The sequence below is a fragment of the Arthrobacter sp. EPSL27 genome (assembly GCF_001512305.1).
Taxonomy (GTDB): Bacteria; Actinomycetota; Actinomycetes; order Actinomycetales; family Micrococcaceae; genus Arthrobacter.
In genome coordinates, this window is the sequence record NZ_LNUT01000002.1 from 64,618 (window position 1) to 177,690 (window position 113,073).

Consider the following 113,073-nt stretch of genomic DNA (forward strand, 5'->3'; position numbering starts at 1 on the left):
GTCCGGAGGTGACCACGGCCCGCATCATGTCCGCCAGCGCGGATGCCTCCGCCCCCGCTGCAGTTCCCGCCACCCCGGTCACGGCGGCGGAGGCATCCGCGCTGGCGGACATGATGCGGGCCGTGGTCACCTCCGGACACACCGGTTTTCTCGCGTCCGTGCCGGGCGCCCCTGTGGCGGCCAAGACCGGAACGGCCGAGTTCGGCAGCGACAACCCGCCCAAGACCCACGCCTGGATTGTGGCCGTGCACGGGGACCTCGCCGTCGCCGTCTTTGTCGAGGAAGGCGGGCTCGGCGCCACCGTCTCCGGCCCGCTGCTGAAGGAATTCCTGACGGCGGCCGGCTGACGCATCCCCGCGGGCGGCCCTGGCCTTGGAACCGGGCCGCCGGCGCCGCCGTGGGAGGATGGAAGGGTGGCTCATATTGACGTTTCCAGCATCGATTACTTCCTTTCCGACGGCACCCAGCTGCTCAACGGCGTCACCTTCAAGGTCCCGGACGGCACCAAGACGGCGCTGATCGGACCCAACGGAACCGGCAAGACCACGCTGTTCCGGATCATCGCCGGCGACCTCGTTGCGGACGAAGGTGTTGTGGGCCGGTCCGGCAACATGGGCATCATGCGGCAGTTTGTGGGCCAGGTCCGGGACGAATCCACCGTCCGCGACCTCCTCGTCTCCGCCGCGCCGCCCGCCCTCGCCGCCGCCGCCCGCGCCGTCGACGAGGCGGAGATGGCCATGCTGGAGCACGACGACGAGCCCACCCAGATGGCCTACGCCCAGGCGATCGTGGACTGGGGCGACGCCGGCGGGTACGACGTCGAGACAGTCTGGGACGAGGTCTGCATGGCCGCCCTCGGCCTGCCCTTTGACCGCGCGCAGCACCGCCCGGCGTCGAGCCTGTCCGGCGGCGAGCAGAAGCGCCTGGTGCTTGAGGCGCTCTTCGCCGGCCCCGACGAGCTGCTGCTCCTCGACGAGCCGGACAACTACCTTGACGTTCCGGGCAAGCGCTGGCTCGAGGCGAAGCTCAACGAGTCGAAGAAGACCGTGTTCTTCATCAGCCACGACCGCGAACTGCTGAACAACGCCGCCGGCCGCATCGTCACCCTGGAACCGGGCATCAACGGCGCCGGCGCCTGGGTCCACGGCGGCGGGTTCGGCTCCTACGTGGACGCCCGGGCGGACCGGAACGCCCGGTTCGAGGAGCTCCGCAAGCGCTGGGACGAGGAGCACGTCAAGCTCAAGGAACTCGTCAACATGTACAAGAACAAGGCCGCGTTCCGGTCCGACATGGCCAACCGGTACCACGCCGCCCAGACCCGCCTGGCGAAGTTCCTCGAAGCCGGCCCTCCCGAGGCGCTGCCGATCGAGCAGAACGTGCAGATGCGGCTCAAGGGCGGCCGGACCGCCAAACGTGCCGTGGTGGCCGAGAAGCTGGAGCTCACCGGGCTGATGAAACCCTTCTCCACCGAGGTCTGGTTCGGGGACCGCGTCGGCGTACTCGGCTCCAACGGCTCCGGCAAGAGCCACTTCCTGCGCCTGCTGGCCACCGGCGGCACCGACCCGGAACGGGAACACCTCCCGGTGTCCGACGTCGACATCGCCGAGGTCCCGCACGAGGGCACCGTGAAACTCGGCGCCCGCATCCGGCCCGGCTTCTTCGCCCAGACCCACGTCCGGCCGGACCTTCTGGGCAAGACCCTGCTGGAGATCCTGCACCGCGGCGACGAGCACCGCTCGGGGCTGGCGCGCGAGGCTGCCGCCGGGGCCCTGGACGGCTACGGCCTGGCAGGGCAGTCCGAGCAGAAGTACGAATCCCTCTCCGGCGGGCAGCAGGCCCGGTTCCAGATCCTCCTGCTGCAGCTTTCCGGGGCCACCCTGCTGCTGCTCGACGAGCCCACGGATAACCTGGACCTGCACTCGGCCGAGGCGCTGGAACGGGCCATCGACCACTTCGAAGGTACCGTCCTGGCCGTCACCCACGACCGCTGGTTCGCGCGGACTTTCGACCGCTTCCTGGTATTCGGCTCGGACGGCAAGGTCTACGAATCAGCCGAGCCCGTCTGGGACGAAAAGCGCGTCGAGCGGGCCCGCTGACAAACAGCAACGCGGGGTCACTTCGCGCCCATTCCGGTGGGTTTTATGGGCGCGAAGTGACCCCGCGTCCGGGCGGCTACTGCGGGAGCAGCCCCGACGGCAGCTCGGCCTCCGGGCCGGCGGTTCCGCCCATCGCTGCGACCAGCCGCTCCCGGGCGCGGCCCAGGTGCTCGTCGAGGAGTTTTGCGGCGGCCTCGCCCTGGCCGGCTTCGATGAGCTCAAGGATTTTCTGGTGTTCGGCCTGGATCAGCGCCGTGTCCAGCAGGTGCAGCGACTGGATCCGGACCATGCAAAGCCGCACCTCGCCCACCAGTGAGCGGTACATCCGGCTGATGCGCTCATTCCCCACGGCATCAATCAGGCTGGTGTGGAAGCGCATGTCCGGCTCGACGACGTCGAGCGGGGCGCCGGTCTGCACCGCCGCGATGTCGCGGTTGGCCTGCACCGCGGCCGCCGGCACGTCCCGGGTGCCTGCGAGCCGGCGCAGCACCTCGCTTTCCAAGTACGCGCGGGCCAGGTAGATGTCGCGCACAGACTCGGGGCCCAGCTCGACCACCCGGGCCGTTTTGTGGGTCCCCCGGTCCAGCAGCCCCTCGGCCACCAGTTTTTCGATCGCGGCCTTCGCCGTCGGCCGCGCCACGTCGTAGGAGGAGGCCACCTCTGACTCCGTCAGGGCGTTCCCCGGGCCCAGCTCGCCGGCGAAGATCCGGCTCCGCAGATCCGTTGCGACCGCGTCCACAATCGAGACTGCTGCAATGCGCCCGGCCACCGGAGCTCCCTTCCCACCACGAGCTTGATATGTACTCCCAATCTTGCCAGACAAGGCATCAAAGCACTCTTGACGATCATGTGTACTTGTAAGACAATCGTAGGGCGCCACGGAGTTGTGACGCCTCACACATTCTGGAGACACATGTTTCAGCAGATCCTCGACCCCATCGCCGGGTCCCTCGTGATTTCAGCGCTCTGCGCGGCGCTTCCGCTCGTTCTGCTTTTCGTCCTTCTGGGCGTCTTTAAAGTCAGGGCCCCCATTGCCGCCCTGGCCGGCCTGGCGCTGTCGCTGGTGCTGGCCGTCGTCGGCTGGCAGATGCCGGTCAACCAGGCGCTGAGCGCCACCGCCGCCGGCATGTTCTACGGTTTGTTCCCGATCCTGTGGATCCTGGTCAATGCCCTGTGGATCTACCGGCTCACCGTGGCCACCCCGTGGTTCGAGGTCCTGGGACGCACCATCCGCTCCATTTCAAACGACCTGCGGATCCTGTCCATCCTGATCGCCTTCTGCTTCGGTGCGCTGCTGGAGTCACTGGCCGGCTTCGGCGCGCCGGTGGCGATCTCCGCCGCCATGCTGATGGCGGCCGGCATGAAGCCCCTGAAGTCCGCCGTCGTCTCCCTGCTGGCCAACACCGCTCCGGTGGCCTTCGGCGCCATGGCCGCGCCCATCATCGCCCTGAACGGTGTCACCGGCCTGCCGCTGCATGACCTGTCCTCCATGGCAGGCCGCCAGACGCCGTTCATCGCCCTGCTGGTTCCGCTGCTGCTGGTCTTCATCGTCGACGGCCGGCGCGGCGTGCGGCAGACCTGGCCGGTGGCCCTGGTGGCCGGCGTCGCCTTCGGCGCGGCCCAGTTCGTCACCTCCAACTACTTCGCCGTGGAACTCACCGACGTGGTTGCCGCCGTCGTGACCGTGGCCGCCGTGCTGCTGATGCTGAAGGTCTGGCAGCCGAAGGAAATCGTCGGAATGGAGCAGGCACCGGAGGACGCCCGCGTCGCCGTGGCCAGCGGCTCCCGCTCCGGCGGTCCCGCCGGTGGCGGCACCTCCGGTTCCGCCGGCGCCGGGAACGCCGCCGCCGGAAACACATCCGGCGCCACCGCGGACGATGCCCGGCCCGCACCCCGCCAGATCTGGATGGCGATCGCTCCCTACCTGATCATCATTGCCGTGTTCTCGGTAGCCCAGCTTCCCTCCGTCAAGACCTGGCTGGGCCAGGTGGGCAGCGTGACGTTCGCCTGGCCCGGCCTGGACATCACCGATGCCGCCGGCAAGCCGGTGGCCGCCACCAAATTTAAGCTCGACCACCTCAAGGCGACCGGCACCCTGCTGCTGTTCTCGGGCCTGCTCACCATGGCGCTGTACAAGGTCTCCGCCTCACAGGGCCTGCGCATCTACCGCGACACGATCGTCCAGCTGCGCTGGACCATCGTCACCGTCACCGCGGTCCTGGGCCTGTCCTTCGTGATGAACCTGTCCGGGCAGACCACCACCCTGGGCTTTGCACTGGCCTCCGCCGGCGGGTTCTTCGCCATCCTCTCGCCGCTGATCGGCTGGATCGGCGTCGCCCTCACCGGCTCCGACACGTCCTCCAACTCACTGTTCGGCCAGATGCAGGCCACCGCGGCCGAGCAGACGGGCCTGTCACCGGTGCTGATGGCTGCCTCCAACTCCTCCGCCGGCGTGATGGGCAAGATGCTCTCCGTGCAGAACCTGGCCGTGGCCGCCGCCGCCGTCGGCCTCGACGGCGCGGAAGGGACCCTGTTCCGCAAGCTGATTGGCTGGAGCCTGGGCCTGCTGGCGCTCATCACGGTGCTGATCTTCCTGCAGTCCACCCCCGTGCTCGCCTGGATGGTGCCCTGATGGCACCCCTGGACCTCGGGGCATTCCGGGATGCCGTGCAGCAGCCCGGCCAGGTGAAGACCCGTGCCATCGACCTGCACGCAAACGCCCACGACGCCTCGCATTTCCTCCTGATCCCGCAGGCCGTGGTCACAGCCGGCAACGCCGCCGAGGTGGGCGGGCTGCTGCGCGCCAGCGCCGCCCAGGGCGTGCCGCTGACGTTCCGCTCCGGCGGAACCAGCCTCAGCGGCCAGGCTGTCACCGACGGCGTGCTGGTGGACGTCCGCCGGAACTTCAGGGACATTGAGGTGCTCGACGGCGGCGCGCGGGTCCGCGTGCAGCCCGGCGTCACTGTGCGGGCCCTCAACGCACGGCTCGCCCGCTACGGACGGAAGTTCGGCCCCGACCCGGCGAGCGAGGCGGCGTGCACCATCGGCGGCGTTGTTGCGAACAACTCCTCCGGCATGAACTGCGGCACCGTGGACAACACCTACCGCACCCTGGAATCCCTGACGGTGGTGCTGCCCTCCGGCACGGTGGTCGACACCGGTGCGGCCGACGCCGACCAGAAACTCCGCGCCCTTGAGCCGGAACTCTATGAAGGACTGGACCGGCTGGCCGCCCGGGTCCGGAGCAACGCGGATTCGGTGCAGCGGATCCGCCAGCAGTTCTCGATGAAGAACACCATGGGTTACGGCCTGAACTCCCTGCTGGACTTCCAGTCTCCGGTGGACATCATGGCCCATCTGATTGTCGGCAGCGAAGGCACCCTGGGGTTCGTGGCCGAGGCGGTGTTCCGCACCATTCCCCGGCTGCCGCACGCGGCCGCGGGGCTGCTGGTGTTCCCCGACCTTGAGGCCGCCAACGCTGCCCTCCCGGCACTGGTGGAAACAGGCGCCGCCACCGTCGAGCTGATGGACGCGCTGTCGCTCACGGTGGGACAGACGCTCAAGGGCACACCCGCCGTCGTACGTGACCTGGCAGTCCGGGACCACGCGGCCCTGCTCGTGGAGTATTCGGCCGGAAGCGCCGGCCAGCTGGCGGAGCTTCAGGACCACGGTGAGGGCATCCTCCCCGGCCTCGGGCTGTCCGCCCCCGCCCGGTTCACCGGCGACGCCCAGGAGCGCGCCCAGCTCTGGCAGCTGCGCAAGGGCCTCTACGCCTCGGTAGCGGGGGCGCGGCCCCAGGGGACCACCGCCCTCCTGGAGGACATTGTGGTTCCCGTCCCGGTACTGGGCCGCACCTGCCGGGAACTGATCCGGCTCTTCGACAAGTACGGGTACAGCAACAGCGTGATCTTTGGCCACGCCAAGGACGGCAACGTCCACTTCATGCTCACCGACGGCTTCGCCACGGCGGCCGAACTGGACCGCTACAGCGCCTTCACCGAAGACATGGTGGACCTGGTCCTGGCCGAGGGTGGATCGCTGAAGGCCGAGCACGGCACCGGGCGGGTCATGGCCCCCTACGTCCGCCGGCAGTACGGCGATGAGCTCTACGACGTCATGCGCAGCATCAAGAGGCTCTTCGATCCCGCCGCCATGCTCAATCCCGGCGTCCTGATGGACGAGGATCCGCAGGCGCACCTGCGGCACATCAAGACGGCGCCGCCCGTCGCCGAGGAAGTGGACCGCTGCGTCTCCTGCGGCTACTGCGAACCCGTCTGCCCCAGCAAGGACCTCACGCTCACCCCGCGGCAGCGGATTGTCACGCTGCGCGCCATTGAGGCGGCGCGGCTGGCCGGGGACACGGCCCTGGTCAAGGAACTGGAAAAGGACTACGAGTTCGAGTCCGTGGACACCTGCGCCGTGGACGGGATGTGCCAGACCGCCTGCCCGGTGGATATCAACACCGGATTCCTCGTCAAGCGCCTGCGGAAGGCCGACGCCGGTCCGCTCGCCAACGGCGCCTGGAACGCGGCCGCCAAACACTGGGACGGCGTCACCCGCGGCGCGTCCCTGGCGCTGACGGTGGTCGACAGGATCCCGCCCGCCGCCGTCGCGCTGCCCAACAAAGCCGCCCGGGCGGTGCTCGGCGCGGACACGGTGCCGCTGTATTCGGCTGAGCTGCCGGGCGGGGGCACCGTGCGGAAGCGTCCGGCGCCCGCCGGCGAGGTTGACGCGGTCTACTTCCCGGCCTGCGTGGGGACCATGTTCGGGCCCGCAGGGACAGGCCAGGGCGCCGACGGGCGCGGCGTCCAGTACAGCTTCGAACAGCTGTGCGCCCGGGCCGGGCTGACCCTCCTGGTGCCGGACGGCATCGACAGCCTGTGCTGCGGCACCCCCTGGTCCTCCAAAGGCATGGCCGCCGGGCAGGAGACCATGCGGGAGAAGACCCTGGCCGCGCTCCGGACGGCAACCCGGGACGGCGAGCTGCCCATCGTCTGCGACGCGTCCTCGTGCACCGAGGGCCTGCGCCAGACCGTGGAATCGGACGTCCCCGACGCCGGCCGGCGTGCACTGCGGATTGTGGACGCGGTGGACTTCGCCGCCGAGAAGGTCCTGCCGCGGCTGCCCGGGCACGCGAAGCTCGAGTCGCTGGCACTGCACCCCACCTGCTCCTCCACGCGGATGGGCCTCAACGACGCCCTGGGTGCCGTGGCGGGCGCCGTCGCCGAGCGGGTGGAGGTGCCGGAAAACTGGGGCTGCTGCGCGTTTGCCGGCGACCGGGGCATGCTGCACCCGGAGCTGACAGCCTCGGCCACCGCCAAGCAGGCGGCGGAGGTCAAGGACATGGGTGCCGCCGCACACGCCTCGTGCAACCGCACCTGCGAACTCGGCATGACCCGGGCCACGGGAGCGCAGTACCGGCACGTGCTGGAGCTGCTGGAGGAAGTCACCCGCTAGCAGGACGCTCCCGCAGGTCCTGCCCCTTTTCCGCCGGCCCTCCCTCACCAGATGAGGGGGGTCGGCGGTTTTCGTGCACAACGCGAGGGAGCGTTCGGGGAGAGAATGATTAAATGATCACGATGCTTTAGCATTTGAGCATGAACACTGACGAGCGGCACCGGCGCATCGGCGCGATCCTGCGCGTCCGGGAGCACGTGACGGTCGATGACCTCATCGCCGAGTGCGGCGCCTCCGGCGCCACCATCCGCCGCGACCTCGACGTCCTGGAGCTGAACGGCGTCCTCCGCCGGGTCCACGGCGGCGCCAGAAGCCTGGTGCTCGGCGGCGAAAACCCCGAGTACGGCCAGCGGGAACTCGAAGACCACGCCGTCAAGGTCCGGATCGCCGCAGGCGTCGCCGGCTTGCTCAAGGACCGGAGCCACATCTGGCTGGACAGCGGCACCACAGCCACCGAGGTGGCCCGCCGGCTGGAGCAGCGGGACCTGACCCTCATGCCCATGTCCCTCCGGGCTGTCAACGTCATCTCCGGCGGCGGCCCGGCCGCCGGCCGCCGGCCCGACCTGATCCTTCCCGGCGGCAGCCTCACTCCGGGGGAGCTGTCCTTCCGCGGGCCCATGGCGGAATCCAACATCCGTTCGCTGCGCTTCGACACCGCCGTGGTGACGCCGTGCGCGCTGAATCTCCGCGACGGACTCCTGGCCCACGACCTCGACGACGCCGCCGTCAAACGCGCCGGCCTGGAGTCCGCGGCACGGGTGGTGGTCGCCTGCTCGGGAACCAAATGGAACGCCAGTGCCGTCGCGCTGGTGGCCGCCCTCGACGCCGTGGACGTCCTCGTCACCGACAAACAGTTCAGCCCTGAAGAACTCGCCCAGCTCACCCGACACTCGGTGGAAGTAGTGAACGTATGACCAAAACAGCAACCCGCCCGCAGCTCAACGCAGCCGCCGCGGCGACCTTCCTGATTTTCGGCATCAACGGACTGGTCTTCGCCAGCTGGGCCGCCCGGATCCCTGCGGTAACGGAGATCCTCAACATTTCCTCGGGGCAGATGGGAACCCTGCTGCTCTGCGTGGCGGCCGGTTCCCTGATCGCGCTGCCCACCGCCGGCCACGTGGTGGGACGGATCGGGACCGCCAACGCAGTGCGGGCGGCCGGCCTCCTCGCCGCCTTCGCCGGCGCCGGTGTGGCACTGGCGCTGCTGGCGGAGTCCGTCCCTGGCACGGCAGTTGCCCTCTTCTTCTTTGGCATGGGCATCGGGCTCTGGGACGTCTCCCAGAACATCGAAGGCGCCGACGTCGAACACCAGCTGGGGCGCACCATCATGCCGCAGTTCCACGCCGCCTTCAGCGGGGGCGCCTTCCTGGGCGCCCTGATCGGCGCCGGCCTGGCGGGGCTGGGGGTCGGCCTCCCGGCGCACCTGCTGGTGATCGCGGTGGTCGTCGCCGTGCTGACCCTGACCGCACCGCGCTACTTCCTCCCCCACGCCCCGGCGTCCGCGCCGGCCGCCGGGGAGACGGCCGAACCGAAGGGGCGCTCGGCCTGGCGGGACGGACGGACGCTGCTGATCGGCGTTGTGGTGCTGGGGGCGACACTGACCGAAGGAGCCGGCAACGACTGGATCGCCAAGGCCGCCGTGGACGGCCTGGACGCGAGCGAGACCACCGGCGCGCTGCTGTTCGCGGCCTTTGTCCTGGCGATGACGGCGGTGCGCTTCTTCGGCGGCCGGGCCATCGACGCCTACGGCCGCGTGGCCGTGCTCCGCGCCAGCATGGCCGCGGCCGCCGCCGGGCTGGCCCTCTTTGTGCTGGCCGGTGACCTCTGGCTGGCGACGGCCGGTGCGGTGCTGTGGGGGGCGGGGGCGGCCCTCGCATTCCCGATGGGCATGTCCGCCGCGGCGGACGACCCCAAGCACGCCGCGGCCCGCGTCTCGGTGGTGTCCACCATCGGGTACGTCGCGTTCCTGGCCGGCCCGCCGCTGCTGGGCTACCTCGGGGACCTGGTGGGCATCCGGGTGGCCCTGCTGGCGATCATGATTCCGATTCTTGGCGCACTGCTGCTCGCCGGCGCCGCGAAGCCCTTGCGCGCCACGTAAGCAGCCGGCGGGCATCACCGTTCTCCTGGATGCAGAGGTCCTGGTAGAACAGCCAGATCAGCAGCGCCACCGGGACGGCCAGGCACACGCTGCCGACCGTGTCCATCAGCCAGTGGGCCGACAGGTACGTGCGGCTGACCATCATCGCCACCACGCCGACCCCGGCCAGCACCCAGACCCAGGCGCGCCCGACCAGCAGGGCCACCACCACCAAGAGCACCGCCGTGCTGGCCACATGCCCCGACGGGAATGAACCGGTGTCAGTCAGGACCACCGTGTTGTCCGGCCGGTCCCGGAAGATGCCGGCCTTGAGGATTTGGGTGAAAACCAGGACGGCGACGCCAGCAGCCGTGGCGAAGGCCGCTGCCTGCGGGCGCCTCCTGAGCAGCAGCGCCACGACCAGCAGTCCGTGCAGCACCAGAGCGCCCCGGTAGCCGGCAATATTGAGGAACGCATTGATCCCGTCCCAGAACGGGTTGCGCAGGGACGTGATCCAGCGGGCCCAGCCCTCGTCCAGACCTTGGAACGGCGGCAGCCTGACGTCCGCCACCAGCAGCCCCGCCAGCACAACGCCCAGCGTGAGCAGCCCCGTGCTGACTGCGAGCACGCGTCCGGGCGGCAATCGCTGCGGGTCCAGCACTCGGGTCATCGCCCCATCCTAGCCAATCCGGGTCTCTCCGCCGCCCCGGCAGTATGGTGGCAGCATGCGAAGCATGCTGCGAAAAGCACCGCGCCGGTTCAGCCGGCTTGACCGGCGGCTGGTGCGCGCCCTGTCCCGGGTTCCCGGCGGCAGCCACGATGATTTCTTCCGCCGGTTGTCCGCCGCGGCGAACAAGGGCAAACTCTGGTTCGGAATCGCCGCCGTTCTGGCGCTGTTCCCCGGCCGGACCCGCCGCGCCGCGCTCCACGGGGTGCTGGCCCAGGCCGTCGCCTCCGCGGTCACGAACCTCGGGTTCAAGACCTTGCTGCCGCGGGCGCGCCCGCTGCCGGAGCACCTGCCGGCCTTCCGGTTCGTCCATCCCCAGCCCACCAGCTCCTCCATGCCCTCGGGCCACTCCGCCTCCGCCGTGGCGTTCGCCCTCGGCGCCGGTCTGGTGCGGCCGGGGATCGGGGCCGCGCTGGCCCCCCTCGCCGCCGGCGTCGCCTACTCGCGTGTCCACACCGGGGCCCACTGGCCCTCGGATGTGTTCTTCGGCTCCGCGATCGGCGCGGGCGCTGCCATGGTCACGCGGAAGTGGTGGCCGGTGCGGCCGCCGTTTCCCGAGGCGCGGCGGACTGCCGTGAAGGCCCCGGAACTGCCGGACGGTGACGGCCTCGGCGTCGTGGTCAACACCCTGGGCGGCTCCTACGCCGCGGAGACCGCAGCAGCCCTGGGGAAAGTATTCCCCAAGGCGTATATAAAGGAGGTCGATCCGGAGCTGAACCTCGCGGAAGAGATCGCCCGCCTTGCCGCCCGCCCCGGGATCAAGGCCCTGGGTGTGTGGGGCGGGGACGGGACAGTCGGAACGGCCGCCGCGGCCGCCGTTGAACATTCCCTCCCGCTCCTGGTCCTGCCCGGCGGGACCCTGAACCACTTCGCCCGGGACGCCGGAACCCCCACGCTCGCGGCCGCCGTCCAGGCCGCGGCCAACGGCGAAGCGGCCCGCGCGGATGTGGGCCTGGTGTCCGTGGAACGCGGACTCCCCGAAGACCCCGAGCTGCTGCACCTGACCATGCTCAACACGGCCAGCATCGGCCTGTACCCCAACCTGGTGCGTCGGCGCGAACTGCTGCAGCCGGCCCTCGGCAAGCCCCTGGCGGGGGTGGTGGCGATGTTCCGGACGTTCGCCGCCGGAACACCCACCACCCTGATCGTCAACGGCGTGCGGCACAAACTCTGGATCCTGTACATCGGCCGCGGCCGGTACTACCCTCGCGACCACGCCCCGCTGGTCCGCCCGGTACTCGACGACGGACTGTTCGACCTGCGGCTCATCACCGCGGACGAATCCTTCGCCCGGCTCCGGCTGCTGTGGGCCGTGCTGACCGGAACCGTCGCCACCTCCGGGATCACCCACCTCAGCGAGAGCAGCAGCATCCGGGTGGAACCGGGCAACTCAAGCATGGTGCTGGCGGTGGACGGGGAGGCCATGCCGGGGGTCCGCGCCGTGGAGTTCTCGATCCTGCCGGGCGCCCTGACCTACTATTCGCCGGCCTCCTGAACGCCGCTGCGTCATCCTCCCGGATGACCCTGATTCGACCCTGAATCATCCCTGAGGCCGGCGAAACCGGCCTCCCGGCTCGGTAGGTTGGGAAGTACACAACCCCCACTGCCAAGCAAAGGAACGCTTCCATGATCGAAGCACGAGGCCTGACCAAGGTGTACGGCGAAAAAACCGCCGTCGCCGGAGTCAACTTCACTGTCGAAGCCGGCCGGGTCACCGGCTTCCTGGGTCCGAACGGGGCCGGGAAATCCACCACCATGCGCATGATCATGGGGCTCGACCGGCCGACGTCGGGCACCGTCACCGTCAACGGCACCCCCTTTGCCCGGCACGCGGCGCCGCTGCGCGACGTCGGCGCGCTGCTCGACGCCAAGGCCGTCCACACCAGCCGCTCGGCCTACAACCACCTGCTGGCCATGGCCGCCACGCACAGCATCCCCAAGAAGCGGGTGCACGAGGTCATCGAGATGACGGGCCTGGCCGATGTGGCCAAGAAGAAGGTCGGCGGATTCTCGCTCGGCATGGGGCAGCGCCTCGGCATCGCGGCGGCGCTGCTCGGCGATCCGCAGACCGTCATCCTGGACGAGCCCGTCAACGGCCTGGACCCGGAAGGCGTGGTCTGGGTCCGCAACCTCGTCAAGTACCTGGCCTCCGAGGGGCGCACGGTGTTCCTCTCCAGCCACCTGATGAGCGAGATGGCCGTCACCGCGGACCACCTGATCGTGATCGGCCGCGGCCGGATCATCGCCGACGCGCCCATCCAGGACATCATCAACGGCAAGGGCCGCATCCGCACCCGCGTCCGCACCGACCAGCCGGACCAGCTGATGCGCCTGCTCGCCGGGGACGGCGTGTCCGTGGAGCTCCAGGACCACGAACTGCTGGAAGTGACCGGGCTGGACCCGCGCGGGATCGCCCGCGCCGCGCTGGAGAACCACGTCATGCTCTACGAACTCACCCCGCTCCAGGCCAGCCTCGAGGAGGCCTATATGGAACTGACCAAGGATGAGGTCGAATACCACTCGCTGATCACCACGGGCGATGCCGCCCCCGCCCAGTCCGGAGGCCACTAAGCCATGAGCTCGACCGCAATTGACCCCTCCCGCCGCGGCACCCCCGGCCCTGCAGGCACCGGCACGGCCCCCGCTGGCACCAGCACCGGCCCCGGGCCGAATTTCCTGCGGGTGCTGAACTCGGAATTCATCAAGTTCCGCACCCTCCTGTCCACCCTGATCCTGCTCGGCTCCACCGTCCTGGTGGTGGTCGGCTTCGGCGCCCTGTCCGCCTGGGGCACGGGGCAGTTCGCCGAGGCCGCGCTCAGCGACCCGGAAGCCGCCGCCGCGTTCGCCGCCCAGGGCGGGGACCTCGCCGTCGGCGTCCCCACCTCCGGCATCGCGTTCGCCCAGCTGATCCTCGGCTCGCTCGGGGTGCTGCTGATGAGCTCCGAGTTCACCACCGGCATGGCCCGGTCCACCTTCGCGGCCGTCCCGAAGCGGATCCCGGCGTTCGCCGCCAAGCTGCTGGTGGTCATGGTGACGGCGTTTACCCTCACCGCGGCCTCCGTGTACCTGGCGGGCCTGGTGTCGCTGCCCATCCTGGAGAACTACGACCTCAAACTGGATCTGGCCAGCTCGCAGTCCGTGAAGCTGCTGCTGGTCAACAGCATCTACGTCGCCGCCGTCGCCGCCATCGGCATGGCCCTCGGCGCGCTGCTGCGCAACTCCGCCGGCGGCATCATGAGCCTGGTGGGCCTGTTCTTCGTGGCGCCCATCGCCTTCCAGCTGATCCCGGGCGACTTCTTCGTCGAGGCACGCAAGTACCTGCCGGGGAACACCGTGGAACCAATGACCGCCGTGGAGCACCTCCCCGACACGCTGGAAGCCTGGCAGGCCGCCCTGGTGCTGGGCGCCTGGGTGGTCATCCCGGTGGTCCTGGCCGCGGTGCTGCTGAAACGGCGGGACGTCTAGGGAACGCCGTTTAGGCTCAGAGCATGATCGATGTTGCTGTGGTGAAGGACGCGCCGGCCGGCCAGGCCGACGCGTCCTTCGCTGAGATCACTGCCCGGCGCCGGGGCCGGATCAGGCGCTACCTGTTCCAGCACCCGCGGGCCATGGATGCCGTCGTGGTGGCGTGCTACCTGGTGCTGGTCACCCCCACCGCGGTGGAATCCGTGCTCGACGGCGTCTGGCAGGTGGCCGTCCTGCTCGCGGCGGCCGCTGTGGCGCTGCTGTTCCGGCGGAGCCGCCCGGTCCGGGTGGTGGCTGTGGTGGCGGCGCTCGAAGTGGGGGTGACCCTGCTCCACCCGTGGGGCTCCAATGTCTCCGCCGGGCTGTGGTTCGCGCTCTACTCGGTGGCGCTGGTGCGCAGCCGGCGGTTTGCGCTGCGGACCCTGGCCGCGGCCACGGCGCCGCTGGTGGTCCTCTATTTCCAGCTGGCGGTCGGGCCGCTGGACGGCCGGCTGCCGGACATGGGCGTCAGCACCCCGGAGAACTTCCAGCTCATCACCAGCATCGCGGCCGGCGTGAGCATCACCCTCACCAACGTCATCGCCACCGGGATCGGCGTTTCGGTCCGGCAGCGGCGCGAGCATGAGCAGGAGATTGCCGCCTGGGCCGCGAGGGCGGGGCGGCTGGGGCAGGTCACCGAAAGGAACCGCATCGCCCGGGAGATGCACGACGTCGTCGCGCATTCACTGACGGTGATGGTCGCCCTCTCCGACGGGGCCGCCGTCGTGGCCAGGCGGGACCCGGCACGGGCGGCGGAGGTCCTCGGGGAACTCTCGCACACCGGGCGCACCGCACTGGCGGACATGCGGCGGGTGCTGGGGGTGCTGCGCGACGACGCGTCCCCCGGGCAGGCCCCGCGGGAGCCACTGGCGGCCGGCGACAGCCTGGGCAAACTGCTGGAAGGGTTCCGCACCGCCGGGCTTCCGCTGCACTACACGCACACTGGCCCGTCGCTGCCGGACGATGCGGCGTTCCAGCTGACGGTGTACCGGATTGTGCAGGAATCCCTGACGAATGTGCTGCGCTACGGCCGCTCCCTGAGCCGGGTGGATGTGGCAATCGTCCGGGACGGTTCCACTGTCACCATCGACGTGGTGGACGACGGCAAGGGTTCCGTGGACTCCGGCGGCCGGGCCGCTGCTGCGCCGGGACCGCGGGACCCCGGCGGGCCCGTGGGCAGCGGCCAGGGCCTCGCCGGCATGCTGGAGCGGGCCCGGATCTATGCAGGCACCGTGGAGGCGGGACGGAGCGCGGACCACGGCTGGCGGGTCCACGCCGTCCTGCACTGGCACGGCGAGAACGAAAGCAGGAGCACATGAGTCATGGGGAACAGCCGGGCGGCACCGAGCCGATCCGTGTCCTGCTGGTGGATGACCAGCCGCTGCTGAGGATGGGGTTCCGCCTCATCCTCGAGGGCGAGGGGGACCTGCACGTTGTGGGGGAGGCGTCCGACGGCGCCGAGGCCGTCCGCCAGGTCCGGGACCTCGCGCCCGACGTCGTGCTGATGGACGTGCGGATGCCGGTGCTGGACGGCATCGAGGCCACGCGCGCCGTCACCACCTCCGGTGCCAGCGCCAAGGTCATCATCCTCACCACCTTCGACCTCGACGAGTACGCTTTCGCCGGGCTGCAGGCAGGGGCTTCGGCCTTCCTGCTCAAGGACGTGGCGCCGGCCGAGCTGGTCAGCGCCGTCCGGGTGGTGGCCGGCGGCGACGCGGTGGTGGCGCCGCGCGTCACGCGGAGGCTGCTGGAGACCTATGTCCGGAGCACGGACGCGGCGGCTTTCCCGGACGGCGACGGCAGCGGCGATCCCGGGAAGGGACTCCCCGCCGGGGCCCGGCCGGCCCGGGACCCGCTGCTCGAGGACCTCACCCCGCGCGAAACCGAAATGCTGGAAGCAATGGCGGAGGGTCTCTCCAACGCCGAGATCGCGCACCGGTACTTCCTCTCCGAGGCCACCGTCAAAACGCACGTCCGCCGGATCCTCACCAAACTGCACCTGCGCGACCGCGTCCAGGCCGTGGTCTACGCCTACGAGACCGGCCTGGTGGTGCCCAGCAACCCGGACTACTGACACAGTCCGGGGGCGTATCCGGCGGTGCGGGGGCACTTCGGCGCGGACACGCCGTCGTCCCGGCCGGAAATGGCCCCGCCGCGGGCCCAAAGCCGCCCCGGAGCGCCGGACCAGTGGTTTCCGGCACATTTCAGAATTGCCCAGCAGGCAACATTCCTTGCACATACGGTGGATTTTCTGGAACTGTGCCCTCCCGCGACCTGCGTCATTTGTGGGATTGCACAGAACAGAGGGCACTTCCCCCGGTCTAGGGTGAAACGTCAATGTGGTCCGCCGCACAACTTTCCACGCTTCACCCGCGGACCCGAACAATCCACGAAGGACGGCGCTTCATGCAGGCTGACCAGCAACTCTCAAAGTCCCTGAAACCCAGGCATCTGTCGATGATCGCCATCGCTGGCGTGATCGGAGCCGGCCTCTTTGTCGGCTCCGGCGCGGCAATCCAGCAGGCGGGCCCCGGCATCCTGGTGGCCTACGCGGCGGCGGGACTGGTTGTCATCCTCGTCATGCGGATGCTCGGCGAGATGGCGGCGGCCAACCCGGAGACCGGCTCGTTCTCGACCTATGCCGACAAGGCGCTGGGCCGCTGGGCCGGCTTCAGCATCGGCTGGCTGTACGCCTGGTTCTGGATCATCGTGCTGGGCATCGAGGCCACCGCCGGCGCGGCCATCATGCACCGCTGGGTGCCGGGCATCGACCAGTGGATCTGGGCGCTGCTGCTGATGGTGGTCCTGACCCTGACCAACCTGGGGTCGGTCAAGTCCTTCGGCGAGTTCGAGTTCTGGTTCGCGTCCATCAAGGTTGCCGCAATTGTGCTGTTCCTGCTCTTCGGCGTCGTGGCCATCCTGGGCCTCCTTCCGGGAGTTCCCGCCCCCCGCCTGAGCAACCTGCTGGAAAACGGCGGGTTCATGCCCAACGGTCCGGGCGCCGTGCTGGCCGGCATCCTCGTAGTGGTCTTCTCCTTCTTCGGCGCCGAGATCGCCACCATCGCCGCCGGTGAATCCGAGAACCCGGTCGACGCAGTGAAGAAGGCCGTGAAGTCCACCGTCTGGCGCATCCTCGTGTTCTACATCGGCTCCATCGCCGTGGTTGTCACCCTGCTGCCCTGGAACTCCGCCTCCGTGGCCAAGAGCCCGTACGTCGCCGTGATCGAGCTCTACGGCATCCCCGGTGCCGGCACCATCATGGACATCGTGGTGCTGACCTCCGTGCTGTCCTGTCTCAACTCCGGCCTGTACACCGCCAGCCGGATGCTGTTCTCGCTGTCCCGCCGCGGCGACGCGCCCCGGTCCTGGATGCGGATCTCCAAGCGCGGTGTCCCCGCCGCCGCCGTCCTGGCCTCCACCGTCGTCGGCTTCATCACTGTCGGCCTCAACTACATCGCCCCGGACACCGTGTTCCTGTTCCTGGTCAACACCTCGGGGGCCATCGCGCTCTTCGTGTGGCTGGTCATCGCCAGCTCGCAGCTGATCCTGCGCCGCCGGATGGGCGCCGCGGCCAAGGACCTCCAGCTGAAGATGTGGCTCTTCCCCTACCTGACGTGGGTGGCCATCATCAGCATCGTCGCGCTGCTGGTCGGCATGGTGGTCCTGGAATCCACGCGTGAATCGCTGCTGCTGTCCCTGGCCCTCGCCGCCGTGGTGGTCGGCATCGGCCTCTGGCGCTACCGCAAGGACCGCGGCAACACCCGCGTGGAGCACGACGGCGGCCCCGCGGCCCAGGATGCCGCAGAAGACGCCACCGTGGGGGCGAGCCCCGCGTCCTAGCCCCTTGGGACATGCCCCTCCCTGTTGCCGAGCAACGGACATAATGCCGCTATGTCCACCCGCCGCGGCCAGGGGAGGGCATGTCCCGTGGGGAGCTGGGGGCATGTCCAGCCATGGCGGTGAGGGGAGGGCATGTCCCGCGCCCGGCCGCTCCGGAGAGAGGCACAGCGGCCGCACAGGGAGGCTCTAGCCAGCGCATAGCGGGCAGGGGTTCGATGGGCGCATGACTTCTTCTCCGCAGCCTCCCCATGAGCCCCACCCCAACCACGACCGCGGCCTGGAGTTCGACCTCTCCACCCTGATGAGCCGCCGCTCGCTCGGCATGTTCCTCGGCGCCGGCACGGCCGCGGCCCTCGCCGCCTGCGCGCCGGGCGCGTCACCGGGTTCCGCGTCCTCCTCGACGGCGGGGGCGGCAGGGACAGCAGCCACGCCGGGCCCGACGGCGGCTGCCAGCGCGCCGTCCGCGTCGCCCACGCTGACCCGGGCCATCGCCGAATGCGGCGTTGAGATTCCGCAGGAGACCACCGGGCCCTATCCGGGGGACGGCTCCAACGGCCCCAATGTGCTGGCGGCCTCGGGCGTGGTCCGGCAGGACATCACCACCAGTTTCGGCACCTCCAACACCAGGGCCGACGGCGTTCCGCTCACCGTCACGCTCACCCTGCTCGACAACGCCAGCGGCTGCACACCCCTGGCCGGCGCCGCCGTCTACGCCTGGCACTGCGACAAGGACGGCAAATACTCCATGTACGACGCCGGGCTCAGGAACGAGAACTATCTCCGCGGCGTGCAGGAGGCCGACGCCAACGGCCAGGTGACCTTCCGGACCGTCTTCCCGGGCGCGTACAGCGGCCGCTGGCCCCACATCCACTTCGAAGTCTTCGAGTCCATGGACAACGCGACGGCGGCCGGGCAGGTCCTCGCCGTGTCCCAGATCGCGCTGACGGACGCCGCCTGCCGGGACGTCTACGCCTCCGCCGGCTACGAAGCCAGCGCCCGGAACTTCCCCCGGACCACGCTGAAATCGGACAACGTGTTCCGCGACGACGGCGGCATCCACCAGCTCGCCACGATGACCGGATCGGTGTCCGGCGGGTACACGGCCGGTCTTAACGTCACTGTCTAGCGGCGGGGCAGCGTCCCGTGAGGCCGGCGGCGCGGCGGCTAGACTCGGAGCCATGTCTTCACAGTCCCGCGCGTCCGCCCACATCCAGGACCTCGGTGCGTACGTCACCGCGTCGCCGTCGAGCTTCCACGCCGTCCACGAGGCCGCCCGCCGGCTCAATGAGGCAGGGTTCACCGCCCTCGACGAGCTGCAGCCCTGGGACGGGGCCGGCGCCGGGAAGTTCTACATGGTCCGCGACGGCGCCCTCATCGCCTGGGTGACGCCGGAGGCAGCCGGCCCCACCACCGGATTCAACATCCTGGGCGCCCACACCGATTCGCCGTCGTTCAAGCTCAAGCCCAAACCCACCACCGGCAAATTCGGCTGGCTGCAGGCCGGCGTCGAAGTCTATGGCGGCCCGCTGCTCAACTCCTGGCTGGACCGCGAACTGCAGCTCGCGGGGCGCCTGGTGATGCGGGACGGCACCCAGCACCTGACCGCCACGGGGCCGCTGCTCCGGTTCCCGCAACTGGCCATCCACCTGGACCGCGCCGTGAACGAGGGGCTGGCCCTCGACAAGCAGCAGCACATGAACCCGGTCTACGGGCAGGGGGATCCGGCCGGCGAGGACCTGCTGGGGCTGCTGGCGGACCGGGTGGCCGGCGCGGATGTGGACGCTGCGCAGATCGGCGGGTACGACGTTGTCATCGCGGACACCCAGGCCCCGGCCGTGTTCGGCGCGAAGGGTGAGTTCTTCGCGTCCGGCCGGCTGGACAACCTCTCGGCCACCCACGCCGGGCTCACCGCCCTGATCGACCACGCCAACGCAGCGCCGCCGGCGGGCGGGCCCATCGCCGTGCTGGCCGCGTTCGACCACGAGGAAATCGGCTCCGCGTCCCGGTCAGGCGCGAGCGGACCTGTCCTGGAGGACGTGCTGGTCCGGATTTCCGACGGGCTGGGGGCCTCGGCGAGCCAGCGGCGGCAGGCTTTCGCGGCGTCGTTCTGTGTGTCGGCCGACGCCGGGCACGCCGTCCACCCCAACTACGCCGAACGGCACGATCCGGCCAACCGGCCGGTGCTCAACGGCGGCCCGCTGCTGAAAATCAACGCCAACCAGCGGTACGCCACGGACGCCGCCGGTGCCGCCCTGTGGGCGCGCCTGTGCACCGACGCCGGCATCCCCTACCAGGAGTTTGTCTCCAACAACGTGATGCCCTGCGGCTCCACGATCGGCCCGCTGACCGCCACCCGCCTCGGCATCCGGACGGTCGACGTCGGCGTTCCCCTGCTCTCGATGCACTCAGCCCGCGAACTCTGCGGCGTCGAGGACCCCCACCGGCTCGCGACGGTCACCGCGCTGTTCTTCCGCACCCCCTCATAGCCGCGCGGGACACCTGCGGCGCCCGCGCTACGGTGCACAGGTGCGGGCAGCCCCGCCGATCTTGTACAGATGGACGGCGTTGCCGTCGTCGAAGGTGTCCCGGAAGACGCCGTTGCTGAGCGTCACCGTGCGGTCCTCATCCAGGACGGTTGCGGGAACGGACGCGCCTGCCAGGCACGCCAGGATCAGCTCTGCGGTTTGGGGACCCGCCTGCGCCGATCCGGCGAACACGTACAGATCGTCGCCGTGCACCTTCACGGCCGTGTCAATGCCCGGGCCGTGGGCCAGGGCACCGTCCAGGAAGGGCGCGTTGAGGACCGGGGCGAGCCCGGTGATCTGCCGGTTGACCGCCGTCACCCAGGGCCGTATATCGTCACCGCAGGGTTCCCGCAGGACGTGAAAGGACTGACACGGGCCGCCAAAGCTGTGATTGAAGTAGACAATGCCCCGCGCACCGTGGATCAGACTGCTCCACACGGCGGCTTTGAGCTGCGGGCCGGTGATGGTGGGGGCATCAGCCTCGCCGGCGGGGTGCCCGACCTCGACGAAAGCCCACACCGGTTTGCTTCCGGAAGGGTTGACCAGGGACCGGACGCGGTCGATGGTCCAGCCATAGTTGGCGGCCAGCCGGCATTCCTTGTCCGTCAGGTTACGGTCCCGGCCGAGACTTCCGCCGCCTTCGCCCAGGCCGCAGATATTGGGGTCGGTGAACCAGTAGTTATCGACCGACACGACGTCTTGGAACTCATTGACGAAGACTGACGCCTCCGTGTTGCTTTCCCAGAAGCTGACGCCTTTACCGTAGTTGGCATACTTCATTGTTCCGTCGGGTATGGGAGTTGACAGGGTCCGTTGCACCGAATAGCCGCACGGAGTATTCGCCGGATTGCATACCTCGCCCTGGCCGGGCCATTTACCGGTCCATTCGGACGACCCCGGACCGGCCCACATGTCCGGCTCATCGGCAAGGACGAGGCCGGAGGTCCAGGGCGACGGCTCGCTCGTAACCGCATGGACACCGCCGGGCTGCAACAGGGCGGTGTCGGAGTTTGCCGTGAGATTGACGTAGGTGTTGAGCCCAACGTTCTTGTCCATGGCGATGTCGCCTGGATCCAGGACGCTTTCCAGCCACACACCTATGGGAAAATACTCAAGCGCGTCCGGCAGCGGATTCGTGAACCGGCCGTAGAATCCCGGACCGCCGTCCACCTCCCGGAGCGCCGGAGCCGCAGAAGCTTCGGCCGACGGGAGAGGATTGGCGGCACTTCCCGTAAGGGCCGGTCCTGGCGGGACGCCGCTTCCACTGAGCAATAGTGCCGTCGACAGGCAAAAGGCGGACGTCAGGATGGCGCTGGCCTGTGCTGGGATGCTCTTCATGGGTTATCTCCCTCGGATCATGTCTGCCAGGATGCCGGCGCCGCGAGTGCTGTCAAACTGTCCGACTACACGGTGCCGGCCCTCGGCGCCCAAGCGGCGCGCCAGGTCCGGCGTGTGCAGCACGTTGACGAGGGTGGAGGCCAAGTGAGCGGGATCATTGGCCCGGACGAGAAGACCGCTTTGCTGGTCCTGCACCAACTCCGCAACACCCCCTGAGCCCGTGACTACCACAGGAACGGATAGCGACATCGCCTCCATGATGGCGACACCCAGCGGCTCCGCATGGCTGGCCAGGGCAAAGACGTGGGCCTCCTCCAACCGGGTTCGGACGGTTGCTTCGGAGACGGAACCCAGCAGCGTGACCCTGCCGCCCACATCCAGTTCGGTGACCAGCCGCTCAAGCTCAAGTCGGTACCCCTTGCCCCCGCGTTCGTCCTCGCCCGCTATGACGAGGCGCGCGTCGATGCCTGCATCCGCCAACATCCGGACAGCCGCGACGAGATCCCTGTGGCCTTTGCTGGGATTGAGCCTTCCGCAGCTGAATATCCTGGCGGGTCCCGTTCCCGTCCACGGTTCATACGGGGCACTCCGTACGAAGTCCGCCGTGTCGACCCCCATGGCAGCGATTCCCATCCGTTCGGGAAGGGCCGGGCCGAGCCGTTGCCTGATATCCCCGAGTAGGCCTTTGGTGATCACGACGCCAAACGATGCGTTTCGCCATTTGTCCGCTTGGTTCGGGCCGTAGTCGGCTAGGGGACCGTGCAGCGCCAGGCTGTACGGCAGTCCCGACAGCCGGTGGGCGAATAGCGCGACTTGGGCGGCGTCTGCGCAGGAATGCACATGTACGTGCACCCATCCCCTGCGGCGGGCGACCCCAACGAGTTCCGACGCGGCTAGCAGCAGGGAAACCGACCGAAGAACGCCCATGATCCGGGCGCGCCACCCGTCCGCCGCGTTCTGGTTGTCGCTGTAGCCCCGGGCCGCTCCGCGCAGGGCTGCCGCTTTGCCGTGGATGAGTCCGTGGAGGAGTGCGGAGCCGGCGCCGAACGTATCCGCCAGCCCCGGCGGCACGAGGTAATGCGTTTCCGCCTCTGCGGCGTCCGCCCACTGGTGGGGCACCCTTCCCCCCTCGGGGCGGCGGGTGGAAATGAGCTCAGGTTCCATTCCCATCGACTTCAACGCTGCCATCTCACGCCAGAAAAAACTGTGCGTTTGCCCCGGAAACTCGGGGACCAGGTATCCGAATCGAGCCATCAGGGCCCCTTCACGGGTCAAGGTCTTAGGGGATCCGGTCCGGCAAGCCGGCCCTGTGGGCCATCCTACTCAGATAGCGCCACCGGTACAGCAATAACCGAAAAGTCGTATTCGAAAAACACTGTTTCCGGAGCGCACCAGCGGCTACTGTCAGAAAAGATGGGCGCCGGTAGCGGCGGCGTCGAGATCGTTTAGGTAGGTGGGGGAAATGTATGCCCGGTACTGTCGGAATCGAGGAGGGCCGCTTCGGCGCGTCGCAGCGGCGAACACCCGCGCTTACGGACTTTGAGATAAGCCAGGCGAGGAAGGGACATCCACCCCTGATCCTTCGGATCGTTGCGTTTGGGATCTTCTTTTTTCCGTCCAGCATGGTTTTGGGCGGACTGGGCGCGGCGGGTACAGTTCCGCTCCTGCTCTCCGCTGGTCTCTTTGTTCTCTGGGCGGTGTCGTCACTTTTGGGCCTGCACGATCCCGTGGGATTCCGGCACCCCGGGAGGCTTGCCCTCGTCGCCCTAATAGTGGCATCTTGCCTGTCCTACATCGGCCTGGTGTCGGGTTGGACCGGCGGCAGCACCCCAGTTGTGCGGGCTTCGGCAGACCGATGGCTGATTCTACTTGCGGCCAGCGCAGGACTAGTTCTGGTGACCGCTGAACGCGTCAGGACCATAACAGACGCGTTGGTCCTGGTGCGGGCACTGCTGGCAGGTGGTGTGTTCTGCTGCCTGGTAGCGGTGGCCCAGTTTTATTTCCGGGTCAACCCGATGGAATGGGTGCAGTCGGCCATGCCGGGTTTTACCTACAACGGCGGCGATACGGCCTTTCAGGCACGCGGTGCACTGGTCCGGGTATCGGGGAGCACCTTCCACTCGATCGAGCTCGCCGTCGTTGCGGCCATGCTGCTGCCGCTGTCCATTTGGAGGGGGCTTTACGATCCCGCTGGACGCAAATGGGTGCATTGGCTAGGGACAGCGCTGTTGGTTTTCGCTGTTGCGTCCACGGTGTCCCGTTCCGGTGTGCTCGGCCTTGCAGTGGGTACGCTGACCCTACTGCCGTTCCTTCCCCGTGGCGCCCGGAGGTGGTTGGGGATGGTGTTTCCGGTGGTGCTGGCAGCCCTTTTCCTGACGGTCCCGGGACTGGTCAGCACGATCAGCGCCAGTGTGACAGCCGATGAATCCGACCCCTCCATCAGTAACCGGACCAACAACTACCCGCGAGTCGCCGCCATGTTCGAGGAGCGACCCATCTTCGGCACGGGACCAGGCAACTACATCCCGCAGAACGCAGTGTTCATTCTGGACAACCAGTACCTCAATACGGCGGTCACGCTCGGCATCGTCGGACTGCTCGCCGTGGTGCTTTATCTGCTGCTCCCAGGGCTGGCAGCCGTCCAGGCTGCCCGGGTGGCCCGGTCTGAGTCGCTGAAATGCCTCGCCGGTGCCATAGCGGCAGCGGGCATGGTCGCCGGGGTGTGCTCCTTGGGCTTCGATTCCCTCTCATTTCCCGTCTTTGCTCTGGTATACCCGCTAGTTGTAGGCCTAGGCGGAGCCGTATGGATTCTCGTCAAGCGCGAGTCGAAACTCCCGGCGACCGCTGGGCGCAGCGGCTCCCAGACTGACGTGTCACCAACCGACCCAACTCCGCGAAATGGAGACTACTGATGGATCCTCTGGCAGTCGTTAAAACTTTGTGGCACCACAAGTTCTTTGTCATTCCGGTGGTCCTGCTCACGCTCCTCGCCGCGGTATACGTCTATCAGTTCGGTCCGCGGTCGTATGAGGCCAGCATGAGCTATGCAGTGGTGAACCCAATTGTTCCGACGCCTGAGGAAATCGAGAAAGACCCGGAACTGGAGCTCCTCAACAAGGACAACCCCTACTTGCGGTCAGCGGACCCTGCCTTGGTCATCGACGTTCTCATCACCCGGCTGAACTCCCTGGCAACGGCCGACAAACTGCAGGAGGCCGGACTGGGGAGCGAATATGCCGTGAGCCGCGGCGTCGGCGGCAACGGCTTTGTCATAGACATCAGAGGCGTCGGCGAGACGGAGGAGCAAGCCATAGCGACGGCCTCGGCTCTAGGAAAGAACTTGGAGTCGGATCTCAAGGAGATGCAGAGCGTCAACGGGGCAGACGAGAGGTACCTGTTCACGTCCCTGACGGTCTCGACGCCGGACCGGGCCACAGAGCTGTATTCCAACCGCCTGCGGGCAGCCATCATCGTGTTCCTCGTGGGCACCATCCTCGTCTTCGCAGCGGTCTCCCTAGCCCGGGCGATCGAAGCGGCGAAGAAGAATCGGGCCGTCAGGAAGTCGGCGCCTTCAACGGCCGGTCTCCCTGCGGATGGGGCGGTGCCGGGAGGGCTACACCTCGACGCCATTCCGGACAGTAAGGCGCGTCCGGTGCCAGGAGAAGCAACCGCCACGCGCGCCGGCCGGCGCCGTTCAGCCCGGACTCCGGATGAACCGCAGGAGACCCTAACCCCCAGCAGCGAGAAGGTGGGCGCCGACAAGGGTGCGCCTTGACGGAAGCGATCGGCACCCCAACGGCACTGGTGTCCCGCTCAGCGGACGCGCCTGCTTCCCGGTTTCTTAGGCTCCCATGCAGGCAGATTCGATGTAGTCGGCCACCAGGGCCTGGGTACGGCCCCAGCCCGCCCGGACCCGGGGTGAGCCGGCGGTTTCCGCAGGCCCGGCCACCAACGCCGAGAGTGCGGACGCCAAGGCCGCGGGCGTCGGAGAAGCCCAGACCGCGCCGTGCGCGGGAAGATCGGCGCGGGCAAGGTCTGAGTCGTTAAGGACCGGCGTGCAGCCGGCAGCCAACAATTCTTCGGCTGCCAACGAGATGTTGGTAAAGGACATCACCAAGCCTGCTCTAGTGCGGTTGTAGAGCCGATTCAGATCCGCGGGAGGGAGACTTCCGTGGTTGGTCACCGGGATAGGCCAGTTGTCCACGCGGTCGCCGTAAACGTGGATCTCCTCGTCCGGGTGCATCCTGTGGAAGCGTTCCAGTGCCAGTTTCGCCAGCAGGTAGCCTCGTCGGTCTGTGTTCCTCTTCGCGTAGAACACCACGCCCCGCCGGGGCTCTGACCGGGCGGGAACCTCCAGGAGCCGGTAGACATCCGTATCACAGCCGAACGGGACGGTCACGGCCGCGACGATGCCGGATTCCTGCTGCAGCCGCGAAGCCACCATGTCGCCCAAAGCAATCATGCCCAGGCCCAGGTGGTAGGAGTGCTCCGCAAGCGTGTACAGGGAACCGCGAGGGTAGAAGTAGGGCTCATAATCCTGGACGAAATAGAAGCGGTGTGTGGCCAATGCGACCCTCGATGCCACCACGTGGGCTGTCGTCCACGAACTGGCCACCACGGCATCGACCCCGTCGATGTGGGGCGTCGCCGACCTGATGTCAGCCTTCATTCCCGGCCAGAAGCGCCGGATTACCTCCTCATGGCGGGTGACATCGTCGGAATTAACGTCGTAGAGGAACAACGTGCAGCTGTGTCCGCGTCGCTCCACCCCCTCAACCATGCGGAAGAACGTGGTGTGCCCGCCGGAGCCGGCGCCCGGCGGAGTGCAGACCCAGCCGACCCGCAGGCCGCTGTCCCGCACCGCACGGACCGCAGGGCGGCTCATCGCGGCGGGATCGGCTATGTCCTCAGGCCGGAGGGGCAGGTCCAGGTCGTCCCAGCACAGCCGCTCCCCGAGTTTTTGCGCCATGCGGCGCGTCCCCCACCGGAAAACGTCGCCGGCTCCGTCGCGCCTGAGCCGCATCGCGAGTCCGGTCAGTGCATTACCCATGGTCAACTCCGTTCCTCTTCGCCGGCGAGCGTTGCCCGGACCTCCGCTAATGCCTGGCGGCGATCAAGCAGGGCTGTCCCCGACTTAGCCGAAACCATGACAGCGAGATCGGCGGACGTGACCCCGGCCAGTAAGGCGGAGAGCGCGGCCGGATCGAGGGGGCGTTCCTCGGAATACACAACGCTTCGCATGCGGTTTGTGGTTGTTTCAGCACCGCCCAAAACCTCGTCAACGTATACGCCGTAGAGAACCATCTCCGAGAAATGCAGTTGGCTGCCTACCGCCGTGGCCCACGCCCGGCCTGTGTGGGCTTCGATTGCTGACAGCAGGCCCCGCACTACCGTTGGCTCCCAAAGGCAGGGCCAGCTGATGTAATCAGTGAGGTTTCCAGCTGGAGGGGGCGTCAGTCCCAGGAGCGACCGGGAGGATTCGTGCCACTTTCGGTGCATCGGCAGCCCCTGGTGGACGGCGCCGGGGTTGCGGTAGAACGTGGGCTTTCCATTGAGCAGGAAGGAATCGAGGGAGGTCCTTCGGATCAGCACCATATCCGAATCCATCAACAGCACGCCGTCAGTTTCAAAGGAGGCCGCGGCGGACAGCTTCACCAGCTGCTGGGCGATCCAGCCGCGGACGGGCGGCCAGAGCTGTCGCGCGTTGAACCAAAGGTTAGCGCCGGGGGCCCTTACCAGGTTGCCGGGCAGGAACTCACGAACGTCGCGGACGAACGTCCGCCTTCCCGCCAGATCGTTGAAGTACTTCCGGTCCCGGTGCGGAACGACGATGTGGTGTTCAACGTCCTCAGTCAGCTCCATGATCGAGCGGTTCAAGTCGGCGCACAACTCGGCGTCAGGTCCGTAGCTGGGCGTCAGAACGGTCAGCGCCGGACCGCCTGGGTTTACGGGCAACATCAGTACACTCCGTTTCTGTGCCAGCGCCACCATTGGAGCTCCGACCGGATCCGGGCCGCCAGACGTCGGACGAGCGGGCCGCCACTGTTCCGCAGCGGATGGGCCGTCGTGCCGGAACGCCGTGCCAGGCGGTCCCACGCGGAACGATGCACGACGCCGGGATCAAGTTCCCGGGCCAGCCCTAGGCTGGAGCGGTATACGTGGGAGGGGCCAGCGCCGCGATCCAGCTCGCCGCGCGCAGTCCTGAGCGCCTCATTGATCAGCGCGTTCCTAGCCAGACGGCGGAGCTCGCCGGCCTGGGCTACCGACCCGGCGGGGCCGGCGAAGAGAACCTCGAAGGCTTCCCGGCGTTCCAGCAGGTCAACAAGGACGTCTACCTCGCGCGCCGAGAGGCTTTCGCTGTGCTCGCGGTGCCAGGCCTGGTCAGCTCCGTGAATGTAGGCGACGTCGGAGAAGGCTGCGAAGCGGAACCAGAACTCCATGTCATGGGTGTGCTTGAGCGGTGCCTGAAAGCCGATCCTGTCCAGCACCGATCGCCGCATCAGGACCTCCGGCGAGGTGATGACATTGACGCCACTCCGGCAACGGTCACCCAGCCATTCCCGCCCCGGCCAGACGGTCCAGGCGGAGGCCTCCAGCCGGGGCCGGGGAAGGGCGCCTCCGGAGAAATGGAGGGGGTGGCCGTATACAAGGCCGACCGACGGGTGGGCGCGCGCAACCCGAACGGCGCGGTCGAGGGACCCGGGCGTGAGCAGGTCATCGGCATCGAGCCGGACAAGGAACTCACCTGTAGCGGCCTTGGCGCCGTCGTTGAAAGTTTCCACTACGCCGCAGTTGGTCTCGTGGGCCAACGTGCGAACGTTGCCATGCGCGGAAGCGAGAGACCCGGCCACAGCGCGGCTGTCATCCGTTGACGCGTCATCGACGATGATGACATCGACAGCCACGCCACGCTGGCTAACTGCGCTGAGCACTGCGTCGCGGAGGAAGCGGCCGTAGTTGTAGCAGGCGATCACCACGGTGACGGTTGCGGGTTCGCCGCCAACGTCGCGCGGGCGTGCTTTGATCTTTCGGGTGACGGGTTGCGTCATGGTGTCCCCCTGGCCGGGGAAGCCTGGGCGGCGGTGCCGGACGGCGTGGGGCTATCTTCCGGCATCCAGTCCTTGAACTCACGGATCTGCCGCCAGAACCAACGGCCCAGAAGAAGGGCGTAGACAGCAGTTCCTGCGAGGGCGCCAGCGAGTATTCCCGCAGGGGAGGGTTGGGCCCATTCGAGGGCTGCCACAGCCGCTGCGGTTGCCGGGACGGCTGCGGTGAGGGGCGGCCACATCCGCGCGGCCACGGCGCGGAGATCAGCCCCGCTGCGGTGAAGCGCCAAGGCATAGGCAGGGCAGACGACGGCAGCTGCCGTGGCCAAATGCGCCACAGCGACGCCTGTGGTTCCCCCGGTATGGATGCCAAGCAGGACAGCCGGGATAAGGCCGGCAATCCATACGATTTGAACCAGTAGCGTCGGCGTGGAAGCGCCCCTGGCCAAAAGGTAAGAAGCGCTGAGGTCAAACAGGGTGCGTAGCGCGCCGAAGATTCCAAGCCACGCGAGGATGGCAGCGGCGGGCAGCCAAACGGTGCCGTAGACGAGATCTATGACGGGGCGGGCAAGTGTGGCCAGCATGAGACCCGCCAGAAGGGACAGCGCCCAAGTTGGCCCCAGGACTACTGCGAAACTCCTGTCAGCACTTCCCCGGGCCACTCGGGCGAAGGCAGGCATCGAAATCGACCGGACAACCTGCCCCAGCGCGCTCATTGGCCAGTTCGAGACATTAAACGCCAGGAAATAGAAGCCGAGCGCCACAGGCCCGGCCAAACGGGATATTGCCACATTGTCCACATTCAACAGGACCCATGAGAGCATGTTGGCGCCAGCGACAGGAAGGCCGAACGAGAGCACTTCAGGCGCTACTGACCGGTCGAAACCATATCGCATCCGTTCCCCTGAGAAAACAAACTGTAGGACGAGGGCCACTGCTTGCGAAACTAGCCGTCCGACTGCGAGGCCCATGACACCCCACCCGGAGAGGATGAGAACGATCGTCAATGCGGTTCCGATCAAGAAGTCCGCGACGGCAATTCCAAAGAGCTGCTTCTGCGCGAACCGGCGCTGGAGCATGGCGTAAGGGACCACCCCGGCCCCCGCCAGCAACAGCGAGAACGCCATGACCGAGATCACCGGACCGGAGGCAGGGCTGCCGAGGAGCTCACCGATGCCTTGTCCCGAGAACGCTACGGTGATAGCCAGAAGGGCACCCGAGGCGAGCCCCAGGCTCGCTACAGTCGGTGCTTTTCGCCCAGGATCGGCGGACCGGACCAAGTCTGCGCTCATGCCCAGGTCCGCGATTGTCATCAAGACAGCCTGAACTGTCAGTGCGACGGCAAACACCCCAAACTGCTCGGGTGCAAGCAGGCGGGCGAGGACAATGCCCACGGCAAGACTGCCCACCCGCAGCACCAGGCTGTTAACGCTGCTCCAAGCGAGGCCGCGGCCAATTTGCCTGCCGAGCCCGGGTTGAGTTGAGCTCATAGTGCAGGCCTCCGAGGCCATCGGAAACTTTCAGGATTCCTCAGGTGCATCACAGCCCGGAACTTCGTGACCTCGTACCCGGTGCGGAGCAAGGAGCGGCTGAGTCGTCCGGCCATCGGTTTCTGCAGAAGGGACCGGTATGTGGACTCCAGACTCCGGGCCGCCATGACAAGGCTGAACCTGTCCTCAACCAGTTCCCTACCAAAGGAGCCGAGACGTGACCGCAGATCCTCATCGTCCAGCAGGCCGCCGAGTATCTTCTGCAGTTCGCCTGCTCCACCGCCACCGTGTCCGAACCACCCATCCCGGAGGAACTGGGGAGCGGTTTCGGGACTGGCCAGCTTCCAGAAGCCGGCTGTCCCCTGAACTATCAGGGGTTTGGCGTAGGCCATCCCGCGCAGCGCCGAACTGCCCATCCCGAGAACGACGTCCGCGGCCTCGTAAAAAGGCCTGGGATCGCTGGCATTGCCGTGAACGCGGACCACGTCCCGGCCCCGCCGCTCGTTCACCGCCGTCGCCGCCGCGCGCACGGCGGCGAAGCCCTCGCCGTCGCCCGCCACAAGCAGCACCACGGCGCGATTCGCTGAAAGGCTGTCGATCACCCGGATGGCTGCCTCCACGCCCTGCAGTTTCTCCAGATCTGTCGTGAGGCGGCCCACCACGGCGACGGCCAGGTGCTCTGGCGGAATGCGAAGGTGCCGGCGTGCGGCGGCGATTCCAGAGGGCTTGTTGCGGTCGGTGTCGACTGGCGGCTCCATCACTTGGACGTGAGAGCGCCGCATGGCCTCCGCGGCAGCGAGGGCATGGGTTCCGACAATGAGGGGAAAATGTCGTGGCAGGAAGTCCGGAATGTCCATCGACAGCACCGTCATGACCGCAGGGGTCCTGTAACGCAGCGCGGGGCCGAATGCTGTATCGATGCTGGGTGCCCATTCATAGGGATGGACAATGTCAATGCCACGTGTGCGGACTGTCGACGTGAGCTTGCGGATCGTCGCGGAATCCACGCTGTACCGCCGTGGCGGGGCCTCGACGAAGTCCAGTCCGAGTTGATTGATCTTGTCGATCAGGACGCCGGGAGTCGCGAAGACCGTCACATGATGCCCCAGGTCACGGACCGCCCCGGCAAGCTCCAGCGCATTGATCTGGCTGCCGCCGGTGGCCAGTTCGTGCGGATAGACCAGCACCCGCATGGCACCATCGACGCTCGTCTGGCTCCGGCGCGCGTTAGCCATGAGGTCCCCGTCCTTCGAAGGAGGCCATATCCCTGCTGATCAGGGATATGGTGCTCCTGTCCCGGTGCTCACCAAGGCGGCCGCCGCAGGCGCAGTGATACGCCTTGCGTAATACCAGCGGAACCGGCCCTTGGTGACATTGACAGCAAATATAGCCGGGGGCGTTGGCAGGAACTAGGCCAAACGGATAGTCAAGTAGGACCGCGCTGGAAGACGAGTAATTTTTCCCCGGGTACTTTGTTTTTGATCCTGAAGCCCCCGTGTCGGAGGAACATGGCACAGGGTTGTCCACATGGAGGCCCGTTGCGCTTCCGCCCCACTCCCGGGAGTGCGTACGCTGGGCGGGCGCGGAATCGTGGAATCCGGTCCCGATGCACTAAGCTATTGAAGTCTGTGCTGCGTCCTGCCCCCGATCCTGGGGGCCTGCCGGCACATGGCACCGCAAATGAACCTCCTGTTACGGAAATGCCGTAACCGCTTAGCCCAAAGGAGGTGGGTTCACATATGCGTCCTTACGAATTGATGGTAATCATCGACCCCGAGGTCGAAGAGCGTACCGTTGAGCCAACGCTTCAGAAGTTCCTGAACGTCATCACGACCGATGGTGGAACCATCGAAAAGGTTGACATCTGGGGCCGTCGTCGCCTGGCTTACGAAATCCAGAAGAAGTCTGAAGGTATCTACGCCGTGGTGAACTTCACCGCTGAGCCGGCTACCGCCAAGGAACTTGATCGCCAGCTGAGCCTCAATGAGACCATCATGCGCACCAAGATCACCCGCCCCGAAGAGCAGAAGGTCGTTGCTGAGTAATTCAGCTCCCGATTTTCACTCTTCACCCCCGCAGGAACGAACAAGGAGGCAGTAGATGGCAGGCGAAACCACTATTACGGTCATCGGTAATCTCACCAATGACCCCGAACTGAGGTTCACACCGTCCGGTTCGGCAGTAGCGAATTTCACCATCGCGTCCACTCCCCGCACCTTCGACCGCCAGTCCAATGAGTGGAAGGACGGGGAAACCCTGTTCCTCCGCGCGTCGGTTTGGCGTGAAGCCGCCGAAAACGTCGCCGAATCCCTGACCAAGGGCATGCGTGTGATCGTTTCCGGCCGGTTGAAGAGCCGTTCCTACGAAACCAAAGAAGGCGAGAAGCGCACCGTTATCGAGCTTGAGGTCGATGAAATCGGCCCCAGCCTGCGCTACGCCAACGCCAAGGTCAACCGCACCCAGCGCTCCGGCGGTGGGGGTGCCGGAAACGGTGCCCAGGGTGGCTTCGGCGGCGGCTTCGGTGGCGGTTCTGGTGGAAACCAGGGCGGCAATTCGGGCGGGAACTGGGGCGGCAACCAGTCCGCGCAGCAGGATGACCCTTGGGCCACGCCCGGTGTCAGCAATGCAGGCGGCGGCTGGGGCAACGGCCCCGATTCCGAACCTCCCTTCTAAACAACATCTAAGCTTCGACGGCGTGAACGCCGTTCCGCCGCAAGGCGGACGGGCACGCAGCGCCGTCGGATCACCACCATCCCGTGGATCAATGTCCACGGGCTCCATCGAATAGGAGCTCCACGATGGCTAAGGCTGAACTCCGTAAGCCCAAACCAAAGTCCAACCCCTTGAAGGCCGCTGACATCACTGTCATCGACTACAAGGACGTAGCATTGCTGCGCAAGTTCATCTCCGACCGCGGAAAGATCCGCGCCCGTCGCGTCACCGGCGTCACGGTGCAGGAACAGCGCAAGATCGCACAGGCAATCAAGAACGCCCGCGAAGTTGCTCTGCTGCCTTACTCCGGCGCTGGCCGCGGCTAAGGAAGGGATTAACTAACATGGCAAAGCTCATTCTGACCCACGAAGTAACCGGTCTCGGTGCTGCTGGCGACGTTGTCGAGGTCAAGGACGGTTACGCACGTAACTACCTGCTGCCCCGCAACTTCGCCCTGACCTGGTCCAAGGGTGGCGAGAAGCAGGTTGAGTCCATCAAGGCTGCCCGCGCTGCCCGCGAGCACGCTTCCCTGGAAGATGCTCAGAAGCAGGCTGCTGCACTGCAGGCCAAGCCGGTCAAGCTCGTTGTCAAGGCTGGCGAGACCGGACGCCTGTTCGGCACCGTCAAGCAGGCCGACGTGGCTGACGCCGTTGAAGCTGCAGGCCTCGGCCGCATCGACAAGCGCAAGGTTGAACTGCCGGCTCACATCAAGTCGACCGGTTCCTACCAGGCAAACGTCCGTCTGCACGACGACGTTTCCGCTGTGATCGAACTCGACGTCGTAGCAAGCAAGTAGTCCTTAGGGCGGCCTGCTGCCCTGAACTGCTGGAAGGCCCCCGTGGCCGGATTCCTCCCGAGGAACCGGACGCGGGGGTCTTCTGCTTAACCCAGGCTTCGCTCGGGCGGAGGGTTCAGCCGTGGTGCAGCTCCGTCATCACGTGCCGGTAGCCGGAGCGCACTAGCTCCGCCAGCACCGCCTGGTCGACGTCCTCCAGCTTGTTGATGTACAGGCAGCCTGCCCCGGTCCTGTGCTTCCCCAGCCGGCCGAGAAGCTCCGCCGCCCCGGGGCCGTAGGTCAGCCCGTAAAGGGAAAGGCTGGTTTTCCGCGGCGAGAACCCGACGGCGGCCGCGTCGCCCTCCCGGCCGGACTCGTACTTGTAGTGGTAGCGGCCGAAGCCGACGATGGTGGGGCCCCACATCTGCGGGGGCTCGCCCGTGATCCCGGACATCAGTTCCAGCAGCCGGCGGCCGTCTTCCCTGCGCACGGGATGTTCGACGCCGGCCAGGAACTCCTCCACGGAGGCGCCGGTGGCCACAGTTTTGTTGCCGGTCTTGTTCGCTGCCATGGGGGCAGTCTCGCAGACCCAGGCGCCCTTGTCAGCCGGAACGGCGGCGGTGGTAGCCTGCTCCGGTGACTCCGACTACGCCAACAGTCCCCCGTCTGAGGCCCTTCGGGCAGGTGGACGTCTTTTCCGCCGAACCCTACCGCGGCAATCCGCTGGCCGTCGTCGTCGACGCCGAGGGGCTTTCTTCCGCCGTCATGCAGCAGTTCGCGAACTGGACCAACCTGTCCGAGACCACGTTCCTGCTGCCGCCCACAGACCCCGGGGCCGACTACCGGGTGAGGATCTTCACCGGCAGCGAGGAGTTCCCCTTTGCCGGCCATCCCACGCTCGGCTCGGCGCACGCCTGGCTCGAGGCGGGCGGCGTCCCCCGGCAGGACGGCATGCTGGTCCAGGAGTGCGGGGCGGGGCTTGTCCGGGTCAGGCACGACGGCGGGCGGCTGGCTTTCGCCGCCCCGCCGCTGACACGTTCCGGGCCGGTGGCCGGCAAGGACCTCGCCCGCATCGCCGCCGGCCTGGGCCTGCCCCGGGAGGCGCTGCTGGACGCTTCCTGGCTTGTCAACGGACCGGAGTGGATCGGCGTGCTCCTGGCGTCCGCAGAGCTGGTCCTGTCCATCAGGCCCGACTACGCGGCCATGGCCGGGCTCAAAGTCGGTGTGATCGGCCCGCATTCTGCCGGATCCGAAACGGACTTTGAGGTGCGCACGTTCATCCCCGGCGATGCGGCGGCGGAAGACCCGGTGACGGGCAGCTTCAACGCCGGCGCGGCCCAGTGGCTGATCCGCAGCGGCCGGGCCCCCGAGTCCTACGTCGCGGCGCAGGGGACGGTGCTGGGCCGGGCGGGCCGGGTCCACATCCAGGCGGCGGGGGACGACATCTGGGTCGGCGGCAGCGCAGTGAGCTGCATCGAGGGCTTCGTGCTGCTCTGAGGGGGAATAAACGGAGGTTGACGCGCCTTCTATGGATAGATGCAAACGCATATACTGAATCTGTCCTACTTCACCCCAGGAGCACTCCGTGGAAACCCGACGCATCACCGTTCTCTCCGCCGGACTCGGCGTCCCGTCGTCGAGCCGGCTGCTGGCCGACCAGCTGGCCGCCGCGGCGGAACGCCAACTCGCGGCAGCGGGGTACGGCGCGGACATCGAGGTCATTGAACTGCGGGACCTGGCGGTGGACATCGCGAACAACTTCGTGACCGGCTACCCGGCACCCAAGCTGGCCGCCGTGATTGCCGGCGTCGAGGCCTCGGACGGCATCATTGCGGTCACCCCCGTCTTCAGCGCCTCCTACAGCGGACTTTTCAAATCCTTCATCGACGTCCTGGACCCCAAATCCCTAGAGGGCAAGGCCGTCCTGCTCGGTGCCACCGCCGGGACGGACCGGCACCAGCTGGTCCTGGACTACGCCATGCGGCCCCTGTTCACCTACCTGCGTACCCGCATCGCCAGCACTGCCGTCTTTGCCGGCCCCCAGGACTGGGGAAACAACGACGGCGACGGCGCGGCGCTCTCCACCCGGATCGACCGGGCGGCGGGGGAGTTTGCCGGGCTGCTGCAGGGCCCACAGCCCCGGCAGAAGCCGGGCGCCGCTGAATCGCTGCCGTTCGAACAGCTGCTGGCGGGCATTTCCGGCGGTCAGTGATCCCCCGCCGCCGCGGACCGCAGCTGCGGAAAGTCCGTCGTAGGAGCGGCGCCCGGGGGTCAGTCCTCCAGCAGGGCGATGAATTCGCGGGCCTGTTTGAGCGAAATGTCCGAGTGGCGGGTCAGGGCCTGGGCCGCGGCTTCCGTGTCGCCGCTCCTGGCGAGGGTGCGGATCCTGCCGTAGATCTCGTCGTTGAGCATGTTGCTGCTGACCTCGCGCGTGACGTCGCCCTTGCTGGCGATGGCGCGGTAGCGGTACGCGAAGCGCTGGGGGGCGTCGTCCTCGTCCTCGCTGTTCGCCTGCTCCGGGGCCTCGGGCCGGAAAGGCTGCGGGTGGGCGGCCAGGGCCCCCACAGCGTCCCGGGAGGCGCGCAGGCCGTCACCGGTGGCCTCGAAGTAAAGCTTGACCGCGGCCATGGCCTGCCCCTGGGCGATCAGTGCATAGAGCCGCCGGTGCTGTTCCTCGGTGAGCCGGGCCGCGGAGGCGCGTGCCAGCTCGACGGGATCGGGTGCGGGCTGGGGGGCAGCGCCCGGCCGGAGGTGGCCCTTCCGGCGGCCGAGGGCCCGGGCGGTGAACAGCACGCCGACGCCGACGAGCGCCAGGATCAGGAGGGGGACAAGCAGGGATTCCATGGAACTACAGCCGATCTGCAAAATTCGGGGCGGTCAAAAAATCTAAGAGGGGTGCCTGCGGGCGTGGTCTGCCTGCTGGGACTTCTGCTGTTCATTCTGGCTGGGCCGCGTGACGGCGTCCACGCGCGCACGGGCGGCCGTGGCGGCCTGGACCTGCGCGGCGTAGTGGGCCTGCGAACGGGCAGCCAGTTCATGCTGGTAGCGCTCCGCTTCCGACATGCCGAAGTCGCGCGGCTTGAGGGCCGTGGCAACGGCCCAAAGGACCGCCGCCAGGATGAGGGCAGGCAGTATGACCAGCAGTACATCGCCCATATGAAGAGCTTATGCCAGATCACAGTTATCCACAGCACATTCCGGAACGGGCATGCCTGCGGGGCGCGGCGCAGCCCGCGTCCCGGGCGGTTCTGTGGGCACCATCACTTAATGTGCATATTTCGGCCGAAGTATGGCCTCATGGCCCGCCGGGTATCCCCAGCCGTCCCGGCGGGCTGTGGATGACCCGCTGCGAAAATTCTTTTGTGTCCACACAGCAAATGCAGTGTTTCCGCAGGTCAAAGCCCTGTTTCTCCGGGAACATTTTTTTAATCCACAGTTGTTCCCACAGGCTGTGCACAAGCAGTGGGCGGTAGTGCACAGGTTATCCACAGGGGCGGCGGCCGGCCGGGTTGGTGCCTGCCGGATGGGGCGATACCGTTGCTGGAGATCGGATCCTGGACGCGGAAACTGCTGCAGAAACAGGGGGCCGGCTGCGCGCGGAGCCCGCTCGGGTGCGGACGAACAGCACTGGCACCAGCCTGTGGACAACCGGCCGTTCCGCGAGCCGGCCAAAGTGTCGGAGCCGGCTGATAGGAATGAGTCCGTCGGGCATCCCGCGGGGACGACGGCACCGGGCACTTACGCCCATGGCACACACGCCGCCGGCGCACGGACACAGCCGCGGCACACAACGGAGGACGGCAGTTTTGTCAGTAACGCATCTGGACTCAGTCGAGGGGACCCGGGGAGCCGAAGGCAGCCGCAAGCCGCCACAGGACATTCCCGCCGAGCAGTCGGTGCTGGGCGGCATGATGCTGTCGAAGGACGCCATCGCGGACGTCGTCGAAATCCTGCGCGGGGTCGACTTCTACCGGCCGGCGCACGAGACGATCTACGAGGCCATCATTGACCTCTATGGACGCGGCGAGCCCGCGGACGCCGTCACCGTCTCGGATGAACTGACCAAACGGGGCGAGGTCAACCGGATCGGCGGCCCTGCCTACCTGCACGAGCTCATCCAGACCGTCCCCACCGCCGCGAACGCGGGCTACTATGCCGAAATCGTGGCCGAACGCGCGGTCCTGCGCCGCCTCGTCAATGCCGGCACCAAGATCGTCCAGCTGGGCTACGGCCAGGACGGCGAAGTGGAAGACCTGGTCAACCAGGCGCAGGCCGAAATCTATGCCGTGGCGGAGCGCCGCACCGCCGAGGACTACGTGGTCCTCAAGGACGTGATGGAATCCACCGTGGACGAAATCGAAGCGTCCGGACACCGCGAAGAGGGAATGACGGGCGTTCCGACGGGCTTCTACGAACTCGACGAGCTCACCCACGGCCTGCACCCGGGCCAGATGATTGTCATCGCGGCGCGGCCCGCAGTCGGCAAGTCCACCTTTGCGCTGGACTTCGCCCGCTCCGCGGCCATCAAGAACAACCTCGCCACGGTCATGTTCTCGCTCGAAATGGGCCGGAACGAGATCGCCATGCGCCTGCTGTCCGCGGAGGCGACCATCGGCCTGCAGGACCTGCGCAAGGGCACCATCAAGGACGAGCAGTGGTCCAAGATCGCCACCACGATGGGCCGGATGAATGAGGCTCCGCTCTTCATCGACGACAGCCCCAACATGTCTTTGATGGAGATCCGGGCCAAGTGTCGCCGCCTGAAGCAGCAGCACGATCTCAAGCTCGTTATCCTGGACTACCTCCAGCTGATGAGCTCGGGCAAAAAGGTGGAGTCCCGGCAGCAGGAAGTTTCCGAGTTCTCCCGTGCATTGAAGCTGCTGGCCAAGGAACTCCAGGTCCCGGTCATTGCCCTGTCACAGCTGAACCGCGGCTCCGAGCAGCGCCAGGACAAGCGTCCCATGGTCTCGGACCTGCGTGAATCCGGCTCCATCGAGCAGGACGCCGACATGGTCATCCTCCTGCACCGCGAGGACGTCTACGACAAGGAATCCCCGCGTGCCGGGGAGGCGGACATCCTCATCGCCAAGCACCGCAACGGCCCCACCAAGGACATTGTGGTTGCCTTCCAGGGCCACTACTCGCGGTTCGCCAACATGGCAGCCGACGCCGGGGGCGGCGGCTTCTAGCTGTCCCGGCCGGTTTCCGCCGGCCGCAGCAGGTGGTTGGGCAGCCGGTTTCCCGGCGCCCGGCCCCGGATCTCCAGCAGCTCGCGGGCGTGGGCGTGTAGCCGCTTGTCCTCCTCCGAGACCGGCACCCACTGCGGGACCGGGACGGACGTGCCGTGCTCGTCGCGTGCCACCATGACGGTCAGGCAGTAGGTGGTGAGCTCCAGCTCGCGTCCCTTCGGATCACCGGAGCGGACATGGACCGCGATGTGCATGCCCTTGGTCCCGGTGTAGACCAGCCGGGCTTCCACTTCCACCACGTGGCCGATCAGCAGCGGCCGGTAGAAGCGCACTCCGCCGGAAAAGACGGCCACCGTGTCCATCCCGCAGTACCTCGACGCGCAGACGTACGCCGCCTCGTCGATCCACTTCATCACGATGCCGCCGTGCACCTTGCCGCCCCAGTTCACGTCCGTGGGGGCCGCCATAAAGCGCAGGACCACGTTCTCGGCCGTTCCGGCCGCGGTGTACTCCTGCCCGCTCATCGCCTGGACAATGTCCTCGCGGACCTTGATCCGCGCCAGTGCATGGTCGCGCTGCTCAATCTCCTCCGGCGTCCGCGGCTCGAACTGCGGCACCGGAACAGGTTTGCCGTCTTCGCCCACGGCCACAAAGATCACCATGCACTGGCTGCGCATCGTGGCCGGGCCGCCCTTCGGATCGCCGGAGGACACCACCGTGCGGATGTGCATGGAGGACCGTCCGGTGTAGACGATGGTCGCCTCGACCTCCACCATGTCCCCGCTGTTGACCGGATCCGCGAAGTGGATGTTCCCCACGTACGCCGTTACGCAGTAGGACTTGGCCCAGCCCACCGCGGCGGCGTACGCGGCCTTGTCCACCCACTCGAGCACGGTGCCGGCGTCGACCGACCCGCTGTGCCCGACGTCGGTGGGGGCTGCCAGGAAGCGCAGGGTCACGGAGTTGGCGGCTTTCTCACTCATGCTCAGAGTTTACTGACCTGCCGCCGCCTGGTCGCCGCCTGGCCCTTAGGCCAGTACGTGGAGCCGGCTGCCGCTGCGGCCGAAGAGGGCCTTGTCCACAGAGACTTTGCCGGCGCCCACCAGGGCGACTGCCGCAGCCGCGGCGGCCAGGATCAGCACCAGTTCATAGCCGCCCGTGGCGGCAAATATTCCCGCCGGGGCATGGACGAGGAACAGGGCGCCGAGCATGTTCACCACGAGGAGCGCAGCGAACACGCGGGTGAGGACGCCAAGGATTAGGGCGACGCCACCGACCAGTTCCAGGGTGGCGATGACCGGGGCGGCGACGTTGGCGGCCGGAACCCCCATCTGTGTAAAGGCGGCCTGGGTTCCCGCGATGGTGAACTCGTTGAACTTCTGCCAGCCGTGGGCGGCGAAGAGGAATCCGGTGACGACGCGCAGGATGGTGCGGGCCGTGGTGGTGAGGGTGGACTGGTTCATGGGTGTGCCTTTCAGGGCGCGGGAGGCGGCAGTACAGCCTGCTGCGAATTTACTTGAACTTTCAACTACAAGTGTTCCGCTGGATAGTTGAAAAGTCAACTAATGCGAAGCTGTACGACGCCCCGCGTGACGCTAGGGTGGTGCCGTGCCCGCCTCCGCCCCGACTCCCGCAGCCCTCCCGACAAAAGCTGGCCAGCGGCGTGAAATCCTCCGCCTCGCGGTGCCGGCTTTCGGGGCGCTGATCGCCGAACCGCTGTTCCTCCTCGCCGACGCGGCCATCGTGGGGCACCTCGGGGTGGCCCAGCTCGCCGGCGTCGGGCTGGCGTCCGCCGTGCTGCACACGGTGGTGGGTCTGATGGTGTTCCTTGCCTACTCCACCACTCCGGCTGTGGCGCGGGCCATCGGCAACGGCCAGCTCGCCAAGGCCCTCGCGGCCGGGCGCGACGGCGTCTGGCTGGCGCTGCTGCTCGGCACGGTCCTGGCCACCGCAGGGTTCTTCGCCGCGGGGCCACTGGTGGACCTGATGGGTGCCACCGGGGAGGTGCGGACCTTCGCCGTGGAGTATTTGCGCTGGTCCATGCCGGGGCTTGTCGCGATGCTCCTCATTTTCGCGGGCACGGGGGTGCTGCGCGGCCTGCAGGACACGCGGACCCCGCTCCTAGTGGCCGCTGCCGGCTTCACCCTCAACGTGGTGCTCAACCTCTTCCTGGTCTACGGGCTGCAGTGGTCCGTCGCGGGCTCGGCGATCGGCACCAGCATCGCCCAGTGGGCCATGGCCCTGGTCTATGTGGTGATGGTCCAGCGCAACGCCCGCAACCACGGCGTGTCCGTGCTGCCGGACTGGAAGGGCATCCGCGCCCTGGGCGGCGTGGGCTCCTGGCTTATGCTGCGGACGCTCAGCCTGCGCATCGCGATTCTCGCCACGGTTCTGGTGGTCACGGCCCAGGGCCCGGTCAATCTGGCGGCCCACCAGCTCGCCATGACAATCTTCACCTTCCTGGCGTTCGCCCTTGATGCTCTCGCGATTGCCGCGCAGGCGCTGGTCGGGAAGGAGCTTGGCGCGTCGCGTCCGCTGGCCGTGCGGGAGCTCACCGGGACCATGGTCCGGTGGGGTGTCGGCTTCGGCGTGCTGACGGGCGTGCTCCTGGCCGCCGTTGCGCCGTGGGCGGGGTTGCTCTTCACGTCCGACGGCGACGTGCAGGCTGCGCTCACGCTGGCGCTGTGGGTGCTTGCTGCCGGCCAGCCGCTGGCCGGCTACGTGTTTGTCCTGGACGGGGTGCTGATCGGCGCGGGCGATGTGCGGTACCTGGCGATTGCCGGGGTGGCCAACCTGGTGGTCTATCTTCCGCTCCTGCTGGCCGTCGCGGGATCCGCGGCCACCGGCGCCGCGGGGCTGCTCTGGCTGTGGGTGGCGTTCTCGCTGGGCTACATGGCCGCCCGGGCGGTGACGCTGGGCCTCCGGGCCCGGACGGACCGGTGGATGGTTCTCGGCCCGCAGTGACGCACTAAACTAATCGGGTGACTCTCCCCGCAGCCCCCGCCGACCCCGCATCCCTGCCGGCCGCAGCAGACCTTTGGAAACCTGTGCTGGTCCGTGCGGCGGTCGCGCTCGGATTCGGTGCCCTGACCGTGTTCTGGGCCGCACCCTCGGAGGCCGGCATGGCCTGGGCGGGCGGCCTCTACCTGCTGGCCACCGGCGTCGTGCTGCTCTGGAGCGTGAACAGGACTGGCCTGGCTGCCGGTTCCCGCCCCAGCAAGATCCTCTCTGCCGCCGGCGCCGTGCTGACCGGCACCGGCGCTGCGGTGGCTTTCCTTCCCAGCAGCCTGGTCTTTGGTGTGCTTGTAGCCCTTGGCCTTGGCCTGGCCGGCGCCGCGGAGCTGTACCTTGGCGTCACCCACCGGGGCCGGTCGGTGCTCGCCCGCGACTGGATGGCGTCCGGCGCCGTCGCGCTGGGTACAGCCGGCCTGCTGCCCTTCTTTATCGACCTCGGCCCGCACGCCCTCCTCGGGGTGGCCGGCGGAGGCGCCATCATCACCGGGGTGCTGTGGGCGCTTGCCGGGCTGACCCTGCGGCACGATGCACGGGCAGATTCCCCGGAGGCCGTAAACTAGTAGCGACAGGTTCTACCACGCGTAGAACGATTGCGGCACCACAACTGCCACGCCGGGCGGCGTCGGCTGCAGGAGGAAACACCTTGGCACAGCAGAAATCCGGAGAACCGCGCAACCTGCGGACCTCGGTCAAGGGCCCGCTGATGTTCTCCGCCTTTTGGGCTGTTGTGGCCTTCTTCGCCACACTGATCTTTGCCTCCGGCGGCTCCGCCAAGGTTCCCCGCTTCGATCTGGCCTTCATTGCCGCGGGCATCGCGTTCATCGTGATCCTGGTGGTGCTCGCGATGCTGTCGATGGGCCACAAGCCCAACGCCGAACATCTCGGCAAGGGCTCCGGCGTCAACCTGAGCTCCCGTAACCCCGGCCACGGCGGCCACCAGGGTGCTTCCAGCCCGGAAGCCGGCGCTCCGGAGTCCAGGACCGGGGACACCCCCGGCGAGAACCTCCGCTAGAAACCCTGCTCAAACCCCGCTGGAGCCCAGGGCGTCAGGATGCCGCCTTGCGGGCCCGGTACGCTGCCACGTGGGCGCGGTTCGCGCAGTTGCCGGTATCGCAGTAGCGCTTGGAACGGTTCCGGCTCAGGTCCAGGACCACGGCGTCGCAGTCCTCGGCGGCGCACACCAGCATCCGGTCCATTTCCTTGCTGCGGATGACGTCAACCAGGGCCATCGCCGCCTCGGTGCTCATCCGGTCCGCAAGCGGCGCTTCCGGTGTGGTGGCGTGGAGATGCCAGTCCCACTGATCGTGCTTGACGAGGTGGGGGAGTGCCCGGGCCTCCCGCAGCAGCCGGTTGACGGTGTCCACCGCGGCGGATTCGTCCGCCAGCCAGAGGGTGGCGAGCTCCCCGCGGAGCCGGTGCACGCTGGCCAGTTCGGCCGCGTCCCGGGTCCGCGAGCCGGTGAACCCCTCGGCCGCCAGGAACCGGTCCAGGTCCTCGGTGGTGGCGAGCTGCTCGTCCCCGTTGGCCGCAGAGTTGATCAGGTTGACCACGGTCCGCAGGGCCACCTCTGTGTCAGGGGCAAAAACCATCTTGACTCCTTACGTCGGCGTGGCGTACTGTCATGAGCATAACCCCACTTTACTCCTGACAGGAGGCAGTCCGTGTCTGCCGCACGCCGCACCGCCGAAGCACCGGCCACTACTGTGTCGGGCACGCCTGCCCCCGGACGGGCCGGCACCGGCGGCCACGCCGCGGGATCGGCCTTTGTGGCATCGGGCCTGGGGGTCGCCCTGTTTTCCTCCGCCGTGTTCGGGCTGTCCGGGTCTTTCGCCAAGGCGCTGCTGGAAACCGGGTGGACCCCCGGCGCGGCCGTCACGGCCCGGCTCACCGGCGCGGCTCTCATCCTGGCCGTCCCGGGCATCATGGCGCTCCGCGGCCGCTGGCACCAGCTCCGGGACAACTGGCTCACCGTCCTGCTCTTCGGCCTGATCGGCGTGGCCGCCTGCCAGCTGTTCTACTTCAACGCGGTGGCCAGGCTGTCGGTCGGGGTTGCCCTGCTGCTGGAATACCTCGCACCCGTCATCATTGTGCTGTGGCTCTGGGCCGCCAGCCGCAGGCGCCCGCGGGTCCTGACAATTGCCGGAACCCTGCTGTCCCTGGGCGGGCTGGTCCTGGTCCTGGACCTCACGGGCGCCGTCAAGATCGATGTGGTCGGCGTGCTGTGGGGCCTCGCGGCCGCGGTCTGCCTCGCCATCTACTTCTTCATCACGGCGAAGGAGAACGACACCCTTCCGCCGATCGTCCTCGCCTCCGGCGGGCTCCTGGTCGGTGCGGCCACCATGTGGATCGCCGCGGCAACGGGCCTGCTGCCCATGGCCTTCAGCGCCGCCGACACCCGTCTTGGACCGTGGGTAACCCCCTGGTGGGTGGCCCTGGGCGGCCTCGTGGTGCTGGCCACCGTGCTGGCGTACGTCTCCGGCATCGTCGCGGCGCGGGCACTCGGATCCAAAGTGGCATCCTTCATTTCGCTGACCGAAGTGCTCTTCGCCGTCATCTGGGCGTGGCTGCTGCTCGGTGAACTGCCGGGGCCCATCCAGCTCGTGGGCGGGCTGCTGATTGTCGGCGGCGTCCTCCTGGTCCGGCTGGACGAGCTGCGGGCGCCGTCCGGCGCGGCCCTGCCGGCGGCGCTGGACCACGCGAACGACGTCGAGCCCGTCCCGTAAGCCAGCGCTGACGCCAACCGGCCCGGACGCTGCTGCGTCCGGGCCGGCTGTGTGTCTGCGGGTTTTTGCCTAGCGCGAGGCGTTTTCCTGCTCGGTGGCGTTGCGGCTGGCCTGCTTGCCGGCCTCCTGCAGCGCCTGGGAGACCTTCGCGAGGGCCGCCACGTGCTGGCCGTTCCACTCGCTGCGGAACTTGTCGGCGTCCGGGCCCTTCCAGTCGGTGCCCTCGAGCACCTTGGTCAGCAGCGACTTCTGCTTGTCGATCTCGGACGAACCGGCCTGCAGCTTCGTCCCAAGAGTCTTGAGCTGAGCAATGTCTGCACCCCAAATAGCCATTCGAAAATCTCCTCAAGTGATAGAAGCGGACGCGGACCCTCGATCCGGGAGGCCCGGGCGCCTAGCATGGAGGCATGTGCCGAAACATCCGGACCCTCCACAATTTCGAGCCCCACGCCACCGACGCCGAGGTGGAAGCCGCCGCGCTGCAGTATGTGCGGAAGATCAGCGGCAGCACCAAACCGTCCAAGGCCAACGAGGAAGCCTTCAACCGTGCCGTGCACGAGATCGCCCATGCCACCCAGCACCTGCTGGATGCCCTGGTGACGCACGCCCCGGCCAAGGACCGCGCGGAGGAGGCTGCGAAGGCGAAGGCCCGGGCGGCTGTCCGCTACGGCACCGCCTGAGCAGTCGTCCGTTGCGGCACCGCCGCAGCTGCCTACCGGCCGAAGCGCCGCAGCCGCAGCGAGTTGGCCACCACCAGCACCGAACTGGCGGCCATGGCCGCGCCCGCGATCATGGGGTTGAGCAGGCCCAGGGCCGCCACCGGGATCCCCACGGCGTTGTAGAAGAACGCCCAGAAGAGGTTCGTCTTGATGGTGGCCAGAGTGCGGCGGGACAGCTCGATGGCCTGGGCCACCTGCCCGAGGTCGTTGCCCATGACCGTCAGGTCGGCAGCCTCAATCGCCACGTCAGTCCCGGAGCCCATGGCAATGCCCAGGTCCGCCTGCGCCAGGGCGGCCGCATCATTGACGCCGTCGCCGGCCATGGCCACGGTGGCGCCGCCGGCCTGAAGCTTCCGCACCGCCTCGACCTTGCCCTCGGGCAGGACCCCGGCGAACACATCGTCGGCGGCGATTCCGACGGCGGCCGCCACCTGTGCGGCCACGGAGGCGTTGTCACCGGTGAGGAGGATCGGCCGGAGGCCGAGGCTGCGCAGCCGGGAGATCGCGGCGGCCGAGCCGGGCTTGACGGTGTCCCGCAGGCTGATGATCCCGGCCGGCTCCCCGTCCACGGCGAGCCAGATCGCGGTGGCGCCGGCGGCTTCGGCGCTGCTGAAGACCTCCAGCTGCGCCGCCGTGGGCGTGATGGCGTTCTCCTCCAGCCACGCGGTGCGGCCGGCCGTGACCAGCCTGCCCCCGACCGTTCCCTGGACCCCGCCGCCGGGTGCGGAGCGGAAGCCGTCGACGGCGGGCAGCGCACCGGCGCCGCGGGTCCCCTCCCCGCGCTCCGCCGCAAGTGCCGCGGCGGCCACGGCGCGGCCGATCGGGTGTTCGGAAGCGGCCTCCACCGCCCCGGCCAGCCGCAGGACCTCGGCCGGGCCGGCGGTTCCGAACGACTCGGCGCCGTCCACCTCGAGGTGGCCGGTGGTCACGGTGCCCGTCTTGTCCAGCAGGATGGTGTCCACCGTGCGGGTGTCCTCCAGGACCTGCGGGCCCTTGATGAGGATGCCCAGCTGCGCACCTCGGCCGGTTCCTGTCAGCAGCCCCACGGGGGTGGCCAGGCCCAGGGCGCACGGGCAGGCGATGACCAGCACGGCGACCGCGGCAGTAAAGGCGGCCCGGAGCTCAGCGTCGCTGATGTCCGGGGCGGCCGCCAGCAGCCAGCCCGCAAAGGTGGCCACGGCGATGGCGAGGACCACCGGCACGAACACGGAGCTGATCCGGTCCGCGAGCCGGGCAATGGGCGCTTTGCCGGTCTGCGCCTGGGAGACCAGCCGGCCCATCTGGGCCAGGGTCGTTTCGGCGCCGACACGGGTGGCCCGGACCAGCAGCCGGCCCGAGGTGTTGATGGTGGCCCCGGTGACCGGGCTGTCAGGGCCGACTTCCACCGGCACGGACTCGCCCGTCACCAGGGAGGCGTCGACGGCGGAGGTGCCGTCGATCACGACGCCGTCGGTGGCGATCTTCTCGCCGGGGCGGACCACCATCACGTCCCCGACGGCCAGCTGGTCCGCCGGGAGTTGCTCCTCACGGCCGTCCCGAAGGACGGTGGCGTCCTTGGCGCCCAGGCTCAGCAGGGCCTTAAGGGCATCCCCCGCCTTCTGCTTGGCGCGGGCCTCCAGGAACCGGCCCAGCAGCAGGAAGGTGGTGACCACCGCGGCGACCTCGAAGTAGAGGCCGCCGGAGGCCATCTCCTCCATACCGTCCATACTCCCCATACCCTGCGGGGAATCCGTCATCCACGGGTCCGCAATGAGCTGCCACGCCGAGAACGCATAGGCGGCGGTCACGCCGATGGACACCAGCGTGTCCATGGTGGATCCGAAATGCCGGGCGTTGACCAGGGCGGCCCGGTGGAACGGCCATGCCGCCCAGGTGACCACGGGCAGGGCAAGGAACCCCACCACCCAGCCCCAGTGCGGGAACTGGAGGGCCGGGACCATCGACACCAGGAACACGGGCACTGTCAGGACCGCAGCCACGATGAGGCGTGGCCGGAGCGCGGCTGCCGGATGGTCGGGGGTGCGCGCGGCCGGGGCGCGGACGGTGGCCTTGTAGCCTGCCGCCGCGACCGTCTCGGTGATCTGGGCGTCGGTGATGGCGGCGGGCACCGTGACGCGGGCCGATTCCAGCGGCAGGTTGACGGATGCGGTGACGCCGTCGAGCTTTCCGAGCTTGCGCTCGACGCGGCCGACGCAGGACGCGCAGGTCATGCCCTCGATATCGAGTTCAATCACCCGGCTTCCGGGCTGGTCCAGCAGTTGCTCTCTACTCACGGTGTTCCTCGTCTGTCCGGGTGCTGTGCGCTGTGGTGCCGTGTTCTGGTGGTGCCGTGTTCTGGGTGTGCCGGGTTCTGGGAGTGCCGGGTGCCCCGGCGGGGGGTGATCAGGCCTCGTTGGCCACCACCAGGTATCCCGCTTCAGCGACCGCCTCGCCGATCTCGGTGGTGGAGAGGGCTCCGGTGGACGTGATGGTGACGGTCGAAATCCCGCCGGAGTTAAGGTCGACGTCGACCGTCTCCACGCCGGCGAGGGCTTCGAGCTCCTCGCTGACGGAGGACACGCAGTGGCCGCAGGTCATGCCGGAAACGTTGACGGTGGTGGATACGTGGCTCATGGCGTGCTCCTTATTCATGGGCTGCCGGTCCGGCTGCCCGATGGTGTGGTGGGTGGTGGGTGGTGGTGGTGCCGCTACCGCAGCAGGCGCCCGATGGCATCGGTGGCCTCCTTGACCTTCAGGTCGATGGCCTCGGAGCGCAGCTGGGCGTCAGGTTCCGATGCGGCCCCGACGACGCAGTGGCCGATGTGTTCCTCGACCAGGCCGAGGCTGACGGCGTGCAGGGCCTTGGTCACGGCGGCAACCTGGGTGAGGATGTCGATGCAGTACTTGTCCTCATCCACCATCCGGGCAATGCCGCGCACCTGGCCCTCGATCCGCTTGAGCCGCAGGAGGTAGGCCGCCTTGTTGGCGGAGTAGCCGTGCTGCTGGTGCGCCCCGGCGTCGGCCGTGTCCGGGCCTGAGTCCAGGCCGGGGTCCAGGGCGGAGTCTAGGGCGGTGGAGGGGGTAACAGGTTCGCTCATACGGCCAACATATACCCCAAGGGGGTATCGCGCAAGTACCCTCTGGGGGTATCGGTTCACCCAGAGCCGGAGGGGTCCGGACACAAAAAAGCTCCGGAGTGCGTTATTGGGGGATACGCACTCCGGAGCAGATTTTGGTAGGACTTCGATCTCTCGCGCCTACGGATTCAAGCTTACTTGGCAGTAGATGGGGAACGCCAGCACCCCGAATAACTACTTTCGCTTTATTTTCCGGGCCGCCCCGCCCACCGGAACGATGAGGATGGGCCGGTCCTGATGGTGGCTCAGCCACGCTGCCACCGACCCGTTGAGGGCCGCGGCAAGACGGTGGCCCAGGCCGGGCTCCGGTGTGCCGACGATGATCATCGCCGCCCCGGTCTCGGCGGCGAGCCGGCCCAGCGCCCGGGCGGGGTCCCCGGCCAGGGACCGCAGGGACCAGTCGATGCCCAGCGGACCGCAGGCTGACTCGATACTGGCCCGCAGTTCCTGGGTCACAGCCCGGATTTCGGCATTGTCCGTGTCCGGATGGAGGGACAGCCGGTGCGCCGAGCGCGCGGGGTCCCATTCCACAAGGTAGCTTGCCTCGTCCACATAGGCGCAGATCAGCCGGGTGGCGAGGCTCCGGGCCAGGGCGCCGGCGATCTGCAGCACCTCGGGGCTCTGGGCCGGGAGCACGCCGACCACCAAGGGCGGCGGGCCGGTGGCGCTCTCGTCGGACATACTTCATTGTGGCCCCGGCGTCGGGGCCACAACAGGGGCTTTCTTCCCGGACCGGCCCGGGGCCCGGCGGCTCTTGAAGACCTCCCGGCCGGGGCCTACCGTTGAAGCACTGACGAAAGGTGACCGCCGTGGAAATCTTCATGTGGTGGCTGGATCTGGATCTGGCGAGCAAGGAGTGGCTGCGGGAAAACCTCCGTGCCGCGGAACTGCCGCTGCCCGTGCTGCAGGGCATCGCCGAGGCCGGCGGGCCGCACCCGGACAACGTGTCCGGAGTGCTGACCGAAGCGGACTGGGACTTCATCGAGACGCAGTCCGAATTCGTCGACTGAAACCATTGCGGGCACCCTGACGGGGTGGTTGCATGGGGGGCATGTCTACCGCAGAGAGTTACCTCCTGGCAATCGGCACCAAAAAAGGCCTCTGGCTCGCGACCAGCCCGGACCGCAAGGAATGGTCCCTTTCCGGTCCACATTTCCTGATGAGCGAAGTCCCCAGCATCGGCATCGACACGCGTGGGGGCCGGACGCGGATCCTGGTCGGCGTCCGTTCCGAGCACTGGGGTCCCACCGTCTTCCACTCCGATGACCTGGGCGAGACGTGGAACGAACCCGAACACGGCGCCATCCGTTTCCCCGAGGACGCCGACGCCGCGCTGGAGCGCGTCTGGCAGATCCATCCCGACGCCGACTCCCGCCCCGGGGTGGTCTGGGCCGGGTGCGAGCCGATCTCGGTCTGGAAGTCCACCGACGGCGGCGAACACTTCGAGCTCAACCGCGGCCTGTGGGACCACCCCCACCGCGGCGAATGGGGTGCCGGGTACGGCGGCGCCGCCGCGCACTCGATTGTCATCGACCCCTCAGGCGAGAAAGTCCACGTCGCCATGAGCACCGGCGGCGTCTACCGCTCGCTCGACGGCGGCAGCTCCTGGGAGCCCCGCAACAACGGGATCTCCGCCTACTTCATGCCCGATCCCAACCCCGAATTCGGCCAGTGCGTGCACAAGATCGCTGCCGATGCGGCCGTGGACGGCCGGCTCTACGCGCAGAACCACCACGGCGTCTACCGCAGCGACGACGGCGCCGAGAGCTGGGAATCGATCGCGGACGGGCTGCCGGCGGACTTCGGCTTCGTCATGCTGACCCATCCCCGCCGGGCCGGAACCGCCTGGGTCATCCCGCTCAAGGCTGACGGCGAGCGGATTCCGCCGGAGGGAAAGCTGGCCGTCCACCGCACCGACGACGCCGGGGCAACGTGGAAGCGCCTGGACGACGGCCTCCCAGCGGCCGAGTTCAACTCGGTGCTGCGGGATGCCGCCTGCGTCGACGCGGCGGAGCCTGCCGGCGTGTACTTCGGAACCCGCGGCGGCACTGTCTACGCCAGCGCCGACGAGGGCGAACACTTCAGCGAGGTGGCCTCGCACCTGCCGGATGTGCTGTGCGTGCGCGCCTCGGCCGTGTCCGCCGCGGGCGTTGCCGGTTCCGCGAGCCTCGGCGCCGCTGTGAATGCGTAAGGTCCCATGGCCGGAATCAGTGTGATGCTGCCCAGTGTCCTCCAGCCGCTCGCCGGCGGGCAGTCCTTGCTGACTGCGCCCGCGGAGACGGCGGTGACGGTGGAAGGAGTGCTGGACGCGGTGACCGGGGAGTACCCGGCCCTGTCGAGGCGGTTACGGGACGAGACCGGGGCTGTCCGACGTTACGTGAATATATACGTCAACGGGAATGAGATCCGGCGTCTTCAAGGCCTGGCCACCGAGGTAGCCCCCGGCGGGGAGGTCCTGATCATCCAGTCCGTCGCGGGAGGCTAGCGGCCTCAGGCGACCCGCCACAGGCTGCATTCGTCGGTGTTGATGGCTTTCCGGGTTCCGGACAGCCGGTCCAGGATCCACACGACCCCGATCCCGGGCGCCGTTTCCTGGACGCAGCCGCGGCGGATCACCACGTCGTCGTAATTGGGGCCGACCTTGAGGCGGGCCTCGATCTCGTCGCCGCGGTGCAGCTGATCCAGGGCGCGGATACGGGTGACAGGGGCGTTGGCTTCCTTCAACATGGCGGGGCCTCCTGGACTGGAGAATGATGCCTGCTCTTGCCGGCACTTCCAGTGTCCTGCGCCAATGTTGCCGCTGCGTTTCAGCCCGGTAAGGGCCGGGTAAGCGTTCAGCGCCGCCGCCGTTACCGGGCCGGCACCGCGGCCGGAGGCCTCAGGGGATATGGCGCTGGCCCGGCCGCTGGACCCGGAACCAGCGGTGGCCGTAGCGGTCCAGCTCCAGTTCGAACCCTCCGTCCTCTGCCAGTGCCACATCCTCACCGTCCAGCAGGTCCCGCAGGTAAGCCCCCTCAAACCCGGATTCCGGGTCCCCGGCCGCGGCCAGGCTGGCAACCACAGAGGCCGGCTCGGCCCCGAAATTGTGGGCCAGGACCACCGTGGAGCCTTCCCAGGTGCACCGGTGCAGGAGCACCTTCGCGTCCGGTTGCTTGATCAGCTCAAAGTCGCCCCAGCCCAGTTCTGGACTCTCCCGGTAACGCTGGATCAAGGTGGCCATGAAGTTCCACAACGACGCCGGATCCCTCTTCGCCGCTGCCGCGTTGACGTTTTTCGGCCCGAAGTATCCGTCCACGACCTGCGCCACCAGGTCTTTCGCGGGAGCCGTGGAGAACCCGCCGTTGTCGCCGTCGGTCCACTGCATCGGGGACCGCACAGCCGAGCGGCCCTTCGCCGACAGGTCCTCGCCCATGCCGATTTCCTCGCCATAGAACAGCACGGGGGTCCCGGGCAGGGCGAACATCAGCGAGTAGACCATCCGGATCCGGGCGGGGTCGCCCTTGAGCATGGTGGGCAGCCGGCGGCGCAGGCCGCGGCCGTACATCTGCATGTCCTCATCCGGGCCGAACGCCGCAAAGACCTCCTCGCGCTCACTGTCGCTGAGCTTGTCGAGGGTCAGCTCGTCGTGGTTCCGGACAAACATGGCCCACTGGTTGTCCGGGTGGATCTTCGGCCGCGAGGCCAGCGATTTTGCCAGCGGCCGGGCTTCCTCGCGGGCCAGGGACAGGTACAGGTTCTGCATGGACAGGAAATCGAACTGCATGTTCAGCTCGTTTCCCGCCGCCCCGCCGAAGTACTTCAGCTGGTCCTTGTAGGGGACATTGACCTCGCCCAGGAGCATCCCGCTGCCGTTGCGGCGGTTGAGGAAACTGCGGAGCGCGCTGAGGTAGTCGTGCGGGTCGACCGTTGCCGAATCTTCCTTTGACGTGCCCTGCAGCTCAAGGAAGAACGGGACGGCATCCAGCCGGAAGCCGTCCAGACCCAGCTGCAGCCAGAACCCCATGGACTTGGCGATCTCATCCCGCACCCGCGGGTTGGCGACGTTCAGGTCCGGCTGGTGCTTCGCGAACATGTGCAGGTACCACTCACCGGTGGCCTTGTCCTGGGTCCAGATGGACGTCTCCTCGCCGGGAAACACCACCTGGTCCGAGGTGTCCGGGGGTGTCTCCTTGCGCCAGACGTAGTAGTCGCGGAACGGGTTGTCCACCGATTTGCGGGACTCCACGAACCAGGGGTGCTTGTCCGAGGTGTGGTTAAGGACGAAGTCCGCGATCACGCGCATGCCCCGGTCCTTGGCGGTCCGGATGAACTCCACCACGTCGCCCAGGTTCCCCAGCCGCGGGTCCACGCTGTAGAGATCCGTGACGTCGTAGCCGTCGTCCTTGTCCGGGGTGGGGTAGAACGGCATCAGCCAGATGCACGTCACACCCAGGGCCGCGAGGTAGTCCACGCGCTGGATCAGGCCGCCGAAGTCCCCGGTGCCGTCGCCGTCGTCGTCGAAGAACGTTTCCGGGTCCAGGCAGTAGATGACGGCGTTCTTCCACCAGAGGTCAGAGGTCTCGGCAATCCTCACAGGGCTGCCGCCCGGTCCCGGCGCGGAGTTCCGGACCCGCGGAGCTGGGGCAGCACGTGTTCGGCGAAGGCCCGGATGAACGGCGCCTGTTCCTGGCCGACGAAGTGCAGGTACAGCTCGTCGAAGCCGAGATCGAGATATTCGGCGAGCCACTGGGCGTGCTGTCCGGTGTCGGCGGAGATGTTCACGACGTTCCGCACCTGGTCCTCGCCGACGTCGGCGCTGACGACGTCGAAGTGTCCCGCCGTCGGCAGGTCCCACGGGACCGGCGGGGCAAAGACGTTGCTGCGCCATTGGTCCATGGCCACCGCCACGGCTTCCCGCTCCGTGGGCGCCCAGGACAGGTGGACCTGCAGCACGGCATTTCCCTTGCCGCCGGCGTCGCGGTAGGCGGCGAGCATGTCCTTCAGCTTGGCGTGCGGCTGGTTCACGGTGACCAGGCCGTCCGCCCACGCGGCCCCGCGGCGGGCCGTCTCCACGCTGATGGCCGGGGCGATCAGCGGCGGCTTGATCTCCGGAACGTCCCAGATCCGGGCCTGCTGGACGGTGACCAGGCCGTCCCGGGTGACCTCCTTGCCGTCGTGGAGGTCCCGGATGATCCGGACCGCTTCCTCGAGGCGCTGCTGGCGGGTGGCCTTGTCCGGCCAGGCCTGGCCGGTGACGTGCTCGTTCATGTATTCGCCGCTGCCCGGCGCCATCCAGAAGCGGCCGGGAAACATGTCCGCCAGCGTGGCCGACGCATGCGCGATGATGGCGGGGTGGTAGCGCTGGCCCGGTGCCGTCACGGTGCCGAAGCGCAGCCCGGTGGTGGCCAGGGCCGCCCCCAGCCACGACCAGGCGAATCCGGAATGCCCTTGCCGGGCGGACCACGGCTCAATGTGGTCCGAGCACATGGCGGCATCGAAGCCCGCCTGCTCCGCCAGCTGGACGTCCTTCAGGAGCTGGCCGGGACTGATCTGTTCATGGGATGCGTGGAAACCGAGGGTAGCCATCGTCCATCTTTACCGCCGCCCCTGCCGGTTGTCGAGGAAAACACTTGTGCGTCTTCCGCCGCCCCTCCTCTGGCGGGCGGCGGAACGGCAGGCCAGAATGGGGCCTATGCGACTGCCGCTGATGCCCCCGATAGCGCCCATGCTGGCGAAGTCCGTCAGTGCCCTGCCCGAGGGGCCGGTGATGTTCGAGCCGAAGTGGGACGGGTTCCGGTCCATCATCTTCCGCGACGGTGACGACGTGGAGATCGGCAGCCGCAACGGTAAGCCGCTGACCCGCTACTTTCCGGAGCTCGTCGAGGCGCTGAAGGCCAACCTTCCTCCGCGCTGCGTGCTCGACGGCGAGATCATCCTGGTCGGCGCCGCGGGCGACCGTCTCGACTTCGACATGCTGCAGCAACGGATCCACCCGGCCGCGAGCAGGGTCCGGCTGCTGGCCGAACAGACTCCCGCACGGTTCGTCGCGTTCGATCTGCTGGCCCTCGACGACGAGGACTACACGGCGCGCCCCTTCACCGAGCGGCGCGCGGCGCTGGAACGCGTGCTTGCCGGCAGTGCTGCGCCCGTCCACCTCACCGCCGCGACCCGGGACAGGGCCACCGCCGAGGAGTGGTTCCACCAGTTCGAGGGGGCCGGCCTCGACGGGATCGTGGCCAAACCCCTGGACGGGCAGTACCTGCCGGACAAGCGCTCCATGTTCAAGGTCAAACATGTCCGCACCGCAGACTGCGTCGTCGCCGGGTACCGTGTGCACACGTCCGGGCCGGGCCGCATCGGTTCCCTCCTGCTGGGCCTCTATGACGATGACGGCGCACTCGCGAACGTCGGCGTCGTGGGGGCCTTCCCGATGCGGCGCCGCGAGGAGCTCTTCGAGGAGCTCCAGCCGCTGGTGACCGGGTTTGAGGACCACCCCTGGGCCTGGGCGCGCCAGGAGGAAGGCAGCCGGACGCCGCGCAATGCGCAGGGGAGCCGGTGGAGCGGCGGCAAGGATCTGTCCTTCACCCCGCTCCGGCCGGACCGCGTGCTGGAAGTGAAGTATGACCACATGGAGGGCGAGAGGTTCCGGCACACGACGCAGTTCGTCCGCTGGCGCCCGGACCGGGACCCGAAGTCGTGCACCTACGGGCAGCTCGAGGAACCGGTCAAATACGATCTTGGCGCCGTGCTGGGGACCGGAAAAGCCTGACGGCAGGGCCGGCCGGCTGCCTTTCCTGCGGACGCGGCACGGAAAAAGCCCGGCGCGTCCTGCGGACACGCCGGGCTTTTGCGGCACTGCGGCCCGGAACAACCGGGCCGGGCGCCCCGTTACTTCAGCCCGAGCTGCTTGGTGGGGACCTTGAAGGATTCCTTGGCAGTCAGGGCCGAGACCGCCGAGATGAGGCAGATGACGGCGGTGAAGATGCTGATCTGGACCCACCCGCCGGGCTTGATGCCGCCCATGGCTGCGACGATCGCCGGGGCGAACCCCGCCATCAGGAAGCCGAGCTGGGTGCCGATGGCCAGGCCGGAGAAACGGACCTTGGTGCTGAACATTTCGGCGTAGAAGGCGGGCCAGACGGAGTTGGCGGCCGCGTAGCCGAAGGAGAAGAAGCCGATGGCGGCCAGGAACATCAGCGGGGTGCTGCCGGACTCCAGGCTGAGCAGGAACACCGGCGTCAGGACCGCGCTGGCCACGGCGCCGTAGACGAAGACCGGCTTGCGGCCGATCCGGTCCGCGAGCATGCCGAAGAGCGGCTGGGTGCCAAGGGCCAGGAAGTTCGCGCCGACGACGAGCCACAGGGTGGTGGTGCCGTCCACGCCGGCGACGGTCTTCGCGTAGGCGATGGCCAGGGTGCCGAACACGGTGGAGACGGCGGCGATAAAGGCACAGGCGATGACACGGAGGACGTCGCGCCAGTGGTGCTTGAGCAGGTCCGCGACGGGCAGCCTGGAGATCTGGGCGGACTTCTGGGCTTCCTCGAACGCCGGGGGTTCGTGCAGGGTGCGCCGGATGAAGAACGCCACAATCACCACGACGGCGCTGAGCCAGAACGGAATGCGCCAGCCGATGCCGTACTTGATCTCGTCCGGCAGGGCCAGGACGGGGATGAAGACGAGGGCGGCGAGGATCTGGCCGCCCTGGGTGCCGGTCAAGGTCCAGGAGGTGAAGAAGGCGCGGCGGTTGTCCGGGGCGTGCTCCAGCGTCATGGAGGAGGCGCCCGCCTGCTCGCCGGCCGCCGAGAGGCCCTGGCAGAGGCGCGCCAGCACCAGCAGGGCCGGAGCCCACCAGCCGATCGTGTTGAAGTCCGGCAGGCAGCCGATGGCAAACGTCGATGCGCCCATCAGCAGGAGCGTGAACATCAGGACCTTGCGCCGGCCCACCCGGTCACCGAAGTGCCCCAGGATCACTGCGCCCACCGGCCGGGCGACGTACGCGAAACCGAAGGTCGCGAAGGACATGATCGCCGCGTTGGCGCCGGCGTCCGGGAAGAAGACCGTGGGGAAGATCAGCGCGGCGGCGGATCCGAAGATAAAGAAGTCGTAGTACTCGACGGCACTGCCCAGGAAACTGGCGAGTGCTGCCTTCTTCGGCGTCCCGGCCGGCGCATTGGTGCCCGGAGTCGTAGACGGGAGTGTCTGGCTCATGGTGTTCCTTTGTGTGACGACATTGTCGCGGATGGATCAGGAAGGTCTCCGCCGCCGCTGGCCATAAGTGTGCGGCGGCGGAAGGTTCATGGAAAGACCTGGACGAGTAGCCGCATGGTGGGAGCTACTTGTGCGATGTAGCAATCATGGCTGTGAGCGCGATCACTTGTCAACAAAAATAATCACCATCTAGAAATAGCTCTCACCATGTGAGAGCATTGAGCCATGAGTGTGAACCAAGACACAAAGCCGGCGGCCGATGACGCCGCCGCTGATGCCGCCTCCGCGCCAAGCTCCACCTCTCCGGGATCCAAGGGCCCCAAGGGCGCCAGGGAGGATTCCCGGACGGACATGGTGGGGAAGGCCCTGGGCCTGCTGGTGCTGCTCGGCGACGAGCCGCGCGGCGCGAGTGCCGCCGAGCTGTCACGCCGGGCGGAACTGCCCTTCAGCACCACATACCGACTGCTGGGATCCCTGACGCGGGACGGTTTTGTGGACTACGAGCCGGACGGCCGCCGCTACCACCTTGGCCTGCGGATCTTCCAGCTGGGGCAGCGGGTGTCCAACCACCACGGCTTTGCCGGGACAGCGCTCCCCATCCTGCGGCGGGTGACGGAGGAGACGGGCGAGGCCACCATCCTCTCCGTCCGCGACGGGAACCACCACCTCACCGTCAACAAGGTGGACGGGCCGCAGACCTTCCGCGTCACCAGCGACCCGGGCCACCTGGGCGCGCTGCACACCACCTCGGTGGGCAAGGCGCTGGTGGCGTTCGCCGATGACGCCACCCGCCACCAGCTGGTCGAAGAGCTGGAACTGGAGCCGCTGACCGACTTCTCCATTACCGACCGCGAGGCGTTCCGGGCCGAGATCGACCTGGTCCGCAAGCGCGGCTACGCGCTGATGGACCAGGAAAACGAGATGGGCATGCGGGCCGTCGCCGTTCCCGTGTTCAACACCCAGGGCCACGCCTTTGCCTCCCTGGCCACGGCGGTCCCGGTCTTCCGGATGACCGTCGAAGCCCTGGAGGCCCTGGTCCCGCTCCTCCAGTCGGCGGCGGCGGAGCTGTCCGCCCGGCTGCCCCAGCAATAAAACCCATGCGCAGCCTGTATTTGTTCGCTAGTAGAACAACAGTGCAACATGTGAACAAATGCGGTACTGTAATCCCCAGCACACGGTCCGCGGGCGCCCAGCGCGTCCCCGCCGGCCGGGCGCCGTTGTCAAAGGAGCTATACGGATGAGCAACCGAGCAGAGTCCTTCCTCGTGGGCCTGATAGGCGATGGCGTGATGCCGTCCCTCACGCCCCCCATGCATGAACGCGAAGGTGATGTGCAGGGCCTCCGGTACCTCTACCGCCCCATCGACCTCACCGAGCTGGGGCTTTCCGGCCGGAGCGTCGGGGAGCTCCTGACGGGCGCCTACCGCCTGGGCTTCAACGGGCTGAACATCACGCATCCGTGCAAGCAGCTGGTCCTGGAACACCTCGACGAGGTCACCCCGGACGCCCGGCGCCTCGGAGCCGTCAACACGGTGACCATCCGGGACGGCCGCTTCATCGGCCACAACACCGACTTCTCCGGGTTCGCCGCGGCGCTGGCCGCCGGCCTGCCGGGAGCCAAGCTGCACCGCGTGGTGCAGCTGGGGGCCGGGGGTGCCGGCTCCGCCGTCGCCTACGCCCTGCTCACCGCCGGAGTCCGCGAACTGGACCTGGTGGACACCGACCCTGCCCGCTGCGCGGCGCGCGCCGCCGAACTGGCCGGCTTCTTCCCGGACCAGCTGGTCACCGCGCGGACGACGGCGGAGCTGCCGCAGCTGATGCCGATGGCCGACGGCCTCGTGCACTGCACGCCGGTGGGCATGGCCGCCCACCCCGGCGTCCCGCTGGACATGTCCCTTGTGTCCGCACGCCACTGGGTCGCTGACATCGTGTACCGGCCGATCGAGACCGAGCTGGTCCGCGAAGCCCGGGCCAAGGGCTGCGACGTGCTCGACGGCGGCCGCATGGCCGTGGGGCAGGCCGCTGACGCCTTCCGGATTTTCACCGGCCGCGAGGCCGACGCGGACCGGATGCGCGCCCACTTCCTGGAGCTCGTCGCCGCCGAAGAGGTGGCCGCCTGATGCGCACCGGAATCGCCACCGTCTGCCTCTCCGGCACCCTGCGCGAGAAGATGCAGGCCTGCGCCGCCGCGGGCTTCGACGGGATCGAAATCTTCGAACAGGACCTCGTCACCTCCGCGCTCACCCCGGAGGAAATCCGCGCGATGGCCGCGGACCTGGGCCTGGGCCTGGATCTGTACCAGCCGTTCCGGGACTTCGACAGCGTCCCCGGGGACCTGCTCGCCGCCAACCTGCGCCGCGCGGACGCCAAGTTCCGGCTGATGTCCCGGCTCGGCATGGACACGGTGCTGGTCTGCTCCAACGTGGCCACCGCCAGCATCGACGACGACGGGCTCCGGGCCGAGCAGCTTGCCGCCCTCGCCGCCCTGGCCCAGGACCACGGCGTCAGGGTGGCCTATGAGGCACTGGCCTGGGGCAAATACGTCAACGACTACGAGCACGCCCACCGGCTGGTCACAGCCGTGGACCACCCCAGCCTGGGCACCTGCCTGGACTCGTTCCACATCCTCTCCCGCGACTGGGACACCGCCCCGATCGAGTCCTTCGCCCCGGAGAAGATCTTCTTCGTCCAGGTGGCAGACGCCCCCCGGCTGTCCATGGACGTGCTGTCCTGGAGCCGGCACTACCGGGTGTTCCCGGGTGAAGGGCAGTTCGAACTCGCCAAGTTCCTGGGCCACGTGGTCCGGGCCGGCTACACCGGCCCGGTGTCCCTCGAAGTCTTCAACGACGTCTTCCGCCAGTCCGACGTCGACCGCACCGCCGTGGATGCGATGCGGTCGCTGATCTGGCTCGAGGAACAGGGCGCCCAGTGGCTGGACGCGCAGCCGGCCGCCGCGCCGGCCGACGCCGCCAGGGCCGGAGCATTTCCGGCCCGCCGCCGGTACCCGATGGAACTGGCCACGCTCCCGCAGGTGGCCGAGCCCGCCGGCTTCAACTTCGCCGAGGTGGCGGCCGCGGAGACCGCCGGCCTGGAAACCCTGCTGGGCCAGCTGGGGTTCGCGTTCAACGGGCGCCACCGGACCAAGGACGTGCAGCTGTGGACCATGGGCCAGGCCCGCGTGATCATCAACGAGGTGCCGGCCCCCGGCTCCGGCGCCCCGGCCGCCCCCGCCATCTCCGCCCTCGGTTTCGACGTCGATTCCCCCGTGGTTGCCGCGGCCCGGGCCCAGCAGCTCAAGGCCCCGTCGGTGCCGCGCAAGAGCCAGGCCGATGAGGAAATCTTCCAGGGCTTCGCCGCCCCCGATTCCACCGAGATCTTCCTGTGCCAGGGCAGCCCCGACGGCACCGCCGTGTGGACCCGCGAATTCGGCGAAGGGCTGGACCACCCGGCTAACGCCGGGGCAGGGGCGCCGGGAGCCGTGATCGACCACGTCAACCTCGCCCAGCCCTGGCAGCACTTCGACGAGGCCGTGCTCTTCTATACGAGCGCGCTGGCCCTGGAAGCCCAGCCGTACGCGGAAGTGGCCAGCCCCACCGGGCTGGTCCGGTCACAGGTGATGGCCACCGGGGACCGCGGCGTCCGCCTGGTGCTGAACCTGGCACCCCTGGTCCAGCGCGACGGCGGGGCTCCGGAGGACGCGACGGCCGGCCCGGAGTGCACCGGCCGGCGCCGCACCTACCAGGAACACATTGCCTTCGCCGTGGACGACCTCGTGGCGACGGCGCGGGCCGCCAAAGCCCGGGGCCTGGAGTTCCTGCAGATCCCGGACAACTACTACGAGGACCTGGACGCCCGGTTCGCCCTGGACCCCGCCTTCCTGGCAACCCTCCGGGAGCTCAACCTCCTCTACGACCGCGACGCCGACGGCGAATTCCTGCACTTCTACACCGCCACCGTAGGCAGCGTGTTTTTCGAGATGGTGGAACGCCGCGGCACCTACGACGGTTACGGGGCCCCGAACGCCCCGGTGCGGCACGCCGTCCAGTACGACCACCTGCACCAGCTCGCCACCACCTGACCAACCCCGCCCACCACCCCACCCCCCGCCCCATCCAACGAAAGGAGGCTGCTGTGCCTGAAGAACTGAACCTGGAAACCTACAACGCGGACCCGCTCACCGAGGACGTGTCCGACGACGCCGCGGGGGCCGCACCGACGACGCCTGCGCCCGCCCGCCCCGCCCTGGACACCGCCGCAGAGTCGCAGGCGGACCTCAGCGCCGAGATGAAGGCCCTCGGCGATGCCTACGCCCAGGCGCTCAGCAACGGCGCCCCGGCAGAAACCCAGCCACGCCTGGACTACGCACCGTACCGCAGCAGCGTCCTGCGCCACCCCACCAAGGACCTGCACCACGCGGACCCGGAAACCATCGAGCTGCACTCCCCGGCCTTCGGGCACATGGACGTGCACGCCCTGGAAGCCGACCTCACCATCGCGCACAACGGTGAACCGCTGGGCGAACGCATCATCGTGTCCGGCCGGGTCCTCGACGGGGACGGCCGCCCCGTCGCCGGCCAGCTCGTGGAAATCTGGCAGGCGAACTCCGCCGGCCGCTACATCCACAAGCGCGACCAGCACCCCGCCCCGCTGGACCCCAACTTCACCGGCGTCGGCCGCTGCATCACCGGCGCCGACGGCTCCTACAGCTTCACCACCATCAAGCCCGGCGCCTACCCGTGGAAGAACCACCTGAACGCCTGGCGCCCGGCCCACATCCACTTCTCCCTGTTCGGCCAGGAATTCACCCAGCGGATCGTCACCCAGATGTACTTTCCCGGGGACCAGCTTTTCCCGCTGGACCCGATCTACCAGTCGATCGTGGACCAGGACGCCCGCGACCGGCTCGTCGCCACGTACAACCACGAGCAGACCAAACCCGAATGGGCGCTGGCGTACACCTGGGACATCGTCCTGACCGGGTCCAAGCGGACCTGGACCGAAAACGAGGCCATAGGCACAGAAGGAGACCACGATGAATAGGGCCAGCAGGGGTAAGCTCACCCCCACCCCCGGCCAGACCGTGGGCCCTTTCTACGGCTACGCCCTGCCCTACGCCCAGGACCGTGAACTCCTGGCCCCCGGCTCCCCGGGCTCCATCCGGCTGCAGGGCACCGTGTACGACGGCGCCGGGCACCCCATCCCGGACGCGATCCTGGAAATCTGGCAGGCCGACGCGGACGGCAATGTGCCGCACCGCACCGGCTCCCTGGTCCGCGACAGCTACACCTTCACCGGCTTCGGCCGCAGCGCCGTGGGCAACACGGGCGTCTTCACCTTCACCACCGTGAACCCCGGCCCCACCGAGGACGGCGCGGCCCCGTTCATCGCCGTCGCGATCTTCGCCCGCGGCCTCATGAACCGGCTCTTCACCCGGATCTACCTGCCGGAAAACGAGAAGGCCCTCGCCACCGACCCGCTGCTGTCCTCCCTGGACCCGGAACGCCGCAGCACCCTGATCGCCCGCCGCGATCCCGACGGCGGCCTGACCTGGGACGTCCGGCTGCGGGGCGACCGCGAAACCGTGTTCCTTGATTTTGAAGGTGCCGACCCCGAGGGCGCCTCGACGTGACCTCCCGTGAAACTGGCAGCGTTACTGACGGTGACGTCGGGCTGCTGAGCCCCGTCTCGGCGTCGCCCCTCGTCGCGGAGCTCACCGGCGACCGGGCCGTGCTGGCCGCCATCCTCCGGGTTGAGGCCGCCTGGGCCGCGGTCCTGGAAGGCGCCTCCCTGGCGCCCGCCGGGTCCGCCGCGGTGGTGGCCGCGGCCGCCGACGTGGACAGCTACGACCTTGCCGGTGTGGCCGTGCGCGCCCAGGGCGGCGCCAACCCGGTCATCCCGCTGCTGGCCGACCTCCGTGGCCAGGTTGCGGCCCTCGATACGGCCGGCATCGGCGCCGCGAAAGCCGTCCACACCTCGCTGACCAGCCAGGACGTGCTCGATTCCGCGCTGGTCCTGCTGGCCAGGGACGCTGTCCGCGGGCTCCTCACCGAGCTGAAAGCAACGACGGCGGCGCTGGCCGCCCTCGCGGAGCAGCATGCCGGCACCCTCTGCGTGGGTCGCAGCCTCACCCAGCACTCCCTGCCGTACAGCTTCGGACTCAAGGCGGCCCAGTGGTTCCACGGGCTCGCCGCCGCGGCACGCCGGCTCGAGTCCCTGGACTTCCCGGTACAGACCGGGGGAGCGGCCGGAACCCTCGCCGCCGGCCTGGTGCTCACGGACGGCTCCGGCGTCAGCGCCTTTGAGCTCTCCGACCGGCTGGCCGCCGAACTCGGCCTGGCACCCGTCCCGGCACCGTGGCACACCAACCGGCTGGCGGTAACGTCCCTCGGCGACGCGCTGGCCGCCGTGACCGACGCGGCGGGCAAGATCGCCTCCGACGTGCTGTTCCTCTGCCGCCCGGAGGTGGCCGAACTCGCCGAACCCCGAGCAGCGGGACGGGGCGGGTCCTCCGCCATGCCGCACAAGCAGAACCCGGTGCTGTCCGTGCTGGTCCGCAGCGCGGCCCTGCAGGCACCCGGCCAGGCCGCCCAGCTGCACCTGGCCGCCGCCACCTTCAACGACGAACGCCCCGACGGCGCCTGGCACAGCGAATGGCCGGCGCTCCGCCAGCTCCTCCGGCTGGGGCTCGGCGCCGCCGAGCAGCTCCGGGAACTGGCCACCGGCCTGCAGGTCTTTCCCGACGCCATGCGCCGCAACCTGGACCTGTCCGGGCCGCTGCTGCTCAGCGAAGCCGTCGCGGCCGCCGTCGCGCCGCTCCTGCCCGGAGCCGACGGCCGGAGCCGGCTGCAGGCCGCTGTGGACCGGACGCTCCAGGTCCCCGCCGCGGAGCAGGCCGCCACGTACCGGCGGCTGCTCCGGGAGGCCGTCCCGGCGGACCTCCTGCCGGATGCCCGGCTGGAGGAACTGCTCGATCCGGCCAACTACCTCGGCCACGCCGCCGACATCTCCCGACGCATCCTGGCGGCCTACCCGGAATACGCCGCACCCGCCTCATCACCCACCCCCGACCTGAACGGAGCCTCCCGTGGCTAGACCAACAGTGAAGGCAGTACTGCTCTCGCCCCAGCGTCCGCTGGGCGACAAACCCCTCCTCGTGGCCGGCCCGTCCCTGGGCACCTCCACGCTGCTCTGGAGCCAGGCCGCCGCCGTGCTCGGCGACGACGTCGACGTCGTCGCCTGGGACCTCCCCGGCCACGGCATCTCCCCGGCCGCAGCCGGGCCGTTCACCGTCGCGGAACTGGCCGACGCCGTCGTCGACCTTGTCGACTCGATCGCCCCGTACGCCCGCTTCCACTACGCCGGCGTCTCCCTGGGCGGCGCCACCGGGCTGCAGCTGGGCATTAAGCACGGCGAACGGCTCAAGAGCCTGTCCGTGCAGTGCACCGGCGCCAAGCTGGGCACCCCGGAGGGCTGGCTGGAACGCGCGGAGACCGTCCGCAGCCAGGGAACCCCGGTGATGATCCAGGGCTCGGCGGAGCGCTGGTTCGCCCCCGGCTTTATGGAGCACCAGCCCGAGCTCAGCAGCCGGCTGCTGCACAGCCTGCGCGACGCCGACCGCTTCAGCTACGCCTACTGCTGCGAGGCCCTCGCCGGCTACGATGTGCGGCACGAACTGGGCAGCATCACCGTCCCCACCCAGGCGATCGCCGGAGCCCTGGACGGCGTGGCCCCGCCGTCGCTGGCCGCCGAGATCGTCGCAGGAATCACGGCCGGTGGCGGCACCGCCAGTGCGGCCACCCTCGAGGGGGTGGCCCACCTGGCGCCGTTCGAGGCGCCCGGCCACGTCGCCGGACTGATGCGCAGCCTCATCACCTGGGCGGAATCTGCCGGAGCAGCACAGTGAGCGGCGCCGATCCCAGCGGCGCAGATCCCAGCAGCGCAGGGCGGAATGGGGTAGTCCAGCCGGATGCCACCAGCCAGGACATCTACGACGGCGGCATGAAGGTCCGCCGCGAGGTGCTCGGCGACGCCCACGTGGACCGGGCCAACGCCGCCAAGGATTCCTTCACCGAGGACTTCCAGGACATGATCACCCGGATCGCCTGGGGCGGCATCTGGACCCGCCCGGGCCTAACCCGGCAGATGCGCTCCGCCGTCACCATCACCGCGATGGTGGCCCACGGGCACTGGGAAGAGCTGGCGATGCACCTGCGCGCCGCCATCACCAACGGCCTGAGCCGCGACGAGATCAAGGAAATCCTGCTCCAGACCGCCATCTACTGCGGGGTTCCCGCCGCCAACACCGCCTTCAAGACCGCCCAGCAGGTCTTCCATTCCATGGACAACGCAGGAACGGACAAGCCAGCCATGGACAACGCAGGAACGGAAACTACCGGAACGGACAAGACAGCATGAACCAGGCCTACCTGTACGACGCCGTCAGGACCCCGTTCGGGAAGTTCGGCGGCGGACTCGCCGCCGTCCGCCCGGACGACCTCGCCGCCCACGTGATCCGGGAGGCCGTCCGGCGGGCCCCGGCCCTCGACGCCGGGCGGATCGACGAGGTGGTGTTCGGCAACGCCAACGGCGCCGGCGAGGAAAACCGCAACGTGGCCCGGATGGGCACCCTGCTGGCGGGGCTGCCGGTCTCGGTCCCGGGCACCACGGTCAACCGGCTCTGCGGATCCTCGCTGGACGCCGCCATCATCGCCTCCCGGGAGATCAACACCGGCGACGCCGACCTCATGCTGGTGGGCGGGGCCGAATCGATGTCCCGCGCGCCGTGGGTGCTGCCCAAGACCGAGAAGCCGTACCCGGCCGGGGACATGTCCCTGGTGTCCACCACGCTGGGCTGGCGGCTGGTCAATCCGGCCATGCCCCCGGAGTGGGCCGTGTCCCTCGGCGAGGCCACGGAACGGCTCCGCGAGAAGTACGGGATCACCCGCGAGGCGCAGGACGCCTTCTCCGCGGACTCCCACAACCTGGCCGCCGCGGCCTGGGACGAGGGCTTCTACGACAATCTGGTCACTCCGGTTCCGGGCACCGGCCTGGTCCGGGACGAGGGCATCCGCCCCGGGTCCTCCGCGGAAAAACTCGCCGGCCTCAAGACCGTGTTCCGGGCAGAGAACGGCACAGTCACCGCAGGGAACGCGTCCCCGCTGTCCGACGGCGCCTCCGCGGCCTGGCTCGGCAGCGAGGCCGCCGCCGGGCTGCTGGGCCTCGACCCGCTGGCCCGCATCGCCGGCCGCGGTGCGCACGCCAACGATCCGCAGTACTTCGGCTACGCCCCCGTGGAGGCGGCGAACAAGGCCCTCGCCAAAGCCGGCATCGGCTGGGACCAGGTGGGCGCCGTCGAACTCAACGAGGCGTTCGCCGCGCAGTCCCTGGCGTGCATCAACGCCTGGGGCATCGAGCCGGGCATCGTGAACCGGCACGGCGGGGCGATCGCCATGGGCCACCCGCTGGGCGCCTCCGGCGGGCGCATCCTCGGCACTCTCGCCCGGTCCCTGCAGGCCTCCGGCGAACGCTGGGGCGTCGCCGCGATCTGCATCGGCGTCGGCCAGGGCCTGGCCGTCGTCCTCGAAAACGTCACTGCTTCCTCCGGAACCGCAACAGGAAAGGCGTAAGCGATGCTGAACTTCGCAGACAGCGTCGGCGAGGCCGTCGCCGGCATCAAGGACGGCTCCACCGTCATGATCGGCGGTTTCGGCAACGCCGGCCAGCCGTTCGAACTCATCGACGCGCTGCTGGACTGCGGCGCCACCGGCCTCACCGTGGTCAACAACAACGCCGGCCAGGGCGACCAGGGCCTCGCCCTGCTGATCAAGGAGGGCCGGGTGAAGAAGATGATCTGTTCCTTCCCGCGGCAGTCCGACTCCTGGCACTTCGACGCCAAGTTCCGGGCCGGAGAAGTCGAACTGGAACTCGTCCCGCAGGGCAACCTGGCCGAGCGGATCCGCGCCGCCGGCGCCGGGATCGGCGGGTTCTTCACCCCCACCGGCTACGGCACCATGCTGGCCGAGGGCAAGGAAACCCGCATCCTCGACGGCCGCGGCCAGGTCTTCGAGACCCCCATCCATGCCGACGTGGCGCTGATCAAGGCGCTCACGGCCGACACCAAGGGCAACCTGGTCTACCGCAAAACGGCCCGGAACTTCGGCCCCATCATGGCCGCGGCGGCTAAGCACACCGTGGTCCAGGTGTCCGGGATCGTCCCCGCCGGCAGCCTCGACCCGGAGAACGTCGTCACCCCCGGCATCTACGTCAACAGCATTGTGAAGGTGGCCTGAGATGAGCATCCAGACCGGTATCCAGACCTCCCGGACACCGCTCGGCCGCGATGACCTGGCCCGCCTGGTGGCCCGGGACATCCAGGCGGGATCCTTCGTGAATCTCGGCATCGGCCAGCCCACCCTGGTCTCCAACTACCTCAAGCCGGAGCAGAACATCACGCTGCACACCGAAAACGGCATGCTGGGCATGGGACCCGTTGCCACCGGGGACCAGATCGACGGCGACCTCATCAACGCCGGGAAGATCCCGGTGACCGAACTGCCCGGAGCCTCCTACTTCCACCACGCCGATTCCTTCGCGATCATGCGCGGCGGGCACCTGGACATCTGCGTGCTGGGCGCGTTCCAGGTCTCCGCCACCGGGGACCTCGCCAACTGGCACACCGGCGGGCCGGACGCGATCCCCGCCGTCGGCGGCGCCATGGACCTCGCCACCGGGGCCAAGGACGTGTTTGTGATGATGACGCTCCTGACCCGGGAGGGTGTGTCCAAGCTGGTCGGGACGTGCACCTACCCGCTGACCGGCGTCGGCTGCGTCACCCGGATCTACACGGACAAGGCCGTCTTCCTGACCGGGCCCGGCGGCGTCCAGGTCCGGGAGACCTTCGGCTGCACGCTCGACGAGCTCCAGGACCTGGTGCCGGTGCCGCTCACCGCCGCGACCGGGGCCTGACGCGGGCAACCCGCACTCGCGGACAGGGGGACCCGGATAAAGACAGGGGGACGCGGATAAAGTGGTGCGGGACCGAGAGGCAGGGCAATGATTGACGCAGCAAAGGACGCGGTGACCGGCGCCCCCGCGGCCAGCGACCAGTACGTGCAGTCGCTGGCGCGCGGGCTGGCCGTGATCCGCGCCTTCGACACCGACCACCCGAAGATGACACTGACCGAGGTGGCGGCCCGGACGGACCTTACCCGGGCCACCGCGCGGCGGTTCCTGTACACGCTGGTGGAGCTGGGCTACGTCCGGACGGACGGGAAGATCTTCGCCCTGACCGCCAAGGTGCTGCAGCTCGGCTACGCCTACCTGTCCGGGCTGTCGCTGCCGCAGCTGGCGCAGCCGCACCTTGAGGAGCTCTCCCTCCAACTGGGGGAGTCGACGTCGGCCGCTGTGCTGGAAGGCGCGGACATCGCCTACGTCGCCCGGGTGGCGGCACGCCGGATCATGACCGTCGGCATCACGGTGGGCACCCGCTTCCCGGCGTACGCCACCTCCATGGGCCGGGTGCTGCTGGCCGCCCTGCCGCCCGCCGATCTGGAGGAGTACCTGGCGGGCGCCGAGATCCGGCCCCTGACCCCCGGGGCGATCGGAACGCGGAAGGAACTGCTGGAGGAACTGGCCGCCGTCCGGGCGCAGGGCTGGTGCCTGCTTGACCAGGAACTCGAAGTCGGGCTGATGTCCGTCGCCGCCCCCGTCCGGGACGGAGCCCGCGTGGTCGCCGCCATCAACGTGTCACTGCAGGCCCAGTCGGTCGCCAGCCGGCCGGACCCTGAGGCCTACCTCGATTCGGTCCGGGCAGCCGCCGTGGCCACGGCCGCGCTCATCTCCGCGGACCTGTCAGCCGGGCGCTGAGGCGGCCCGGCCCTCGGTTCCTTGCCTGAGCGGCCTAGCCTTCGTCGCCCGGAACCGGTGCGGTGGAGACGGTGATGGTGACTCCCGCGTCGGCGTCGCGGATTTTGAGGTGCAGGTCCTTGCCCACCAGCGAGGCGTGGATGTCCTCGCTGTCCGCGGGGGCAAGCTGTTCCGCCAGCCGGGTGACCGCCAGCGCCATGGCCCGGCCCCAGTCGTGGGGATCCATGCTGGACGCGTCGGCCTCGGCCGAGTGGTTCTGCTGTGGTTCGGACATGTGCTCCTGCTTCCCGCCCGGCACCCGGGCACGGCCAGTCTAGTGACACCGCCGCACGAACGTCCACGGGTCGCACCCCGGCTGCGCCGGTTGGGCCCGGAACCCCGCTAGGATTTCAATCCGGGACACCCCACGCCCGCCTGCCTCAGAAGGATGCCATGACAGAGAACAATCACGCGCCTGAGGTCACCCCCCGGCTCCGGCGCGCCGCCGTCGTTATCAACCCGGCCAAATCAGTGGGCGAGGCGCTCAAGGGTGCCATTTTCCGGCTCTGCGAAACGCAGGGCTGGGCGGAGCCGCTGTGGCTGGAAACCACTGTCGAAGACCCGGGCACCGGCCAGGCGCGCGAGGCGCTGAAGGCCGGCGTCGACGTGGTGATTGCTGCCGGCGGCGACGGCACCGTGCGCTGCGTCGCGGAGGTGCTGGCCGGCACCGGAACGCCCATGGGCCTGGTGCCCCTGGGCACCGGCAACCTGCTGGCCCGCAACCTCGGAGTGGACATCACCGATCCGGTGTCCGCCTGCTACGACGTGCTTAACGGCAGTGAAGAGGCCATCGACGTCGTGAAGTCAAGGCTCGACCGCGCGGACGAGGAGCAGGTGTTCCTCGTGATGGCCGGTCTGGGCTACGACGCCGCCATCATGGCGGACACCGTCGACGTCCTGAAGGACCGCATGGGCTGGCTCGCCTACGTGGAGGCCGGCATCCGCAAACTGCCCGGCAAACCGGTGAAGGCGAGCATCAGCGTCGACGGCAAGGAACCCGTCCGCCGCCGCATCCGGAGCGTCATGATCGGCAACTGCGGCCGGATCATGGGCGGCATTGAGATCTTCCCGGACGCCAAGATCGACGACGGTGTGCTGGACCTGCTGGTCCTGGCCCCGCGCGGCCGGCTCGGCTGGCTGGGAGTGGTGGCCGGCATCTTTGGCCGGAACAAGAACGAGACCGAATCAGTGGAGTACTTCCAGGGCAAATCCGCGGAGATCACGCTGGAACGCGAACAGGAGTTCCAGCTCGACGGCGACCACCTTGGCACCGGAACGCACCTTGAGGTGACGGTCGACCGCGGGGCGTTGAAGGTCCTGATGACCGCCTCCGCCGTGTAGCGTCCCCTCCCCGCGGGCCGGCGCTACTTGTCAGCCGGGCTTCCCGCGTAGGCTCTGGGTCGGCGGTCCGGGGGGTGAGTACTACCCGGACCGCCCCGCCGGCGATGGTTTGCAAAGGCAAGTATCGGTTCGGGTATGAACCACTCGTGACCGGCGCGCTCCCACCAACTTGGATTGGCTAAGGCATCAATCGATGCAGCCAATTGCCTTTGGGAGGGAGTCGCAGTGGCCCGCGCGTTCCTTGTCGCCCCGGATGTCCGTTCCGCCAGCCGGGCACCCGTTTTCTATGCGGACCAGGCGGCTCCGGTCCGGCCACCGCTCTCCGGCCGCGAGTGGGCGCGGTTCCTGCGCCGCGTGCTGCACGCCTCGGATACCCTGCTGGTCCTGCTCACCGTCCTGGCGGGCTTCCTCGTGCACTACGAGGGTGACCGGCCCCTCGCGGGGAGCACCACGGACGCCAACGGTGCCCTGATCGGAGCCGTCCTCGGCGGAATGTGGATCACGGCCCTGTCCCTCTACCGCACCAGGGACCCCAAGATCCTGGGCGCCGGGAGCAGCGAGTACAAGCGCGTGGCCTCCGCCAGCGGTGCGGTCTTCGGACTGCTCGCGGTGCTGCTGGTGGCCTTCCGCGTGCAGCCGGCCTCCGCGTTCTACCTGGTGTCCCTTCCGCTGGGGCTGGTGGTCCTGCCCGCCAGCCGCTGGGCGGCCCGCCGCTGGTACAACGGGCGCCAGGCCCACGGGCAATACCTCGTCAAGGCGGTGGTGATCGGGCAGCCCGAGGACGTCCGGTACGTGCTCAAGCGCATCGCCCGGAAATCCGGGGCCGTCTACGAGATTCTTGGCGTGTCGCTGCCCGGCGGGCGGCGGGGCACCTGGTTCGACGCCGACGGGCGCCGGATGCCGGTGCTCTCCTCCACCGATGACGTGGTCCGGACGGTGGGCACCTGCGGGGCGGAGGCTGTCATCGTGGCCGGCCCCGTGCCGGGCGGCAACCAGTACATCCGCGAACTGGGCTGGGGGCTGGAGGAGCACCGGGCGGAGCTGGTGCTGGCCTCCTCCCTGACCAACGTTGCGGGCCCCCGGATCCACTGGCGTCCGGTGGAGGGGCTGCCGCTGATGCACGTGGACGTGCCCCGCTACAGCGGCGCCAAACATGCCTGCAAGCGGCTGCTCGACATCGTGGTTGCCGGCACGGCGCTGGTCCTGCTCTCGCCCGTTCTGCTAACCCTGGCCCTGATCGTCAAACACGACAGCCCGGGGCCCGTCCTCTTCCGCCAGGAGCGGGTGGGCAAGGCCGGCCAACCGTTCCGGATGCTCAAATTCCGCTCGATGGTGGTCAACGCCGAGGCCGCACTGGACGGCCTGGGGGCGCACAACCAGGGCGCCGGGGTCCTCTTCAAAATGCACAACGATCCCCGGGTTACCCGCTGCGGACGCTGGATGCGCCGGTTCTCGCTGGACGAGCTGCCCCAGTTCTGGAACGTCCTCACCGGCGAAATGAGCCTGGTGGGGCCCCGCCCGCCGCTGGCGCGGGAGGTGGGCCGGTACGAGCGCCACACGCGCCGGCGGCTTCTGATCAAACCCGGGATTACCGGGCTGTGGCAGATCAACGGCAGGTCCGACCTGCCGTGGGACGAGGCCGTGCGCCTCGATCTCTATTACGTCGAGAACTGGTCGATTATGGGTGACGTCATCATCATGTGGCGCACCTTCCGAGCTATGTGCGCGCCAGCCGGCGCCTACTGACGGAGTGAGGAACACACAATGGATGAATCACGTTCGGGGTACTTCCGCGGCCTGGAACCCTGCCTTGCCGGCGGACCGCTCAGGGTCGCCGTCGTCGGCGCCGGCTACTGGGGGCCCAACCTGGCACGGAATTTCACTGCCAGCCCTGACTGGGACCTGGCCGGGATCGTGGACCTGGACCGGCCCAGGGCTGCCAGGCTCGCGTCCGCCCAGGGCGGCGTTCCGGTCTTCGCCTCCATCGACGAACTCCTGGACCTGGCGGACGTGGACGCCGTGGCCATCGCGACGCCGGCCCACACCCATCACGGCATCGCGCTGACGGCCCTCAAAGCGGGGAAGCATGTGCTGGTCGAGAAGCCCCTCGCGGACAGCCGGGTCAAGGGACTCGAAATGGTTGAGGAGGCGGAGGAACGCGGACTGGTCCTGATGGCGGACCACACCTACTGCTACACCCCGGCCGTGCTGAAGATCCGCGAGCTGATCGCGGACGGGTCGCTGGGTGAAATCCTGTTCATCGACTCGGTCCGGATCAACCTGGGGCTCGTGCAGCCGGACGTGGACGTCTTTTGGGACCTCGCCCCGCATGACCTGTCCATCCTCGATTTCATCCTCCCCGACGGGCTGCGGCCGGCGGAAGTGTCAGCGCACGGCGCGGATCCGCTCGGAACGGGCCAGGCCTGCGTCGGGCACCTCAACTTCGCGCTCGCGAACGACGCCATGGCCCACGTCCACGTCAACTGGCTGAGCCCGACCAAGATCCGCCAGCTGGTGGTTGGCGGCTCCCGGCGGACCCTGGTCTGGGACGACCTGAACCCCCAGCAACGGCTCAGCGTCTACGACCGGGGAGTCAGCCTCGACCGGCAATCACCGTCCGCGGCGGACCGGAAGGCCTCCGCCATTTCCTACCGGCTGGGCGACACATGGTCCCCGGCCCTGCCCGAACACGAGGCCCTCGGACAGATGGTGGCCGAGTTCGCCGCCAGCATCCGCCAGCAGCGCCCCGCCCGGACCAGCGGCGCCTCCGGCCTCCGCGTGCTGTCCGTCCTGGAGGCCGTCAGCGACAGCCTCAGAGCGGACGGGAAAGCCAGCGTCGTGGTCGGCACCGAGACGCGGCTGGAGGCAACGCGATGAGCATCCTGCAGGGCGCACAGGTCCTGGTGACGGGCGGCGCGGGCACCATCGGTTCCACGGTGGTGGACCACCTGCTCGACGCCGGCGCCGGCCGGGTGGACGTGCTCGACAACCTGGTGCGCGGCCGGCGCGCCAACCTCGATCCGGCGCTGGCCAGCGGGCGGGTGGAACTCATCGAAGGCGACCTCCGGGACCGGGACCTGGTCCACGACCTCAGCCGCGGCAAGGACATCGTCTTCCACCAGGCGGCCATCCGGATCACCCAGTGCGCCGAGGAACCCCGGCTCGCCCTCGAAGTGCTGGTGGACGGGACCTTCAACGTGCTCGAAGCGGCGTCCGCGCAGCGGGTCGGCAAGCTGGTTGCCGCCTCGAGCGCGTCGGTCTATGGCATGGCGGAGACGTTCCCCACGCCGGAACGCCACCACCACTACAACAACGACACCTTTTACGGCGCGGCAAAGTCGTTCAACGAGGCCATGGCCCGCAGCTTCCGCGCCATGTCCGGGCTGGACTACGTACTGCTGCGCTACTTCAACGTGTACGGCCCCCGGATGGACGTCCACGGCCTCTATACCGAGGTGCTGGTGCGCTGGATGGAGCGCATCGACGACGGGCTTCCGCCGCTGATCTTCGGCGACGGCCGGCAGACCATGGACTTCGTCCATGCGAGGGACGTGGCCCGGGCCAACATCCTGGCCGCGGGCAGCACGGCGGTGGACGGGGTCTACAACGTCGCCAGCGGCACCGAGACCAGCCTGCTGGAACTGGCCGAGGCGCTGCTGCGGGCCATGGATTCGGACCTCCACGTCGAACACGGCCCCGAACGCGCCGTCAACGGCGTGGTCAGACGGCAGGCGGATACGGCTGAGGCATGGCGGGACCTGGGGTTCAGGGCGGAAACCGGCCTCGAGGAGGGCCTGCGGGAACTGGTGGACTGGTGGCGGCCCCTGCGCGCAGAAATCGCCGACGCCAGGGTCGGCGGTGCGCGGTGATCCTCGACCAGGACCGGTCCCTGAGCCGGATCAATGTCATGAAGCCGTGGCTCGGGGCGGAGGAAGCCGCGGCCGTGGCCGAAGTGATCGCCTCCGGCTGGGTGGCGCAGGGTCCCCGCGTTGCGCGCTTCGAGGAAGCATTTGCCGCCGCGCAGCAGGCCAGCCACGCCGTCGCCGTCTCCAACTGCACCACGGCGCTGCACCTGGCGCTGAAAGTGGCCGGCGTCGGGCCCGGGGATGACGTGGTGGTCCCCTCCCTGTCCTTCATCGCCACCGCCAACGCGGCCACGTACGTCGGCGCCCGGCCTGTCTTCGCCGACGTCGAGGCGGACACCGGGAACGTCTCCGTGCAGACCCTCGCCGCCGCCCTCACCCCGGCCACCCGGGCCGTGATTGTGGTGGACCAGGGCGGCATGCCGGTGGACCTCGATCCGATCCGCGCCCTCTGCGACGGCCTCGGCATCACCGTCATCGAGGACGCTGCCTGCGCGGCGGGCAGCACCTACCGGGGCCGTCCGGCCGGAGCGGGCGCCGAGATCGCCGCCTGGTCGTTCCACCCGCGCAAGATCCTCACCACCGGGGAGGGCGGGATGCTGACGCTGCGCAACGCCGGCTGGGCCGGCCGCGCCCGGAAGCTCCGCGAACACGCCATGAGCGTCTCCGCGAACGATCGGCATGCCTCGGTGCTGGCGCCCGCGGAGGAATACGGGGAGATCGGGTTCAACTACCGGATGACCGACATGCAGGCCGCCGTCGGGCTGGTGCAGCTGGACCGGCTGGGCGAGGCCGTGTCCCGGCGCCGGGCCATCGCCGCGGCCTACCGGAAGGCGCTCGCCGGCGTCGAGGGCCTGCGGTTCAGCGAGGACCCCCTCCACGGCACCAGCAACTTCCAGTCGTTCTGGGTGGAGGTCCTGCCGGAGTTCGCCCTGGACCGGGACGAACTGCTGGAACGGCTGGCGCTGGACGGCATTTCCGCCCGGCGCGGCATCATGGCCTCGCACCGGCAGCCCGCCTACGCCGGAATGGACACCGGCCGGGCGGACCTGTCCGTGACGGAGCGGCTCACGGACCACACCGTGATCCTGCCCGTCTACCACCAGCTGACCCTGGACGAGCAGTCCCGGGTCATCCGTTCGATCCTGAAGGCTGCGGGGGAATTCCATGACTGAGTTGCTGCTGATGGGTGCCAGCGGCCTGGCCCGGGAGGTGCTGGCCTGCGTCCGCGAGGAGGGCCAGTTCGACGTCGTCGGAGTGCTTGACGACGACGAATCCAAGGCGGGGACGGACCTGGACGGCGCCCCGATCCTGGGACCCGCCAGCCTCGCCCTCCGGTACCCGGGGGCCCGGGCGGTTGTCTGCATCGGGCCGGGCGCCGGGCGGGAGCGGGTGGTTGCCCGGCTGGCCGGGCTGGGATTCCCGGCCCACCGCTTCGCGACCGTGGTGGACCGCTCTGTCCGTGTCCCGTACTGCTGCGACGTCGGCCCTGGAAGCATCCTGCTGGGCAATGTCACCCTTACCGCCGGCATCACGGTCGGCAGCCATGTGGTGATGATGCCCGGCGTGACGCTGACCCACGACGTGGTGGTGGAGGACTTCGCCACCCTCGCCGCCGGCGTCTCCCTCGGCGGCGGCGTGCGGGTCGGGCGTGCCGCGTACCTCGGCATGAATTCGTCGGTGCGTGAAGCCCGGACGGTGGGCGCCGGCAGCCGGGTGGGAATGGGGGCCGCCGTCCTGGTCGATGTGCCGGACGGGGAGATCTGGGCCGGAGTTCCGGCCAGGGTGCTCGAACCCTCAGCGGCCGCCGCAGGAGGCGTGCGGTGACCGGGCCGGGGGGCATCAGCGTCCCCATGGTTGACCTGGCCGCCCAGCAGGACGAGATCGCCGATGAAGTCGCCGCCGGGCTGAAGGACATCTTCACCCAGGCATCGTTCATCGGGGGACCCGCGGTCGCGGAATTCGAGCAGGCCTACGCCCGGTTCCTCGGCGCCGGGCACTGCGTGGGCGTGGCCAACGGCACCGACGCGCTGGAGCTGGCACTGCGTGCGTCCGGGGTGACGGCCGGGGGCGAAGTCATCCTGCCCGCCAACACGTTTATCGCCACTGCCGAGGCGGTGAGCCGGATCGGCGCGGTGCCGGTACTTGTCGACGTCGACCCGGTGCATCTCCTGATCGATCCGGACCAGGTGGCCGCTGCGGTGACGTCCCGGACCCAGGCGATCATGCCGGTCCACCTGTTCGGCCAGACAGCGTTTGTGGAGCGGCTGGCCCCCGTGGCGGCGGCCTGCGGCGCCGCCATTGTCGAAGACGCCGCCCAGTCCCAGGGGGCGTCCCGCCACGGCCGGTCCGCCGGGACGCTGGGGCACGCGGCCGGCACCAGCTTCTATCCGGGCAAGAACCTCGGCGCCGCCGGGGACGCAGGGGCCGTGCTGACGGACGACGACGGCACTGCCGCCCGGGTGCGGATGCTCGGCGCCCACGGCAGCGAACGCAAGTACCAGCACGATGCGATCGGCATGAACTCGCGCCTCGACACCATCCAGGCGGTGGTGCTCCGCGCCAAGCTGCGCCGGCTGGCCGGGTGGAACGAACGACGGCGGCGGGCCGCGGACCGCTACCAGGAACTCCTTGCGGGCCTGCCGGGCGTGATCCTTCCGCGCTCGGCCGAGGGAAACATCGACGTCTGGCATCTGTATGTCATCCGGGTCGCGGAACGGGACCGGGTCCTTGCCGCGCTGAACGGCGCAGGAATCGGCGCCGGCATCCACTACCCGGTGCCGGTGCACCTCAGCCGCGCCTACCGGGAGCTGGGCTACGGCCCCGGCGATTTCCCCGTCGCGGAGCGGGCTGCCGGCGGCATCCTGTCGCTGCCGATCTTTCCGCACATCAGCGAGGCGCAGCAGGAGTATGTGGCGGACCAGCTGCAGGCCGCCCTGGGCCGGCCATGAAGATGTGGATTTGGGCCGCCCTGGCCCGGGATGATTCCGCTGCTGCGGGCACAGCCGGACGCCGGATGGTTCTTTCCTGCCTTTCGGCGCTGTACCTGACCGGGTTGGCGATTAGGCCATCTGGCCGACGCCGGTTGACCGACCGCTGGCCGGCTTTCTTGCGCAAATCCTCAATGCCCTGCGGGAATTTCCCTTCGCAGGCGGTGCCGGGTACGGGCACATCGAGGGAGGCGCCAACGTCCTACTCTTTGTCCCGTTCGGTGTCCTTGCGGCCCTCATCCTGCCGGTCAGGCGGTGGTGGCTGGCGGTGGCATGTGGAGCCCTCACCTCGGGCGCGATCGAAATCATCCAGTTTGTCTCGCTGAGCCAGCGCCATGCCAGCCTGGCGGACGTTGTGAACAACACCCTCGGTGCCCTGCTCGGTGCCGCTGCAGTCCGCATCATCCAAAAGCCCCCGGACCGGGGCAAGGCTCCAGGCACGGCCTCCAAACCGATACGAAAATCCAATGAAGGAGGTGTGCCATGCGAGCCATCGCAGACACAGCAGACGTAGCAGACGGCGCCGCCATTGGCGACGGGACCCGGATCTGGCATCTCGCGCAGGTCCGTGAGGATGCCATCGTGGGGAACAACTGCACGATTGGCCGCGGCGCCTACGTGGGACCGGGAGTGGTCGTCGGGTCGAACTGCAAGCTGCAGAATTACGCCTTAGTCTACGAACCGGCCCGGCTTGCCGACGGTGTTTTCGTCGGCCCGGCGGCGGTGCTCACCAACGACTTACACCCCCGGGCGGTGACTCCCGACGGCGTGCTGAAAAGCTCTGAGGACTGGGACGCCGTAGGCGTGACTGTGGGCGAGGGTGCCTCTATTGGTGCCCGGGCCGTCTGCGTCGCCCCCGTAGCCATCGGCCGGTGGGCCACCGTCGCGGCTGGGGCGGTGGTCACCAAGGACGTCCCGGACTATGCGGTGGTGGTGGGTGTGCCGGCGCGCCAGGCGGGCTGGGTGGGCGAGGCCGGGCGTCCGCTGAAACAAGACAGCGCCGGCCGCTGGCTTTGTCCACACACGGGCCGCCGGTACGTCGAGAGCAACGGTCACCTTGCGCCCGACGCGGCGTGCTGAAAAGGGGAGTCATGGAAACGCAGGCCAGCAGCAAGGTGGTCCTCGGCGGAACGCCCGTCGACCTGATGGGCCACGGGCCAGCCTTGGACCTAATCCTGCGGCGGGCGGCACACCGTGGATCCAGGCCCCTTGCCGTGGCGTCGGTTAATCTCGACCACCTCCACCACTTTGGTGCGGGAAGCCGCTGGTCAGGAACAATGCACGCCGATCCGGGCAGCGCCGTGGAGTGGATCCAGCTGATCGACGGCGCCCCGCTGGTGTCCGAGTCGCAGCGCCTGACCGGACGTCACTGGCCCCGGCTCGCCGGCAGCGACCTAGCAGCCCCACTACTGTCCCGGGCAGAGGAGTTGGGCCTGGCAGTCGGCTTCCTGGGCGGTTCGGAGGACAACCAGCGGCTCCTGGCCACGAAAATTGCCGCCGAATGCCCGCGGCTTCGAGTTGCGGGCATGTGGTCCCCGGCCAGAAGCGAACTGTCCACGGCCACAGCCTCCGAGAGAATCGCCCGGGAGATCGCAGGTTCCGGCGCACAAATCCTCTTTGTGGGCCTGGGCAAGCCGCGCCAGGAGCTCTGGATAGACCGCTACGCGGCCCTGACGGGGGCCGGGGTCGTGCTGGCTTTTGGCGCCGCCGTTGACTTCCTGGCCGGCCGGGTTCCCCGCGCCCCCGGGTGGGCAAGACGGCACGGGCTGGAGTGGGGGTACCGGCTGGCCCTGGAGCCGAAGCGGCTCGCGGGACGGTACTTGCTGGCGGGCCCGCCAGCCTATGTGAAGCTCAGGACCTGTTCGCACACCGTTCCGCCGGACCCGCCGAAGGTGCCGGCGCTACCCGTCCCCGCACCACGAACCCCGGGGCGGTTCACCGGACCGGACGGCCCCGCGGATACCGCTGTCATCATCGTCACGCACAACAACGCCGGCGACGTCGACGCCTTGCTGCAGTGCCTGCGCGCAGAGACAGCCGACCTCGCGCTGCGGGTGCTGTTGGCCGACAACTCCTCCCGGGACGGCACCATAGGGCAGGTCCGTGCCCTGCATCCGGATGTAATCGCTTTCGCAACCGGCGGCAACCTGGGGTACGCCGCCGGTATCAACGCCTCCCTGCGGAGAGCGGGAAATGCCGAAACCATCATGATCCTCAACCCGGACCTTACGTTGGAGCGCGGCTGCCTCAAAGCGATGCTGCACCGCATGGTCACCTCGGGCGCAGGCGCTGTGGTGCCCCGGATCCTGGATTCGACGGGTGCCACCAGCCCCACGCTCCACCGTGAACCGGGCGTCAGCCGGGCCCTCGGAGACGCCGTCCTGGGGCGGCGGGCGCCCGGCAGGCCCGGCTGGCTCGCATCGACGGATTTCCATGCGGAAAGCTACGCCTACGCGCACACCGTCGAGTGGGCCAGCGGCGCGGCGCTGATGGTCAGCCGCGTCGTGGCCGATTGCGTGGCCTGGGACGAATCCTTCTTCCTCTACTCGGAAGAGACTGATTTCTTCCGCAGGCTTCGGGAGCGAGGAGAAAAAGTCTGGTTTGAGCCGTCCGCCACCGTGACCCACGACGGCGGCGGCTCCGGCTCCTCGCCGCGGCTGAATGCGCTGATGGCGGTCAACCGGATCCGCTATATCCGGAAATACCATTCCCCGGCGTACGCTGCCGCCTTTCATGGGGCCGCGGCCCTCTCGGAGCTCCTGCGCTGCTGGAAGCGGGACCGCGAGGGTGTGCTGCGCACGGTCCTCGATGAGGAAAGCTGGCAATCTCTGCCGGGCCCCAGCAAAGATGCGGCCGACCACGCAGCGTTCCCGCCGGGCTCGGTGATTATTCCGGCGCACGACGAAGAGTCCGTCATTGCTCGGACCCTCGCCCCGCTGGCGGAGCTGGCTGCGGCGGGGCAGCTGGAGGTTATCGTTGCCTGCAACGGCTGTTCCGACAACACGGCCGGGGTCGCCCGCGGTTTCGCCGGCGTAGCCGTCCTGGAGCTGGATCAAGCGTCCAAGGCCGCCGCCCTCAACGCGGGGGACGCCGCCGCGTCGCGGTGGCCGCGGCTTTACCTTGACGCGGATGTGGAGGCCAGCCCGGCCGCAGTGAGGTCCGTTTTTGCCGCGCTCAATTCAGGTCAGGTGCTGGCCGCGCGACCGGCGGCCCGTTTTGAGCTGCAGGACGCTCACCCCCTGGTCCGCTCCTACTACCGTACCCGTCTCCGCCTTCCGTCCGCCCGCGGCGGACTGTGGGGAGGCGGCGCCTACGGGCTCTCCCAAGAGGGACGGCAGCGCTTTGGGCCGTTCCCCGCCCTGACCGCGGACGACCTGTTTGTGGACCGGCTCTTCGAACCCGCGGAAAAAGCCGTCCTCGATGTGGATCCCGTCGTGGTGCGGCCGCCCAGGACGCCGGGGGGTCAGATCGCGGTGCTGCACCGCGTCTACCGCGGCAACGCTGAGCAAAACGGCCGTAACAGCCAGGCCCCTGCCGTGCCGTCCGTCGCCTGCCCGAGCGGCCGGCGCGGCACGGCCGGCCGGACGCTGTCGGAGGTGGCCCTGTCCGTCCGCGGTCCGATATCCGCCGCACATGCCCTGGTTTACGTGGGGTTCGCCCTGGCAGGCCGGCGGGGGAGCGGGCGTCCGGTGGTATGGGAACGCGACGCCACCACCCGGCAGCCGGCCGCCGTTACCCCGCGCTGACCTTACCCGACCGGTGGTCCGTCAGCGGTCCGCGGGCGGCCAGACCGTCCGCCCTGGTGTGATCCGGGCCGGCGACCTGGGCCAGAAGGTCGCGGATCTCCGCCAGCAGCGCCGTGTCGGCCGGTAGCGGCTTCTCTTCCGGCTCCGCCGTGGCGAGGCGCTTCTTGACCAGCTGGTTGATGCGGTTCATCGGAGCCACGAAGATGAAGTACACCACGGCGGCCGTGATCATAAACGTGATGAACGCCGTAATGACGGCCCCGATGTTGACGAACGTCTTGTCATTGCCCGGCCAGATCCGGAAGCCCAGCCCGCCGGTCTCCACACCGCCGGCCGCCGCAATGATGGGGTTCACGATGTTTGAGGTGAAGGCGCTGACCAGGGAGGTGAACGCGGTGCCCACCACCACAGCGATGGACAGTTCGATCACGTTGCCGCGCAGGATAAAGTCCTTGAATCCTTTGAGCATGGGGTCCTCCGGGTGCCTCGATGTACTCTGTATGCCGCCCCGGAAACGGGGAATCAACCGCTAGACGCTATCACTTCCGGCGTAGACTCGGGGGTGGATGCCAGCGCCGCCGTCGAGATGATCCGACCGCAAGAAAGGCGCCCCGTGAAGCTGCTGGCCGAAATGTTCACCATGGCTCCGGGCAACAAAGACCACCATCCTGCCCTCCGCTGCGCCGTCAGCGTTTTTGTCCCGCTGATTACGCTCGTGCTGCTGGACCGGCTGGACCTGGCCATCTTCGCCTCCTTCGGGGCGTTCACCGGAATCTACGGCCGCAACGAGCCGCACGCCCGGCGCTTCGGCCAACAGGTCCGCGCCGGCTCGCTGATGGTGGCCGTGATGCTGCTCGCCGCCCTGACCGCCCGTGCCGGGGCCGCCTTTTCGCTCACGCCCGCGGAGACCGTCTGGCTCCAGGTCGCCGCAACCACCCTGGTGGCCGGCTGCTGCTCGCTGATTGTTGCCCGGTGGCGCCTCCGCCCGGCGGGTTCGCTGTTCCACATCTTTGCGTTCGCCGCGATTGCGTCCATCCCCAACCAGCCGCCGCTGTGGCAGTGCATGCTGGTTGCCGTCGCGACCGCCGTCTTCGCCCTGCTGGTGGGCATGTCCTCCCGCCTGGCCCGGAGCCGCCGCACGCCCTGGGTGCATCCCGCCGCCGCGCCGCTGTCCCCGGCGGAAAAACGCACGGCCCTGCTCGAGAGCACCGGCTACCTCGTCGCTGCCGGCGCGGCCGGTGTCCTCGCCACACTCGCCGGGCAGCAGCTGGGCTTCGGCCACAACTACTGGGCGATGGTGGCCGCCGTCGTGCCGCTGGTGGGCCACACCACCCGGCACCGGGTGAGCCGGGGGCTGCAAAGGATCCTGGGCACAGCGGCGGGCCTGGTACTGCTCGCCGGGATCCTGCTCCTCCAGCCTGCCCCCTGGCAGACCGTCCTCATCATCGCGGCCTGCCAGTTCGGCGCGGAGATGTTCATTGCCCGCCAATACCTCCTGGCCCAGGTCTTCGTCACGCCCCTGGCGCTGATTTCCACCCTGCTGGTGGTGCCCGCGGCACCGGGCCTCCTGCTGCGCGACCGGATCGTGGACACCGTCATCGGAGCCGCCGTCGGCATCGCCGTCGTGCTCGCCCCGACGGCCTGGCGCCGCCTTCGCGCCGCGCGCAGCCTCCCCGCCTAGCGCCTAGCGCCCAGCGGACACGGCATCGTGGACACGGCACAGCGGACACGGCGCAGTGGACACGGCATTGGGCCAAAGGCCCCTGTCCCGCGGCCGGCAGGGCCCCGAGGCTAGTCTGGACACGTCGGGGCAGCAGAGGCATCGGGGGGATTGCTGGTGGAAGCAGTGCAGGTACAAACCAGGGACGTGCTGGACGTCAGCGGGCTCGTCCGCCGCTTCGGTGACCTGACCGCCGTCGACGGCGTGTCCTTCCAGATCCGTGCCGGGGAAACGTACGGGCTGCTGGGCCCCAACGGCGCCGGCAAGACCACCATCATTTCCATGGTCGCCGGCCTGATCCCGGCCGACGAGGGCACCGTCCGGGTGGCCGGCCGGGACATGACCCCGGCCGAGACGGACGCCAAACGGGCCATCGGCCTGGTCCCGCAGGAACTGGCCATCTACCCGGACCTGACCGCGCGGGAGAACCTGAAGTTCTTCGGCCGGCTGCAGGGGCTCGCCGGCAAGGACCTCACCCGGCGCACCAACGAGGTGCTCGAACTGATCGGCCTCAGCGACCGCGCCGGGGACCAGACCAAGAAGTACTCCGGCGGCATGAAGCGCCGGCTGAACATCGGCATCGGCCTGCTGCACCGGCCCACGCTGCTGATCCTGGACGAACCGACCGTGGGGGTGGACCCGCAGTCCCGCAACTCCATCCTTGAATCCGTGGAAAGGCTCTCGGTCGAAGGCATGGCCGTCCTCTACACCACGCACTACATGGAGGAAGCGGAGCGGCTCTGCGACCGGATCGCAATCATCGACGAGGGCCGGATTCAAGCCGAGGGCACCCGCGATGAGCTGATCACCCTCACGGGCGGGGTGGACCGGATCAACCTCCGCGGCGGCGGCAGCACGGCCCGGGCCGCGGACGCCCTGCGCGGGCTGCCCGCCGTCCAGCACGTCGACAACGACGGCGCCGGGCTGATGCTCACGGTCAGTGACGGGCCCACCGCCCTGGCCGGGATCGTCACCGGCGCCGGTGCCGCCGGCATGTCGGTGACATCCGTGGAGATCGTCCGGCCCGACCTGGAGTCCGTCTTCCTGCACCTCACAGGGAAAGCGCTGAGGGACTGACATGCACGGACTGTGGACCATGGTCGCGAATGACCTGCGCCAGCGCATCCGGGACAAGTCGGTGTTCATCTTCTCCCTCATCGTCCCGCTCGCCCTCATGGGCGTGCTGAGCCTCGTCTTCGGCGGCCTCGGTGACGACTCCGTGGACCTGAAGCCGGCCACCGTCATCGCCAGCGCGGACGACGCCGGGCCGCTGGGCGCCGCCCTGCTCGGCGCCGTCGATTCACTGGAGATCATGGACGTGACCGTCAGGAAGGTCCCGGCCGGGGAGGTCCGCAGCGAGACCCAGGCCAGCGGCGCAGCGCTCGGCATCATCATCCCCGCCGGTTTCAGCGACGCTGCGCTGTCCGGGCAGCCAGCAGCAGTCCAGCTGGTCGAGGGCAACGGCGCCGCACTGGAGACCGGTGTGCTGGTCTCCGTGGTGCAGGGAATCGTGGACCAGTTCGCCGCGGGAACGGTCACCGCCGCTGCCGGCGGCGCGGCCGGGCTGCCGGACGAGCAGCTCGCAGCACTGGCCCGGGAAGCCGCCGCCGGGCCGCCCCTGCTGACCCTAACCGAGGGGCAGGCCGCCGCCGAGCAGCTCTCCCTCCGCGGCACCCTCGTCGCCGGCCAGGCCGGGCTGTTCCTGATGTTCACGGTCGGTTTCGGTGTGCTGGGCCTGCTGGCCGAACGGGAACAGGGGACCCTGGCCCGCCTGCGGTCGATGCCGGTCACCGGCGGGGCGGTGGTCGCCGCCAAGGCCTGCACCGGTTTCATCCTGGGCGCCGTCGCCACCACCGTTCTGCTCACCGCCGGGTCCCGGCTGTTCGGTGTCTCCTTCGGTTCTCCGCCGGTGGTGGCCGTCCTGGTCCTCAGCGTCGTCACCGCCGCGACGAGCCTTACGTTTGTGGTCGCGCGGCTGGTCCGCACCGCGGAACAGGCCAACGTGGCGCAGTCCATCCTGGCGATGGTGCTGGGCATCGCGGGTGGCGCCTTCTTCCCGGTCCAGGGCACCGGATTCGCCGCAACGCTGCTGGACCTCAACCCGATCGGGGCGTTCATTCGGGGCCTCGGGATCTCCGCCGGCGGCGGAAGCCTGGGGGATGTAGCGGGACCGGTCGCGGTGATGCTGGGCTTCGCGGCGGCCGGCCTGGTCCTGTCCCGGGTCCTACCGAACCGGGGGGCGCAGGCATGAGCGCCGTGGCCGCGATCGCGTTCGTGGAACTGCGGCGGTTCCTGCGCGACAAATCCAACCTCTTTTTCGTCTTCGTCTTCCCCCTGGTGCTGATCCTGCTGCTTGGTTCGCAGTTCGGTGCCGGCAGCGGGCAGGCCAAGGTGGCCATTGCGGGTCCCGGCTCCGCGCTGGCCCAGGCGCTGACCGCGGAACTGGAGTCCGCCGGCATTGAGGTCACCGCCACCGGCGCGGATGCCGCCCAGGCGGACCTCAGCCGCGGACGCACCGACGTCGGATTGTTCCTTGATGACGCCGACGCCAGGGCTTACGACGCCGGTGAGCCGGCGCAGCTCGACGTCGTGATGGCCCCGCAGTCCTCCGGCCAGGCCGTGCTGCAGCAGGTCCGCACCGCCGTGCAGGCGGTGGGGCTGGACCGGAGCCAGCTGGCCGCACTCACCGGCGCCGGGGTCCCTGACGCCCAGGCCGGCGCCGCCCTGGCACAGGCCGCCGCGCAGGTGGCGGTGCCCACCGTGCAGGTGGTGGACACCGACGACGTCGTCCAGGACTTCCAGGGGCTGGGCAAGTTCGACCTCGGCGCGTCCCAGCAGCTGCTGCTTTTCGTCTTCCTGAGCTCGCTCACCGGCGCGGCCACGCTGATCCAGGCCCGGCGCTTCGGTGTGATCGGACGGGTCATGTCCGCCCCGGTGTCCAGCGGCCAGGTGGTGGCCGGGCAGGCGCTGGGCCGGTTCGCCATCGCCTTCGTCCAGGGCGGCTTCATCATGGTGGGCACTGCGCTGCTGTTTGGCGTGGACTGGGGCACCCTGTGGCTGTCGGCCCTGGTTCTGGTGCTGTTCTGCGCCGTCTCCGCCGCCGCGGCGATGATGGTCGGTGCCGTGATGGACAACGACACCGCCGCGTCCGGCGTCGGCGTGGGCGGCGGCCTGGTGCTGGGCGGGCTGGGCGGCTGCATGGTGCCGCCCGAGTTCTTTCCGGCCACCCTGGCCGCAGTCTCCTACGCCACCCCGCACCGCTGGGCCTACGACGCGCTCGCCGACATCCAGCGGCACGGCGGCACCCTGGCCGACATCCTGCCCCAGCTCGGGGTGCTCGCGGGCATGGCCGCAGGGCTGCTCCTGCTGGGGGCCTGGCTCCTGCGGCGGAGCCTCGGCCGGGCCCTGTAACGGCGGTTAGGGGACGCGGACGGATTCGGCCGGCGCCGCTTCCACCAGCGCCGGCGGCGGGTTGTCCTTGGAGATGCCGCCGGCAGCGGCCGGCTTGGACTTCTTCCGGCCCGCCCGGCCGTAGACCAGGTACATCGTCACGCCCGTGATGACCATCAGCAGCACCGTGTAGACAAAGGTGTTGGAGACCCCGTCCACGCCCTCGGCGCCGTCCGTGTTCGCCTTGATCACCAGGCCGAGGGGCTGGAACAGCGGATGGGCCAGGAAGATGGCGGTGTCGTAGTCGTCCAGCATGCTGTTGAAGTTGAGCGCCGTGATGGCCGCCGCGGCCGGCAGGACGATCGGCAGCAGGATCCGGCGGAACACGTACAGCGTCTTGGCACCCATAATCCCGGCAGCTTCTTCCAGCGAGGAGTTGACCGAGGCGAAGGAGGCCTTGAGCATCCGCAGGGTGAAGGGGATCTTGACGGTCACGAAGGCGATCAGCAGGATCACCGTGGTGCCGGTCAGGACGGCGCCGCCCACCAGGGGGTTCGGGTGGTCGTAGCTGAGGATCAGGCCCAGGGCGAGCAGGGCGGAGGGAAGGATCCATGGGATGTGGAGCAGGTACTCCACCGCCGACGTGACCCAGTTGCGGTGCTTCTGCAGGAGCCGGGCCACAAAAAGCAGGCCTCCGACGGCGATCAGCGCGGCCAGCGCGCTGTAGACGATGCTGATGATGAACGGCCGCAGGCCTGAGGGCTGGGTGAGGACACGGACGTAGTTGTCGAGCGTCAGGGCCCCGGGTGAGAGCCGGCCGGTCTGGATCGCGGCGCCGTCGGCAAAGGAATACAGCACGATCAGCACCACGGGCAGCGTGTAGATCGCGAACAGCAGGTACGCCGCGATGTGCACGGCGGCGTTGGCCACCGGGTTGCGGATCTGCTGTTTCTGCAGCCCGGCGGAGACTTTGGACACCGAGAAGTATGTCCCGCCCTTTTCCAGCCTGGTCATTCCCGCCAGCATCAGGATGGTGGCCACGCCGAGGATCACGGCGAGCAGGGCCGCGAGGTCCCTCGACGTCGGGCTGTTGCTGAAGGTGAGAATCATAGGGGTGATGGTCTGAAAGTCCCGGCCGCCCAGGACCTGCGGCGCGCTGAGGGCTCCCAGCCCGGTCAGGAACGAGAGGACGGTGACGGCGAAGAGCGTGGGCTTGAGCATCGGCAGGACAATGCGCCGGAGGATGGTCCAGGTGGACGCCCCCATGTTCCGTGCCGCTTCGATGGTCTGGTAATCCACGCCCTTCAGGGCATTGGTGAGGAACAGCATGTGGTTCGTGGTGGTCGCGAACGTCATGACGGCCAGGACGGCGAAGAAGCCGGAAAACCAGCCGGGATCCATGCCGGGGAACAGGCCCACCAGGAACCCGGTCACGATGCCCTTGTCCCCGTAGATGAACTTGTAGCCCGCCGCCAGCACAATGCCGCCGTAGATGAAGGTGGTGGCGTAACCGAGGAACAGGATCCGTGAGCCGCGGATCCTGAAGTACTGGGTCACCAGCACAATGAAGATCCCCACCACGTTGACGGTGATGGACAAGGCGACGGCCAGGAGGAAACTGTTGCCCAGGGACTTCATGGCCCGCGGGGAGGAGAAGAGCTTTTCGGCGGCGCGGCCGGAGAAGTTTCCGTCCGGGAAGAACGTCTGGATCAGCACATTCGCGTTGGGCCAGACGAGGAACGCCGCGATGAACCAGGTCAGCACGACGCCGGCGACCAGCACCGCGGGGGACCGGAACATGCTCCGGATGCTCCGGCCGTTCGAGCCGGCCGCCGTGCTCACAGGCTGGTCGCTTCCTGCAGCCGGTTGCCGAGCGAGGCGCCTGTTTCCGGGTGGTACTGCAGGACGTGGGAGGGCTTGACGTACACCGTGGCCTGGCTGCCCGTGGCGGGGTGGGTTCCGCCGTCCTCCTTGACCAGCAGCCGGATGTCGGCGCCGTGGCAGCGGACCACGTACCGGCTGTGCAGGCCGTGGTACGTCTTCGAGATGACAGTTCCCTGCACGGGCACGGCCGCGCCGCCCCCGCCCGCGGGGTCCAGGGACGCCTTTTCCACCCGGAGGTAGGAGTTGGCCGCGGGGTCGAGGCCGGAACCGGACTGCCGGTTCAGTTCCTCGACGAATCCGGCGCTCAGCCGTGAACTGTCCCCGATGAAATTGCACACGAACTCAGTGGCCGACTCGTCGTAGATGCTCTGCGGCGTGCCGACCTGCTCCACCACGCCCTTGTTGAAGACGGCCACCCGGTCGCTCATGGCCAGGGCCTCATCCTGGTCATGGGTGACGTAGACCGTGGTGATGCCGAATTCGCTTTGCAGGTCTTTGAGCTGCGCCCGGAGCTGGTGGCGCAGTTTCGCGTCCAGGTTCGAGAGCGGCTCGTCGAGCAGCAGGATCTTGGGCTGCAGCACCAGCGCCCGGGCGACGGCGACGCGCTGCTGCTGCCCGCCGGAGAGTTCCGCCACGTTCTTGCGCAGCTGTTCGTCGGACAGGTCAACCCGGCGGGCGATCTCGCGGACGAGGCGGTCGGTGTCGGCCGCCTTCTCCTTGCGGACGCGGAGGCCGAACGCGATGTTCTCCCACACGCTCATGCTGGGGAACAGCGCGTAGTTCTGGAACACCATGCCCACCTGGCGCTTGTCGCTGGGAAGCCGGGTGACGGCCTTCCCGTCGACGTAGACCTCGCCGGCGGAGGGCTCGATAAAGCCCGCCAGTGTGCGCAGGGCGGTGGTCTTGCCGCAGCCCGATGGCCCCAGCAGCGTAAAGAATTCTCCCGGCTCCACCTGCAAGTCGAGGCCGGGGATGGCGGTGAAATCGCCGAACGTGACCTCGATGTTCTCGAAACGGATCATGGCGGTCAGCTCATGTATTCAAGTTCGATTTTTTCGACCCAGGCGCCCATGTTCTTCTGCACGAAGTTCCAGTCGATGTCCTGTTGCTTGAGCGTGTTGAAGAATTCCACCACCTCGGGCTTGGCCGAGGCCACGGCGGCCTTGTTGACCGGCATCGAGTTGAACTGCTGGGACCATTCACCCTGGACCTGTGCGCTGCCGAACCAGTCGATGAACTTGAGGGCCTCGTCCTGCTTTTTCGTTCCATTGACCAGGGCAACCTGCTCGATGGCCAGCGGCACCCCTACGGACGGCATCACGGTCTCAACATCGACGTTGAACGACTTCTCACGTTCGGGGATGACCGAGGAGGCCATCTGTCCCATGTCCGTCTCGCCCGAGGCGATGCGGGCGAAGAGATCGGTCTTGGCCACGGCGGGGGTGCCGTTCTTGAAGTACTCTTCGATCTGCTTCCAGCCCTCGTCCGAGACGCCCAGATCGCCGCTCTCGTCCTTGTAGCGCGTCAGGATCCCGGCGAAGACCAGCTGTGCGGTTGCCGTGCCGAGGCCGGTGACCCGCTCGTAGCGGGATTTGAACTCGTCCTTGGTCCAGAGGTCGGTCCAGTCCTTGGGGGCCTGGTCCGCGCTGAACTTCTCGGTGTTGTAGCCGAGCAGGATTGCCTGCTGGACCAGCGGCCAGTAGGCCTTGCTGTCGGACTGGTCACCCTTGGCGGTATCGACCTCCGCGGCCCAGGCGGGGGTGAAGGGTGCAATGGCGCCGGCAGCCTTGATCTGCTCGAAGTACATGTTGTTGAGCCCGAAGGCGACGTCCGCGATCGGGTTGTTCTTCTCCGCGATCAGTTTGTTGGTCGCGTCCGCGCCGCCGGCGCCGACGATCTCGATCTTAAAGCCGGCCTCCGCCGCCTTCTTCGTCAGCCATTCCCCACGGCCTTCACCGTTGGAGTTGGTGTACACGACAAGAGTTTCGCCGGAGGGCGGTCCGGACGGGGCGACGGCGGCGGGCCCGGTCACTGCTCCGGACGGTGCGGGGGCTGCGGCGCTTGCGCCGCAGCCGGAAAGGAGGGCGACAGCGACGGCGCCGGCAATCAAAGTTTTCAATCTGCGCACGAGTGGGACTCATTTCTGAACGGGGCCAGGTGGCATTTGTCCGGCCAGCCTATAGCGGACGACACCGGAATCGGCTCTTATGGCTATCAAATTGATAAAATAGCGGTCCTTGGCTCTCGAGTCTGGTGTGTCCGGGTAAACGTTGTGCGCTCCGGGTCCAAACACGGTGTGAACATGGCGGTCCCTGTTCGGTCGGGCCCAGGGACCGGGCGCCGGCCGTAGACTCGGGCCATGGAGGATGTATCGGTTGTCGGCGGCGGCATCGCCGGCCTGGCGCTCGCCGCATGCCTTGACCCGGAGCGCTTTCGGGTGGTCGTCCACGAGCGGCGGGAGGAGCCGCCGCCGGTGGAGACGTCCCTGGCCATGTGGCCGGAAGCCCAGCGCGCACTGGCTCGGGCGGGTATTCTCCCCGGGATCCGGCAGGCCGGCTCAGGGTTTGGCGGCATGGCACTGCGGAACGAGGCCGGCGACGTCCTGCTCTCGGCCCGGCCATCGGGCGTCATTGGCGTGTCCCGCGCGGACCTGCTCAAGCAGCTGGCCGCCGCGCTGCCCGCCGCGGTGGTCCGGGCCTACGGCCCGGTGGCGTCGCTGCCGCTGCCGGGCCTGGTGGTCGGCGCCGACGGGGTGCACAGCATTGTCCGCCGGAGTGTCTGGGGCGGACGCACCAATGCCCGGCTCACGCCCTATCTTGCGCTGCGCGGCGTCATCGACGGGACGGTCCCGCCTGGCGGAGGCGGTGAGTACTGGGGGCACGGTCAATTGTTCGGCATAGCGCCGGCGTCCCGTGGCCGGACCTACTGGTATGCCTCCTACCGGTCGGACCTGGGGCCCGCCGGCGTCGACGTCGACCAGGCACTGGCCATCACCCGTGCGCGATTTTCCCGCCACACTGACGCCATCGACCGTGTCCTGACGGCCGCGGCGCCGGAACAGACGCTGGCCCAAAGGGTCTGGACAGTGCCATATCCGGGCAGCTACCAGCGGGACGGTGCGGTGTTGGTGGGGGATGCGGCACACGGCATGACACCGAATCTGGGGCGCGGTGCCTGCGAGGCGCTGGTCGACGCGGTAACACTCGCCGATCTCCTCAATACCCGGCCGCTCCCGGACGCCCTCCGGTCCTACAACCGGCGGAGACTGCTGCGCAGCCAGGTATTGCGCGTGGCTTCGTCCGCCATGGCGCGGCTGGCGCTCGCGGAAAAGGGCCAGCCGCTGCGCGACGGCATACTGCGGCTGGCCCACAAGCCAGGGGCCGCTGCCGCCGCCGAACGCTGATGCAGCTCAGGCCATGGCGGTGTGCGCGGCGCTGTGCGAGTCGATGGACTTCGCGTAGCAGTAGGAGTGTTCCAGCCCGATGTACGGTCCAAAGTTCGGCACCGGCGTGAAGCCGGAGTTCTGGTAGAACTGCCGGCCGTCCGTCTGCACCGAGCCGGCCTCCGCCGTGATGGACGTGATGCCCATGGCATGGGCGTGCCCCTCCAGGGCCGCGAGGATGAAACTGGCCACCCCGGAGCCGCGCATGTACGGGAGCACGTAGAGCCGTTTGATCTCGGCGGTCTTGGCATCAAGGAGGCGCAGGCCGCCGCAACCCACGGGCTGCCCGGACGCCTTGTCATGCGCCACGAGGAACACCGCCGTGTCAGCTCCCGACGGCGGGGTCCCGGGTTCATGGTCGCTGGTGCCAAAGCGGGCGTCGAGTTCGGCCTGCTGGGCGGCGCGGAGGTCCGCGCCCACAGGGTTGGCCCAGGTGACCTGACGGATGTTGAGCCGCGGGTTGGTCTGCATGGCTGCCTCGCTTCGCCGAAGGGTTATGCGGATTAAGGCTAGGCAGCGCCGGTTTCGGCTGTGTTTCCTGCGCGTAAGGGTTCGGAGAACTCGGCTACGCCGTGCCGCCGGTGGGGTCCTCCGCCGTCGGATCCGCCAGCGCCAGGCCGCCCACGGGACTGCCGTCCCAGTGGATAAGCCGCCAGCCGGCGTCGGGATCCCCTTCCAGCGCCACGATCCCGGTGTTGGCGAGGACGTGGCGTGCCGCGAAGTCCGCTTCCACGTTGCCGGCCCGCAGCCCCGTCCAGACGCGGATCGCGGCCCCGTGGCTGACCACAGCCACCGTCCCGGCGTTCCCGGCGGCGGCGGCGATCCGCGCGATCGATGCGTCGTAGCGCTCGAAGAAGTCGTGCCCGCTGGGCCCGGCCGGCATCCTGCGGTGCAGCTCCCCGGCCGCCCAGCCGAACACCGTGCCGAGGTAGCGGAGGTGCGATTCCTTGTCAGTGAGCTTCTCCAGCGAGCCGGCTTCGATCTCGTGCAGGCCCTCCAGCACCTCGACCGTCAGGCTGCGCGCGGAGGCCAGCGGCGCGGCCGTGATCTGCGTGCGGATCAGGGTGGACGCGTAGAGGAGGTCGACCTGCTCATTCGCCAGCGACCGTGCCAGCGCGGCGGCCTGCCGCTCACCGAGTTCGGTCAGTCCGGGGCCCGGGTGCGCGGTGTCCAGCTGGCCAAGGACGTTGCCCGGCGTCTGGCCGTGGCGGATGAGCAGGAGCCTCATGCGAGGTGGTCCACCAGCTTGTCCGCGATGCCGGTGTACGTGCCGGGGGTCAGCGCCAGCAGGCGGGTCTCGGCGGCCGGGGACAGGCCCAGGCTCTGGACGAACTCCTGCATCCTGGCCGCGTCGACGCGCTGCCCGCGGGTCAGGTCCTTGAGCCGCTCGTACGGGTTTTCCATGCCCTCGACGCCGGCGATCGCCTCCGCGCGCATCACCATCTGGATGGCTTCGCCCAGGACTTCCCAGTTGGTGTCCAGGTCCCCGGCGAGCACGTCTTCGGCCACCTTCAGGCGCTCCAGGCCCTTCGCGACGTTGGAGATGGCGAGCAGCGAGTGGCCGAAGGCGACGCCGATGTTGCGCTGTGAGGAGGAATCGGTGAGGTCGCGCTGCCAGCGGGAGGTGACCAGGGTGGAGCCCAGGACGTCCAGGAGCCCGGAGGAGATCTCCAGGTTGGCCTCGGCGTTTTCGAAGCGGATGGGGTTGACCTTGTGCGGCATGGTGGAGGAGCCGGTGGCGCCGGCGACCGGGATCTGCACGAAATAGCCGATCGAGATGTAGCTCCAGATGTCCGTGCAGACGTTGTGCAGGATCCGGTTGAACCGCGCGACGTCGGCGTACAGCTCGGCCTGCCAGTCGTGGCTTTCGATCTGAGTGGTCAGCGGGTTCCACGTGAGTCCCAGGCCCTCCACGAAGCTCTGGGAGACCTGCTGCCAGTCAGCGCCGGGGACGGAGGCCACGTGGGCGGCGTAGGTGCCGGTGGCGCCGTTGATCTTGCCGAGGTATTCGGTCCGGGCGATGCGGTCCAGCTGGCGGCCCAGGCGGTGCGCGATCACGGCCAGTTCCTTGCCGAGGGTGGTGGGCGTAGCCGGCTGGCCGTGCGTGCGGGAGAGCATGGGCACGGCCCGGTTTGCCTCCGCCATGGCGCTGATCTGCGCGACGAGCTTGCGGGCGGCAGGGAGCCAGACGTCCTCCACGGCGCCCTTGATGCCCAGGGCGTAGGAGAGGTTGTTAATGTCCTCGGAGGTGCAGCCGAAGTGCACCATGGCGGTCAGGCGCTCAATGCCGATGCCGGGCAGGCGCCTGCCGATGTAGTACTCGACGGCTTTGACGTCGTGGACCGTGACGGCTTCGATGTCCGCCAGCTCGGCCACCGAGGCGGCGTCGAACTCGGTGACGATGGCGCGCAGCTTGTCCTGCTGCTCGGCGGTGAGCGGTCCGGCTCCGGGCAGCACGTTGTTGCCGGTCAGGTGGATCAGCCATTCAACCTCGACGGCGACCCGGTCGCGGTTGAGCGCGGCCTCCGAGAGGTAATCGACCAGCGGCGCGACGGCGGACTGGTACCGGCCGTCCAGCGGGCCGAGCGCGATCTGTTGCGGGGACGCGGCAAGGGCCAGGCGTCCGGACGGCGTGCGGGTATCAGCTGTGGCGGCAGTTTCAGGCATGTTCCTGATTCTTTCACGAAGTCCCGCCCGGCCTTAAGTGCGCCGATCCATGTGACTGCTGCCGGCCACAACGCCGGGATTGTCCACATGGGAGCACGGGGAGCTTCAGCGCGGCCCGCGCGGTGCCTAGCGTCGGGGGTATGAGCGGCAGCATCAGCTCCAGCCCTACCAATGGCAACCCGACCAATGGCAGCCCGTCCGCCGGCGTCCTCTGGGCGGGCGACGCCGCGGCCTGTGCCTCGCGCGGCTACGAGGTCCAGCAGCTGGCCGCCCGGGTGGCTTCCTCCGCCGACCAGGCCGACGCCGCACTGGCCCGGCTGTCCGGCGTGGAGATGGGGACCTGGGAGTCCCCGGCAGGCAGGGCCTACCGGACGGCGCTGTCCCTCCAGGCCGCCTCCCTGCGGCGCAGCCGGACAGCCCTGCAGGAGGCAACCGCCGCCGTGCTCAGGCACGCCCAGGCCGTGATGCTGTCCGCCGGGCGGACGGGCTGATGGCGGAAGCGGCGCCGTCCAGCTCCGGGGCAGCTCCCGTCCCGGCCGCGCCCGAGGACGGGATGCTGCGGGTCCGCGGCGGGGTGGGCGGGCTCAGCTTCCAGTTCGAGGAGCTGCTGGCCGGAGCGGCGGCCCTCGACGGGATCGTGCGGGACCTCGAGTCGGTGGAAGCGGAAGCAGAAGCGGTGCGCATCGCCCTGGTGTCCTACCTGCACGACTCCTACGCCAGCGGCAGCACCGCGATCACGGCCGTCGGGGAGGCTGCCCGGGACCTCCGCCGGGTCCGGACGGAGCTGGAGCGCCTCGGCAGCGACGTCCGGGCGAGCCACCGGGAGTACCAGTCCGCGGAGGCCCGGAACACCCTCCTCCTGCGGATAGGCCTGACCGGCCCGGCCTACGGACCCCTGTGGGGGCTGCTCGGCCTGCCGCCGGTGACCCTGCGCGACACCGTGGAGGACATGGCCGGCTCGGTGCCGGCAGCGCTGGCGCTGCTCCTTGGCCTGCCCGTCGGCCGTCTCCCGGGCGGGGAACCGGCCGTCGGGGCGCGCGACACAGTCCGCGGACTGGCGGACGCACCCGGCCTCGAGTTCCTGCGGCCCCGGCCGGTCCGGATCGCCGGCAGGGACACCCGGGTGGAGGAGGCCGACGTCTCACCGGCGGGGCTGCTGCTGCGGGCCGAAGCCCTCGGCGCGAACCCCGGGTCCGTTGAGGTTCTCCGGCTGGGGGAGCCCGGCAGTCGGGCCTGGGTGGTGGTGGTCCCCGGAACGCAGCTGGACGGGCTCCCGCAGGGCACAAACCCTTTTGACGCCGGCGGCATTGCCGAGGGCCTGGGGTTCGGGTCGGCCGAGACCGCCGCCGCCATACGGCAGGCGCTGGTGGAAGCCGGCGCCGAGGCGGGCGACCAGGTGGCCGCCGTCGGGTACAGCCAGGGCGGCATCCACGCGATGAACCTGGCCCGCGACAAGGCGTTCCTGGCCGACTACAGGCTGAAGTTCGTGCTCACCGCCGGCTCTCCGGTGGGGTCGATCGAGCCCGCGGGCGGCATCCGCAGCCTGCATCTGGAGCATGAAGCGGACTGGGTGCCCGGTGCGGACGGGGCGCCCGGGCCCGACACCAAGGACCGCGTGACCGTCACGTTGACCGGTCCCATCCCGGGGCCGGAGTGGCTGGAGCCGGGCCTGGGCCCGGGCCACGCCATGACCCGCTACGCCGCCGGCGCCCGCGACGTCGCCGCCAGCCGGGATCCGTCGCTGGAGGCATCCACCGCAGCGCTCGCAGCCGTGGTCGGCGCCGGCGGGACAGCGACGGTGACCCGGTTCTCCTTGCGCAGGGACCCCCTGCCGCCCCAGCGAATGGCTTCGGCGCAGGGGCCGGCGGTCAGCGGTCCAGGGCGGGAAGGAAGCTCGCGACGAGGGACACGGCGCTGATGATCAGGGCGGCGAAGACCGCAGTCCAGAAAAAGCTGTCGATGGTGAACTGGACGGTGGTGTAGCTGCTGATCCAGGACGTCAGGTACAGCATTCCGGCATTGATCACAATCGTAAACAGCCCCAGGGTGAGGATGGTGATCGGCAGGGACAGCAGCATGACGATCGGCTTGACGAAGGCATTGACGAGGCCGAAGACCAGGCCGATGAAGAGATACCCCAGGATCAGGCTGAGAGTGCCGTTGTCCGACGTGGTGATATCCAGGCCGGTAAGGATCCAGCACGCGATGGCCAGGGCCAGCGCGTTGACGATGACTCGTACGATGAATGAGCGCATGGGCCCATGCTGTCACAGGGCCGGGGGCCGGCGGCAGGGACCATATCCCCCTCTTGGGGCGGACTCCTGCGGCGGGACCCGAAGTAGGCTGGTGGGCATGACTTCATCAGAGAACCCGGCCGGAGGTATCAGGCCCCGCCCGGTGGTAGACCTCCTTCCCCGTTACGCGGCCGGCAAACCGCCGGTCCCCGTCGAGGGGCTGGCCAGCTACAAGCTTTCCTCCAATGAAAACCCGCTCCCGCCGATCCCTGCAGTGCAGCAGGCCATCGCGGCGCAGACCGACTTCAACCGCTACCCGGACCCGCTCAGCAGCAAGCTGCGGGAAAAGCTGGCCGGCTTCCTGGACGTGCCCGCCGAGGACATCGTCACCGGTGCCGGCAGCCTGGGCGCACTCAACCAGCTGCTCACCACGTTCGCGGGGCAGAACGACGACGGCAAGCCCGACGAGGTCATCTACGCGTGGCGCTCCTTCGAGGCGTACCCGATCTGCGTCGGCCTGGCCGGCGCCGAGAGCGTCCGGATCCCGCTGACCGCCGAGGGTCGCCACGACCTCGACGCCATGGCCCAGGCGGTGAGCGCGCGCACCCGGATGATCCTCCTGTGCACGCCCAACAACCCCACCGGCCCGATCCTCACCACCGAGGAAACCGAGCGCTTCATCCAGCAGGTACCGGCGGATGTCGTGGTGGTCATCGATGAGGCCTACCAGGAGTTCGTCCGCGACGAGCACGCCGTCGACGGCATCGAGATGTACCGGAAGTACCCGAACGTGGTGGTGCTGCGCACCTTCTCCAAGGCCCATGGCCTCGCCGGCCTGCGGGTCGGCTACAGCGTGTCGCGCCCCGAGCTCACGCAGCACCTGCGGGTCGCCGCAACCCCCTTCGCCGTCTCGCAGATCGCCGAAACCGCCGCAGTGGCATCGCTGGAGCATTTTGACGATGTTGTAGAAAGGGTACAAAGCCTGGTGGACGAACGGGAGCGGGTCATGGCTGGGCTCCGGGAGCTCGGCTGGTTCGTTCCGGAGGCGCAGGGCAACTTCGTCTGGCTCGATCTGGGCGCCAACAGCACGGAATTCGCCGCCCTGGCAGCGGAGCGGGCCCTCTCCGTACGGGCATTCGCCAACGAGGGCGTGCGGGTGAGCATCGGAGAAGTGGAGGCCAACACCCGCTTCCTGGAACTCTGTGCAATCTATACAAAACCCCCGCAGCGTTCCTAGCGCTTAACATGACGGCCGCGGCCGACCTGCTGCCGCTAGAGTAATGACGAGTAAGCCACCAACATATGCCGGACCCGGAATGTATTCCTGGTCCGGCATATGTCCCAGCGATCGCGGCGCATTCGGATGCGGCAGGCAAGGAGACGGTATGGGCGCCACACATCTGCCCTCTACCGAGTTCGACGGAACCGGCATTGAAGACCGGCTCGAGGCGGAAGCCGAAGCGCGCCTGGGCGATCCTGCCGACCCCATGGTCCAGCTTCTTGCGCCGGACGGGACTCTCGGCTCCGATCCGGTGTTCTCGGAATACGCCGAACGGCTCGACGCGGACAAACTCCGCGGCTTCTACGCCGACATGGCGAAAATCCGACGGTTCGACGTCGAGGCAACAGCCCTGCAGCGGCAGGGCCAGCTGGCACTGTGGGTACCCCTCACCGGGCAAGAGGCCGCCCAGATCGGCTCCGGCCGGGCCAGCCAGCCGCAGGACTACATTTTCCCCACCTACCGCGAGCACGGTGTGGCGCTGACCCGCAACGTGGACCTTGCCGAGCTGCTGCGCCAGTTCCGCGGCGTCTCCAACGGCGGCTGGAACCCCAAAGACACCAACTTCCACCTGTACACGCTGGTCCTCGCCGCCCAGACCCCGCATGCGGTGGGCTACGCGATGGGCATCCAGCGCGACCAGAAGTTGGCGGCCTCAGCCGCCGCCGCGGCGGGAAACACCGGGCCGGCAGCGGAGCCCCAGGCTGCCGTGATGGTCTACTTCGGCGACGGCGCCAGCTCCGAAGGCGACGTGCACGAGTCCATGGTGTTCGCCTCCTCCTACAAGGCGCCGGTGGTGTTCTTCTGCCAGAACAACCACTGGGCCATCTCGGTCCCCACCGCCGTGCAGACCCGTATCCCGCTGGCCAACCGGGCCAAGGGCTACGGCTTCCCGGGCATCCGGGTGGACGGCAACGACGTGATCGCTGTCCATGCCGTCACCGAGTGGGCCCTGGAACGCGCCCGCCGGGGCGAGGGCCCCGTGCTGATCGAGGCCTTCACCTACCGGGTGGGGGCGCATACCACCGCCGACGATCCCACGAAGTACCGGGAGTCCAGCGAGGAAGAGCACTGGCGGGCCAAGGATCCGCTGGTGCGCCTGGAGACCTACCTGCGCGCCCAGGGGCTGGCCGACGATGCCTTCTTCGAGCAGGTCAGGGCCGACGGCGACGAACTGGCCGCCTACGTCCGCAAGACCACCCACGACCTGGAGACGCCGGACATCCGGACGGCCTTCGCCAACACCTACGTGGAGGCCCACCCGCTGGTGGCCGAGGAGCTGGCCTGGTTCGAGGAATACAGTGCGGGATTCGCCGACGAGGCAGAAGGTGCGGCCAACTGATGACCACCATGACCATTGCCAAGGCCATCAACGAGGGCCTGCGCGCCACACTGGCCAACAACCCGCGCTCACTGCTGATGGGCGAGGACATCGGGCCCCTCGGCGGCGTCTACCGGGTCACCGACGGACTCTTCGCCGAATTCGGCGCTGACCGCGTGGTGGACACCCCGCTGGCGGAGTCCGGCATCATCGGCACCGCAATCGGCCTGTCCCTGCGCGGCTACCTCCCGATCTGCGAGATCCAGTTCGACGGCTTCGTGTTCCCGGGCTTCAACCAGATCACCACGCAGCTGGCCAAGATGCACTCCCGCAGCAACGGCAACCTGACCGTCCCGGTGGTCATCCGCATCCCGTACGGCGGCGGCATCGGCTCGATCGAGCACCACTCGGAATCCCCGGAGGCGCTGTTCGCCCACACGGCCGGGCTGCGCATCATTACCCCGTCCAATCCGCACGACGCCTACTGGATGATCCAGCAGGCCGTGGAGTGCCAGGACCCTGTGATCGTCTTCGAACCGAAGCGCCGCTACTGGCTCAAGGGCGACGTGGACACCGCAGCCCCCGGGCCTTCCGCTGACCCGTTCAAGGCACACGTGCTCCGCGAGGGAACGGACGCCACCGTGGTGGTTTACGGTCCGCTGGTGCCGGTGGCCCTGGCGGCCGCCAACGCCGCCGCCGAGGACGGCCACAGCGTCGAGGTGATTGACCTGCGGTCCATCTCGCCGATCGACTTCGACACCGTCACGGAATCCGTCACGAAGACGGGCCGGCTGGTGGTGGCCCACGAGGCCCCCACCTTCGGCGGCATCGGCGGCGAGATCGCTGCCCGGATCAGCGAGCGGGCGTTCCACTCGCTCGAGGCCCCCGTCATCCGCGTCGGCGGCTTCCACATGCCCTACCCGGTGGCCAAGGTGGAGGAAGACTACCTCCCGGACATCGACCGCATCCTCGAGGCGCTGGACCGCGCCTTCTCCTACTAGCGAGGACACCATGACTCTCCACAAGTTCAACCTCCCGGACGTGGGCGAAGGGCTGACCGAGGCCGAGATCGTTGCCTGGAACGTCAAGCCCGGAGACACCGTGGCCATCAACGATGTCCTGTGCGAAATCGAGACCGCCAAATCCCTCGTGGAGCTGCCGTCCCCGTTCGCCGGAACCGTCACCGAACTGCTCGTCCCGGTGGGCCGGACGGTCGACGTCGGGACCCCCATCATCAGCGTGAGCGACACCGCCGGCCCAGAGACAGCTCCCGAGGCAGCCCCTGCGGCTGCCCCGGCGGCGCCGATGTACGGAAAGCTGGAGCACGGAAAGCTGGAGCACGGAAATCTGGCGGAGGAAGCCTCCGACGCCGGAGAGCCGGCCGGACGCCCGGCCGGCGGTCCCCTGGTGGGCTCCGGTCCCAAGGCCGACGCCGTCAAACGCCGCCGGCGCGTGGCCGCTTCGGCGGCAAGGCCGCCGGAGGCAGCTGGCACGGCGGCAGCAAGCCCGGCGGCAGCAAGCCCTGCGGCAGCAACCCCCGCCGCGGCGCCCGCAGCCGGGCAGGAGGCGGTGGAGGCCCACGACATCTGGATCAGCCCGGACGCCGTCGCCCACGCGGACCGCCCGTCCGCCCCGGCGGCCGGTCCCGCCGTCGACCAGCGGCCCACCCTCGGCGGCGCCATCAGCGGCCTGGTCAGCAAGGTCCTGGCCAAGCCCCCGGTACGCAAGATCGCGCGGGACCTCGGCATTGACCTTGCCGACGTCACCCCCACCGGGGCCCGCGGCGAAGTGACCCGCGAGGACCTCGTCAGCTACCAGGCGCAGCGCGATGCCGAGGTGGACAAGGCGGACACCTTCTGGGGCAAGACCGGCCGGCCGCAGGAGCAGCGGATCGAGCGGATCCCGGTCAAGGGCGTCCGCAAGGCCACAGCCCGGGCCATGGTGGAGTCGGCTTTTGCGGCCCCGCACGTGAGCATCTTCGTCGACGTCGACGCCAGCCGGACCATGGAGTTTGTCAAGCGGCTCAAGGCCTCCCGCGACTTCGAGGGCATCAAGGTCTCCCCGCTGCTGATCCTGGCCAAGGCCGTCATCTGGGCCGCGGCCCGCAACCCCAGCGTCAACGCCACCTGGGTGGACAACCCGGACGGCAGCGACACCGCCGAGATCCATATCAAGCACTTCATGAACCTCGGCATCGCCGCCGCCACGCCGCGTGGCCTGATGGTCCCGAACATCAAGAACGCCCAGGACCTCTCGCTCAAGGAGCTGGCCCTGGCCCTGAATGACCTGGCCACCACCGCCCGCGCCGGCAAGACCCAGCCTGCGCAGATGCAGGGCGGCACGCTGACCGTCACCAACATCGGCGCCCTCGGGATCGACACCGGCACGCCGATCATCAACCCCGGCGAGGTCGCGATCGTGGCCTTTGGCACCATCAAGCAGAAGCCCTGGGTCCTCGACGGCGAAGTGATTCCCCGCTGGATCACCACCCTGGGCGGGTCCTTCGACCACCGGGTGGTGGACGGTGACCTCTCGGCGCGCTTTATGGCCGACGTCGCCTCGATCCTGGAAGAGCCGGCGCTGCTCCTGGACTGAGGCGGGATGCTGCCCGGCCAGGGCGGAGCGCGGGTCCGGCCGGTCCGGCGGCCAGATCCCGGAGTGGCCTAGATCCCGAAGTAGGCCTATGTCCCGGAGTAAGCAGAGAGCAGCTGCGTCATGCCCGGTTCTCCGCTGAGCCCGGCCAGGGCGACGGCGGCGGCGACCATCACGCCGGCGAAGCCGGTGGTGCAGGCGGTCGCCACGGCAAAGAACTTCCAGTCCTCGCGCAGGACGCTCCGCACGGTTGCGGGCATGGGGAGCCCGGGGGTGATCAGGTTGGGCGCGCTGTCCACGGAGCCGTCGTCGAGATACGCGACGACGCGGCCGGCCTGGCGGTCGACGCGCATGGTGCTGATGTGGTTGCCGTGCCGGGCGAGCAGAATGTCGTGGCCTACGAGCTGGCGGCGCTGAAGAGTGAGCATCAAGGTCCCCTGGGGTGTCGAGAATGGCGGTGTCGAAAATGGCGGAGCCGACGCCGTTGGGGGCACCTCAATTTTATCGCCGGGGCAGGCGCCGGCCGGGCCGGAATCCCCGTGAGGCTGCCCACGGGGCGGGGTGACGCGCGTCAAGGCCGGTCCTGTCCAGGACGGGCGGGCAGCACTAGAGTGGCACCAGCCGCCGCCGGTTTGGCGGACGCGGATCAAAGGAGATGTTGCGTGTTTTCCAGCCCGTACCCCGATGTGGACATTCCCGATGCCAGCCTCTACGACTACCTCTTTGGCGACCTGGCGGAGGCGGACCTGGACCGGACCGCCGTCGTCGACGGCACCAGCGGAGCCGAAACCAGCTACCGGACGCTGGTGCAGCAGATCGACGCCGTGGCCGGTGCCGTCGCGGCGCAAGGGCTGGGCGTCGGCAGCGTGGCGGCGCTCCTGTGCCCCAACATCCCGGCCTTCGCGGTGGTGTTCCACGGGCTGCTGCGGGCCGGAGCCACCGTCACCACCGTCAACTCGCTGTACACGGCGGACGAGGTTGCCCACCAGCTCGCCGACGCCGGCGCGGAGTGGATGTTCACCGTCTCCGCCCTGCTCCCCGCTGCCCGGCAGGCCGCAGCCGACGCCGGGATCCCGGCCGGCCGGCTGGTGGTCCTCGACGGCGCCGACGGCCATCCCTCGCTGCGGGACCTGCTCAGCGCGGGCGCCCCGGCGCCGCACGTCAGCTTCGATCCGGCCACCCACGTGGCCGTCCTGCCCTACTCCTCCGGGACCACCGGCCGGCCCAAGGGCGTCCGGCTCAGCCACCGGAACCTCGTGGCGAACGCAGAGCAGTCCCGCGGGCTGCTCCAGGTGTCGGCCGAGGACCGGCTGCTGGCACTGCTGCCGTTCTTCCACATCTACGGCCTGACGGTGCTGCTGAACCTCGCCCTGCGCCAGCGGGCCTGCCTCGTCACCATGCCGAAGTTCGACCTGGCCGAGTTCCTGCGCATCATCCAGGACCACAAGTGCAGCTACCTGTTCATTGCCCCGCCGGTGGCAGTGGCCCTGACCAAGCACCCGATGGTGGCCGACTACGACCTCAGCTCCGTGCACACCACCCTGTCCGGAGCAGCGCCGCTCGACGGCGAACTGGGGAACAGGCTTGCCGAGCGCCTCGGCTGCCGGGTCCTGCAGGGCTACGGCATGACCGAGATGAGTCCCGTGTCCCACCTGATCCCGGTGGACGCCACGGGCGTTCCGGTGAGCTCTGTGGGCTACACGGTCCCGAACATGGAGTGCCGGCTGCTGGATCCCGCCACCGGGGACGACATCGAGGTCCCGGCCGAGGGCACCAGCGCCCCCGGCCACCTGCTCTGCCGGGGGCCGAACGTGATGCTGGGTTACCTCAACCGGCCCGAGGAGACGGCGGACACCCTGGACGCCGACGGGTTCCTGCACACCGGCGACATCGCCACCGTGACCGCCGACGGCGTCGTCACGATCGTGGACCGGCTCAAGGAGCTGATCAAGTACAAGGGCTACCAGATTGCCCCCGCGGAGCTGGAGGCGCTGCTCCTGACGCATCCCGGCATCGCGGATGCGGCAGTGATCGGAACGCCCGACGCCGACGGCCAGGAAGTGCCGATGGCGTTTGTGGTGCGACAGCCCGGGGACGACGGCGACCGGCTGGACGAGGCCGCGGTGATGGACTACGTGGCGGCCCGGGTGGCGCCGTTCAAGAAGATCCGCCGGGTGGAGTTCCTGGAGGCCGTGCCGAAGTCCTCTTCCGGCAAGATCCTCCGGAGGAAGCTGAAGACGGCAGGGGCGGCCGCGGGGTAGACGCGTCACCGGTGCGCCCCGCGGGGCGCACCGGTGACGGTGCCGTCTGATGCGTTTTAGTCGGCCGCGTCAGTCTTGGCGATGTACACGTCGCAAGGGGCGCTGTGGGCCACGGAATTGGCAACGCTGCCCAGCACCCGCCCCAGCCCCTGCATCCGCCGGTTCCCGACAACGATCAGTTGGGCGCCGGACCGCGTCGCCTCAGCCACGAGGGCCTCCGCCGGCTTGCCGCGGGCGGCGGCGTAGGTGACATTCAGCGACGACGTGCGCAGGCTGTCCGCGACGCTCCGCGCAACCTTCTCCGCGTTCCCCGCATCGGAAACAATCCACTTGTCACTGCCGCTGCCGAAGACCTCGGTCCGGTCGCTGTCGAACGCGCTGACCACGTGCAGCGTGGCTCCGAGCGACACCGCCAGGTCACGGGCGGTCTCTGCCGCTTTCAGGGCGGTCCCGCTGCCGTCAACGCCGACAACAATAATTCCGGTCATAAAATGCTCCTTCGAATCAACGGACTGCTGGCCATGCCAATGACTCAGGCTACAGCGCGTCGATGGCTTCCCGCAGGACCGGCGCCAGCCGCCGGACACCCTCGCGGATGGACTCCGGCGGGACGGCGCTGAACGCCAGCCGGATCTTGTTCGAAGGATCATCGGAGTGCGTGAACGCCGCACCGGGGATGAAGACCACCCCGGCCTCGATGGCCTTCTTCAGCAGCGGGTAGGTGTCCACGCCCTCGGGGAGGGTGACCCAGACGAAGAAGCCGCCCTCCGGCCGGGTCCACTCCAGGCCCGGCGGCATGTACTCCTCAAGGGCGGCCAGCATGGCGTCGCAGCGTTCCTTGTACAGGCCCCGGTAGGTCGCGATCTGGCCCTTCCAGTCGTAGTCGCGGAGGTAGGCCGAGACCAGCATCTGGTTGAGCGTCGGCGGGCACAGGGTCACGGCCTCGGACGCCAGGTAGTAGCGGCGCTGGAGGTGCGCCGGGACCAGTGCCCAGCCGATCCGCAGACCGGGCGCAAAGATCTTGGAGAAGGACCCCATGTAGATCACATCGTCCGGATTGTCGGCCCGGAGCGGGGTCAGCGGCTTTCCGTCGAAGCGGAGCAGCCCGTACGGGTTGTCCTCCAGCACCAGAATATTCGCCCGGCGGCATATATCCACGACCTGCTGCCGGCGCTCCACGGACAGCGTGATGCCGGAGGGGTTGTTGAAGCTGGGGATGGTGTACAGGAACTTGATGTTCTTTCCTGCGGTCTGCAGGGCGGCGATCCGGGCCTCGAGCAGGTCGGGGACGATGCCGTCGCCGTCCATGGGTACGGTTTCGACCTCCACCTGGTAGGCCTCGAAGGTGTTGAGGGCCCCGACGTAGGTGGGATCCTCGACGAGCACCACGTCGCCCGGGTTGCAGAAGACCTTGGTGGCCACGTCCTGCGCGGACTGCGAGCCCGCCGTGATGATCACGTTCTCCGGCTTGGCGTCGAGGATGCCCTCCGCGGCCATCACTTCGCAGATCTGGGTGCGGAGTTCCTCGGTACCCTGCCCTCCGCCATACTGCAGGGCCGTCATGCCCTGCTCGGCGATGATCCTGGCGGCGGTCTGGCCGAGCCGTTCCAGCGGCAGGGACTGGAGGTACGGGCTGCCCCCGGCCAGCGAGATGAGGCCCGGGCGCATCGAGATGTCGAAGACATCGCGGACTGCCGACTGCTTGATATTTGCTGCGCGCTCCGAGAACAGGTCCTCGTGGCGGTGGGCGGACGTAGCCGCACGTTCGATTGCGTCAATTGCCTCGGCCGGAAGTACTTCTGCGGCGGCATCAAGTGTTTCGTGGGTCACATCTCCCAGAATACAGCCCGTGTTGCCGCATAGGAAACGTTTGTTTTCAATTGATCGAAGGGCCACGCGGCACAACGCCCCCGCCGCAAAGCGGCGGGGGCGTTCGGGGAACCTGTGTGCGGCGGCCGGTCAGGCCGCTGCTGCGCGGGAGCCTTCGAGTGCGTCGAAGACGCCCTTGATCTGCTCCACTACCTCGGCGTCGTCCTTCGGGTGGGTCTCGGCGAAGCGGACCATGGAGCCCGGGACGGCCAGCTTGACGTCCTCCAGGACCTGGGCGCCGGCGATCCCGACGGCCTTGCGGGCCTCATCCTGGGCCCACACTCCGCCGAACTGGCCAAAGGCGGTGCCGACGACGGCGGTCGGCTTGCCGTTCAGGGCGCCTGCGCCGAAGGGGCGGGACAGCCAGTCGATGGCGTTCTTGAGCGCGGCGGGAACGGTGCCGTTGTGCTCCGGGGTGACCAGGAGCAGCGTGTCGGCGTTCTCGGCCGCGGTGCGCAGGGCGGCTGCGGCGGCCGGAACCTGGCCCTCGACGTCGATGTCCTCGTTGTAGAACGGGATGTTGCCGAGGCTGTCGTGGATGACCACGTCGACGTGCTCCGGGGCGTTGAGCTGGATGGCCTCGGCGAGCTGGGCGTTGGTGGAGCCGGTGCGCAGGCTGCCGACGAGGGTCAGTACGGTGTTCTTGGTCATTGGGGACTCCTGGGGGTCGTGCCGCAGGGGCTCCTGCGGCGGGCGGTGCATGGCGGCTTTGCCAGCCTTCAGGAGTGTAAACGGACTGCGGTCCGCTTCTATTCCCCCGTTCCATTTCCCCGCGTCTAGACTGGGCGGTGTGAGCCTGATCCCCATCCGCACGGGCCTGGAGCCTGAACGCCGCGACGCCGCCCGGAACCGCGAGCTGCTGCTCCGCGCGGCCCGTGACCTCATTGAGGAATGCGGGGCGGACGGCCTCACCATGGGCGCCCTGGCGCAGCGGGCCGGCGTCGGCAAGGGCACGGTCTTCCGGCGCTTCGGCAGCCGTGCAGGCCTGATGATGGCGCTGCTGAGCGATGCCGAGGCGGAATTCCAGGGCCGCTTTATGTTCGGCCCGCCCCCGCTGGGCCCGGGCGCGCCCGCGCTGGAGCGGCTGATCGCTTTTGGGGTGGAGCGCATTGCCTGGGTGCTGGAGTTCGGCGAGCTGGCGCGGGCCGCGGACGTATCGGCCTACAACCGCTATGACGTGCCGGCGGCCGTGCTCTGGCACCGCCACCTGGAGATGCTGCTGCGGCAAGCGGGTGTCACGGCCGACCCCTGGCTGATGGCCACCTCGCTGAGCGCCGTCCTCGAGCCCGAGCGGATCCTGCATGCCGTCCGCGTGCACCAGATCGACCCGGAGCGCCTCTGCGCCTCCTGGCGCGAGCTCGTCTCGCGCGTTGCGCGCGGAGCGTAGGCCGCCGCCCGCGGCGCCCCGTCCGGCCTAGTCCATTCCCCTGATTTATTCATAACGATCTGATACCTGACTCGCGGAATGCCCACCTTGGGGGCATTCCGCGGGCCAAAGCATGTGATAGTTTCCTCTGGAATGTGACCCGCAACATAGTCCACAAGGACTTGCCGACAGGCCCGCGGGGGGCCAGATACCCGCTGGCGCAGATCCCGGATCGGCAACGGTAACCCCCTGCCGCACGGGGACTACGGAAGGATCAAGTCGTGAATCTTGTCAATAATCCTGCGCGCGGCGGGGATGGAAAGACCTGTCCGGCAGCGGCAGGCCCCGCGCAGGCACCGGCAATCCGGAACTAGGCCTCCCCAATGCTCCGATACCTCGCCAAGCGTGCCGCCACGTATGCGTTCATGATCTTCCTGACCACCACCGCCGGGTACTTCCTGGCCGTCAACACCCTGAAGCCGGCGCTGCTGGAACAGGAGCGGATCCCGCGGCCCACCCCCGAGCAGGTGGCAAACTCCTTCCGCCTCAAAGGCCTCGACCCCGAGCTCAGCCCGTGGGAACGCTACGTCGAATGGCTCACCGCGATCGTCACCCGCTGGGACTGGGGGCGCAGCCCCAACGGAGCCTTCATCAACGCCGAGTTCGGCGACCGGGTCTGGATCTCCACCCGGCTGTTCCTGGCCTCCATCATCCTGACCCTGATCATCGGCGTCGCCCTGGGTGTCTACACCGCGGCCCGGCAGTACAAGGCCTCGGACCGGGTCATCACCTCCTACAGCTACCTCGTCTACATCGTGCCCGCCCCGATTGCGTACTTCCTGGTCCAGCTTGGCGCCATCAACATCAACGAAACGGTCGGCGAACGCATCTTCTTCGTCACCGGCATCTCCACCCCGGGGCTGGAAGGCGACGGCTGGGCACAGTTCGTCGACATGCTGGCCCACTACGCCGTGCCCACCTTCGCCATCACCATTGTGGGCTGGGGCGCCTACCAGATCGCCCAGCGCCAGTACCTGCTGGACAACGTCAATGCCGACTTTGTCCGGACCGCACGGGCCAAGGGGCTCACCCGCAACCAGGCGATCAGCCGGCACGCGCTGCGCGTGTCCTTCATCCCGGTGGCGCAGAGCATCGCCTTCACCATCCCCGCCATCTTCGCCGGCGGTTTCTTCGCCGAGAAAATCTTCGCCTGGCACGGCGTCGGCTCCTGGAGCATCGACGCGATCGCCCTGCAGGACGTCAATGCCGCGACGGCGACCCTCGCCTACGGCTCCGTGATCTTCGCGATCGGTGCGATCCTCGCGGACTTTGCCACCACGCTGGTCGACCCGAGAGTGCGGGTGCAGTAGCCATGACAAACCTCAACACCGTTGACCCGGCCACCGTCGCCGAGGCGAAACTCGAGACCAACGACGTCGTCATCGCGAAGTCCTCGATCATCCTGCGGCGCTTCCTGCGCAACAAGACAGCCGTCGTCGGGCTGGTCATCTTCCTGGCCCTGACCGTCTTCTCCTTTGTGGGCGGGTTCTTCACCAGCTGGGACAAGGAGACCATCGACCCGTTCAACATCGGCATGCCGCCGTCGGCCGAGCACCTCCTGGGCACCTCCCAGGCCGGCATCGACCTCTACGCGCTGACGGTGGAGGGCACCCGCATCTCCATCCTGATCGGCCTTGTGGTCGGCCTCGTCTCCGTGCTGATCGCCGCGGTGTACGGCTGCACCATGGCCTACTTCGGCGGGAAGGTGGACAAGGTCATGCTGTTCATCCTCGAGGCCCTGATCATGATGCCGGCCCTGCTGGTGGTCGCCGTGGCCACGAGCGGCGGCGGCAACGGGCTCCAGGAGACCCTGCCCAGCTGGCTGCTGCTGATCATCGTCCTGCTCGTCTTCAGCTGGATGGGCACCGCCCGCCTCATCCGCTCGCTCTCGATGTCCCTGATGTCGCGCGATTTCGTCAAAGCAGCCCAGTACATGGGAATCCCGCCGCGGCGCATCGTCTGGCGGCACCTGGTGCCGAACATCGGCTCGCTGCTGGTCCTGGACATCACCCGCGGCGTCACCGGCGCGATCCTGGCGGAGGTGGCGTTCTCCTTCATCGGCATCGGCATCAAGGTCCCGGACGTCAGCCTCGGCGTGCTGATCGGGCAGGCCACCTCCCAGGTGTCCACCTTCCCGTGGATGTTCTGGGTCCCGCTGGCCGTCATGTTCCTCCTCACCGGCTCGCTGGCCATGATGAACGACGGCCTGCGTGACGCGTTCGACCCCAACTCCAGCTCTGTCGGCAGCGCCAGGAAGAGCGGCACCAAGACGGGCCGGACCCGCAAGACACAGGAGAAGGCCGTATGAGCCAGGAAATGACCGCCAGCGCCGCCTCCGCGGGGCTGCCCGCCACCGATCTTTCCCCCGCCGAGCGCCTGCACGTCGCCGGCCTGCACACCGCCGGCAGGCACTACACAGACGCCGCCACGGACGCCGTTCTCTCCGTGCGGGACCTGAACGTCCGCTTCAACACCGAGAACGGTGTGGTCCACGCCGTCCGCGGCATCGACTTCGACCTCCGCGCCGGCAAAACGCTCGGGATCGTGGGCGAGTCCGGCTCCGGAAAGTCCGTCACCTCCATGGCCATCCTAGGCCTGCTGCCCCCGACGGCGGAGATCTCCGGGTCGGTCCTGCTCCAGGGCAAGGAACTCCTGGGGCTCAACGACAAGGCCATGTGCCAGCACCGCGGCAACGATATCGCCATGGTCTTCCAGGACCCGCTGTCCTCCCTGACCCCGGTCTACACGGTGGGTACCCAGATCATCGAGGCACTCACGGTGCACAACCCCACTATGAGCAAGCAGGCCAAGGAGGCGCGCGCCGTCGAGCTCCTCGGCATGGTGGGGATCCCCAGCCCGAAGGACCGGCTCAAAGCCTTCCCGCACGAGTTCTCCGGCGGCATGCGCCAGCGCGTCATGATCGCCATCGCGATTGCCAACAACCCCCGGGTGCTGATCGCGGACGAACCCACGACGGCGCTCGATGTCACCATCCAGGCGCAGGTCCTGGAGGTGCTGCACACCGCGCAGGAGGAAACCGGCGCCGCCGTCGTCATGATCACCCACGACCTGGGCGTCGTGGCCGGCATGGCGGACGACATCATGGTGATGTACGCCGGCAAGCCGGTGGAGACCGGCAGCGTCGATGACATCTACTACAACCCGCGGATGCCCTACACCATGGGCCTGCTGGGCGCGGTCCCGCGCGTCGACGTGGCGGAAAAGTCCTCGCTGGTGCCGATCGAGGGCATCCCGCCGAACCTCATCCACACCCCTACCGGCTGCTCCTTCGCGCCGCGCTGCCCGCTGGCCAGCGACGCCTGCCTGCAGGGCGAGCCGGAGCTGTGGCCCGTCCCCGGCGGCGCCCCTGGGGGCACCACCGTCGGCACCACCGGCGGCGGCCTGCCGCACCAGGCCGCGTGCATCAAGACCGATTCCCTCGGCCTGGAAGTGGACGTCCGCGAGGTCTTCAAGGCCCCGGCGGTGCCGGAGTCGCGCTTTGACGCGATCCCGCGGGCGGAGCGCCGCACCGTGCTGGAGCTCAGGGACGTCAGGAAGCACTTCCCGCTCATGAAGGGCGCCCTCATCAAACGCCGGATCGGCACGGTCAAGGCCGTGGACGGCCTGAGCTTCGACATCCGCGAGGGCGAATGCTTCTCGATCGTCGGCGAGTCCGGGTGCGGCAAAACCACCACCCTGCTGGAAATCATGGAGTTCCACAAGGACCAGGACGGCGAGGTGGTCATCGGCGGCCTCAGCAACAAGCAGGCCGCGGACGCCAAAACCAAGGGCGCCATGCGCAAGGAACTCCAGATGGTGTTCCAGGACCCCACCGGCGCCCTCGACCCGCGCTTCACCGTCTTTGAAGTGCTGTCCGAGCCGCTTGAGAACGCCGGCATGTTCAAGGCGCAGATCCGGCAGCGGATCCTGGAGCTGATGGAGCTGGTGGGCCTCCAGCCCGACCACGTGAACCGCTTCCCCAACCAGTTCTCCGGCGGCCAGCGGCAGCGCATCGGCATTGCCCGCGCCCTTGCCGTGAATCCCAAGCTGGTGGTCCTGGACGAGCCGGTCTCCGCCCTGGACGTCTCCGTCCAGGCCGGCGTCATCAACCTTCTGGACCAGCTCCGCGCGGAGCTCGGGCTCAGCTACCTGATGGTGGCCCACGACCTGTCCGTGGTGCGGCACATCTCCAACCGGGTGGCCGTGATGTACCTGGGCAAGATCGTGGAGATCGGGGACGTGGACAGCGTGTTCGACAATCCGCGCCACCCGTACACCCGGGCCCTGCTCTCCGCCATCCCGGTCCCGGACCCGGTGCAGGAGCGCACCCGCGAACGCATCATCCTGCAGGGCGACCTGCCCTCGCCGCTGGAGGCGCCTAAGGGCTGCAACTTCGCCACGCGCTGCCCGGTGTTCGCGGCGCTCCCGCCCGCGAAGCAGGAGAAATGCCTCACCCTCGAGCCGGAACTGGCAGCAGCTCCGGCCCCCACAGACCAGCAATTCGCTTGTTTCTACCCGGACGGCGAACTGGACGAGGACATGTTAGTTGTCCACGACACCCACTGACCCACCGGTCTCACGCAGTACAACCCGCACCACAGTAAATGAAGGGGAACTCATGAAGAATCTGACCAAGCTCGGCGGCGTCACCGCCGTCGTGGCGGCGCTCACGCTCACCGCCTGCGGCGGTGGCGGCGGCGCTGCGACAGGTCCCGAAGCTGCCAAGGGCCAGGAAGCGGGCAGCGACCTGGCCAAGCTCGTCAGCATCAACGCCAAGGAGGCCAAGGACCTGCAGCCGGGCGGCACCGTCACCCTGCCGCTGGGCAACATCGGCCCGGACTTCAACGGCTTCTCCAACAACGGCAACAGCGCGGACAACACCGCCCTGCACCGCCCGATCGACCAGGCCGGCACCTGGGGCTGCTGGAACTTCGACTTCGACGGCACCGCCACGCCGAACAAGGATTTCTGCGAAGACGTCAAGAGCGAGATCAAGGACGGCAAGCAGACCATCACCATCAAGGTGAACGAAAAGGCCACCTACAACGACGGCACGCCGATCGACGTCAAGGCCTTCGAGAACACCTGGAACATGCTCAAGGGTGAAAACAAGGACATCGACATCGTCAGCGCCGGCGCGTACGAGTTCGTCGATTCCGTCAAGGCCGGCGCCAGCGACAAGGAAGTCGTTGTCACCACCACCCAGCCGGTCTACCCGCTGGATTCGCTCTTCACCGGCCTGATCCACCCGGCCGTCAACACCCCGGAGATCTTCAACGAAGGCTTCACCGGCGACATGCACCCGGAATGGATGGCCGGCCCGTTCAAGCTGGACCAGTACGACAGCGCCGCCAAGACCGTAACGCTCGCCCAGAACGACAAGTGGTGGGGCAACAAGCCGGTCCTGGAAAAGGTGGTGTTCCGCCAGCTCGAGAGCAGCGCAGCCATCGCCGCCTTCAAGAACGGTGAAATCGACGGCGTTTCCGCCAACACCATCACCCCGTACAAGCAGCTCGACGGCACCAAGGACTCCGAGATCCGCCGCGGCCAGCGCCTCTTCGCCGGCGGCCTGAACCTCAACGCCCAGAAGGCCCCGCTGACCGACGTCGCGATCCGCAAGGCGATCTTCACCGCCGTCGACCGCGAAGCGCTGCGCAAGGTGCGCTTCAACGGCCTGAACTGGGAAGAGGAGAGCTCAGGATCCATGATGCTGCTGCCGTTCTCCAAGTACTACCAGGACAACTACCCGGTCAAGGAGACCGGCGCTGAGGCCGCCAAGAAGGTCCTTACCGACGCCGGCTACACGGCCAACGCCGCAGGCATCATGGAGAAGGACGGCGTCCCCGCCGCCTTCAAGATCAGCAACTTCGGTGACGATCCCACCACCCTGGCGTTCGCCCAGACCCTGCAGAACCAGCTGAAGGCCGGCGGCATGGACGTTGGCATCGACCAGCGCGCCTCTGCCGACTTCGGCAAGGTCCTGGGCAGCCGCGACTTCTTCATGAGCGTCTCCGGCTACACCGTGGGCGCCGACGCGACCGACGCCGTCAAGCAGTTCTACGATTCCAAGACGAACGAGAACGAACTGGGCGACGCCGAGCTGGACGCCGAAATCAAGAAGCTCTCCACCATTGCCGACAACGCCGAGCGCAACAAGGCAGCCATGGAAGTTGAAAAGAAGCACATGGAGAAGTACTTCTCCATGGGTGTTGTGATGAACGGTCCGCAGATCTCGTTCGTGCGCACCGGCCTGGCCAACTACGGCCCGTCCCTGTTCAAGAGCCTGTCCCAGGTTCCGGACTGGACCACCATCGGCTGGGAAAAGAAGTAACACCCCTCCCGACGCTCCCTCATAAGTAGCGGCATTCCAGGCGACGCTCCCTCACCAGGTGGGGGAGCGTCGCCTTGTTTGTTGGAAGACCTGAGGGAGCGTCTGATGGCGGTGCGGGAGTAGCGTGGGGGCCATGACACAGAACCCCCGGCCCATCCGCACGGCCGTGGCGGGCTTTGGCCTCTCGGGCAAGGTCTTCCACGCCCCGCTCATCGCAGCCAGCCCCGCCTATTCCCTCGACGTGATCGCAACCTCCGACGCCGGCCGGCAGTCCGACG

At 68.6% G+C, this 113,073-nt stretch carries 109 protein-coding genes (1 of these 109 only partly in view); 72 read left to right on the top strand and 37 right to left on the bottom strand.

The window, feature by feature from the left end; all coding sequences use genetic code 11:
• Window positions 1-347: penicillin-binding transpeptidase domain-containing protein (locus AR539_RS01520; protein WP_269433663.1), on the top strand; the 347-nt coding region annotated here is incomplete at its 5' end.
• 66 nt (window positions 348-413) lie between these two features.
• The gene (locus tag AR539_RS01525) at window positions 414-2,096 is read left to right on the top strand and encodes an ABC-F family ATP-binding cassette domain-containing protein (RefSeq protein ID WP_066431816.1); all 1,683 of its coding nucleotides are present in this window, start codon (window positions 414-416) and stop codon (window positions 2,094-2,096) included.
• A 76-nt stretch (window positions 2,097-2,172) separates the two neighbouring features.
• Here the strand turns inward: AR539_RS01525 and AR539_RS01530 are convergent, their stop codons facing one another.
• Window positions 2,173-2,865 carry a GntR family transcriptional regulator gene (locus AR539_RS01530; protein ID WP_066431820.1) on the bottom strand — a complete coding sequence of 231 codons (693 nt, stop codon included), beginning with the start codon at window positions 2,863-2,865 and terminating at the stop codon, window positions 2,173-2,175.
• 144 nt (window positions 2,866-3,009) lie between these two features.
• Here AR539_RS01530 and AR539_RS01535 point away from each other — a divergent pair, with 144 nt between their 5' ends.
• From AR539_RS01535 to AR539_RS01550, 4 genes are all read left to right on the top strand, one after another.
• Window positions 3,010-4,728, top strand: coding sequence for an L-lactate permease (locus AR539_RS01535; RefSeq protein WP_066431823.1), 1,719 nt, complete (start codon window positions 3,010-3,012; stop codon window positions 4,726-4,728).
• Window positions 4,728-7,553 (top strand): FAD-binding and (Fe-S)-binding domain-containing protein, encoded by a 2,826-nt coding sequence (locus tag AR539_RS01540; RefSeq protein WP_066431826.1) that lies wholly within the window; start codon window positions 4,728-4,730, stop codon window positions 7,551-7,553. Before AR539_RS01535 ends, AR539_RS01540 begins: the two co-directional genes overlap by 1 nt.
• Window positions 7,554-7,693: 140 nt before the next feature.
• Entirely contained in the window at window positions 7,694-8,467 is a 774-nt protein-coding gene (locus AR539_RS01545) for a DeoR/GlpR family DNA-binding transcription regulator (RefSeq protein WP_066431830.1), read from the top strand.
• Window positions 8,464-9,651: an MFS transporter gene (locus AR539_RS01550; RefSeq protein ID WP_066431832.1), complete on the top strand. Its 1,188-nt coding sequence runs from the start codon at window positions 8,464-8,466 to the stop codon at window positions 9,649-9,651. Before AR539_RS01545 ends, AR539_RS01550 begins: the two co-directional genes overlap by 4 nt.
• On the opposite strand, the gene AR539_RS01555 is transcribed toward AR539_RS01550, so the two are convergent.
• Window positions 9,587-10,300 (bottom strand): phosphatase PAP2 family protein, encoded by a 714-nt coding sequence (locus AR539_RS01555; protein WP_082699145.1) that lies wholly within the window; start codon window positions 10,298-10,300, stop codon window positions 9,587-9,589. The genes AR539_RS01550 and AR539_RS01555 overlap by 65 nt on opposite strands.
• Before the next feature lie 55 nt (window positions 10,301-10,355).
• On the opposite strand from AR539_RS01555, the gene AR539_RS01560 reads away from it, so the two are divergent.
• The 8 genes from AR539_RS01560 to AR539_RS01595 all read left to right on the top strand — a co-directional run bounded on the left by AR539_RS01560 (window position 10,356) and on the right by AR539_RS01595 (window position 20,187).
• Entirely contained in the window at window positions 10,356-11,852 is a 1,497-nt protein-coding gene (locus AR539_RS01560; RefSeq protein WP_066431838.1) for a bifunctional phosphatase PAP2/diacylglycerol kinase family protein, read from the top strand.
• A 131-nt stretch (window positions 11,853-11,983) separates the two neighbouring features.
• The gene (locus AR539_RS01565; protein ID WP_066431840.1) at window positions 11,984-12,928 is read left to right on the top strand and encodes an ABC transporter ATP-binding protein; all 945 of its coding nucleotides are present in this window, start codon (window positions 11,984-11,986) and stop codon (window positions 12,926-12,928) included.
• Window positions 12,929-12,931: 3 nt separating this feature from the next.
• On the top strand, window positions 12,932-13,822 hold the full coding sequence (locus AR539_RS01570; RefSeq protein ID WP_066431846.1) for an ABC transporter permease: 891 nt from the start codon (window positions 12,932-12,934) through the stop codon (window positions 13,820-13,822).
• A 23-nt stretch (window positions 13,823-13,845) separates the two neighbouring features.
• Complete coding sequence (locus AR539_RS01575) at window positions 13,846-15,180, top strand: sensor histidine kinase (RefSeq protein ID WP_066431849.1); 1,335 nt, start codon at window positions 13,846-13,848, stop codon at window positions 15,178-15,180.
• The gene (locus AR539_RS01580) at window positions 15,177-15,935 is read left to right on the top strand and encodes a response regulator (RefSeq protein WP_066431852.1); all 759 of its coding nucleotides are present in this window, start codon (window positions 15,177-15,179) and stop codon (window positions 15,933-15,935) included. The genes AR539_RS01575 and AR539_RS01580 overlap by 4 nt, the downstream gene beginning before the upstream one ends.
• A gap of 332 nt (window positions 15,936-16,267) precedes the next feature.
• Window positions 16,268-17,701, top strand: a complete 1,434-nt coding sequence (locus tag AR539_RS01585; protein WP_066431854.1) for an amino acid permease — start codon at window positions 16,268-16,270, stop codon at window positions 17,699-17,701.
• 223 nt (window positions 17,702-17,924) lie between these two features.
• Complete coding sequence (locus AR539_RS01590; protein ID WP_066431857.1) at window positions 17,925-18,827, top strand: intradiol ring-cleavage dioxygenase; 903 nt, start codon at window positions 17,925-17,927, stop codon at window positions 18,825-18,827.
• Window positions 18,828-18,879: 52 nt separating this feature from the next.
• On the top strand, window positions 18,880-20,187 hold the full coding sequence (locus AR539_RS01595) for a M18 family aminopeptidase (protein WP_066431861.1): 1,308 nt from the start codon (window positions 18,880-18,882) through the stop codon (window positions 20,185-20,187).
• Between the two features lie 27 nt (window positions 20,188-20,214).
• Here the strand turns inward: AR539_RS01595 and AR539_RS01600 are convergent, their stop codons facing one another.
• Both AR539_RS01600 and epsE read right to left on the bottom strand, forming a co-directional pair.
• Complete coding sequence (locus AR539_RS01600) at window positions 20,215-21,282, bottom strand: hypothetical protein (protein WP_197410526.1); 1,068 nt, start codon at window positions 21,280-21,282, stop codon at window positions 20,215-20,217.
• A 285-nt stretch (window positions 21,283-21,567) separates the two neighbouring features.
• Window positions 21,568-22,818, bottom strand: a complete 1,251-nt coding sequence (epsE, locus tag AR539_RS01605) for an exopolysaccharide biosynthesis GT4 family glycosyltransferase EpsE (protein ID WP_066431867.1) — start codon at window positions 22,816-22,818, stop codon at window positions 21,568-21,570.
• A 641-nt stretch (window positions 22,819-23,459) separates the two neighbouring features.
• Between epsE and AR539_RS01610 the strand changes: the two genes are divergently transcribed.
• Both AR539_RS01610 and AR539_RS01615 read left to right on the top strand, forming a co-directional pair.
• A complete protein-coding gene (locus AR539_RS01610; RefSeq protein WP_231728454.1) occupies window positions 23,460-24,476 on the top strand; it encodes an O-antigen ligase family protein in 1,017 nt (338 codons plus the stop codon).
• Window positions 24,476-25,339, top strand: a complete 864-nt coding sequence (locus AR539_RS01615; RefSeq protein ID WP_066431873.1) for a hypothetical protein — start codon at window positions 24,476-24,478, stop codon at window positions 25,337-25,339. The genes AR539_RS01610 and AR539_RS01615 overlap by 1 nt, the downstream gene beginning before the upstream one ends.
• Before the next feature lie 66 nt (window positions 25,340-25,405).
• Here the strand turns inward: AR539_RS01615 and AR539_RS01620 are convergent, their stop codons facing one another.
• Genes AR539_RS01620 through AR539_RS01635 form a run of 5 tightly spaced genes read right to left on the bottom strand, consistent with a single transcriptional unit; the run spans window position 25,406 to window position 31,335 of the window.
• Window positions 25,406-26,614 carry a glycosyltransferase family 1 protein gene (locus tag AR539_RS01620; RefSeq protein ID WP_066431875.1) on the bottom strand — a complete coding sequence of 403 codons (1,209 nt, stop codon included), beginning with the start codon at window positions 26,612-26,614 and terminating at the stop codon, window positions 25,406-25,408.
• A gap of 2 nt (window positions 26,615-26,616) precedes the next feature.
• On the bottom strand, window positions 26,617-27,555 hold the full coding sequence (locus AR539_RS01625; RefSeq protein ID WP_231728455.1) for a DUF6492 family protein: 939 nt from the start codon (window positions 27,553-27,555) through the stop codon (window positions 26,617-26,619).
• Window positions 27,522-28,613: a glycosyltransferase family 2 protein gene (locus AR539_RS19600; protein WP_231728456.1), complete on the bottom strand. Its 1,092-nt coding sequence runs from the start codon at window positions 28,611-28,613 to the stop codon at window positions 27,522-27,524. Before AR539_RS19600 ends, AR539_RS01625 begins: the two co-directional genes overlap by 34 nt.
• Complete coding sequence (locus tag AR539_RS19605; protein WP_231728457.1) at window positions 28,610-30,100, bottom strand: lipopolysaccharide biosynthesis protein; 1,491 nt, start codon at window positions 30,098-30,100, stop codon at window positions 28,610-28,612. The genes AR539_RS19600 and AR539_RS19605 overlap by 4 nt, the downstream gene beginning before the upstream one ends.
• Window positions 30,097-31,335: a glycosyltransferase gene (locus AR539_RS01635; protein ID WP_231728458.1), complete on the bottom strand. Its 1,239-nt coding sequence runs from the start codon at window positions 31,333-31,335 to the stop codon at window positions 30,097-30,099. Before AR539_RS01635 ends, AR539_RS19605 begins: the two co-directional genes overlap by 4 nt.
• 504 nt (window positions 31,336-31,839) lie before the next feature.
• On the opposite strand from AR539_RS01635, the gene rpsF reads away from it, so the two are divergent.
• The 4 genes from rpsF (at window position 31,840) to rplI (ending at window position 33,608) form a co-directional block, all read left to right on the top strand.
• The gene (rpsF, locus tag AR539_RS01640; protein WP_056428835.1) at window positions 31,840-32,145 is read left to right on the top strand and encodes a 30S ribosomal protein S6; all 306 of its coding nucleotides are present in this window, start codon (window positions 31,840-31,842) and stop codon (window positions 32,143-32,145) included.
• Between the two features lie 55 nt (window positions 32,146-32,200).
• Entirely contained in the window at window positions 32,201-32,773 is a 573-nt protein-coding gene (locus AR539_RS01645; protein ID WP_066431878.1) for a single-stranded DNA-binding protein, read from the top strand.
• Window positions 32,774-32,898: 125 nt separating this feature from the next.
• Window positions 32,899-33,138: a 30S ribosomal protein S18 gene (rpsR, locus tag AR539_RS01650; RefSeq protein ID WP_003800144.1), complete on the top strand. Its 240-nt coding sequence runs from the start codon at window positions 32,899-32,901 to the stop codon at window positions 33,136-33,138.
• A gap of 17 nt (window positions 33,139-33,155) precedes the next feature.
• Window positions 33,156-33,608 (top strand): 50S ribosomal protein L9, encoded by a 453-nt coding sequence (gene rplI / locus AR539_RS01655; RefSeq protein WP_066431879.1) that lies wholly within the window; start codon window positions 33,156-33,158, stop codon window positions 33,606-33,608.
• 115 nt (window positions 33,609-33,723) lie between these two features.
• On the opposite strand, the gene AR539_RS01660 is transcribed toward rplI, so the two are convergent.
• The gene (locus tag AR539_RS01660; RefSeq protein ID WP_066431881.1) at window positions 33,724-34,158 is read right to left on the bottom strand and encodes a DUF1801 domain-containing protein; all 435 of its coding nucleotides are present in this window, start codon (window positions 34,156-34,158) and stop codon (window positions 33,724-33,726) included.
• Between the two features lie 65 nt (window positions 34,159-34,223).
• On the opposite strand from AR539_RS01660, the gene AR539_RS01665 reads away from it, so the two are divergent.
• Both AR539_RS01665 and AR539_RS01670 read left to right on the top strand, forming a co-directional pair.
• On the top strand, window positions 34,224-35,084 hold the full coding sequence (locus AR539_RS01665; protein ID WP_066431883.1) for a PhzF family phenazine biosynthesis protein: 861 nt from the start codon (window positions 34,224-34,226) through the stop codon (window positions 35,082-35,084).
• Window positions 35,085-35,172: 88 nt separating this feature from the next.
• A complete protein-coding gene (locus AR539_RS01670) occupies window positions 35,173-35,799 on the top strand; it encodes an FMN reductase (RefSeq protein WP_066431886.1) in 627 nt (208 codons plus the stop codon).
• A 59-nt stretch (window positions 35,800-35,858) separates the two neighbouring features.
• Here the strand turns inward: AR539_RS01670 and AR539_RS01675 are convergent, their stop codons facing one another.
• Window positions 35,859-36,431 carry a hypothetical protein gene (locus AR539_RS01675; RefSeq protein ID WP_066431888.1) on the bottom strand — a complete coding sequence of 191 codons (573 nt, stop codon included), beginning with the start codon at window positions 36,429-36,431 and terminating at the stop codon, window positions 35,859-35,861.
• A 42-nt stretch (window positions 36,432-36,473) separates the two neighbouring features.
• Window positions 36,474-36,743, bottom strand: coding sequence for a hypothetical protein (locus AR539_RS01680; protein ID WP_066431897.1), 270 nt, complete (start codon window positions 36,741-36,743; stop codon window positions 36,474-36,476).
• Window positions 36,744-37,393: 650 nt separating this feature from the next.
• On the opposite strand from AR539_RS01680, the gene dnaB reads away from it, so the two are divergent.
• A complete protein-coding gene (gene dnaB, locus AR539_RS01685; protein ID WP_066431900.1) occupies window positions 37,394-38,776 on the top strand; it encodes a replicative DNA helicase in 1,383 nt (460 codons plus the stop codon).
• Here the strand turns inward: dnaB and AR539_RS01690 are convergent.
• Window positions 38,773-39,759, bottom strand: a complete 987-nt coding sequence (locus AR539_RS01690) for an acyl-CoA thioesterase (protein ID WP_066431903.1) — start codon at window positions 39,757-39,759, stop codon at window positions 38,773-38,775. The genes dnaB and AR539_RS01690 overlap by 4 nt on opposite strands.
• A 45-nt stretch (window positions 39,760-39,804) precedes the next feature.
• Window positions 39,805-40,239 carry a DoxX family protein gene (locus tag AR539_RS01695; protein ID WP_066431907.1) on the bottom strand — a complete coding sequence of 145 codons (435 nt, stop codon included), beginning with the start codon at window positions 40,237-40,239 and terminating at the stop codon, window positions 39,805-39,807.
• Window positions 40,240-40,384: 145 nt separating this feature from the next.
• On the opposite strand from AR539_RS01695, the gene AR539_RS01700 reads away from it, so the two are divergent.
• The 3 genes from AR539_RS01700 (at window position 40,385) to AR539_RS01710 (ending at window position 42,803) form a co-directional block, all read left to right on the top strand.
• Window positions 40,385-41,740: an MATE family efflux transporter gene (locus AR539_RS01700; RefSeq protein WP_066431909.1), complete on the top strand. Its 1,356-nt coding sequence runs from the start codon at window positions 40,385-40,387 to the stop codon at window positions 41,738-41,740.
• 17 nt (window positions 41,741-41,757) lie between these two features.
• Window positions 41,758-42,351: a hypothetical protein gene (locus AR539_RS01705; RefSeq protein ID WP_066431910.1), complete on the top strand. Its 594-nt coding sequence runs from the start codon at window positions 41,758-41,760 to the stop codon at window positions 42,349-42,351.
• 83 nt (window positions 42,352-42,434) lie between these two features.
• Window positions 42,435-42,803: a hypothetical protein gene (locus AR539_RS01710; RefSeq protein WP_066431918.1), complete on the top strand. Its 369-nt coding sequence runs from the start codon at window positions 42,435-42,437 to the stop codon at window positions 42,801-42,803.
• 34 nt (window positions 42,804-42,837) lie between these two features.
• Here AR539_RS01710 and AR539_RS01715 read toward each other — a convergent pair whose 3' ends face one another.
• A complete protein-coding gene (locus AR539_RS01715; RefSeq protein WP_066431922.1) occupies window positions 42,838-43,380 on the bottom strand; it encodes a CGNR zinc finger domain-containing protein in 543 nt (180 codons plus the stop codon).
• Window positions 43,381-43,494: 114 nt separating this feature from the next.
• Between AR539_RS01715 and AR539_RS01720 the strand changes: the two genes are divergently transcribed.
• Complete coding sequence (locus AR539_RS01720; RefSeq protein WP_066432108.1) at window positions 43,495-44,514, top strand: EamA family transporter; 1,020 nt, start codon at window positions 43,495-43,497, stop codon at window positions 44,512-44,514.
• A gap of 69 nt (window positions 44,515-44,583) precedes the next feature.
• On the opposite strand, the gene AR539_RS01725 is transcribed toward AR539_RS01720, so the two are convergent.
• Window positions 44,584-44,847: a hypothetical protein gene (locus tag AR539_RS01725; protein ID WP_066431925.1), complete on the bottom strand. Its 264-nt coding sequence runs from the start codon at window positions 44,845-44,847 to the stop codon at window positions 44,584-44,586.
• 74 nt (window positions 44,848-44,921) lie between these two features.
• Between AR539_RS01725 and AR539_RS01730 the strand changes: the two genes are divergently transcribed.
• On the top strand, window positions 44,922-45,194 hold the full coding sequence (locus AR539_RS01730) for a DUF2277 domain-containing protein (RefSeq protein ID WP_066431928.1): 273 nt from the start codon (window positions 44,922-44,924) through the stop codon (window positions 45,192-45,194).
• Window positions 45,195-45,226: 32 nt separating this feature from the next.
• Here the strand turns inward: AR539_RS01730 and AR539_RS01735 are convergent, their stop codons facing one another.
• The 4 genes from AR539_RS01735 to AR539_RS01750 all read right to left on the bottom strand — a co-directional run bounded on the left by AR539_RS01735 (window position 45,227) and on the right by AR539_RS01750 (window position 49,030).
• Entirely contained in the window at window positions 45,227-47,506 is a 2,280-nt protein-coding gene (locus AR539_RS01735) for a heavy metal translocating P-type ATPase (RefSeq protein WP_066431930.1), read from the bottom strand.
• A gap of 109 nt (window positions 47,507-47,615) precedes the next feature.
• The gene (locus AR539_RS01740) at window positions 47,616-47,846 is read right to left on the bottom strand and encodes a heavy-metal-associated domain-containing protein (RefSeq protein ID WP_066431932.1); all 231 of its coding nucleotides are present in this window, start codon (window positions 47,844-47,846) and stop codon (window positions 47,616-47,618) included.
• Window positions 47,847-47,920: 74 nt separating this feature from the next.
• Entirely contained in the window at window positions 47,921-48,310 is a 390-nt protein-coding gene (locus AR539_RS01745) for a metal-sensitive transcriptional regulator (protein WP_082699147.1), read from the bottom strand.
• A 213-nt stretch (window positions 48,311-48,523) separates the two neighbouring features.
• Window positions 48,524-49,030, bottom strand: a complete 507-nt coding sequence (locus AR539_RS01750; RefSeq protein ID WP_066431936.1) for a universal stress protein — start codon at window positions 49,028-49,030, stop codon at window positions 48,524-48,526.
• 128 nt (window positions 49,031-49,158) lie between these two features.
• Here AR539_RS01750 and AR539_RS01755 point away from each other — a divergent pair, with 128 nt between their 5' ends.
• From AR539_RS01755 to AR539_RS01765, 3 genes are read left to right on the top strand one after another with little or no spacing between them, the layout of a single operon-like run.
• Window positions 49,159-49,359 (top strand): hypothetical protein, encoded by a 201-nt coding sequence (locus AR539_RS01755; RefSeq protein WP_066432111.1) that lies wholly within the window; start codon window positions 49,159-49,161, stop codon window positions 49,357-49,359.
• 32 nt (window positions 49,360-49,391) lie between these two features.
• A complete protein-coding gene (locus AR539_RS01760; protein ID WP_066431939.1) occupies window positions 49,392-50,540 on the top strand; it encodes a WD40/YVTN/BNR-like repeat-containing protein in 1,149 nt (382 codons plus the stop codon).
• 6 nt (window positions 50,541-50,546) lie between these two features.
• Window positions 50,547-50,834 (top strand): MoaD/ThiS family protein, encoded by a 288-nt coding sequence (locus AR539_RS01765; protein WP_066431942.1) that lies wholly within the window; start codon window positions 50,547-50,549, stop codon window positions 50,832-50,834.
• 5 nt (window positions 50,835-50,839) lie between these two features.
• Here AR539_RS01765 and AR539_RS01770 read toward each other — a convergent pair whose 3' ends face one another.
• The 3 genes from AR539_RS01770 to AR539_RS01780 all read right to left on the bottom strand — a co-directional run bounded on the left by AR539_RS01770 (window position 50,840) and on the right by AR539_RS01780 (window position 53,914).
• Window positions 50,840-51,076: a hypothetical protein gene (locus tag AR539_RS01770; RefSeq protein WP_066431945.1), complete on the bottom strand. Its 237-nt coding sequence runs from the start codon at window positions 51,074-51,076 to the stop codon at window positions 50,840-50,842.
• Window positions 51,077-51,227: 151 nt separating this feature from the next.
• Window positions 51,228-52,922 (bottom strand): alpha-amylase family protein, encoded by a 1,695-nt coding sequence (locus AR539_RS01775; RefSeq protein ID WP_066431947.1) that lies wholly within the window; start codon window positions 52,920-52,922, stop codon window positions 51,228-51,230.
• A complete protein-coding gene (locus AR539_RS01780; protein ID WP_066431949.1) occupies window positions 52,919-53,914 on the bottom strand; it encodes a TIGR03885 family FMN-dependent LLM class oxidoreductase in 996 nt (331 codons plus the stop codon). The genes AR539_RS01775 and AR539_RS01780 overlap by 4 nt, the downstream gene beginning before the upstream one ends.
• Before the next feature lie 106 nt (window positions 53,915-54,020).
• Here AR539_RS01780 and AR539_RS01785 point away from each other — a divergent pair, with 106 nt between their 5' ends.
• Window positions 54,021-55,097 carry an ATP-dependent DNA ligase gene (locus AR539_RS01785; protein ID WP_066431951.1) on the top strand — a complete coding sequence of 359 codons (1,077 nt, stop codon included), beginning with the start codon at window positions 54,021-54,023 and terminating at the stop codon, window positions 55,095-55,097.
• A gap of 119 nt (window positions 55,098-55,216) precedes the next feature.
• Here the strand turns inward: AR539_RS01785 and AR539_RS01790 are convergent, their stop codons facing one another.
• Window positions 55,217-56,536 carry an MFS transporter gene (locus tag AR539_RS01790; RefSeq protein WP_066431955.1) on the bottom strand — a complete coding sequence of 440 codons (1,320 nt, stop codon included), beginning with the start codon at window positions 56,534-56,536 and terminating at the stop codon, window positions 55,217-55,219.
• A gap of 225 nt (window positions 56,537-56,761) precedes the next feature.
• On the opposite strand from AR539_RS01790, the gene AR539_RS01795 reads away from it, so the two are divergent.
• The 12 genes from AR539_RS01795 (at window position 56,762) to AR539_RS01850 (ending at window position 68,400) form a co-directional block, all read left to right on the top strand.
• A complete protein-coding gene (locus AR539_RS01795) occupies window positions 56,762-57,628 on the top strand; it encodes an IclR family transcriptional regulator (protein WP_082699148.1) in 867 nt (288 codons plus the stop codon).
• A 145-nt stretch (window positions 57,629-57,773) separates the two neighbouring features.
• Complete coding sequence (locus AR539_RS01800) at window positions 57,774-58,655, top strand: shikimate dehydrogenase (protein WP_066431957.1); 882 nt, start codon at window positions 57,774-57,776, stop codon at window positions 58,653-58,655.
• Window positions 58,655-60,613 (top strand): bifunctional sugar phosphate isomerase/epimerase/4-hydroxyphenylpyruvate dioxygenase family protein, encoded by a 1,959-nt coding sequence (locus AR539_RS01805; protein WP_066431959.1) that lies wholly within the window; start codon window positions 58,655-58,657, stop codon window positions 60,611-60,613. Before AR539_RS01800 ends, AR539_RS01805 begins: the two co-directional genes overlap by 1 nt.
• A gap of 53 nt (window positions 60,614-60,666) precedes the next feature.
• Window positions 60,667-61,575: a protocatechuate 3,4-dioxygenase subunit beta gene (gene pcaH, locus AR539_RS01810; protein ID WP_082699149.1), complete on the top strand. Its 909-nt coding sequence runs from the start codon at window positions 60,667-60,669 to the stop codon at window positions 61,573-61,575.
• A complete protein-coding gene (gene pcaG / locus AR539_RS01815) occupies window positions 61,568-62,164 on the top strand; it encodes a protocatechuate 3,4-dioxygenase subunit alpha (RefSeq protein WP_066431962.1) in 597 nt (198 codons plus the stop codon). The genes pcaH and pcaG overlap by 8 nt, the downstream gene beginning before the upstream one ends.
• Complete coding sequence (locus tag AR539_RS01820) at window positions 62,161-63,627, top strand: lyase family protein (RefSeq protein ID WP_066431965.1); 1,467 nt, start codon at window positions 62,161-62,163, stop codon at window positions 63,625-63,627. The genes pcaG and AR539_RS01820 overlap by 4 nt, the downstream gene beginning before the upstream one ends.
• Window positions 63,620-64,438: an alpha/beta fold hydrolase gene (locus AR539_RS01825; RefSeq protein WP_066431974.1), complete on the top strand. Its 819-nt coding sequence runs from the start codon at window positions 63,620-63,622 to the stop codon at window positions 64,436-64,438. The genes AR539_RS01820 and AR539_RS01825 overlap by 8 nt, the downstream gene beginning before the upstream one ends.
• Entirely contained in the window at window positions 64,435-64,950 is a 516-nt protein-coding gene (gene pcaC, locus AR539_RS01830) for a 4-carboxymuconolactone decarboxylase (RefSeq protein ID WP_066431976.1), read from the top strand. Before AR539_RS01825 ends, pcaC begins: the two co-directional genes overlap by 4 nt.
• Window positions 64,947-66,161: a thiolase family protein gene (locus AR539_RS01835; protein WP_066431978.1), complete on the top strand. Its 1,215-nt coding sequence runs from the start codon at window positions 64,947-64,949 to the stop codon at window positions 66,159-66,161. Before pcaC ends, AR539_RS01835 begins: the two co-directional genes overlap by 4 nt.
• Before the next feature lie 3 nt (window positions 66,162-66,164).
• Window positions 66,165-66,824, top strand: a complete 660-nt coding sequence (locus AR539_RS01840) for a 3-oxoacid CoA-transferase subunit A (RefSeq protein ID WP_066431981.1) — start codon at window positions 66,165-66,167, stop codon at window positions 66,822-66,824.
• A gap of 1 nt (window position 66,825) precedes the next feature.
• Entirely contained in the window at window positions 66,826-67,500 is a 675-nt protein-coding gene (locus AR539_RS01845; RefSeq protein ID WP_066431983.1) for a 3-oxoacid CoA-transferase subunit B, read from the top strand.
• An 87-nt stretch (window positions 67,501-67,587) separates the two neighbouring features.
• Window positions 67,588-68,400: an IclR family transcriptional regulator domain-containing protein gene (locus AR539_RS01850; protein ID WP_066431985.1), complete on the top strand. Its 813-nt coding sequence runs from the start codon at window positions 67,588-67,590 to the stop codon at window positions 68,398-68,400.
• A gap of 34 nt (window positions 68,401-68,434) precedes the next feature.
• Here the strand turns inward: AR539_RS01850 and AR539_RS01855 are convergent, their stop codons facing one another.
• Entirely contained in the window at window positions 68,435-68,674 is a 240-nt protein-coding gene (locus tag AR539_RS01855) for a hypothetical protein (protein ID WP_066431988.1), read from the bottom strand.
• Window positions 68,675-68,832: 158 nt separating this feature from the next.
• Here AR539_RS01855 and AR539_RS01860 point away from each other — a divergent pair, with 158 nt between their 5' ends.
• From AR539_RS01860 to AR539_RS18880, 10 genes are all read left to right on the top strand, one after another.
• The gene (locus AR539_RS01860; RefSeq protein WP_066431995.1) at window positions 68,833-69,780 is read left to right on the top strand and encodes a diacylglycerol/lipid kinase family protein; all 948 of its coding nucleotides are present in this window, start codon (window positions 68,833-68,835) and stop codon (window positions 69,778-69,780) included.
• A 225-nt stretch (window positions 69,781-70,005) separates the two neighbouring features.
• Entirely contained in the window at window positions 70,006-71,526 is a 1,521-nt protein-coding gene (locus tag AR539_RS01865; protein ID WP_066431998.1) for a sugar transferase, read from the top strand.
• Window positions 71,527-71,544: 18 nt separating this feature from the next.
• Window positions 71,545-72,657: a Gfo/Idh/MocA family protein gene (locus AR539_RS01870; RefSeq protein ID WP_066432000.1), complete on the top strand. Its 1,113-nt coding sequence runs from the start codon at window positions 71,545-71,547 to the stop codon at window positions 72,655-72,657.
• Complete coding sequence (locus tag AR539_RS01875; RefSeq protein WP_066432004.1) at window positions 72,654-73,649, top strand: NAD-dependent epimerase/dehydratase family protein; 996 nt, start codon at window positions 72,654-72,656, stop codon at window positions 73,647-73,649. The genes AR539_RS01870 and AR539_RS01875 overlap by 4 nt, the downstream gene beginning before the upstream one ends.
• 38 nt (window positions 73,650-73,687) lie before the next feature.
• Window positions 73,688-74,818, top strand: a complete 1,131-nt coding sequence (locus AR539_RS01880; protein WP_066432116.1) for a DegT/DnrJ/EryC1/StrS family aminotransferase — start codon at window positions 73,688-73,690, stop codon at window positions 74,816-74,818.
• Window positions 74,811-75,470, top strand: a complete 660-nt coding sequence (locus AR539_RS01885; RefSeq protein ID WP_066432009.1) for a NeuD/PglB/VioB family sugar acetyltransferase — start codon at window positions 74,811-74,813, stop codon at window positions 75,468-75,470. Before AR539_RS01880 ends, AR539_RS01885 begins: the two co-directional genes overlap by 8 nt.
• Window positions 75,471-75,496: 26 nt before the next feature.
• On the top strand, window positions 75,497-76,594 hold the full coding sequence (locus AR539_RS01890) for a DegT/DnrJ/EryC1/StrS family aminotransferase (protein ID WP_066432118.1): 1,098 nt from the start codon (window positions 75,497-75,499) through the stop codon (window positions 76,592-76,594).
• Window positions 76,595-76,814: 220 nt separating this feature from the next.
• The gene (locus AR539_RS19880; protein ID WP_442854387.1) at window positions 76,815-77,147 is read left to right on the top strand and encodes a VanZ family protein; all 333 of its coding nucleotides are present in this window, start codon (window positions 76,815-76,817) and stop codon (window positions 77,145-77,147) included.
• Entirely contained in the window at window positions 77,117-77,713 is a 597-nt protein-coding gene (locus AR539_RS01895; RefSeq protein ID WP_066432018.1) for an acyltransferase, read from the top strand. Before AR539_RS19880 ends, AR539_RS01895 begins: the two co-directional genes overlap by 31 nt.
• 11 nt (window positions 77,714-77,724) lie before the next feature.
• On the top strand, window positions 77,725-80,379 hold the full coding sequence (locus AR539_RS18880; RefSeq protein WP_082699152.1) for a WecB/TagA/CpsF family glycosyltransferase: 2,655 nt from the start codon (window positions 77,725-77,727) through the stop codon (window positions 80,377-80,379).
• Here AR539_RS18880 and mscL read toward each other — a convergent pair.
• Window positions 80,366-80,848, bottom strand: a complete 483-nt coding sequence (mscL, locus tag AR539_RS01905) for a large conductance mechanosensitive channel protein MscL (RefSeq protein ID WP_082699153.1) — start codon at window positions 80,846-80,848, stop codon at window positions 80,366-80,368. The two genes, AR539_RS18880 and mscL, sit on opposite strands and share 14 nt — an antisense overlap.
• A gap of 144 nt (window positions 80,849-80,992) precedes the next feature.
• Here mscL and AR539_RS01910 point away from each other — a divergent pair, with 144 nt between their 5' ends.
• The 4 genes from AR539_RS01910 (at window position 80,993) to AR539_RS01925 (ending at window position 85,510) form a co-directional block, all read left to right on the top strand.
• Window positions 80,993-82,060: an FUSC family protein gene (locus tag AR539_RS01910; RefSeq protein WP_066432020.1), complete on the top strand. Its 1,068-nt coding sequence runs from the start codon at window positions 80,993-80,995 to the stop codon at window positions 82,058-82,060.
• A 165-nt stretch (window positions 82,061-82,225) separates the two neighbouring features.
• Complete coding sequence (locus tag AR539_RS01915) at window positions 82,226-83,176, top strand: ABC transporter ATP-binding protein (protein WP_066432122.1); 951 nt, start codon at window positions 82,226-82,228, stop codon at window positions 83,174-83,176.
• A 1-nt stretch (window position 83,177) separates the two neighbouring features.
• Complete coding sequence (locus AR539_RS01920; RefSeq protein ID WP_231728459.1) at window positions 83,178-84,350, top strand: ABC transporter permease; 1,173 nt, start codon at window positions 83,178-83,180, stop codon at window positions 84,348-84,350.
• Window positions 84,347-85,510 (top strand): ABC transporter permease, encoded by a 1,164-nt coding sequence (locus AR539_RS01925; RefSeq protein ID WP_066432022.1) that lies wholly within the window; start codon window positions 84,347-84,349, stop codon window positions 85,508-85,510. The genes AR539_RS01920 and AR539_RS01925 overlap by 4 nt, the downstream gene beginning before the upstream one ends.
• Window positions 85,511-85,516: 6 nt before the next feature.
• Here AR539_RS01925 and AR539_RS01930 read toward each other — a convergent pair whose 3' ends face one another.
• The 3 genes from AR539_RS01930 to AR539_RS01940 are packed head-to-tail and all read right to left on the bottom strand — an operon-like array spanning window position 85,517 to window position 89,501.
• A complete protein-coding gene (locus AR539_RS01930; RefSeq protein ID WP_066432123.1) occupies window positions 85,517-87,289 on the bottom strand; it encodes an ABC transporter permease in 1,773 nt (590 codons plus the stop codon).
• A gap of 38 nt (window positions 87,290-87,327) precedes the next feature.
• Window positions 87,328-88,395: an ABC transporter ATP-binding protein gene (locus tag AR539_RS01935; protein ID WP_066432024.1), complete on the bottom strand. Its 1,068-nt coding sequence runs from the start codon at window positions 88,393-88,395 to the stop codon at window positions 87,328-87,330.
• 5 nt (window positions 88,396-88,400) lie between these two features.
• Entirely contained in the window at window positions 88,401-89,501 is a 1,101-nt protein-coding gene (locus tag AR539_RS01940; RefSeq protein WP_066432027.1) for an extracellular solute-binding protein, read from the bottom strand.
• Between the two features lie 231 nt (window positions 89,502-89,732).
• Between AR539_RS01940 and AR539_RS01945 the strand changes: the two genes are divergently transcribed.
• On the top strand, window positions 89,733-90,776 hold the full coding sequence (locus AR539_RS01945; protein ID WP_066432030.1) for an FAD-dependent monooxygenase: 1,044 nt from the start codon (window positions 89,733-89,735) through the stop codon (window positions 90,774-90,776).
• A 6-nt stretch (window positions 90,777-90,782) separates the two neighbouring features.
• Here the strand turns inward: AR539_RS01945 and AR539_RS01950 are convergent, their stop codons facing one another.
• From AR539_RS01950 to purB, 3 genes are all read right to left on the bottom strand, one after another.
• Complete coding sequence (locus AR539_RS01950; RefSeq protein ID WP_066432032.1) at window positions 90,783-91,286, bottom strand: GNAT family N-acetyltransferase; 504 nt, start codon at window positions 91,284-91,286, stop codon at window positions 90,783-90,785.
• A gap of 94 nt (window positions 91,287-91,380) precedes the next feature.
• Window positions 91,381-92,043 (bottom strand): histidine phosphatase family protein, encoded by a 663-nt coding sequence (locus AR539_RS01955; protein ID WP_066432035.1) that lies wholly within the window; start codon window positions 92,041-92,043, stop codon window positions 91,381-91,383.
• Window positions 92,040-93,482 carry an adenylosuccinate lyase gene (purB, locus tag AR539_RS01960; RefSeq protein ID WP_066432037.1) on the bottom strand — a complete coding sequence of 481 codons (1,443 nt, stop codon included), beginning with the start codon at window positions 93,480-93,482 and terminating at the stop codon, window positions 92,040-92,042. The genes AR539_RS01955 and purB overlap by 4 nt, the downstream gene beginning before the upstream one ends.
• A 140-nt stretch (window positions 93,483-93,622) precedes the next feature.
• On the opposite strand from purB, the gene AR539_RS01965 reads away from it, so the two are divergent.
• Complete coding sequence (locus tag AR539_RS01965) at window positions 93,623-93,973, top strand: hypothetical protein (protein ID WP_157360903.1); 351 nt, start codon at window positions 93,623-93,625, stop codon at window positions 93,971-93,973.
• Entirely contained in the window at window positions 93,973-95,400 is a 1,428-nt protein-coding gene (locus AR539_RS01970; RefSeq protein WP_066432041.1) for a hypothetical protein, read from the top strand. Before AR539_RS01965 ends, AR539_RS01970 begins: the two co-directional genes overlap by 1 nt.
• Here the strand turns inward: AR539_RS01970 and AR539_RS01975 are convergent.
• Window positions 95,351-95,737, bottom strand: coding sequence for a phage holin family protein (locus AR539_RS01975; protein ID WP_066432043.1), 387 nt, complete (start codon window positions 95,735-95,737; stop codon window positions 95,351-95,353). The genes AR539_RS01970 and AR539_RS01975 overlap by 50 nt on opposite strands.
• Before the next feature lie 97 nt (window positions 95,738-95,834).
• Here AR539_RS01975 and hisC point away from each other — a divergent pair, with 97 nt between their 5' ends.
• The 4 genes from hisC (at window position 95,835) to AR539_RS01995 (ending at window position 100,911) form a co-directional block, all read left to right on the top strand.
• Complete coding sequence (gene hisC, locus AR539_RS01980) at window positions 95,835-96,953, top strand: histidinol-phosphate transaminase (RefSeq protein ID WP_197410527.1); 1,119 nt, start codon at window positions 95,835-95,837, stop codon at window positions 96,951-96,953.
• Between the two features lie 148 nt (window positions 96,954-97,101).
• Window positions 97,102-98,337: a pyruvate dehydrogenase (acetyl-transferring) E1 component subunit alpha gene (gene pdhA, locus AR539_RS01985; RefSeq protein WP_066432045.1), complete on the top strand. Its 1,236-nt coding sequence runs from the start codon at window positions 97,102-97,104 to the stop codon at window positions 98,335-98,337.
• Window positions 98,337-99,317: an alpha-ketoacid dehydrogenase subunit beta gene (locus AR539_RS01990; protein ID WP_066432046.1), complete on the top strand. Its 981-nt coding sequence runs from the start codon at window positions 98,337-98,339 to the stop codon at window positions 99,315-99,317. Before pdhA ends, AR539_RS01990 begins: the two co-directional genes overlap by 1 nt.
• Before the next feature lie 10 nt (window positions 99,318-99,327).
• Complete coding sequence (locus tag AR539_RS01995; protein ID WP_066432047.1) at window positions 99,328-100,911, top strand: dihydrolipoamide acetyltransferase family protein; 1,584 nt, start codon at window positions 99,328-99,330, stop codon at window positions 100,909-100,911.
• Between the two features lie 86 nt (window positions 100,912-100,997).
• On the opposite strand, the gene AR539_RS02000 is transcribed toward AR539_RS01995, so the two are convergent.
• Window positions 100,998-101,336, bottom strand: a complete 339-nt coding sequence (locus tag AR539_RS02000; protein WP_066432051.1) for a hypothetical protein — start codon at window positions 101,334-101,336, stop codon at window positions 100,998-101,000.
• Window positions 101,337-101,570: 234 nt separating this feature from the next.
• Here AR539_RS02000 and AR539_RS02005 point away from each other — a divergent pair, with 234 nt between their 5' ends.
• Window positions 101,571-103,169 (top strand): AMP-binding protein, encoded by a 1,599-nt coding sequence (locus AR539_RS02005; protein WP_066432054.1) that lies wholly within the window; start codon window positions 101,571-101,573, stop codon window positions 103,167-103,169.
• Window positions 103,170-103,225: 56 nt separating this feature from the next.
• Here the strand turns inward: AR539_RS02005 and AR539_RS02010 are convergent, their stop codons facing one another.
• The 3 genes from AR539_RS02010 to AR539_RS02020 all read right to left on the bottom strand — a co-directional run bounded on the left by AR539_RS02010 (window position 103,226) and on the right by AR539_RS02020 (window position 105,689).
• A complete protein-coding gene (locus AR539_RS02010) occupies window positions 103,226-103,657 on the bottom strand; it encodes a universal stress protein (RefSeq protein WP_066432056.1) in 432 nt (143 codons plus the stop codon).
• Window positions 103,658-103,706: 49 nt separating this feature from the next.
• Window positions 103,707-104,999, bottom strand: coding sequence for an aminotransferase-like domain-containing protein (locus AR539_RS02015; RefSeq protein ID WP_066432060.1), 1,293 nt, complete (start codon window positions 104,997-104,999; stop codon window positions 103,707-103,709).
• A gap of 129 nt (window positions 105,000-105,128) precedes the next feature.
• Window positions 105,129-105,689, bottom strand: a complete 561-nt coding sequence (locus tag AR539_RS02020) for an NAD(P)H-dependent oxidoreductase (protein WP_066432062.1) — start codon at window positions 105,687-105,689, stop codon at window positions 105,129-105,131.
• A 139-nt stretch (window positions 105,690-105,828) separates the two neighbouring features.
• Between AR539_RS02020 and AR539_RS02025 the strand changes: the two genes are divergently transcribed.
• The 6 genes from AR539_RS02025 to AR539_RS02050 form a co-directional block, all read left to right on the top strand.
• Window positions 105,829-106,425: a TetR/AcrR family transcriptional regulator gene (locus AR539_RS02025; protein WP_066432064.1), complete on the top strand. Its 597-nt coding sequence runs from the start codon at window positions 105,829-105,831 to the stop codon at window positions 106,423-106,425.
• Window positions 106,426-106,787: 362 nt separating this feature from the next.
• A complete protein-coding gene (locus AR539_RS02030; protein ID WP_066432066.1) occupies window positions 106,788-107,774 on the top strand; it encodes an ABC transporter permease in 987 nt (328 codons plus the stop codon).
• 2 nt (window positions 107,775-107,776) lie between these two features.
• The gene (locus AR539_RS02035) at window positions 107,777-108,772 is read left to right on the top strand and encodes an ABC transporter permease (protein ID WP_066432068.1); all 996 of its coding nucleotides are present in this window, start codon (window positions 107,777-107,779) and stop codon (window positions 108,770-108,772) included.
• Entirely contained in the window at window positions 108,769-111,030 is a 2,262-nt protein-coding gene (locus AR539_RS02040) for a dipeptide ABC transporter ATP-binding protein (protein ID WP_066432069.1), read from the top strand. Before AR539_RS02035 ends, AR539_RS02040 begins: the two co-directional genes overlap by 4 nt.
• A gap of 52 nt (window positions 111,031-111,082) precedes the next feature.
• Entirely contained in the window at window positions 111,083-112,795 is a 1,713-nt protein-coding gene (locus AR539_RS02045) for an ABC transporter family substrate-binding protein (protein ID WP_066432071.1), read from the top strand.
• Window positions 112,796-112,928: 133 nt separating this feature from the next.
• Window positions 112,929-113,073, top strand: the start of a protein-coding gene (locus AR539_RS02050) for a Gfo/Idh/MocA family protein (protein WP_066432072.1). It continues 920 nt past the right edge of the window; only the first 145 of its 1,065 coding nucleotides appear in the window; it begins with the start codon at window positions 112,929-112,931; its stop codon lies off the right edge, out of view.

Bases quoted from the DNA above. Each gene is read 5' to 3' on its own strand.
- AR539_RS01975 (WP_066432043.1), bottom strand. From the start codon at position 95,737: ATGCGCTCATTCATCGTACGAGTCATCGTCAACGCGCTGGCCCTGGCC.
- AR539_RS01890 (WP_066432118.1), top strand. From the start codon at position 75,497: ATGGTTGACCTGGCCGCCCAGCAGGACGAGATCGCCGATGAAGTCGCC.
- AR539_RS02040 (WP_066432069.1), top strand. From the start codon at position 108,769: ATGAGCCAGGAAATGACCGCCAGCGCCGCCTCCGCGGGGCTGCCCGCC.
- AR539_RS01790 (WP_066431955.1), bottom strand. From the start codon at position 56,536: ATGAGCCAGACACTCCCGTCTACGACTCCGGGCACCAATGCGCCGGCC.
- AR539_RS02010 (WP_066432056.1), bottom strand. From the start codon at position 103,657: ATGACCGGAATTATTGTTGTCGGCGTTGACGGCAGCGGGACCGCCCTG.
- AR539_RS01725 (WP_066431925.1), bottom strand. From the start codon at position 44,847: ATGGCTATTTGGGGTGCAGACATTGCTCAGCTCAAGACTCTTGGGACG.
- AR539_RS01560 (WP_066431838.1), top strand. From the start codon at position 10,356: ATGCGAAGCATGCTGCGAAAAGCACCGCGCCGGTTCAGCCGGCTTGAC.
- AR539_RS01950 (WP_066432032.1), bottom strand. From the start codon at position 91,286: ATGCAGACCAACCCGCGGCTCAACATCCGTCAGGTCACCTGGGCCAAC.
- AR539_RS01570 (WP_066431846.1), top strand. From the start codon at position 12,932: ATGAGCTCGACCGCAATTGACCCCTCCCGCCGCGGCACCCCCGGCCCT.
- pcaG (WP_066431962.1), top strand. From the start codon at position 61,568: ATGAATAGGGCCAGCAGGGGTAAGCTCACCCCCACCCCCGGCCAGACC.
- AR539_RS01920 (WP_231728459.1), top strand. From the start codon at position 83,178: ATGCACGGACTGTGGACCATGGTCGCGAATGACCTGCGCCAGCGCATC.
- AR539_RS01580 (WP_066431852.1), top strand. From the start codon at position 15,177: ATGAGTCATGGGGAACAGCCGGGCGGCACCGAGCCGATCCGTGTCCTG.
- AR539_RS01955 (WP_066432035.1), bottom strand. From the start codon at position 92,043: ATGAGGCTCCTGCTCATCCGCCACGGCCAGACGCCGGGCAACGTCCTT.
- AR539_RS01780 (WP_066431949.1), bottom strand. From the start codon at position 53,914: ATGGCTACCCTCGGTTTCCACGCATCCCATGAACAGATCAGTCCCGGC.
- AR539_RS01860 (WP_066431995.1), top strand. From the start codon at position 68,833: ATGACAGAGAACAATCACGCGCCTGAGGTCACCCCCCGGCTCCGGCGC.
- AR539_RS01730 (WP_066431928.1), top strand. From the start codon at position 44,922: ATGTGCCGAAACATCCGGACCCTCCACAATTTCGAGCCCCACGCCACC.
- AR539_RS01545 (WP_066431830.1), top strand. From the start codon at position 7,694: ATGAACACTGACGAGCGGCACCGGCGCATCGGCGCGATCCTGCGCGTC.
- AR539_RS01600 (WP_197410526.1), bottom strand. From the start codon at position 21,282: ATGGACAAGAACGTTGGGCTCAACACCTACGTCAATCTCACGGCAAAC.
- AR539_RS01925 (WP_066432022.1), top strand. From the start codon at position 84,347: ATGAGCGCCGTGGCCGCGATCGCGTTCGTGGAACTGCGGCGGTTCCTG.
- hisC (WP_197410527.1), top strand. From the start codon at position 95,835: ATGACTTCATCAGAGAACCCGGCCGGAGGTATCAGGCCCCGCCCGGTG.
- AR539_RS02030 (WP_066432066.1), top strand. From the start codon at position 106,788: ATGCTCCGATACCTCGCCAAGCGTGCCGCCACGTATGCGTTCATGATC.
- rplI (WP_066431879.1), top strand. From the start codon at position 33,156: ATGGCAAAGCTCATTCTGACCCACGAAGTAACCGGTCTCGGTGCTGCT.
- AR539_RS01615 (WP_066431873.1), top strand. From the start codon at position 24,476: ATGGATCCTCTGGCAGTCGTTAAAACTTTGTGGCACCACAAGTTCTTT.
- AR539_RS01690 (WP_066431903.1), bottom strand. From the start codon at position 39,759: ATGAGTGAGAAAGCCGCCAACTCCGTGACCCTGCGCTTCCTGGCAGCC.
- epsE (WP_066431867.1), bottom strand. From the start codon at position 22,818: ATGGCTCGATTCGGATACCTGGTCCCCGAGTTTCCGGGGCAAACGCAC.
- AR539_RS01590 (WP_066431857.1), top strand. From the start codon at position 17,925: ATGACTTCTTCTCCGCAGCCTCCCCATGAGCCCCACCCCAACCACGAC.
- AR539_RS01645 (WP_066431878.1), top strand. From the start codon at position 32,201: ATGGCAGGCGAAACCACTATTACGGTCATCGGTAATCTCACCAATGAC.
- AR539_RS01740 (WP_066431932.1), bottom strand. From the start codon at position 47,846: ATGAGCCACGTATCCACCACCGTCAACGTTTCCGGCATGACCTGCGGC.
- AR539_RS01800 (WP_066431957.1), top strand. From the start codon at position 57,774: ATGAGCAACCGAGCAGAGTCCTTCCTCGTGGGCCTGATAGGCGATGGC.
- AR539_RS01935 (WP_066432024.1), bottom strand. From the start codon at position 88,395: ATGATCCGTTTCGAGAACATCGAGGTCACGTTCGGCGATTTCACCGCC.
- AR539_RS01585 (WP_066431854.1), top strand. From the start codon at position 16,268: ATGCAGGCTGACCAGCAACTCTCAAAGTCCCTGAAACCCAGGCATCTG.
- purB (WP_066432037.1), bottom strand. From the start codon at position 93,482: ATGCCTGAAACTGCCGCCACAGCTGATACCCGCACGCCGTCCGGACGC.
- AR539_RS01835 (WP_066431978.1), top strand. From the start codon at position 64,947: ATGAACCAGGCCTACCTGTACGACGCCGTCAGGACCCCGTTCGGGAAG.
- AR539_RS19600 (WP_231728456.1), bottom strand. From the start codon at position 28,613: ATGACGCAACCCGTCACCCGAAAGATCAAAGCACGCCCGCGCGACGTT.
- AR539_RS01870 (WP_066432000.1), top strand. From the start codon at position 71,545: ATGGATGAATCACGTTCGGGGTACTTCCGCGGCCTGGAACCCTGCCTT.
- AR539_RS01595 (WP_066431861.1), top strand. From the start codon at position 18,880: ATGTCTTCACAGTCCCGCGCGTCCGCCCACATCCAGGACCTCGGTGCG.
- AR539_RS01845 (WP_066431983.1), top strand. From the start codon at position 66,826: ATGAGCATCCAGACCGGTATCCAGACCTCCCGGACACCGCTCGGCCGC.
- AR539_RS01965 (WP_157360903.1), top strand. From the start codon at position 93,623: ATGAGCGGCAGCATCAGCTCCAGCCCTACCAATGGCAACCCGACCAAT.
- AR539_RS01795 (WP_082699148.1), top strand. From the start codon at position 56,762: ATGAGTGTGAACCAAGACACAAAGCCGGCGGCCGATGACGCCGCCGCT.
- AR539_RS01990 (WP_066432046.1), top strand. From the start codon at position 98,337: ATGACCACCATGACCATTGCCAAGGCCATCAACGAGGGCCTGCGCGCC.
- AR539_RS01745 (WP_082699147.1), bottom strand. From the start codon at position 48,310: ATGAGCGAACCTGTTACCCCCTCCACCGCCCTAGACTCCGCCCTGGAC.
- AR539_RS19605 (WP_231728457.1), bottom strand. From the start codon at position 30,100: ATGAGCTCAACTCAACCCGGGCTCGGCAGGCAAATTGGCCGCGGCCTC.
- AR539_RS01680 (WP_066431897.1), bottom strand. From the start codon at position 36,743: ATGGGCGATGTACTGCTGGTCATACTGCCTGCCCTCATCCTGGCGGCG.
- AR539_RS01930 (WP_066432123.1), bottom strand. From the start codon at position 87,289: ATGTTCCGGTCCCCCGCGGTGCTGGTCGCCGGCGTCGTGCTGACCTGG.
- AR539_RS01555 (WP_082699145.1), bottom strand. From the start codon at position 10,300: ATGACCCGAGTGCTGGACCCGCAGCGATTGCCGCCCGGACGCGTGCTC.
- AR539_RS01620 (WP_066431875.1), bottom strand. From the start codon at position 26,614: ATGGGTAATGCACTGACCGGACTCGCGATGCGGCTCAGGCGCGACGGA.
- AR539_RS01675 (WP_066431888.1), bottom strand. From the start codon at position 36,431: ATGGAATCCCTGCTTGTCCCCCTCCTGATCCTGGCGCTCGTCGGCGTC.
- AR539_RS01550 (WP_066431832.1), top strand. From the start codon at position 8,464: ATGACCAAAACAGCAACCCGCCCGCAGCTCAACGCAGCCGCCGCGGCG.
- AR539_RS01995 (WP_066432047.1), top strand. From the start codon at position 99,328: ATGACTCTCCACAAGTTCAACCTCCCGGACGTGGGCGAAGGGCTGACC.
- AR539_RS18880 (WP_082699152.1), top strand. From the start codon at position 77,725: ATGGAAACGCAGGCCAGCAGCAAGGTGGTCCTCGGCGGAACGCCCGTC.
- AR539_RS01785 (WP_066431951.1), top strand. From the start codon at position 54,021: ATGCGACTGCCGCTGATGCCCCCGATAGCGCCCATGCTGGCGAAGTCC.
- AR539_RS01875 (WP_066432004.1), top strand. From the start codon at position 72,654: ATGAGCATCCTGCAGGGCGCACAGGTCCTGGTGACGGGCGGCGCGGGC.
- AR539_RS01850 (WP_066431985.1), top strand. From the start codon at position 67,588: ATGATTGACGCAGCAAAGGACGCGGTGACCGGCGCCCCCGCGGCCAGC.
- AR539_RS01635 (WP_231728458.1), bottom strand. From the start codon at position 31,335: ATGGCTAACGCGCGCCGGAGCCAGACGAGCGTCGATGGTGCCATGCGG.
- rpsR (WP_003800144.1), top strand. From the start codon at position 32,899: ATGGCTAAGGCTGAACTCCGTAAGCCCAAACCAAAGTCCAACCCCTTG.
- AR539_RS01535 (WP_066431823.1), top strand. From the start codon at position 3,010: ATGTTTCAGCAGATCCTCGACCCCATCGCCGGGTCCCTCGTGATTTCA.
- rpsF (WP_056428835.1), top strand. From the start codon at position 31,840: ATGCGTCCTTACGAATTGATGGTAATCATCGACCCCGAGGTCGAAGAG.
- AR539_RS01770 (WP_066431945.1), bottom strand. From the start codon at position 51,076: ATGTTGAAGGAAGCCAACGCCCCTGTCACCCGTATCCGCGCCCTGGAT.
- AR539_RS01970 (WP_066432041.1), top strand. From the start codon at position 93,973: ATGGCGGAAGCGGCGCCGTCCAGCTCCGGGGCAGCTCCCGTCCCGGCC.
- AR539_RS01750 (WP_066431936.1), bottom strand. From the start codon at position 49,030: ATGTCCGACGAGAGCGCCACCGGCCCGCCGCCCTTGGTGGTCGGCGTG.
- AR539_RS01540 (WP_066431826.1), top strand. From the start codon at position 4,728: ATGGCACCCCTGGACCTCGGGGCATTCCGGGATGCCGTGCAGCAGCCC.
- mscL (WP_082699153.1), bottom strand. From the start codon at position 80,848: ATGCTCAAAGGATTCAAGGACTTTATCCTGCGCGGCAACGTGATCGAA.
- AR539_RS01625 (WP_231728455.1), bottom strand. From the start codon at position 27,555: ATGGTGGCGCTGGCACAGAAACGGAGTGTACTGATGTTGCCCGTAAAC.
- AR539_RS01840 (WP_066431981.1), top strand. From the start codon at position 66,165: ATGCTGAACTTCGCAGACAGCGTCGGCGAGGCCGTCGCCGGCATCAAG.
- AR539_RS01765 (WP_066431942.1), top strand. From the start codon at position 50,547: ATGGCCGGAATCAGTGTGATGCTGCCCAGTGTCCTCCAGCCGCTCGCC.
- AR539_RS02000 (WP_066432051.1), bottom strand. From the start codon at position 101,336: ATGCTCACTCTTCAGCGCCGCCAGCTCGTAGGCCACGACATTCTGCTC.
- AR539_RS01885 (WP_066432009.1), top strand. From the start codon at position 74,811: ATGACTGAGTTGCTGCTGATGGGTGCCAGCGGCCTGGCCCGGGAGGTG.
- AR539_RS01760 (WP_066431939.1), top strand. From the start codon at position 49,392: ATGGGGGGCATGTCTACCGCAGAGAGTTACCTCCTGGCAATCGGCACC.
- AR539_RS01880 (WP_066432116.1), top strand. From the start codon at position 73,688: ATGAAGCCGTGGCTCGGGGCGGAGGAAGCCGCGGCCGTGGCCGAAGTG.
- AR539_RS01805 (WP_066431959.1), top strand. From the start codon at position 58,655: ATGCGCACCGGAATCGCCACCGTCTGCCTCTCCGGCACCCTGCGCGAG.
- AR539_RS02035 (WP_066432068.1), top strand. From the start codon at position 107,777: ATGACAAACCTCAACACCGTTGACCCGGCCACCGTCGCCGAGGCGAAA.
- AR539_RS01565 (WP_066431840.1), top strand. From the start codon at position 11,984: ATGATCGAAGCACGAGGCCTGACCAAGGTGTACGGCGAAAAAACCGCC.
- AR539_RS02020 (WP_066432062.1), bottom strand. From the start codon at position 105,689: ATGACCAAGAACACCGTACTGACCCTCGTCGGCAGCCTGCGCACCGGC.
- AR539_RS01695 (WP_066431907.1), bottom strand. From the start codon at position 40,239: ATGAACCAGTCCACCCTCACCACCACGGCCCGCACCATCCTGCGCGTC.
- AR539_RS02045 (WP_066432071.1), top strand. From the start codon at position 111,083: ATGAAGAATCTGACCAAGCTCGGCGGCGTCACCGCCGTCGTGGCGGCG.
- AR539_RS01945 (WP_066432030.1), top strand. From the start codon at position 89,733: ATGGAGGATGTATCGGTTGTCGGCGGCGGCATCGCCGGCCTGGCGCTC.
- AR539_RS01715 (WP_066431922.1), bottom strand. From the start codon at position 43,380: ATGGTTTTTGCCCCTGACACAGAGGTGGCCCTGCGGACCGTGGTCAAC.
- pdhA (WP_066432045.1), top strand. From the start codon at position 97,102: ATGGGCGCCACACATCTGCCCTCTACCGAGTTCGACGGAACCGGCATT.
- AR539_RS01895 (WP_066432018.1), top strand. From the start codon at position 77,117: ATGCGAGCCATCGCAGACACAGCAGACGTAGCAGACGGCGCCGCCATT.
- AR539_RS01660 (WP_066431881.1), bottom strand. From the start codon at position 34,158: ATGGCAGCGAACAAGACCGGCAACAAAACTGTGGCCACCGGCGCCTCC.
- AR539_RS01575 (WP_066431849.1), top strand. From the start codon at position 13,846: ATGATCGATGTTGCTGTGGTGAAGGACGCGCCGGCCGGCCAGGCCGAC.
- AR539_RS01855 (WP_066431988.1), bottom strand. From the start codon at position 68,674: ATGTCCGAACCACAGCAGAACCACTCGGCCGAGGCCGACGCGTCCAGC.